We start from the raw sequence: 115343 nt of genomic DNA, 5'->3' as shown, positions 1-115343 counted from the left end.
ATAATTGAGTTGCAATAATGGACTTATCATGTCCACCATCTACATCAGGAGTAGCTAGGGAGAGAGAAAAACCATAACCCTCAGCGCTGATAGATTGAGGAAAGAGTATTTTGGACAATCCAGTGAAATGAACTCCCTCCGAATTTTGTTGGACATCGAAATTTGTGTCTAACGAAGGCAACGCTACCGTACTGAATACTGATAGACAGTAAACAGTAAAACAAAGAGTTAAAAATGTATTTTTAAGAGTCGTTTTCACAGCGCAAATGTAAATCAAAATTTAGTCTATGGATTTAATTTGTGAAAATTTATGTTTGAGGTAGAATTTTAGAAAAAAATTAGGGAATGAAAAATCATCCCACTCAATGAATATACTCAAAAGACAGGAAAAAATTCTTCTTTTTCCCTATGTACATCCCTGAATATTCACAGATCTTTGTATCACCTTTTGCAGTGAGGTCACCCTTATTTAGACTCATTCAAAATACCTAATTAATGGTATTGTATAAGCCACCTCACTGCTCTATATTTGTTACATGGAAAGTACGAGCATTACCAAATTAAGAAAAGGCGCAAGTGGAATCATCACTGAAATCAAACACAGTGCTGTATCCCAACGTTTAATTGAAATGGGGTTAACGCCAGGAACTTCCTTTGAAATCCGTTCTATTTCTCCATTTGGAGATCCAATAGCTATTCGATTAAATGATTTCGCAATTAGCTTAAGATTGTCAGATGCTATGAATATTATGGTAAACCCCAATTGATATTTATTTTTCCTATCGCACTTTAATACGCATACTCCTCTATTTTACTCCTTATTCAAAATTGTTTAACTCATCTTTATTTGTAAATTTATATTAAAATAAAGAAGTATACCCTTATGATTCAAAACCTTATTTTCTTCTCAGGATTTGCTGGAATAACGGTCTTCATCGGTGGTCTTTTAGCGAATCTATTTAATCACCACATTAAGGAAACTCCTGTAAAGTATGAAATCACTCATACGTTAAAGTCCTTTGGAGCTGGAATTATTTTGTCGGCTTTGGCATTGGTACTTATTCCAAAAGCGATGGAAGAATTAGAATTATTTCCCCTGATTTTATCATTTCTTGCAGGTACTTTAAGTTTCATGGTCTTAGACCGTTATTTGGCTAAAAAAGGAGGTCAAACCGCGACTTTGTTAGCAATGATGATGGATTTCATTCCCGAAGCAATTGCTCTAGGAGCAGTATTCGCAATTGAACCAAGCATGGCAACACTTTTGGCCGTTTTCATTGGCCTTCAAAATTTACCCGAAGCTTTCAATTCATTCAGAGACTTAGTACAAAGCGGATTTACACCCAAAAAGACACTTATCATATTCTTTTTCTTAAGTTTCTTTGGAATTGGAGGAGCCCTAATTGGACATTATTTTTTGAGCGACCATCAAGAATTAACGGCACACTTAATGAATTTTGCAAGTGGAGGAATTCTCTATTTGCTCATCCAAGATATTATTCCAGAAAGTAAATTAAGCAGAAACTATTTGACCTCAATTGGTGCTTCTGTCGGATTCTTGGTGGGAATCATTGGTGAGAAATTGATTTAGGACCATCATTCATATAATAAAACTTGATTTTTCTGGTTATAAATGAATTGTAACCTGAAAGTTCTGCACGATTATGAAATTAATTCTATTGTCCATCTCGCTAATCCTTTTCTCATGTAGCTTATTCTCCCAAGACAAACTCATTCACGTTTTTGTAGCGCTTTGTGACAACGATTCCCAGGGGATTGTACCTGTGCCCAAATCGATTGGAGATGGAACGAAACCAAATTCAAATCTTTATTGGGGAGCTGGATATGGAATGAGACATTTTTTTGACAAGAAAACTACAGATTGGGTATTAGTCGCTGAATTAGAATCAAATAATCCAATGATTTTGGATAGAATTCTTTTTAAACACAAAACCAAAGACATTTATTTACTCGCAGAAGCCTATAACGGATGGAATATTAGAGAATGTACAGAGAATTTCTTATTGAATTCGAATGGACAAAAACCTGAGAAAATCATTTATAAAGATCAAGAATTTGAATTTGGTGGAGGCGCTGATTTATTTGTTTACATTGGACACAATGGGTTAATGGATTTTGATGTGAATCCGAAATTCAAAGAAACGAAAATCCAGAAAGACGTAATGATTTTGGGTTGTTATTCCAAATCGTATTTTAAAGAACATGTTAAAAATGCAAACGCAAATCCAATTCTTTGGACAACACATTTAATGGCTCCAGAAGCTTATGTTTTACATGGTGCTTTGAATGGTTATGTTATAAATGAAACAGGAATCCAAATTGATGAAAGAGCTGCCCAGGCTTATAATACTTATCAAAAATGTGGAATTAAAGGCGCTCAAGGGTTGTTTACAAGTGGATTTTAAAGTGAAACTTCTAAAATCTTATTTTTGATTATTAATTATAATTTGCACAACTCCAACCAAAGAAGTAGTTTTATAATTCTTAATCGGATTACAAAATTCATTCATAACTTCTAAATGAGAAAATCAAATTCTACTTTCAACTTTTCATTCTTTTTGATAGGAATCCTTTTCATCTCTCAGAATTTCAACTCAACAACGGAAGAAATAACTAAATACGGAGGAAAACCTGAAAGTGCATTACTTGAGATGTATGGAAAACAAGTCTTTGAAAATGAAAAATGTTCGAGATGTCATGTTTTAAATATCGAAGATGAAAAATGGGGTAAAAAAAGCCTCGATGGATATGGTGGATCAAAAACGTCAGGTTTTATCGCAGAACTTTTATTTGAACCTGAGAATGTGAATCCTGGAACTCGAATGCCTTCATTTAAGCATTTATTAAAAACTCCACTTGAAAAAGAAATTTTAAAAGAATCCTTTAAAAATGAAGCTATTTCCGAAGTAGATTTTGAATTGGCTTGGAAAAAATTAAATCTTCAAGCAGATTCCATGACCAAAAAGATAAAAAACAATGATAATCGTGAAATTCAAAGTTCAGAAGCGGTTGCACTGATCGGATATTTACAATCAATTCCAACAAGTAAGGCTCAGAAAGAAATCAATAACATTCAAAACAGAAATATTGAAAAAGAACCGAAAAAAAAATTCATTGATAAAAGTGACAAAGTTGTACAAGAGTTTACCAAGGATAAGAAGACCATTTCTCTTGGTAAAGAAATCTATGGAAACCGCTGTGCAATGTGTCATGGCGATCACGGAGAAGGAATGATTGGACCTAATTTAACAGATAACTACTGGATTTATGGCAGTGAAGTCAAGGATATTTCTAATATAATAATCAATGGAACACAGAAAGGAATGCCTGCTTCAAAAAGTGTTTTTACTACAACTGAGATTGGACAAGTTGTAACTTATTTAATGGAAATAAAAGGAACAAATTACCCTGGAGGAAAAGCACCAGAAGGAAGAAAAGAATAATTATGAAATACTTTATCATAGCACTACTTATCGGATTATTTCAAATCCATTTATTTAGTCAAGAAATAACAAGGATCACTAATAAGGATAAGAATACCAATTCTCTAGAAATTTATCATGTTTTAAAATCTGATAAAAATATAAAACATGGCCTCTATCAAAAGGTTGTTGATAAGAGTATTTTAGTCGTTGAAGGATATTACAAGAACGGATTTAAAGACAGTTTATGGACAAACTACAAGTTCAATAGCAAATCCTTGAAATCACGTGGTACTTATTTAAAAGATGAGCAAATTGGAGATTGGGAATTTTATAATTTCAAAGGCGAACTTGAGCAGAAATATGACTTTTCAAAAAATGAAATCGTTTATTTCAAGGAGGAAAAAGAAAACCATGAAAAAACATATAAAATCATTAACGAGCGTGACACGGTGGAAAATACGCTAGATAATCCGCCTTTATTCATTGGTGGGTCTATCAAAATGAACAACGAGTTCATACGTCACATAAGATACCCTGAATTAGCAATGGAAAACGGAACACAAGGAACTGTCAATGTGGTTTTTACTGTAGACCAGAATGGAATAGCACGTGACCACAGAGTTTTGAAAGAAATTGGTTCTGGTTGCGATGAAGAAGCAATTAGAGTAATCAAATTGATTCCGAACAATTGGTATCCTGCTCAATTAAATGGAAAAAGAGTTAATGTCGAGCATTCTTTCCCAATCAATTTTATTTTACATTAGACCATTCGTATTCAAATAAAAAGCATGAAAAAATTAAATAAATATTTACTCATCCTATTGATGGTCGGCTTAAGTTCTACTACATTCACACAAGGACGTGTTCAACCATTTGACATTATAGAGTATAAACCTACCAATAACTACACCCTACTTTCTTTTGGTTTGACAAACCCAATATATCGTGATTTCGCAACTTCTCCCCTATTTTATAGTGGAATAGGAATAGAATTAAACGCTTCCTGGCTGAAAACATCAGATTTGAGAGATCGGATTTTCAATTTAGGATTTGGAATAAGTGCCCAAAATGCACGAGTACCTCAAAGTAATTTCATTCAATCTGGAAGTTTTGCTGGATATGGGAAATTTGAAATATTCTACCAAGAATTATGGAAAATTGATGCACTTTCAGACAATAAAAACAACACAAAAATTGGTGGAGCGATTTTAAGCACCCAAAATGTGAGAGCAAATCCTGCATTGCAAAATAACACGATGGGTCTAGAAAACATTTCGAATCTAGTGGCCTCCGCGCAATGGACAAGGGATATTTCTAGAACTAAAGACAAAACCCTAGACCTGTGGTTGTTTAAACCAACGCTTAAAGCTGCGAAAAGAGACTTGAGATTTCTGTTGAATGTGGGAGTTCTTAATTTCAATTATCGACCAGGTTATGCTTATGCATACGATAGTGAAATCAATGGAGTGGAAACGAATCCAGTTGAGTGGTCTTTTGCAAATTACAAATGGTCATTGAATGGCTGGCGATTGAAAACACAGCTTGAATATGTGAAATACTTGTCCAATGGAAATGCCCGAAGCTGGTCCTATGTTTGGGAAGCAACAACTGCTCCAGGGAAATTTGAAGGTTTTCAAATGGCGAGTCACCAACTGAGATACACTATTTACTTTATCACTAAAACGCGTTAAATCATGAAACATTTACTTTTAATCTTATCAGTTTTACTTTTGACGTCTTGTGAAAAGGTACTTTTCAAAAAGGATATCGGTTCTGCGAATCCACTGGAAAACTTCGATTATTTATGGAATGAAGTGGACAAGAAATACAGTTATTTCGAGTTGAAGAATATAGATTGGGATGAAATGAGAGACACATATCGACCGATGTTGAATGAAAATTCTACCGAAGTTGAGTTATTTAGTGTTTTGGCCTCTATGTTAAATGAATTAAGAGATGATCATACCAATTTAACTTCACCCTTTAACGTTTCTGTTTATAATGTAGCTTTAAATAGTCCACAGAACTATCGCGCAAGAACGATTGATGAGTTTTATTTGACTGATCCTTGGAGAACGGGAGCTTTAAAAAATGACTTTTTAAGCAATGGAGAAGTTGGATATATTCGTTATGGCAGCTTTTCTTCAGGTTTTAGCGATTCCCAAATGGATTTGATATTGGATCGTTTTAAAGACACCAAAGGAATCATTCTAGACTTGCGAGAAAATGGTGGCGGTGCTATTTTCAATATTCCGAAATTATTAGGGAGATTTGTATCATCTAAAACTTTGGTTGGCTACAGTATTACGAGAAATGGCGAAGAACATAATGAATTTGGAGAAAAAGAAGATTTCTACATCTCACCTACTGGCAATGTTCAATTTCAGAAACCCGTAGTTGTTTTAATAGACAGAGGTTCATACAGTGCAGCGACCTTTTTTGCTGTTGCCACAAAAGCTTTTTCAAACATTACGCTTATTGGTGATGCAACAGGCGGTGGTGGAGGATTACCAAATGGAGGCCAATTGCCTAACGGTTGGACTTATCGTTTTAGCGTGAGTCAATTGCTGGATTTAAATGGAGAGAATTACGCTGAAGATGGTGTTCCCGCAGATATTGATGCTGCCTTTGATTGGAATGATTTAGAAACAGACGAAATTTTGGAGCGAGGAATTTTGGAGATTACTGAATAAAAATAGATATAGATATAGTGAAATGTTCAATTTTATTGCATATTTGAAACGAACTTAAAGTTATTTACTGGTTTTCTACTCCTATAAACTACCTAAACGAAAATAAAACACTACTTTTAATTCCGATGAGCGAAAAAGAACTGAGTCAAAATGTTATGAACCTAAAATTAGGGGATCACAATGCTTTGGAAATCATTTACGATAATTATTCCCCTGCCCTATACGGATTGTGTCTAAAAATCGTGAAAGATGAAGCAATAGCACAAGATATTTTACAAGAAGCCTTTGTTAAAATATGGTCAAAAGTAGATTCTTATGATAAAAATAAGGGTTCATTTTTCACCTGGATGTTGAATATAACAAGGAATCTTGCTATTGATAACTACAGAAAAATCACAAGACATCAAACTATTCCAATCCAAAACAGTGAAAAATCCGTATATATCTTAAAGGATGATAAAATGGATATTCCAATTCATCATATTGGACTGAAGGACCTAGTTAATGGATTACCTGATGAACAAGTAGAAATGATTGAATACTTATATTTTAAGGGATACACCCAACAAGAAACTTCTGACGAGTTAAACATTCCATTAGGAACTGTAAAAACAAGATCGCGAACTGCACTTGCATCTTTAAGAGAAATTTTTAAATTATTTATACTATGGATGTAAAAGACTATATTTCATCAGGCATTTTAGAACGCTATGTTCTGGGTGATGTTTCTTCCCAAGAGAAACAGGAGGTGGCTTGTCTTTCCAAAATTTACCCAGAGATTAAAGAAGAACTGTTTGCACACCAAGTAGGTGTTGAAAAAATGGTTTCAAAATATGCTGTTGCTCCGCCGCAAGAATTAAAAGCAAAGATTCTTTTACAGGTGAAAAACACACCACAAGCCCATTCTACTTCAAGTGAGGTGGATGAAAAAATCATTCCTATTAACAGAGAAACTCAAAAAACGAACAAGAATATCTACAAATATCTAGCAGCGGCATGTTCTATTGGAATGGTACTATTATTGGCTGGTGGTTTTTACTTAAATAATCAAAACAATGATTTGAAAGTTGCCATGGCTGATAATGAAAACAAGATTAATGAGCTTAGAGACGACAAAACTCAAATAGTTTCAGAAAAGGAGGCCATTAATCAGCAATTTGCGTTAATCACGAGTCCAAATACTGCTAAAGTTGAAATGAAAGGAACGGAAGCTCAACCAACTTCATTGGCTAATGTATTTGTGAGTGAAGAAAAAGGAAATGTATTCTTACAAGTTGGAAATCTTCCAGACATTACAGAAGAAAATGATTACCAATTATGGGCAATCGTGGATGGAAAACCAGAAAGTTTGGGTGTCTTTAACACCGAAAATAAAGAAGAATTGCTTGAAATGACATACTTTCCAAATACACAAGCTTATGCTGTAACGCTTGAACCAAAAGGAGGAAGTGAATCGCCAACAATGGAACAGATGTATGTTTATGGTGGAGTTTAGCAATTTAAATTCACTTTTTGAAATCCAAAACAAGAGCCAGAGCGTATGTATTTTAGATATAAACAAAAAATACATTATTGTAAACTCAAGTAAAAATTTAATAACGTTAGGATTAATAACAAGGACATTAATTGCATCATCTTTCTCTTTTGGAAGCAACGCAGCTGAATTATATGAAGTGAATCAATTGGGTTCAGGAATGAAATCAGAACAAACCTTACATCGGAATTAGTTACTAGCACCATCAATGGAGCAGTAAATTTTGAAGCGAAATGCGGTGAAAAAGGAAAGAGTAACGAGCAAAAATGTGGTGAAAAGAAATGATATAACATTCTATATTTTCAAAAAAGAGACTGTTATGAGCAGTCTCTTTTTTTCAACACAATTTAAAGTATAAAGTTCACCAGCAATTCAAATATCCCGACACTTTGGGAATACAATTTCAAATTGAGATCACATGAAAAACGTAGGACTAGGATTTAGAAAAGATATATCACAAGAAACTTTAGATTTAAGCGGAGCCGAGAAACCTGCTTTCGTTGAAATCGCTCCAGAAAACTGGATTGGTTTAGGCGGATATTGGGGGAAAGTACTTCGAGAAGTTTCTGAAAAATATCCAATTACAACCCACGGATTATCACTTTCTATTGGAAGTCCAGATCCATTAAATTGGGATTTTATCAAGAAGATTAAAAATTTTATCAAAACCCACGACATCAAAATATACTCTGAGCATTTGAGCTATAGTCAAAGTGATAACGCACATTTATATGATCTTTTACCAATTCCATTTCGTGAAGATGCAGTAAAACATATTGTAAAACGAATAAAAGAAGTTCAAGACTTTTTAGAAATTCCTATCGCATTAGAAAATGTTTCTTATTACACTTCTGTCGCGGCAGAAATGGATGAAGCGACTTTTATCAAATCTATCGTTGAAGAATCTGGTTGTAATTTATTACTCGATATCAACAATGTTTATGTCAATGCTTTTAATCAAAATTACGACGCAAAGAAATTCATCACGGATTTGCCATTGGATTCTGTAGCCTATATTCACATGGCTGGACATGAAAAGGTGGAGGAAGATTTAATTATTGATACACATGGAAAAGCAATTATCGATGATGTTTTCGAATTGTATGAATGGACATTGCCGAAAATAAAACCTGTTCCTATTTTATTAGAACGAGATTTTAACTTTCCAGAAATGCAGGAAATCAAAGATGAAATGACGAAATTAGATGAGATTTCTATTCTTCAATGGACTAAAAACTTACAAAATGCTTAATGAAGAAACTAAAAATATTCAGGAACGTGTTGCAGCTTTTTGCTTAGGCGAAGAACTTCGTGATGTTCCAGCAGTTAAACCAAAGAGATTAGAGAATTATAAGCGATTGATTTACTCCATAATGACGGAAGCTTTGGAAAATTCTTATCCGATTACCAGAGAACAGCTGAGTGAATACGATTGGGAATTGATGTTGGTGGAATTCATTGCAGAACATAAATGTAAAAATCCACAACTTTTTCTCATGCCTGGAGAATTTATTGATTTCGCAATTCATAAAAATTATGCTGAGCAATTCAATCTCCCCTTTCTCATTGATTTATTAAAATTTGAATGGGTAGAAGTTGCAATTCACTCCGCAGAAGATGTTGATTTCTTAGATTATAAAGTTCAAGAAGATCTTTTCAATGCCCCACTTTTCTTTTTACCTTACACTGAAATTCTACATTTGAATTATCCAGTTCACGCGTTAAAGGAAGGAGATATTCTGAATAAAGTTGGAGATTACTTTTACTTAATTTATCGTCAGCCCAACGGAACGGTTCAATATATTCAACTAACCGCTTTGACATGTCAGATTGTAAATAACCTTATGGAATCGAATTTTACATTTACAGATTTAATGAATGAAATGTTAAAAGCAGAGAGTGAAGAAATTCAAAAAACTGTTTTTGATCAAGCCAAAGGTTTCATTGCAAAATTATTTGATTTGGGGATTATTTTGGGAGTTCGTGGTATTTAATAATCAACTCTATTCTTGGTGAAAAGATGAGAACTAAAGCATATCATTCTTTAAGCAACAATAAAATTTTAATTAAAGCTTCGATTATAGTTTAACTATGATCGAAGCTTTTTCTTTTTAATGCTTGTAAAACACTTTACGCCTAGTTGGATATAAGATCAGATAATCCTTTCGATAATACTAAGTACTACAACGTCTTTTGGTGAAATTCAAGATTACCATCTAAATAAGGCCAAAGGAATTCTATGTTTATTTCAAAATTTGACAACCCCATCAAACTGCTATTTATTAGGTAGTAACAATCAATAAATCCTCACAAAAAGCACAATTCTACTGAGATTCTAGATTTATTTTCAAATTCTGAAATCCAAAACATAATCTACAGCGTATGTATTTCAGATATAAACTCAAAACAAAATATTATGAACTCAAGTAAAAATTTAAAAACGTTAGGATTAGTTACAGGGACATTAATTGCAACATCTTTCTCTTTTGGAAGCAACGCAGCTGAATTATTTGAAGTGAATCAATTGGGTTCAGGAAATGAAATCAGAACAAACCTTACAACAGAATTAGTGAATAATACCATCAATGGAGCAATCAATTTTGAAGCAAAATGCGGAGAAAAAGGGAAATCCAAAGAAGCAAAATGTGGTGAGAAAGGAAAAGCCAAAGAACAGAAATGCGGTGAAAAAGGTAAGGCTTCTGAAGCGAAGTGTGGTGAAAAAGGAAAAGCCGGAGAACAGAAATGTGGAGAGAAAGGAAAAGCTGGTGAAGCTAAATGCGGTGAAAAAGGAAAAAGTAGTGAACAAAAATGTGGTGAGAAAAAATAATCTAACTTTCCAAGATTATTTTTAAAGGAGGCTGAATTAACAGTCTCCTTTTTTTTGTGAAAATTTATAGAGTTGTTCGAGTTGACTGGTTTAAGATATAGTTTGAAATAAGGATTGCAAGTCGTCCTACATGCTTACAAACCCCTTCACCACCAATTGATTGACTTGTACTTTCAGAGCGAAGAACTAGTCTCATTTTTCAGTAAGTCACTTACATTCTACTGAATAGTTAGGCTTTCAGTCTAAAAGATATCAATTCTCAAACTCATTATAGTGTTACCAGATTAGATCGTAAATTACTAGTTTCAATATTGTATTATTCCAATAATTTAAACAAAGAACAGTTTCCATTCCATTTATTTAAAGTTAAATTTCCTCAAAATAAAAAGGGGTTTCAGTTGTTAAAACCTAAGATTTTCTTAACCATCGGAACAACCATTAATTTCTTTTTTAAATTACTACGACATGGCTTCTTAACCAATTTAAATTCTATCAGAAAATACAAGCGATCTAAAAGTCCATTTTACTTTAATACACCTTCACAAAAAAATATGATCAAATCCAAATTACTTCTTTAAACTATCTTAGTTAACACATTATTGGATAAAATCTGATGTTTTATGTCGAATCACAAAATGTCTCAAACAACAAAAGAGAGCAGACTAATCTACTCTCTTTCTCGATTTAGAGGAACATGTTTTTTTATTATGTGCGGAAAGACTGTAATTGTCCTACTTAAAAAACGCTACCACTTCACCATTATCATATATTGGATTTGAACAGTAATTCGCTGTACAAACAAACAATACATTGATGTCAAAACTCCCAAATAACTCTTGTTTTTCCTTCGGCAAATTTCCTTTCGAATACGTTGCGAACAAACTAAAGAATGGAGCATACGCTTTTGCATGATTAGCCAAATTTGAACCATCCATATTTTGAAGGAAATTGAATTCAAATGGCGCTTCATTTAATTCTTTGGCCAACATCAATAAAGCAGGTTGAGAGTAATATTCTTCCGCAACTTTTGGATGAACAAGATAGTCGTAAATATTTTGAGCTAAATCAGCATACTTTTTCTCTTTCGTAAAATGAGAATACCAATTATAGATTCGAGCCAACTGAATATTCTCTTCTATTAAAGGTTGAGCTGGCAATCCATTGTCACCAACGAAACTCTTTGCGCTTCCATTTTTAGTGATATATAATTTTTCAATTGCACCCAATAACTGACCTAAATTTTGCTTCATTTCTGCATTTTCATCATTCACCTTTAAATTTTCCGTCATCAATAATGCCATTCCAATTTGATCTTTTAAACTCCAAACGGCACGTTTACTTGAGGCGTGATAATACAAATTATTCGATGCTTTTCGTTTTAATAAAGCAGTTGTAATTCCTTGAGAAACGCTAGAATACTCTGAATTCTCAGCAGTATAACTTAGTTTTAATAGTGAAAAGGCCAATTGCGCATTGTTTTCTGTGTAGGTATTGCTATCAATTTTCGGAACTCCTAACTTCATTCTTTCTTTATCCGACAATTTGAAATATTCTTCTGCATGTTCACCTTGAACTAAATCGGCATCTTGCGCATTAGAAAACAGACCATTATCTTGTTTCAGAAAACGATTTATATAACTCATTATTCCATCTATATTTTGTTGAGTTGAGGCTTGATTTTCATGATAAAGTTGATAGTAATTAAAGATTCTCAAATATCTTGTTTGAATACTCAGCAGTTTTTCAAAATGTAAATGTTTCCAATCATCATGCGTAGAATATTGGTAAACTCCGCCCCAAGCTGGATCGCATAATTGCTTTGCTCCATTGACACTTGTGGTAATCCAATCCTTAACTTTCGGATCTACTGAATTGAATAAGGCATATTCATAAGTATCGTTTTCAATGTATTTTTGATCTTGATCAAATCCACCATCTTTATAATCCAAAGCATTTTCAAAAGCATTTTGTAAATCATTTAATACAGTGCTGTCCGAAGAATTTGAAGTAATAATATTTGTCAAAACTGCTGTTTCATATTCTGGAGAAGGGTCTGCAACAATCGCTTTTAACAAACGCAAAAAAGGTTGGGGAGCAATATATCCGGCACGTTTTACAACATCTTCTCCGTCTCCATTAATAAAAATCGTGGCTGGCCATCCATATTCTTTATAACGAGCCGATAATTCTGGATTAGCATCTTGATCTGCTTTCACTGGAATAAAATGTTTCAAAATATAAGCTTGAACTTCAGAATTCGCATAAGTTGAATCGTCCATAACGTGACACCAATGGCACCAATTCGCTTTGAGATTAAGCATCACAATTTTGTTTTCAGCTTTGGCTTGCGTCAAAACATCTGCGGACAATTCTCTCCAATCAATCTTTTGAGACAGCGCTGTGAAGGAGAAAAAAAGGAATAAGAGTGTTATATATTTCATGATTTATTGTTTGAAATACATACGATATACATGAGATTATGGATTTATTAGAACATTCTTTTGTTTAATCTAAGTAAATGCTTTTTTCAGAAAAAAAAGGGGTTAATAATAAATTGTTCAATTACAATTAAGGAAAAGGACTGATTCTATAAATACAGAATCAGTCCTTTTAATTTTTAGATATAGGAACAAGATTTCTTCTTCATCTCTGTGAAAAATCTCGGAAAACTTTTAGTGAATTTTTATATGCCAAAGCCTTTCCTCCTTTTATCTAAGAACGACCTTCTTAGTCAAGATACCCAAAGCACCACTCAATTGTAAGTAATAAACTCCAATAGGTAAATCTCCCACGTGAATCATTTTTTCATTATTGAATTTCAACACAGTTTGACCTTGCGTATTCATTAAAATCCCTTCAAAGTTCACCTCATCTGTTGCAATATTTAAAACATCGGTTGTTGGATTTGGATAGATACTTATTTTACTCACGGCGTAATCATTTAAACCTACATTAGAACAAGTTACTTCCACTGTTTGTGTTTGTATTGTCTCATTTCCTGCTGCATCAGCATAAACCCAATTAATTGTGTATGTTCCAGCTGTGGAATATGTCAATGGATCAACTGTTGTTGCTGTAATTGCTCCTTCACAATTATCTGTTGCCATTGGAATACTCGAGATTGAACTATCACATGAAATATCAATTACAGCTAAATTCATAACATCAGGCGTTGGCGCTGTTACATCTTCGATCACTACATCTTGCGTTTGCGTTTCAGTTCCATTCGCATTGGTGTAAGTCCAAGTTACAGTAAACATTCCTTGAGTTGAATAGGTAATTGGATCTGTGGTCGTCGCAACAACGGTTCCTCCATCAGCAGTTGGAGCCGTTAAAGTTGCTTCACATTCTTCGTTGATCATAGGTAAAGTTGCTACATCTGGAATTGGAATCGTTCCTCCAGCAGGAAAAGTTTCCAATCTCAATCTATTCGCAATTGCAACTCCTGTCGCCGAACCTGAATCAATTAAAGCAAAAGTTGCTCCATCCACCACTTCAAAAAGAGAAGGAATCATAAATCCATCAGCTGAAGTAATTGCAAAATCTCCTGTATTTTGATCCACATCAAACGATCGTCCGTATCCAAATGACCAAGCATTTCCAGACATTGTACTTGTATAAGAAGATGTTAATGGCAGTGTTGAAGGTGTTGCAGAATTATAAATAAATAATGACTGAGAAGACAAATTCCAGAAATACAATTTAGAATCGTAAATACGCAATAAAGCAGATGAGCTCACACCTGTAAGAATTTCTGTTCCTAGGGAATTACTGTTTAAGATATCAATTGAAATCAAAGATCCTGTTCCATTCATTGCCCAAAGCATATCTGTTAGTTCATCATAAACCAACCCATTAATTGACCCAATTCCAGGATTTATCACACCTGAAACGGCTTGAGTTAAAGTATCCACCATGACGACCTTCGATCCCATTGCTGCATAAACGATTCCATTTGCATGAACCATATTCAATGAATAGGATGAAATATCGTTATTTGCATCAGTGACTGGTGTAATTGTATTATTAGCGATATCTACAAATTGAATTGTTGCAGGATTTCCAGTACTTACATATCCTTTTGTTTCGCTCACCAACGAAATAGTTTGTGGTGCATCTGAAGTTGTGAAAGTATGCACCTCCGTTAAAGATGGATAATCAACAATTACAATTCTTCCTGAAAATGCTGGCTTTTCAACAATCATGGCTACATCTCCGAAAACCTGAAAATCTTGCAGGATATCAAAACCTGTTGAATTGTTTGCTGCTTGGTAAACTCCAGATGAAATTGTAGTTGTTCCTGTTGAATTGGAAACATTAAAAACGTCCCCATTTGTTGTACCAAAATTACCTTCTGCTACGATTTCGAGGTTGTACGTTGTTTGTGCGTAACTAAAGGTCGCAAAAAGTGCGAATAATAAAAAGGTAAATTGTGTTCTCATTTTAATAATGGTTAAAAAATTAATAAAATGGAAAAACGATAGATTGCACAGACATCTGGCCAGACTGTCTCTCATTCTACTTTTTCTCCGAAAGCGAATTATTTACATTCTGGCAGGTCTCCTGACTTAGCTCATTAATCAACCTTCCCAATCGTCAAGGGACAATCAGTGGTATTTTTGATTAAATACGAACTTTTACAGTTGCGGGAACAGTTTCTGATTTTCACAGAATTCCCTTTTCATTCACAAAGTGAAACCGAAATGTGGCGCAAAAGTAATGATATATCCGGAAGTTTATACACCCAATTCTACATTTCATCGCTTCTTTATATTCCTTAATAAACAGGTTTAACAATTAAAATGAGTTTGATATAGATATTGGAAAAATTGCCGGCTATTTCCCCCTAAGATTTAACTACAAACTGTAACCTTTTCTTACTTTTGAGTTATAACTGCATATCAAACACTAAATAAATTTATGAAGTACTTATTCATTTTAATTCCTCTTGTATTATTTTCTTGTGGTTCTTATAAATCAGTTTCTCTGGATTTTGATGAAGAATTAAACCCACCTCCTGGAACAACAAAAATTTCTGAAAATTTATTTTTTGATGCGACCGAAATAAATAATTTTCATTGGTTGGAATACACGAGCTGGCTAAAGAAAGTTTATGGAGAACAATCCGAAGAATATAAAAATGCGCTTCCTAATCAAAAAGTATGGTCGACACTCAATGAAAATTACAGTGATTTTGATAATTCTTATTTTACTCACCCTTCCTACCGTGCTCATCCTATAGTTGGGATTTCTTACGAGCAAGCTATCGCTTATTCAAAGTGGAGGTCTGATCGTGTAATGGAATATATACTTATCCAAGAAGGTGTAATTGCCATTAACTCCTCAAAGAACAAGGATTCTATTTTCACAATTGAGAAGTATTTTAAAGGTCAATACTTGAATCACCAACCGAGTCAACAGGTTAAAATTTATCCAGAATATCGCCTGCCGTCCCCTGAAAACTTCAGAAAACTCAGTGTTTTTGCTGACTCGATTAATGAAATAAATGGAAAATCATGCAAAGGAGACAATTCGTCTGAATCCATTAGGTTGAATTGTATTGAAGATAAAACAAAAGCACTTCCTTTCGGGAAGCAACCCACATTGGCAACTTCAATAAAATGCAACAAGACCGTTATTCACCACCTTCAAGGAAATGTTAGAGAAATGACCGACATTCAGGGAAATTTTTATGGCTTAAGTTTTATTGATTCTTGTGAAGAAGATTCTGATAAAGTCGTGAGTGATGACAATTTAATAAACGCTTACACTGGATTTAGAAATGTTTGTGTTTATAAAAAATGGAGAGAATAACTTAAAGAAATAAAAAGCATTTCTTGTTGTCAGTAGAATAGCTATCTTTATTGGAAAATGCTTAATTGAAAACAATAGTTCTAATACTTTCATTCTTTGCACTGTCGTTTGGAGCTTTGTCACAAACGCCTAGTTTTCCCGTTCACCCAAATATCATCTATTTTGAAGCTGGAGGAACATGTGGATACGGTTCTTTAAATTTCGAAAGGTTACTTCCATTTAAAAATAATTTTCAAGTTTCTGGTAGAATTGGAATAACCACAATAAAAATCCAGGACTACAATCAAAAATTAAATCCAGATGTATTGATTCCTTTTGGGTTAAAAGCTTTTTATGGTGTAGAACACAAAATTCAACTAGGTATTGGACAAGTATTCGCAAATACTGTGAGGTCTGATTCAGACACTCAAAAAATGGTTAGACAGACGAATTTCCACACTTATTTCTCAATAGGATACCGCTATCAAAAAGAAGGGGCTCGATTTTTATTTGGTATTAATTACACCCCATTTATAGAGTTTCAAGAAACATTTCGTCATTGGGGCGGCTTAACAATTGGATATTCATTTTAAAAGAATAATGAAAAACATTCTCCTGGTTATTGGAATTATATTGCTATCAGCATCTTGCAGAAAGAATGACTTTGAAATCAAAAATTTAAATGGAGATAAAATATCTGCATTCGGACATGGAGGAATGGGAATCGGTAGTATTTATCCCATGAATTCTCGAGAATCTATTCTTAATTGTTTAAATCTTGGTGCTGATGGAACAGAAATAGATGTTCAAATGACAAAAGATGGAGTTTTGGTCGCTTTTCATGATGAATATTTAGACAGTAGAACAAATTCAACGGGCAAGCTTTATACTAAAACCTGGTCTGAAATTCAAGGAACAAAATATTCTAGCCCTAATTTTGCAGGTTATCAAGTAACAAGACTAGATGAACTATTTGAACACATTCCAAATCGAAATCAATACACCTATATTCTAGACATCAAACTTTTCAATCCTGATATGGATTCGGTTTTTAATAAAAATTTTAATGAGCAATTATTAGACATTATTGATAAATATGATTTAATTGACCATACTTTTGTTGAATCTAAAAACGAACTCTATATTCAATCTCTAAGAGAGTTAAATCCAAATGTCAAACAATTTATTTTCACAGATTTTGATTATGCTTTAAGTTTAGCAAAACAATACAACTTAATGGGAGTTACAATCTCTTATGATGAGTTGACCTCGGAACGAGTGGATTTACTGCATCAAGAAGGTCTTTTGGTTTCTACTTTCAACACACATTCAAAAAAAAGAAATATCAAAGCAATTGAATTTAATGTAGATTTTATTCAAACAGATCGAATTAAGCATTTGGTGAAGATTTTGAAGTGAATCAATACTTCTCCTTTCATTTTATTTCAATAGAGATTTTAAAAATATCTAATTTTAGATAATCCATCAACGGCTATCCAATTATTTATATTTCATTGGTAAAAATCTTTGTAGTTTTACTTTAGGGAATCCTTACATTTGTACCTTAGGAAATAAGAATGACAAAAAGTAAACGCACACAATTTGAGTTATTTGTAAAAAGCTCTCACTTCTTTCGAGGAGTCATCATTACTTTTTCATTAATCATTCCATTATTAGCCTTCAATGCACTTGGTTACATGAGTTTAGCGCCATCATTTGTTTTTGGAGCATTCTTAAATTCTCCTAGTGATGTTCCGGGAAGCTTGCGGAGAAAAGTAAATGGAACACTTGTTAGTATTGTTTTAACAGTGCTCATCACCGTGTTATTTTTATTCGTTGATCATAATTTTTTATTAACGCTTTTCCTCATTGCCATTGTCACATTTATAATTTCACTCTTCTCAGCCTATGGCTTTAGAGCTTCTTTAGCTGGTTTTTCAGGAATCTTGGCGATGGTTTTAGCTTTGGTAGTTGAAAAAAATACCGCATTTGAAATCTGGACACATGGATTCTATATATTTTTAGGTGGATTATGGTATCTTTTTGCATCCGTTACTTTCCATAAATTAAGTCCAAAAAAAGATGATGACCAACTTTTGTCGGAAACCTTAAAACTGACTGGTAACTATTTAAAGATACGCGCCAAATTATTAACCTCAGATTCAGAGCGTGAAACTTTGGTTAAACAAACGTATGCCTTACAAGCTCAAATCAATGAAAAGCACGAAACTTTAAGAGAGCTACTTTTAACGAATAGAAAACGCTCTGGACGATCTCATTTTGATGAAAAGAGATTACTGATTTTTATTTCTTTGGTCGATATTTATGAATTGGTAATTGCCAACAGTTGGGATTACGAGAAATTTGACAATTTATTCAGTGATGATAAAAAACATATAGAGAAATTTAGTCAGCTCAATTTATCTTTGAGTCAGCAATTGATTCACCTTTCGCAAATAATGATTACGAAAGATGATATTCCTGACAATAAAAAAATTGATCAATGCTTGCAGGAAGCAAATAACACAATAGCCGATTATATTTCTATACATAAACTTCCTCAAGCGAGAGAAGGTGCTCTAATGATGCGTAATCTTTATGACTTTCAGAAAAAAATATTACAAGAAGTTGAAGCCATTCGATATGCATTGGCCAATATTAATGAAAGATCAAAAGTCACCACTAAAAGGAGTGAAACAAGTCAATTCTTAACCTTACAAGAATACAAACCTAGAATTCTACTCCAACATTTCACCACTGACTCCGTGATTCTTAGACATGGTTTGCGTTTAACCATCGCCATGGCTTTTGCCTACATTATTGGTAGTATTTTTGAAATTCAAAATGCGTATTGGATAATGCTTACAGTTTTGGTGATTCTCCGACCAAACTATGGTTTAACCAAAGAACGTGCAAAAGACAGAATCATTGGTACAGTTATCGGTGGGGCAATTGCATTTGGAATAGTAATTCTTACTCAAAATGAGATTGTTTATGGAGTTCTCGCTGTAATATCTTTAATTTTGGCTTTCGCATTAATGCAACAAAATTACCGATGGGCAGCGGCGCTCATCACACTAAACGTTGTTTTCATTTATTCATTTATTACCCCAAATGCATTTTCTGTTATTCAGTATCGCATCATTGATACGATCATAGGTGGTGTAATTTCATTCCTTGCTATCTACACCCTATTTCCTAGTTGGGAAGCCTTGAATTTGAAAAATGTTTTGTTAAAAGCGGTAAACAAAAATAATTCATATTTAAAAGCCACCCAAGAACTTTACATTGACAAAGCGATCAATCAGCTTTCCTACAAATTAGCACGGAAAGAAGCCTTTCTGGCTTTAAGTGAATTGAGTGCCGCCTTACAACGAATTACACAAGACCCAAAATCGAAGCAAATTGAATTCAGGTTGATTTATAATATTGTGACATTGAATCAAACTATTTTATCAGGGATTGCATCATTAGGAGGTTTTATTCAAAGTCACAAAACGACTCCGATTTCAGAGGAAACCAATGCTTTATTCGCTAAAATCACCAATACATTATCCCGTACAGCGATTTTATTGGATGAGGAGCATGAATTCAAGGTTCAACCTCATGGAAATATTAGAGAAGCCAAGGAGAAACTTTTAGAAAGTTATCAAGTTTTATCTGAAGAGCGAGATGCAGACATTAAAGAAGGTAATTTGGAAATTAAAAAAGCGGACTTACATGAACTTCAAGAAGCGCACCTGGTAAGTAATCAACTCATTTGGTTAGTCTCCTTGTCTTCCAATTTAAGAAAATCGATCACAAAATATGAAGATCACTTTGGACAAACGAAGGAATGAAGAAACCAATCTCATACTCAAAATTAGCTAAATACACCGCATTATTCACCTTTATAATTGCAAGCGTAATCTGTTTAACCTTTGTATTAACAGGGAATTTAAAGTATGGTTTTATAGGTTATTTCTTTTTCTTGGCTGCTCTGGTGTTCAATTTTATCTTACTTGTTTTTTTGTTGTTCAAGGTAAAGAATGTGGAAAATTCAAAAGCTATCTACCGAGGAATGAAATTGATGTTATTGAATATCCCCATTGCATTTATCTATTTTGGAATCGGCCTATATTTCATTGGAATTATTCGAATCACTTTGGAAAATAACACAGGAAAAGATATAAAACAACTTGTGTTTTCAGGCTGTGAAGAAAAGAAAATTGATTTCATTAAGAACGGGAGCTCTAAAACTATTTGGATTGACATTCCCTCTGATTGTTCTATTCATTTATTCTATAAAAATGAATCTGGAGAGGAACATTCAGAATCCATTATGGGATATGTTACCTCTGGAATGGGTCAGAAAATCACCCACGAAATTGGAACAGAAAACAAATGGTAATCCATTTAACAATCGAAGTTAAAATTAAACTCAATCTCTTTTCTTGTATATTTTCCAAAATACAAAACCCAAACCGATTACAATGTGAAGCATCACAATGATAAAAATAATGTAAGGTAATTTCATTCTTAAAAGTTTAATTAGAGTACTAAAATAGTGGTTATCCTATTTTTTTTGAGCATTCTTCCGATAAGTTGAGTATTCATGTCGTTGCATAGCAGAAGCGGTATACTTTTCTATTTACTCTTATAAATTTTCCAAATCACTAATCCAATCAGACCAAAAAAATGGAGCGTTACCAATATAAAGAATATATATTCTGATTTCATTTAAAAGTAGTTATGCTTTCTACATACTAATTTATCACTTTTAAATTATAAACGGTTTAGAAATATATAATTTTTGAGCATCCGAAAGATAATTTATTGTGAAGTACATTTGCTCAGCGTTCGAAAAGTGAGACGTTTTCTTAGAAAAACAACACCAATTAATTATTAATTAAATTTGAAAGAATAAAAAAAGCCACTCATCATAATGACAAGTGGCTTTCAACTGTAACAAACATTATTATTTATTCACCGGAGTTTTTTCAAGACGTTCAGCAGGAACTTGCTTCACTTTTTTCATTTCTTTTTGTTTACCGTTTTTTCCTTTTTTATGCTTCTCATGACGATCCTTTTTCATTTCTTTCATTTTCGCCATTTGTTCATCCGTTAGAATTTCAGCCATTTTAGCTTTTTGATCTGCACGAAGTTGTTTCATAACCGCTTTCTTCGCAGCCTCATCCATATTAGCATCTTCTTTTAGCTTTTTATGCGCTGCTTTCTTTTCTTGATGTAAGGCTTCTACTTGAACTTTTTGTTGATCTGTTAAATCCAATTTTTCAGCGAAATCACCTTTACCTTTATGGGCACCTTCTTTTTTCATTTCCTTCAATTTCAACTCTTGTTCATCAGTTAAAATTTCCGCCATTTTTGCTTTTTGCTCTTTACGGAATTCTTTTATTGCGGTTTTCTTAGCAGCTTCGTCCAATGAAGCATCATCTTTCAACTTTTTATGAAGTTCCTTCTTTTCTTTATGCAAAGCAATGAACTCCATTTTTTGTTGATCCGTTAATTCCAGTTCCTCAGAGAATTTATCCATACGCTTCTCCATACGCTCTTCTTTTGTTAATCTTTCTTTGTCATCTTGTGCAAAAACTGCAGTTCCAACTAATACTCCTAATCCTACGATTGCTAATTTTAATGTGTTCATGATATTTAGTTTTAATGATTCAATTGGATTAATTCAATTAAGATGCCAGAAAAGCCAATTATTGAATTTTGAATCGCTAAAATATCACAATAAACTCCTAACTCCACTTCAAAAATTGTACTCAACTTTAATTACCAAATAATCAAAATAATAGTACTTTAGTAAATAAACACAACTATGAAAAAATTAAAAACAATAGATTTCATTGCCATACTATTTTTGACTTTCGGAATAACTTACCTAGATTTTGATAATCTTACTTTTGAAGACAACATAAAAGCCTACATCCAAATTATTATTGGAGCAATAATGATGATTTACATCTTATATAAAAGAGGGCAAGCCAGTAAAGCTGAAAATGAATAAAACAACACCTCTTTGAAAATTCTAAAAAAAATCATCTTTCCTATATTGTCCTTATTTCTAATATTTAGAACGAAGGAGTTGATTGAACTTTTAATTTCAACTCAGCCTAAAGAACACCTGTTTGGATTTCAATTATTTTATTCGTTTTTAATCACACTTTTCATCACTGGAATATTCGCTTTCATTGGTTTTGCTTATCCCACAAATAAACTTCTACCCTATAGATATTACAATATTAAAAATCCCGTGACCTTAAAGAAAGTAAGTAGAACTCTTGGAGTCAAATACTTTCAAATCCTTCTTATGCTCGCTTTTTGGGGAAGCAAGAAAAACAGAAAAAAGTACTTCGATGGAACAAAATCAGGCTTAAAAAACTTCATTTACCAAACAAAACAATCAGAATTTGGACATTTTGGAGCTTTTATTGGAATTATCACAATTTCAATAATTCTAATTTTTCATGGTTATTATAACATAGTTATTGCCATGACAATAATAAATATCATTGGAAATTTGTATCCGATTTTATTGCAGAGGTTGCATAGAGAAAGGATTTCGAAGGTGATAAAGGACTCAATTTAGAAATAAGAATGTCAAAAATTAAAGTAAATACATTTTATGAAAGGTTTGGTAAATTGACTGCCATATCAACATTTTCCATTGCAACAATAATTTGCCTCAGCTTTATTTATAAAGGAGATTTAACCTTTGGTTTTTATGGCTTCATGTTTCTCTTAATTGCTTTCCTAATAAATATTCTGATTCTAGTTTCACTATTAATTATAGCATCGAATGCAGAAAATTCCAAGCAGATATATTGGAGTGTTAAACTAATGCTCGCCAACATTCCAATTGCAATTCTTTATTTCGGAATTGGTTTTTATTTCGTTGGAATAGTACGCATAAAAATTGAAAATAATACAGGAAGTGATATTTCAAACATCAGTATTTCTGGATGTGAACAGAAATTTTTTAAACTATTAGAAAATGGTGACAGTGAAATTACTTGGATTAATATTCCAAATGATTGCTCAATCCATTTATCATATACCAACGCATATGGAGAATTGGTTAACGAAACCATAATGGGGTACGTAAGCTCTGGAATGGGACAAAAATTTACTTATCGCATTGGAGAAGGAGAAAAGACAAGGTAAATTGAATTATCTTAATTTTAAAAAATTTAAAATCAAAAAAATGGGATTCGGTGCTAATCTATTCTTAATATTTATATTCCTTCCCTTATCAGGTCTTCTCCTACTTATCTGGCTTTTTTCTAAAAATATTGTCTTTGGTAAAATTCTTGGATTAATGTGGCTTGGAGCAATTTGCCTTTTTATAATTGCCGTGATCAATCACAAATTGACATCAACTATGATATTAGAAAAAGAAGATTACTACGGCGAGTATATCGTAAATCGGCTACATTACCCAGGCCATCAAGCAGACTGGCAGTATGAAACTTATAGATTCGAAATCAAGCAAAACGACTCAATTTATTTTTATGTCACAAATCAAGAGAAAATTGTAAAAACTTATCGCGGAACCATTACGACTACAAAAAACTATATTTCCGAACGTTTAATATTAAATATGGAACAACCCACCCATCATATTTTGGCAGAAAATCCAACTATTTACAGAAGTCCTTGGAGTTTTTATTTAGTTTTCTACTCCTCTCATTTCAATAACGTTTTCTTCAAAAAAGGAAGATGGAAACCACTTTAAATCTAAAACAATGAACTTTAAAAAATCTCTATTTCTCTTTTCTATACTATTTTCGTTTGCTGTTTATGCTCAAAACATGGCGGACTATACCGATAATTGGGAAGGAAGCTTAGAAAATTCTAAGACTTTCTCCCTAAAAGTAGAAATTTCAAGTATTGAATTAGATAAAGCAATTTTTAAAATTTCGAATGAAAACGATATTTTCGAAACTCAAATTAAAGCTAATAATAGTAAAGAAATACAGGTTCCCATCGGGGAAAACTCATCTTTTACAGGAATACTTTCCGACGATGGAAAAGAAATCAATGGGTTTATTAAATCTGGTTTGCTCTTGTATCATTTGAAATTGTCGAAATCGGATCCTCTTACTTATTCCGGAAATTGGAACATTTTGATGGTCGATGAATTAAAATCACAACACTTTTACCTAAGTTTAGAAAACGGAGATAGCGAAGAATATCAGGCCTACCCTATTCTAGCAGATAATCGATTCACTGGAACATGGTGTGCCAATTTTCAAAAAGAAAACGACGAAATTCATTTCTCAGATTTTAAAACTGGATTACAATTCAAAGGAAAATTACTTTCAAATGAAATCAATCTAGAAATACTTTTAGAAGGATATTTACTCACCGAAATTCAACTCAAAAAATCTACTTCACCTTGGAGAATTGGTCAAATGAATGTAAAACCAGTGGATTATGATGACAGCTTTTCAAATTTAGAAAAGCATATCCACAGCGATTCACTACCCAACACACATTCTGTTTTGATTTCAAAAAATGGAAAAATAATCTACGAGAATTATTTTCACGGTTACAATGAAAATCTGCCACATGATATGAAATCAGCTTCCAAAAGTATTTCCTCGGCCTTTGTTGGATTGGCAAAAGACCATGAATTATTTGACAATGTAAATCAATCAATTTTTGAATTTCTTCCAGAAGAATACCAAAAACACAACGAAGGTTTGAAGTCGAAAATTGATATAAAGAGTCTATTAACGATGAGTTCGGGACTAGATGCTATTGATTATGGAATCAATTCGAATTCTAAATCTTCAGCTACAGAAGACAATTATCAGATGTCGCAAGATTGGACAGCATCCGTATTGGAAGCCCCAATGATTCACCCTCCAAACAAAAAAGCCAATTATGGTTCTGCAAATCCGTATTTACTAGGTTTGGCCATGGATTCCTTGGTCGATATTCCACTTGAATTATTTGTTGACCAAAATTTATTTCAACCACTTGGAATTTCAAATTACATCATTCAAACCGATTTAAAAGGCAAGCCATATTTCGGTGGTGGAATGTATCTCACACCAAAAGACATGCTGAAATTTGGAGAAATGTATCTAAACTCGGGGAAAGTGAATGAAAAACAAGTGCTGCCAAAAGAATGGATAGAAGAATCATTCAAAAATTACCGACCCTTAGAAAACACCGAAGATAAAAATGGATATGGGTATTTTTGGTGGCACCACATTTATGAAGTCAACGGCAAAACCATCAAATCTATCGAAGCCAGAGGTGCCGGTGGTCAATATATTTTTATTGTTCCTGAACTGAATATAGTCTCAGTTATCACATCGGGAAACTTCCGAAATGGAAAAACGCAGCAACCTGAATCGATTTTCGAAAAATATATTTTACCTGTAATTGTTGATTAATTAGACTTCGACGCCTTCGATGCTTTTCTGTGTGCCTTCGACGGGCTCAGTCAACGGAAAAGTGAAACCTTACTAACTAGAGTAATCCGTTGACTGAGCCTGTCGAGGGTAACACATCATTAAAGCAAACATTCACCCCATTTTTTAACCCCAATCTCATTTTAAAAGCTTAAATTTGCACCCATAAAAATAACATTCAAACCATATATATGATTCACTTCTTTGGAAACGTAAACGGTAAAGTATTTGCTGTTCAAACAACAAAAGAATTATCAACGGAAACCACTGCTAAATTAGTGTGGTTATTTGGCGACCAGTCAAAAATAGAACAAGCATCTTTAGGTGCTTTTTTTGTTGGTCCTCGTGCAGCGATGATAACCCCTTGGAGTACAAATGCAGTTGAAATCACCCAAAACATGGGTATTTCTGACATCATTCGAATTGAGGAATTTCAAGCAGTTGAAAAAGACACAACGGATTTTGATCCGATGATTTCTGAAAAATACGATGGACTTCACCAAGATTCATTTAATGTTGAGATTCAACCAGAAGCAATTCTTGATATTGAAGACATCGCTACTTATAACCTAAAAGAAGGTTTAGCTTTGAATGATGAGGAAGTGGAATATTTGGAAAATATGGCCAAGAAAATCGGACGTCCTTTAACGGATTCTGAAGTTTTTGGTTTTTCTCAAGTGAACTCAGAACATTGTCGTCACAAGATTTTCAATGGAACGTTTGTTATTGATGGAGAAGAAAAAGAAAAGTCTTTATTTAGCATGATTAGAGACACTTCGAAAGAAAATCCAAATGGAATCGTTTCTGCTTATAAGGACAACGTTGCTTTCGTAAAAGGACCAAAGGTTGAACAATTTGCTCCAAAACGTGCTGATATTCCAGAATATTACGACTTAAAAAATTACGATTCAGTTATTTCATTGAAAGCTGAAACACATAACTTCCCAACAACTGTTGAGCCTTTTAACGGAGCTGCAACTGGTGCAGGTGGAGAAATTAGAGATAGATTAGCTGGTGGAAAAGGTTCATTACCTCTTGCAGGAACAGCGGTTTACATGACTTCATATTCTCGTTTAGAGGAAGAACGTCCTTGGGAACAAGCTTTCGAAGAAAGAAAATGGTTGTACCAAACACCAATGGATATTTTAATCAAAGCGTCGAATGGTGCTTCTGATTTCGGAAATAAATTCGGTCAGCCTTTAATTACAGGTTCAATTTTAACTTTCGAACACCACGACAAAGACAATAAACACGCCGATGCCGATTTGAGAAAATTAGGTTTCGACAAAGTGATTATGCAAGCTGGTGGAATTGGTTATGGAAAAGCGGATCAAGCATTAAAAGACACACCACAAGGTGGTGACAAAATCGTTATTCTAGGTGGTGAAAATTACCGTATTGGAATGGGTGGAGCTGCTGTTTCAAGTGCAGACACTGGAGCTTTCTCTTCTGGAATCGAATTAAATGCTGTGCAACGTTCTAATCCTGAAATGCAAAAACGTGCCGCAAACGCTGTCCGTGGGATGGTTGAAGGTGACGAAAATTTCATCGTTTCTATTCACGATCATGGTGCTGGTGGTCACTTAAATTGCCTTAGTGAATTGGTTGAAGATACTGGAGGATTAATCGATTTAGATAAACTTCCTGTTGGAGACCCTACCCTATCGGCAAAAGAAATTATCGGAAATGAATCTCAAGAACGTATGGGACTTGTGATTGCCGAAAAACATGTTGAAACGCTTCAGAAAATTGCAGATCGTGAGCGTTCTCCAATGTACACTGTCGGTGATGTAACTAACAACAATCGTTTCACTTTCGAGTCGAAAACCAACGGTGAAAAACCAATGGATTTAGCCTTGACAGATATGTTCGGTAGTTCACCAAAAACTATCATGACTGACAGCACTGTTTCACGTGTTTATTCTGATTTAAACTATAAAAAAGAAGATTTTTACAAATATTTAAACCAATTATTACAATTAGAAGCTGTTGCATCTAAAGATTGGTTAACGAATAAAGTTGACCGTTGTGTTGGTGGAAAAGTAGCCAAACAACAATGCGCTGGACCTCTTCAATTGCCTTTAAACAATGTTGGGGTAATGGCTTTGGATTACAAAGGAAAAGAGGGTGTTGCAACATCAATTGGACACGCTCCGATCGCAGCATTGATCAATCCAGCAGCAGGAAGTAGAAATGCAATAACTGAATCTTTAACCAACCTTATGTGGGCGCCGTTAGAAGAAGGTTTGAAAAGCGTTTCTTTATCTGCAAACTGGATGTGGCCTTGTAAAAACCCAGGAGAAGATGCTCGTTTATACAAAGCTGTACAAGCGGTTTCAGAATTCTCTATCGGTTTAGGAATCAATGTTCCAACAGGAAAAGATTCTTTATCGATGAAACAAAAATATCCAAATGAAGAGGTAATTTCTCCGGGAACGGTGATTATTTCCGCGGCTGGACATTGTAACTCAATTAGCAAAGTAATTGAGCCAGTTTTCAAAAAAGAAGCTGGACCAGTTTATTATATCAACATTTCTCAGGATGATTTCAAATTGGGTGGAAGTTCTTTCTCTCAAGTTATGGGTCAATTGGGGAACGAAGCTCCAGATGTTAAAGACGCTGGCTATGTTAAAACGGTTTTCAATACGATTCAAGATTTAATTCAAGACGAACAAATCGTTGCAGGTCACGATGTGGCTTCAGGTGGATTAATCACTACTTTATTAGAAATGTGTTTTGCTGACAACAACGTTGGAGCAGAATTCGACTTGACATCTTTGAATGAGGCAGATTCATTTAAAATATTATTCGCTGAGAATTCAGGAATTGTATTTCAAGCGAAAGATGCAAGCGCAGCAACTGTTTTAGAAGCGAACAATATCACATTCCATGAAATTGGAAAAGTGGTAGAAAACGACTTCGTAAGCATTATCAACGGAACGGATGCCTTCACAATGACAGTTTCTGAATTGCGTGATACTTGGTTTAAGACATCTTATTTATTAGACCAAAAACAAACAGCAAACGGATTGGCGAAAGCACGTTACGAAAACTATAAAAATCAAGCATTAGAATACACTTTCCCTCAAGGATTCACAGGTAAACTTCCAATTATGGAAAATGTGAAATTACGTCCAAAAGCGGCAATCATCCGTGAAAAAGGAAGTAACAGTGAGCGTGAAATGGCAAATGCAATGTATTTAGCTGGATTTGATGTGAAAGACATTCACATGACCGACTTAATTGAAGGACGTGAAACTTTAGAAGACATTCAGTTTATTGGTGCAGTTGGTGGATTCTCAAACTCAGATGTTTTAGGTTCTGCGAAAGGATGGGCTGGAGCATTTATGTACAACGAAAAAGCAAATACAGCATTGAAAAACTTCTTCAACAGAGAAGACACACTTTCAGTTGGAATTTGTAACGGTTGTCAGTTATGGATGGAACTAGATTTAGTAAATCCAGACCACGAAGTTCACGGAAAAATGATTCACAACGATTCTCAGAAACACGAAAGTGGATTTACATCTGTGAAAGTTCAAAAGAACAATTCAGTGATGTTATCTTCATTAGAAGGAACAACATTAGGAGTTTGGATTTCGCATGGTGAAGGTAAATTTAGCTTACCATACGCAGAAGACAAATACAACATCGTAGCAAAATATGCTTACGAACAATATCCAGCAAATCCGAACGGTTCTGATTTCAACACGGCAATGATGTGTGACGCTTCAGGAAGACACTTGGTAACAATGCCTCACATCGAGCGTTCGACTTTCCAATGGAACTGGGCGAATTATCCTGATGGTCGCAAAGACGAAGTTACTCCTTGGTTGGAAGCTTTTGTTAATGCCAGAGAGTGGATTGAAACGAAGTAAAAGGATAATTTATTAACCCCAAGAAAACTAATCAATTTGAAGTATTCTTATCAAATACTTCAAAGACAAGGCTTGGGATTCCGATAGCTACCGGAATTTTAATTGTCAGGAGTTTATTTTTATAAATGACTACAATTTAAAACAAGCATAAGCAGTATTTGAGTTTTCTTGCAAAGACTATTTTGAAGAGGAGTTTCAGAGATGAAGCTCCTTTTTTTTTGTGATGGTTTTTAGGGATTGGTTTCTATTTTTTCGTTATCTTTATTAGTAACCTAAATTTTAAAACAAAAAATACAATGTTTAAAATCATTGTATTCAATATTAACCTGACTAATAATTATTACTTTAAAGTAGGATTGATTAGTTCAACCACCACCTTAATAATGAAATATAAATTAGTTAAAATCGACAACCTAAGCGGAGCTAAAGCTTCAATATATAGTGTAATTCAAGAAAATGAATCTGGAAACTTTGAAGAATCTTTCTTCGATTCTTTTATAGAAGAAAATAAAATTTTACTTTTAAGTGAAATAAAACCATATTATTGCGTTTAAAAATCATTGGAAATGAAACTGGAGCAAGAGAAAGTTTCTTTAAAACCAAAGAAGGTGTTCCCGGTGATGGTGTTTGCGCATTGTACGATACACCAGATAAGAAACTAAGACTTTATTGTATTAGATACGGAAAGGAACTAATAATTATTGGCAGTGGAGGTCAAAAAAATGTTAGAGCATTGCAAGGTGACGAAAAACTAGAAAAGGAAAACTACATTTTGAGGTGGCTTTCAGCCAAAATAACAGAATGCATGCAAAATGGTGAATTATCATTTTCCTCAGATTATATGAATTTTGAAGGAAACCTAATAATAGAAGATTATGAAGACTAAACAAGAAAAATACAACAGTTCACAAATTGATGAAATATTAGAATCAATCTCTCCACTCGAGGAAAAAAAACTTAGATCAAAAATGCTATTAGCAGCAAAAATTGAAGATACAATGAAAGCTAAAGGTTGGAACCAGAAGAAATTACTTGAAGCTACTGGTCAAAAAAATGCTTCTGTAGCCACAAAATGGTTTTCTGGGACTCACAACTTTACTCATGATACATTATTTGATATACAAGAAGCATTGGGAATTGAACTAATTAATATAGAAGAGAAAGAATTTTCCAAATCTTTAGGAGCTTTTGGGTCGGAGAAGTCAGCGGAGGAAATTTCTAGAGAAATAAAGAAAAGTCGAAAGTTTAGAAAGAAAGATTTAAAATTGTGATTGAGATTTATGAATTAACTATTTTGCTCCAATAATCAAAACACAAGCCTTCACATCATCAAAATATTAAAAACAGGAGAGTTAAGAAAATATTCAGTTATTAAGTAATTCTTAAGAACTGCCCAAATTCGAAAAAAACCACCTTATTCGTAAAACAATAGCTTTACAAAACTAAGAACTTGTACAATAATTACTTTACAAACATCCTAAATTGTCAATCATTTACTTTACATTTGTATGAAATTGTAAATACAATACTTTACAAAATCGAGATTCGTACGCTCAAACACTTTATAAAATGAGAAATAATAAGAAACTTTTAGTCGAGCAAATAGATAGAAAAATAGCACCTTTCCAAGAGGTGAACAATGTTATAATTCCTAATGTAGGTTGGATTTCTGCTATTAGAAACGCAATAAACATGACTATGGCGCAACTCGGAGACAAGCTCAACATGACTAGACAGGGAGTAAAATACCATGAAGAAAGTGAAATTAAAGGTTCTATTACTCTAAATACATTAAGAGAGTTTGGCGAAGCTATGGATCTAAAGTTAGTTTACGGTTTCGTTCCCAAAGATGGAACAATAGAAAACTTGATTGATAGAAAAGCCAAAGAATTAGCCACTAAAATAGTTATGAGAACAAATCAAAACATGGTGCTAGAAGATCAAGGAATTTACGGTGATAAAATTGATAATAACATTGAAGAATTAACCGAGGTTTTAAAGCGCGAAATGAGGAAGTCATTATGGGATTAAAACTAATTTTCCATGATGGTCAGACACCTTTGGATGAGGGTGAGAAAGAAGGATTGAAGATAAAATCAACATCGTAGGGAAATATGCTTACGATCAATATCCGGAAAATCCAAACGGTTATGGATTCAACTCCGCAATCATGTGTGACGCTTTAGAAATATTCCTTAAATTTGAGACGAATCTCTTTCAAATAATCCCCCATGCCCTACAAAAATTCTCAAACAGGGACTTTTCTCATCAGCGTAATGCTCATTTTCTGGTTATTCTTTGGATTAGCCTATCTAAATCAATGGGGAAACACTCCCCTTACTTTAAGCTCATTTCTGATTGTCACTTCTATTTTAGTTATAATAACCGTGTTATTTTACAAGCTAAAGGTTGAAATCGAAGGTCAAGTTTAAAAATTAACTTATGGAATCGGTCTCATAAAATTCAAATTCCAAATTGATAAACTAGAAGAGATCCAAACAATAAAAATTCCTTTGCACTATGGTTTAGGAATTAGATTTACAGCACAAGGAATGCTTTACAATATTCAAGGATTAAAAGCTGTGAAAATAAAATACATCAGCAATGGCAAAAGTAAATCTGTGATGATCGGAACGGCAGAACCAGAAATTTTGAAGGAAGCATTAGAAAAGCATTTTTTGTAACCTTCGTATGAAAATTATTATTTCAAACCATACAGCACTTATTTTAATTAAATTAAGGCGAAATTCAGTTATTAAGGATTACTGAACAACTGAAAACAAATAGAATAATAATACCACAACCCAAATGAAAGATTTTTTTTCCTGGCAACACTCACCTCTATAAGTCTTTTTGCATTTGTAACAATATTGATTCTTGGACTCATAAAAAGCAATAAGAAACTCTTAATTTCCGCAACTGTTCTGTTCTTTGTTTCAATAGGCATGGGAACTTACACTATTTACACTGTATTCAACAAATCGTTTGAACAACTTTCTGAGCTTACAACCTTCCGAACAGGCGATGAAATTTACGATGCTTTGTTCGACAAAAGTGAAAGCGAATGTGTAAATGTGATTCAACACCGAGATCAGGTTATTCCAAAAATAGATGGTGCAATTTGGATGCATTTTGAGACTTGTCCAAGCGAAATGAAACGGATCTTATCTCAACAAGAGTACTCTTCAGAGAAAATTTCAACGAGCGATCAAAGTTTAAGTTTTACGAATTCAGAATATATGAAGTGGTTTAATCCAAAATTCTTGGGAGATTCAGTAATCATTTATGAATATTCAAGTTATGTATCTCGGAATATTCAAACAATTTGGAGTAATTTAGACAGTACAGAAGTTTTCGTCCGTGATATTTATGATTGAAAAAATCGATTGAGATCAACTTTATTCCGTAATTGATAAAAATAAAATCATGGAAATAGCAAAAGACGTTAGTGAATACATTGCAAATTCACCCAAAAAATCCCAACCAATTATGGAAGATCTGCGAGAGATTATTAAATCGACAGTTCCCGAAGCAGAAGAAAGAATCGCTTGGAAAGTTCCTAACTACAAACTCAATGGAGTCTTAGCAGGTTTCGCGGTTTACACCAAGCATATTAGCCTAGGATTTAGCGAAGGAGGATTAAACGATGAAGAACGTGAATTTTTTGAAAAAGCCGGCTTCAAGACAGTAAAAGGAACAGTTCAGATAAAATTTACTCAAGAAATTCCAAAAGATACAATTGTAAAAACTTTGAAAAGACATGCGAAACTAAACAAAGCTAAATCGAGTTAAAGACCAGGATTCCGAAGCTTAAAACTAAAGATTTCCGCTATTTCATGACAATTAAACATAAAATAACAAGCGAAAACTTTTGACATAAGATTATCCTCTTATTTTAGCATCCCATACTAGGTTTTGAAATTCTACGTATGGAATAAAAATTTCAGTATGAAAAAAGAATTCAAATTTTCATATCATCATTTGGCATCTGTAAAAGAACTAAATGAAGATCAAAAAAAGACCCTAGAGGCAGCAGAACAAGCAACACTAAATGCTTATGCTCCTTATTCAAAATTCAAGGTTGGAGCTGCTCTATTATTGAACGATGACACAATTGTGATTGGAAGTAATCAAGAGAACAAGGCTTACCCAACAGGACTTTGCGCAGAAAGAGTTGCATTATTTTCCTACGGGGCTCAGCAAAACAAGCAAGGTATTAAAATGATCGCCATCACTTGTGAAGGTGATTTATTAAAAGAAGGTGATGTTTTCTCTCCTTGTGGTGGTTGTCGTCAGGCAATGGCAGAATTTACAGAAATGCAAGAACAAGCATTTGAGATCATTTTAAAAAATGGTGATGGGAGTATACTCGTATTTGAAGGTGTTCATCAGCTACTACCTTTTATTTTTGGAAGCAAATAATAATTGATAGAAAACTCCAAAAACTGTGTTATGCTCGTTTTAAATAGTAGTCATCTATAAAAATAGACACCTGCAATTAATAACGACACAAGCCTTATTTTTGAAGCTTTCTTTTCAAATATTAATTAATACTTAGTATTCTTCCATACCCTATTTGGGAATTTAATCAATTCTATTAATGGATTACTACTTTAAAAAAATATAAATTCTATATTTGTCTAATCGAATTAAACTGTATTAAATTATGGCAGCAAAAGCATCAGAAAAGCCAAAAAAAACTACGAAGAAAGAAAGCTCTTCAAAAAAACAAAAGTTTTCAAAAGAAACTTATATCAAATGGTATAAGGATATGCTTTTGATGCGAAAGTTTGAGGAAAAAGCCGGTCAACTATATATCCAACAAAAGTTTGGAGGATTTTGTCACTTATACATCGGGCAAGAAGCTATCGTAGCGGGAACTGTTAGTGCTACAAAACCTACCGATTTTCATATGACAGCATATCGTGATCACGCACATCCTATTGGATTAGGAACAGATGTTCGTAATCTTATGGCAGAGCTATATGGTCGTGAAACTGGTGTTTCTAAAGGAAAAGGTGGATCAATGCACTTCTTCGACAAAGAGAAAAACTTCATGGGTGGACACGGAATCGTTGGAGCACAAATTCCAATGGGTGCAGGTGTTGCATTCGCTGAAAAATACAATGGAACAGACAATGTAACAATGGTTTCTTTTGGTGATGGAGCAGCACGTCAAGGTGCACTTCATGAAACATTCAACATGGCTATGTTATGGAAACTTCCGGTTATTTTTATTGTTGAAAACAATAATTATGCAATGGGAACTTCTGTTGAACGTACGACAAACGTAATGGATTTATCAAAGTTAGGTTCTTCATATGAAATGCCTTCTTTTGAGGTTAATGGAATGTCTCCAGAAGATGTACATGAAGCTGTTGCAATGGCCGCTGACCGTGCAAGAAAAGGTGAAGGTCCAACTTTATTGGACATTAAAACATACCGTTACAAAGGACACTCAATGTCTGACCCTCAGAAATACAGAACAAAAGACGAGGTAAAAGAATATCAATCAAAAGATCCAATTGAACATTGCTTAAAAGTGATTAAGGATAATTCTTATTTATCTGAAGATGAGATAAAAGAAATCCAAGATTGGGTTGCAAATGAAATAAAAGAAGCAATTGAATTTGCTGAAAATTCGGCTTACCCACCTGCAGAGGAATTATACAAAGATGTATATAAATCTGAGGATTACCCATTTATTAAAGAATACTAAAAACTAAGAAAAATGGCTGAAGTTATTTTAATGCCAAAATTATCGGATACGATGACGGAAGGTGTCGTTGCAGAATGGCACAAGAAAGTTGGAGACGATGTTGAATCTGGTGAATTACTTGCTGAAATCGAAACTGATAAAGCAACAATGGAGTTTGAATCATTCTATGATGGTAAACTCCTATATATAGGAATTGACAAAGGCGAAACAGCTCCTGTAAACGATATTTTAGCGATTATCGGTGAAGAAGGTGAAGATATCGACAAAATTATTGCTGACGCGAAAAGTGGTGGTGATGAAAAAGAATCTTCTGAGCCGAAAGAGGAATCTTCTGATGAAGAAAAAGAAGAGGAAAAACAAGAAGAAAAGCAAACAGAAAAAAAATCTGCAGCTGATAAATCTTCTGACGATGAACCAAAAGAAGCTAAAGAATCGAAAGCGTCTAATGATAAATCCGAATCTTCTTCAAAATCAAATGATGGAGATAGAATTTTCGCTTCACCATTAGCAAAGAAATTAGCTAAAGACAAAAATATTGACTTGAACGATGTTCAAGGTTCAGGAGAAAATGGACGAATTGTTAAACGCGATATCGAAAATTATAAGCCTGAGGATAAACCTAAAAATAGTGCAAAAGCTCCAGCAGCTTCTAACTCAAAAACAGGTTCAACTCAAACAGAATCTTACACGGATACAAACATTTCACAAATGCGTAAAACCATTGCGAAACGTTTAGCTGAAAGTAAATTCACTGCTCCTCACTTCTATTTAACGATGGATATCGACATGGATAATGCGATGGCCCAACGTAAAGTAGTTAATGCAAACGATGATATTAGAATTTCATTCAACGACATGGTAATTAAGGCATGTGCAGTTGCATTGAGAAAACACCCTGCAATTAACAGCGCATGGTTGGGAGACAAAATCCGTACTTATGACCACATCAACATCGGTGTTGCTGTAGCAGTTGAAGACGGATTATTGGTTCCTGTTGTTCGTTTTGCTGATTCAAAAGGATTGATGGAAATCGGTGCTGAAGTTAGAGAATTTGCGAAAAAAGCGAAAGACAAGAAATTACAACCACAGGACTGGGAAGGAAATACATTTACGATTTCTAACCTTGGAATGTACAATATCGAGGAATTTACTGCAATTGTAAATCCACCAGATAGCTGTATTCTTGCAATTGGAGCGATTAAACAAGTTCCTGTTGTGAAAGATGGTCAGGTAGTTCCAGGAAATGTAATGCGAGTAACACTTTCATGTGACCACCGTGTTGTTGATGGTGTGAAAGGTTCGGAATTCTTGAATACTTTTAAGTCATACATGGAAAACCCAATGATGATGCTGGTTTAATTTTGATTAAAAACCCCATTTTCAGCGTTGCATATATTTGATTAAAAAATCATTGACATTAGTCAACTCATTTTTAGTAAAATTTAAGCGCCTTGTAAATGAAATTTTTAATTCAAAATTTTGGATTTCTGATTCCATAAAATATATTACAAAAGTCCAAACAATAATGTTTGGACTTTTTTTATTTTGATTATTTCACTAAAATCTGCTACCGCGAGAAATACGCTTAACCAGTACGGTATTAATATAATACGATAAAAAACAACTCTTCTCTTCTCCTCGGTGCTCTCTGTGAAAAACCTCTGTGAATCTCTGAGAAAACACCAAGTGCCGCAGGCGCTTTCCGCCACCCTTTAACTCCTCCGCGACCTCTGCGAAACCTCCGCGTTCTTTGCGGTTAAAATTCACAGTAAAACAAAAAAAAGCCATACCTCTCGGTACAGCTCTCTCAATAATATATCTTAAACGTAACTTACGCTACAACCTCTTCAGCTGCAAAGTGAAATTCACCTTCGATTTTTGCATTTTCGTCAGAATCTGAACCGTGAACTGCATTTTCTCCCATTGAAGTAGCATATGCTTTACGGATAGTTCCTTCAGCTGCTTCTGCTGGATTAGTAGCACCAATTAAAGTACGGAAATCAGCAACTGCATTTTCTTTTTCTAAAATAGCAGCAACGATAGGTCCTGATGTCATGAATTCAACTAATTCACCGTAAAAAGGACGCTCACTGTGAACAGCATAAAATTCTTTTGCTTGCTCTTCAGTCAATTGCGTATATTTCATCGCTTTAATTTCAAATCCTCCGTCAGTAATCATTTGAAGAATGTTTCCGATGTTACCAGCTTTAACTGCATCTGGTTTAATCATTGTAAAAGTTCTATTCGTTGCCATTTTAATAATTTTTCTAAATGTGGTGCAAAAATAATGAAACGCCATTGAATAAGTTGATTTTCAATCAAAATATTTTTATTAAGATTAAATGGGATACTTTTCACAAAGAGAAAACTAAATAGCTCTCTGTTAGACTAGCCCATAATCTTTATTTCCAAAACCTATTTTCTTTTTTAGCCTATATCTCTTCCTCATATTTTTTAGTAACTTTCTATCTTTAAACAAAACTTACAAAACAGTGAAAGAATCGCCATCATTAGAGAATTTAAATCAAGAATTCTGGAATTCAAAATACGAGAATAATTCAACAGGTTGGGATTTGGGAGAGGTCTCCCCTCCTATCAAAGAATACATTGATCAAATAGAGCGTAAGGATTTAAAGATTTTAATTCCAGGCGCAGGAAATGCATACGAAGCAAAGTACTTAATTGAAAATGGGTTTACAGATGTCACAATTATTGACATCGCTCCTCGACTAATTCAAAATCTAAAAGAAGAATTTAAAGGGAATTCAGCAATTCAATTAATTCATGGTGACTTTTTTGAACATGAAGGAAAATATGACTTAATTCTCGAGCAGACTTTCTTTTGTGCAATCCACCCTTCATTACGTCCAAAATACGTTAAAAAAATGATATCACTTTTAGCGAATAAAGGAAAACTCTGCGGGTTATTATTTAATAGAAAATTTGATGGAGGACCACCATTTGAGGGAGATAAGGAAGAATATTTGGGCTTGTTTCACGAAGAATTAAACATCAAAACAATGGAGATGTGTTACAATTCTCATCCAGCAAGAAAAGGCTCAGAATTATGGATTAATCTTCAAAAACATTAACTTTAATTTTTATGAATGACTGACTATTAAAACAAGGATAAGTCTGGAATTGATCAACTCGTGCAAAGACTGTAACAATTGTAACTAAAAAATCACAAATGAATCACGACCTTTGTATTGTCGAAAGAAAAAAATAAAGATATGAACATAGAACAAATTTATACAGGATGTTTAGCGCAAGGAGCTTATTACATCACAAGTAATGGGGAAGCAGTAATCATCGACCCACTTCGTGAAATTCAACCTTATTTAGATAGATTGGAAAATGACGGGGTGAAATTGAAATATATTCTTGAAACACATTTTCACGCAGATTTTGTTTCTGGGCACTTAGATTTAGCAAAGGCTACTGGAGCAGATATAGTATACGGACCAAATGCAGATCCAGAGTTTGATTGTATTGTTGCTGAGGACGAACAAATATTCGAAATTGGAAATATTAAAATCAAAGCAATGCACACTCCAGGTCACACAATGGAAAGTACGACTTATCTATTGATTGATGCTGATGGAAAAGATCACGCTATTTTCTCAGGAGACACATTATTCTTAGGAGATGTTGGTCGTCCAGATTTAGCTCAAAAAGCTGCAAGCATGACACAAGACGAATTAGCAGGTCATCTATACGACTCTCTAATGACCAAAATAATGCCTTTAGCTGATGACGTTATCGTTTATCCCGCGCACGGTGCAGGATCAGCATGTGGTAAAAACATGATGAAAGAAACGGTGGATACTTTAGGGAATCAAAAGAAAATGAATTACGCTTTAAACCAACCCAATAAAGAAGCTTTTGTGGAAGCAGTAACAGATGGATTGCTCCCACCTCCAGCATATTTCGGAGCAAACGTTGCAATGAATAAGAAAGGATATAAAAATGTTGAAGAGGTAATTAAAACTGGTCTTACAGAATTATCTCCTAAAGAATTTGAAGCAGCTGCAGAAGGAACTGGAGCATTAATCTTAGACACTAGATCAAACGGAGATTTCGCTAAAGGATTTATTCCAAATTCTATTAGCATTGGAATCGGTGGAGATTTTGCACCATGGGTTGGAGCAATGATTGGCGATGTGGAACAACCATTACTATTGGTTAGTGAACCAGGAAAGGAAGAAGAAGTTGTAATTCGTTTAAGTCGTGTTGGATTTGACAATGTTATCGGATTCTTGAAAGGTGGATTTGAATCTTGGACCAAAGAAAACCGTGATATCGATAAAGTAGACAGAATTACACCAGAAGAATTTGAAAGCAGATTAAAAGTTGGTGAAGATAAGGTTGTTGACGTTCGTAAAGATACAGAATACGCTGCAGAACATGTAGACGAAGCTTTCTCTCGTCCTTTGGCAAGTTTAAATGAATGGATTGTAGACATTAATCCTGAGGAACATTTTTTCTTACATTGTGCTGGTGGGTACAGAAGTATGATTGCAGCAAGTATTTTGCAATCTAGAGGCTACAGAAATTTCACAGAAATTGAAGGAGGAATGGGAAAAATTTCAAAAACAGGAATTCCAAAAACTGACTTTGTTTGTCAATCTAAGACAATGTCATAAGGATTGAAATCATACCAAACAACAATGGTTCGAATTGTTTGAACCATTGTTGTTTTTAAAAACGGAGAGTTTTACAAGAATTAAAAATATGATTTGTTCTCAATTTTAACCAAAGCAAATGAGTTACATAAAAAACATAGGATTAAGTGCAATAATGTTTGGAGCTGTGATTATCACAAGTTGTTCAAATTCACAAACCAGTGATACTACCACGACCCAACAAACGCCTCAAAAAAAGCAAAAAGTTGAAACGATTGATTTCGAGAGTGCTTTTATTGTGGATGTGCGAACACCACAAGAATTTGCAATTGGACATTATGAAGGTGCGGTAAATATTCCTTTAAATACGGTTGAGTCAAACCTTGAACAATTCAAAGGTCACAATCAGATAGTAGTTTACTGTAGAACTGGCGGAAGATCTGGAAACGCAAAAAGCATCTTGGAAAAGAATGGTTATCATAACGTGATCAATGCTATTAATGAAGTCCATTTACTTAAACTAAAGGCTAATCAAAAATAAATACTATGGAAAAAGTGAATAATATCAAGGTTTTAATTCCCACGAATTTTTCAGTGGAAGCGGAATATGCTTATTTAATGGTAAATAACCTATCAAATAAAGCTAATATGGAAATCACTTTTCTACATATTTTGAATGTCCCTGATACTGTCACCCTTGATGTAAACGGTATGATCAACACTTGCGGGGAAATAGATATGGGATTTGTTAGTATTCAACGTGATTTGGCTTTACAGAAATTAGCTGAATTAGAAGCCAAAAATCCTGAAGTTAAAACTGATCTTATTTTTGGCCATACTACAACTGGTATCACTCAATACGCCGAAGATCACAATTTTGATCTCATCGCAATGGGAACCAAAGGTACATCTGGGTTTACCGAAAGATTTATTGGAAGTAATGCTCAACTTATCGCAAGAAATTCCAACGTTCCCGTTTTGTCATTAATGTGTGACCGTTCAGAATTGGAATTAAAAGACATTCTCTTGGTGCATAACTTTCAAGAGAACGAGCCACAAAAATTAGATTTAGTTAAAAGCTTCATTCAAATTTTTGATACAAAACTTCACTTTTTACAAATTGCTAAGAAGAATGAGGATGAAGAAAACATTAAGGAAAGCATGCAACTTTTTGCCAAAAAAAATCAGCTTCATAATTATGAAATGCACATTATGTATGATCACAATATAGAAGTTGGAATCAATAAATTCGTGGAAACGCACAACATGGATATTGTTTGTATTGGTACGCATGGTAAGGGTGGTATATTCCATAAAAGTCCAACTGAGACATTAATTAACCACCTGTATAAACCCGTTATTTCTTACAAAATTAAATAGAAAATATGATAGATTTTTTAATGCAACCTTGGCCCTGGTGGTTCTCAGGGTTAGTTCTCGCGTTCATAATGTTTTCCTTACTTTTATTCGGAAACTCATTTGGATTCTCTGCCAACCTACGTACAATTTGTTCTATTGGAGGAGCTGGGAAGACAGTTAAGTTTTTTGATTTCGACTGGAAAAAACAAACTTGGAACCTCGTATTTCTTGTGGGTTCAATATTAGGCGGATTCATAACAAGTGAATTTCTTAGTCTTGAAAGCTATACTCCTGCCCTATCCGAAAACACAATTTCTGACTTACAAGAGCTCGGTTTTTCAGCTCCAAATTCTATTCAACCATCCGAGTTATTTGCTTTCGAAGCGATTTTCACCCTAAAAGGATTTTTCATTCTTGCAATAGGTGGTTTATTGGTCGGTTTTGGTGCAAGATATGCAGGTGGTTGTACATCCGGACACGCTATCAGCGGACTTTCCAACCTTCAACTTCCATCTTTGATAGCTGTTGTTGGATTCTTTATTGGAGGTTTAATAATGACCTTCGGAATATTCCCCCTTATTTTCTAAAAAATACAAAACATGAAGTTTATAAAATATTTAATAGTGGGAACACTATTCGGAATTGTTATGTCTAAATCCGAGGCGATTTCTTGGTACAGAATTCAAGAAATGTTTAGGTTTCAATCTTTTCACATGTACGGTATTATTGGTGTTGCAGTATTTTCGTCTGCAATCATTGTCGCTTTAATCAAGAAATTTAATGTGCATGATATGGCAGGAAACCCAATTCTTTTTTTCCCTAAAAACAAATCCACAGTCCGCTACTTATTAGGTGGAATTCTTTTCGGATTAGGCTGGGCGCTTAGCGGAACATGTCCTGGTCCAATGGTTGTAAATATCGGTTATGGATTCATGTCTTTTGGTGTTATTTTTATTTTCGCCCTATTTGGAACATTCCTTTATGGCGTGGTAAAAGATAAGCTACCCCACTAAATATCTGCACTTTCACAATTGAATTTAATAAGGTTTTTCAGGATAGCACATAATCAAAGATAAAAGAACGATTTCCTCATTTTAACTTCTGGAACTGATTTTAATTCTAGAAGCCAAATATTTCTGTAATTCATCTCAAGGTTAGCGAATATCCATGTTTTAGATGATTAGAATACAATTTAAAATCAAACAAGGGAGATAATTCATTTAACGTTCGATTTTCATTTGTAACTACCTTTTCAGTTTATTCTCAAAAGTCAACCTAAACACTACTCCGCTAAGGTCAGTTAATTGAACGATCTCACCATCAATTTGCTCAACTAAACTATTGATAAGGAGTACTCCTAAACTTTCGCATGAGTTTGTTAAAATATTTCTTGGACTATTCACACCTTCATCACCCATAGTAAATTGAAACTTGCCATCTGATAAATCTTCAATTTCTATCAAAATCTTAACAAGTCCATTCGAATCACCACCATGCTTAATGGAGTTTGTTATCACTTCATTCATTAATAATCCTAAAGGAATTGCCGTATCCAAACTCACTTGGATAGGCGTAAGCTGCATTGAAAAATCTATTCTAATACTATTTGAAGAAAAAGTACTTGTTAAGTCACCTACCAACTTATCCAAATATTTCCCGAACTCAATTTTATCAAGTTCATCAGAATGATAAAACATTTCATGAATTGAGGCCATAGATTGAATTCTATTCTTACTTTCTTGATATAACTTTGCAAGCTTTGTTTCTCCTTTATTTGCACCTGATTGCAAAGACAATAAACTAGAAATTATTTGAAGATTATTTTTAACGCGATGATGAATTTCTTTTAGGAGTAAATCTTTTTCACTTAAGTCATTCAGTAATTCATGTTGAGCTAATTTAGACTTTGTAACATCTCGAGCTGTGCAGTATGCCAATTGAGTTTCTTTGTCTAAATGTGTATTCCAAGATAAATGGACCACTTTACCAGATTTGGTTATGTAGCGATTTTCAAAGGTAGCAGTGGATCCTGTTGTTTCAATTTCCTTCATGACCTCAACTGTATGATCCATATCATCAGGATGAACAAATTCCAAAAAAGATTGCGCAAATAACTCTTTTTCCGAATACCCTAGAATTTTTGTCCAAGATGGACTTACTTTGACAAAATATGCATCCCAGTGTACAATGCAATGTAAATCGAAGGATAGGTTAAAAAAATTATTTAATCCATTTGAACCGGTAATATCCCCTGAAATATCTTTAACTAATCCTTCAGCAGCAATTACTTCTCCTTCTTCATTCAGAATTGGTCGGGATGTATACGACAATAGTTTCTTCTCTCCAATTGGAGTAATTATCGCATGGTTCATATTTGCAATAGATTTAATAGATTTTTTTATTTCTTGCAGACGATTAACTGTTAACTCATCTAAACAACTCTTATAAAAATCTAATAAACTGCCTTTAAAATTTTCTGGATAATTAAACATTTTATAAACCTCGTCAGACCAAGTTAATTTATTCTCTAAAAAATTATAATTCCAACTTCCTACTTCAGAGAACTCTTGTGTTTGTTGAATGAGGTTATCCTTTTCAATTAAAATTTGATTATAGCAATTCTCTTCACTAATACCGGTCCCAAAATCATTTTGTTCACTAACATTTGAAGAATTTAACGCTAAGTATTGTTTTTTCAACTCTTTTAATTTAGCCTCAGACCTCGCTATCTCAAGATTCAATTTTTCTAGTTTCTCTTTCATCAATAATCCATTTTTAAAAATTCTAGAAGTTAGAATCTTACGCTAATAAGTGTAATTTATTATATTATTTAACACTGTAAACCAAACTAGAAACCTGTTCTGGACGCATAAACTCTTTGGCCATTTCTTGAATTTCAGTTGGAGTTATACTTTCAATGGCTTCATAAATTTCGGCAAGTGTATCGATTTGATTAAAAACCAATAAACTTTTACCAAAATTGAGCATCACACTTCCATTACTGTCCATTCCTAAAGCAAAATGTCCCTTCATTTGTTGCTTCGCTTTCTTTAATTGATTCTCAGTTAAGGGTTCATCAATAAAACGTTGAATTTCCTTTAGGATTAATTTTATTGTTTTCTTTTGATATTTAGGATCTGTTCCTGCATAAACATTCCAATATCCAACCTCCTCAAAAGGTGTGTAACTAGCGTCAATGTTATAAGTATATCCATATTTCTCACGAATTGAAAGTCCTAAACGAGAATTTAAAGCTGGTCCACCCAAAATGTTAATTAGCAATGTGAAAACACGGCGATTAGGATGATTGTATCCAGGTGCTCTACCTCCAATCATGATATGCGCTTGGTAATTGGCATCTGCTTTTTCAATATTAAACGGAACTAGCGGCTTGGGTTCAATTGGATGACTCAATTCTTCACGGTGCGAAAAATGACCAAAATCCTTGTTCAATTGTTTGAGTAAATCTTCTGCTTTTACATTCCCTATAAATGAAATCACCATGTTTTCTGGATAGAAAAACTTCTTAACATAACGCTCCAAATCAGATTTCTGAAAAGATTGAACCGAATCAACTGTTCCAAGAATATTCTTCCCTAATGCATTTTCTGGAAACAGATAAGATTCAAAATCATCAAAAATTCTGTCTGAAGGACTGTCCAAGTAGGAATTGATTTCATCTAAAATAACTTCCTTTTCTTTTTCAATTTCCTTTTCAGGAAAGGTGGAATTGAAAATAATATCGGCCAATAAATCCGAAGCTCTTTTCAAATGCTCTTTCGTAAAAGAACCGTAAACACAGACTTCTTCTTTAGTTGTATATGCATTCAATTCACCTCCAACTGAATCGAGTCGGGATAAAACGTGGAAAGCCCTCCTGTTTTTTGTACCTTTAAAAATACAATGTTCTAAAAAATGAGCTAAACCTTCTTCGTTTTCGCTTTCATAGCGTGATCCTGCTCGAACAGTTACTCCAAGATGAGCGACAATGGATGGATCGTGTAGATAAACAACACGCATACCATTATCTAATTGATAAACTGATGGTTCTATATTCATAAAATTTCCTTAGGGATTGCGGCGTTTTACCGTCCATTCTTTGCTATCAACATCGTTTTTCTCAAAACAAATTCTATCATGTAAACGACTTGGTCGACCTTGCCAAAATTCAATAGAAATTGGCCTAATCAAGTATCCTCCCCAAAATGGAGGGCGTGGTACTTCTTGATTTTCAAAACGCTGTTCTATCTTTTTATACTCCTGGTCAAGGATTTCTCTTCTTGAAATTTCTTCACTTTGTTTTGAAGCCCATGCACCCAACTGACTTGGACGAGGACGAGATTTAAAATAATCATCAGACATAAATTCTGGTGCCTTTTCAACGCTACCTTGAACACGAATTTGGCGTGATAATTCATCCCAATAAAACAAGGCAGAAATCTGAGGATTTTCCGCAAGATCCTGCCCTTTTTTACTTTCGTAATTGGTATAAAAAATCAACCCTTCCTCCATTAATTCCTTCATATAAACAACACGAGAGGAAGGCATCAAATCTTTCCCAACCGTACTTATGGTCATAGAATTTGGAGAAATACATTGTTTTTCAAAAGCTTCTTGATACCATTTTGTAAATAGCTTCATTGGATCAATACTTTTCAGTCTGTCATCCAACTTACCCTGATCAAAATCTGAATGATCATTACGTAAAATATCAAGAAACTCTTTCATAATTTATTTTGTTTCGTCTTCAAAAGAAACGTCGTTCTCCTCTTCTTCTTCGTATTCTTCCTCCTCGTTTGAAGATTCATATTCATCATCTTCTTCCTCAGAATTAGGTAAAGGTCTTGGTGTAGTATCAACTACTTCTCCTTCTTCAAGCGGACGTCTATCGATTTCAACATCCATATCAGGGTTGTAAGGCAAAACTTCAACAATTGGAGTAAGCATGATTGATGGCACTTCAAAAGTTACCGTCATGTCGCTCAAACTTTCTTTTATTCTTTCGTAAGCTTCTTTTACATTACTCGCTGTAACTAGAAAGTTACTTGTAATTTTCTTTTCTTTCCCTTCGTCTCCGTCAATGGAAACGTAAGTTAGTTTACATTTATACCAATCATCAGAATCATCGTAATAAAAGATATCAGCATATTCTGTCTTTGTAATTCCGGTAATCAAAAACTCACCAGTTACACTTTGACCAATTTCTTCATACATGCGTGCTTCTGCATCAGTAAATGAAACAGAATCTACCAAATATGGCTCTGTTACACGTTTTAAACGTCCGTCTTCAAGCTGTTTTGTATATTTTACTTTTACCGTAAACCAATTATTCATAGCTCTATATTATTTTTTTATAAAATCCTATTTTTAAGACCAACAAAGTTAGCAGAAATTAAGCCTTAAATCGAATAAATCATCTGGTTATTTCAAGAATCGAAGAGCCAAAGAATGTTATTTAAGTTTTTAGACAAAAGGTAGGTGGGAAACTCAAATTATTTCTTAAAAAAAGGCATCCTCTTTTAATCCACCTTTAAAAGTGTAACTCATCTAAAAAGGATAACCAATAGCAATGTGAAACTGTGGCTGGAATGGATTAGGTAAAACGCCATCGTTTTTATAATAATAATCTCCTGTGCTAGGATCAATTCCCCATTGATTTTCTGCTTCTTCGATAAAAGGATCTCTGCTTTGGAATATCCATTTTCCGTTTTTAGGCAAAGCGGGATTCCTTAGTGGAAAACCTAAATCTAGACGAACAATCAAAAATGAAAAATCTAAACGTAATCCAACACCAGCAGAAACACTTAACTGCTTATAAAAATCGTTTGTAATTTGTCCACCAGGCCTGTTTTCATCCTCGTTGTAGGTCCAAACATTTCCTACATCACTAAATACAGCTGCTTCAAATAAATTTGTAATCTTAAATCGGTATTCCAATGATGCTCCTAAACGCATATCCCCCATTTCTGTTACGGTTCTGCTCGTATCTAAATAGTATTTATAAACTCCGGGACCTAAAGATCTGGCCCTAAAACCCCTGTTATCATTTGAACCACCTCCAAAAAAGCTATAATCAAAGGGTAAACTCGGGCCGTTATTTTCTAATGGAACTCCAGCTCCAATTTGTAATCTATAATGTAAAGATTTTTCATTGAAATATTGATGCAACCTAAATTCATTATCTAATCGAATAAATTGGGAATAGCGCTGACCTAAAAATTCTTTGTAACCGTCCTCGTTTAATGCATTGTCTTTTGTCAACAAACTAATGGCCATTCCAGCCATATCAAAACTAAAACCGTAATTAAAAGTAATTTTACCATCTTTTAAGGTTGGATTCGCATAACTATAAGTCACAGCGGCATCCTTATAAATGGCTTGATTGCTGTAGGCATTAATCAAAAACAAATCATTTTGTTGTTCTAACCTATCTTTAAAATCTTCAGTTTTATCAATCCTTACAAATTGAATACCACCAATTAAAGGGATTCCTACAGTAAAAACTTGACTTCTATCAATGTCAAAAAACTTCCATAAATAATTCAATTGAATGGTTTGACGTTTAAATTCCGGTCGCAATTGATAGTTATAAGCCGCAGAAAAAGTAGTAGTTGGATTTTGATTTTTAGACAGCCTAGACATTTTAAGAGGAAACAATCTTGGGATATCTAACTCTATCGATGGACCAAATTCTATAGTATTCAAACTACGTGTTCCATCTTTAAGAACAGTTGTTTCTTCATTAGAAAATATATCAGGTTGAGATTCAAAACCACCACTAAAACTAATTTTCAGTTTATTTCCAGTACGGTATAGGTTCCGATTAATGTAATTTAATGAGGTAGAAACCCCTAAAAAACTATTGGAATGTGTGGTCTTAGGCTCAAAACTAAAAGTTCTTTGTTCTAAAGTTGTTAAATAATAATGTACATCAATTGAGTTATCTTCGTTTTCAATAATCTCGGGTTTCACAGTCTTGAAAATATTCAAATTCATGAGCCTGGAATAAGATTGTCCAACAAAGTCACCTTTGTAATAATTTGTTTCTTCTAAATAATTCTGAAACTCTATTAATTCAGCTTTCGTAGTTAACTTTCCATTATATAAGAAGGTTGCAGTTCTGTTTCGCTCATTTTTACCATCATACCAATCATACCTAAGGGTGTCATATGTTGGAATATTATCATAAGGTCCTAAATCAATACCACGCGGATCGAGTTGTTCTTTTGTGAAATTCCCAGGATAATTTAACGTATCCATCAGGTGAAAATAAACCTTACTGATTCGTGTATATGCAAAAGGCTTCTCCCTTTCCGTTTGGTCTTTTCCAATCAATCTTTTAGAAACATCTATAGCGATTTGAATTGAATCCCCTTGCTTTAAAGTATCTACTTCAAACGTAATATAACTTTCTTTAAAACCATATAAAGCGCTATTTTTCATATAATCCGACATAGATTTACGCATAACACTTAATGCTTCAGAATCAAAACGAAACGGGGCTATCAAAGCATTTTCTCCATTCTCTATGTATTTTTTATATACTTGCTGAACTGCCTTATTCTCAGTTCGTAAAAAAATGGAATCTACATAACTTAGATAACCAGGCGTCAAAAAGTAATCTACATACGCGTATTTTTTCTTCGCTTTTAATTCTACTTCTGCCCTTACTTCCGCTCCGAAATAACCTTTTTTCTGAAGCAGCAATTGAATTTGATCTTTTGAAGTAATCATCATAGAGGAATCATAAATCACAGGTGCTTCACCATAATCATATTTTACCCTTTCACGTAATGTATGTTTTACTTCAACTGTATCCTTAAGGTCAATCTTCTTTGGTTTGTAAAAATCCTCTCCTCGTTTAAATGCTTTTGCGATTCGGCGATCGTTTATTTTTTTTTGACGGGCTATTCTTTCTTTGTTCTTCTGACGGTATTTTAAATAGCGCTTCTTTTTTCCTATTTCAGTTTTAGTGGAATCAATACTATTGAAAGCCCGTAGTTTAAATCGAAACCCTAATGTTCTGTGCGCCGGTCGTTGACGAATAACACTCTCCACCTCGCTTTTACTAAGCTTTGTGCTATTAGGCATTTCGACGTCATTAGACACCAACATAAAATATCCATCCGGAACATTCCGAGTAATATTACACGCTGCTAAAAAACAGCTTAGAACCAAAAAGAAAATATAGCGATAGAATAGCTTCACAGTAAGCAAAAATACAAATCAGTTGGGTATTAATTGTTAATTATTATTTCTTAATTCTCAATTGTCATTTGATGCCTTAATTTTCAATAAACTTTCCTTCACTAAAATATAAATCACCTCATGTCTCATACCAGATTCATCCTGTGAAAAAGATGTGCTAGAATCTACAATTTCAAACCCTTCTGTCAACCATTTATCAAGTTCTATTTTAAGTTTTACTGCATAGGAATGAGCACTATAGCTATGTCTATTGTAAGTCTCAACATTATCTGGATTCACAACGCTGATCACAAACTCGCGATTGCCCTTCTGACCAGTAACTAATACTGATTCGGTTTGAGCAATACTCTGAAAACTAAGGATCAACAACAGAAAAGTAAGCGGAGCAATTAAAAAGAATTTTTTCATAGCAAATTAAGTTTAAAACTATAAAAAACTCCAATTTTAGTGCCACTAATCTTTAGAGTTCAGGAGCTATTTGATAAATATCATTTAACAATTGTCAATTCAGACAAACATTTTCTATTTTTACCATTCAAGACAGTTTCATTTATGATTTCAAAAGAACAAATCAAGTTTATCCGCTCATTGCACCGAAAAAAATTTCGTGATATTGGACAACAGTTTATTATTGAAGGTCCAAAAATGATTGCCGAAGCAATAAAATACGCTCCAGATAGCTTGATTCAAGTTTTCGGAACAGAACCTACGCAAGAAAAACTGCCAGAACATGTTGTTTTTGAAGAAATTGACAACAAAACTCTTGGACAAATTTCTACTTTGAAGCATCCCCAAAAACAAGTCGCTATATGTAATTATTTACAAAAAAACACTGCACGACCAAATTTCTATATTGCTTTAGACACAATCCAAGACCCAGGAAATCTAGGTACAATACTTCGGCTAGCATCATGGTTTGGAGTTCAACACATTATTGCATCGAAAGAAACAGTAGATTGTTACAATCCAAAAGTTGTTCAAGCTTCTATGGGTGCAATTTTCAATGTTAATATGGAATATGTGGACTTAAAAGAAGCTTTAGAAAACACTGAATTACCAATTTATGGCTCCTTACTTGAAGGCGAGAATATTTACGAAACGGAAATTTCTAAGAAAGGAATCATGATCATGGGAAATGAAGGAAATGGAATTAGCGAAGAAATCATGAAATTCATCACAGATCCAATTACAATTCCTCAATTCGGAAAAGGAGAATCTTTAAATGTAGCAATGGCAACAGCTGTGTTGTTGTCTGAGTTTTCTCGACCGAGGTAATTTTTTGTTGTGAATTTGTTGATTTGTAAAGTTGTGAATTCGTGAGGTGTGGAATAATAACGAACAAAGGTCCCATCAAATCATTGAATACTTGAATAATTAATCATTGAACCAAACCAAACATCGTCAATGTAAATGGACGACTTGCCAATCGTACTTACATTGTATCGATGATTTGGGCGATTTTCATTCTTAATTTTTCGTTTTTCATTTCCCTTCAATCACTTTCGCAATTGCTTGAATACAATTCAATCCATCGACTGCAGCAGAAGCAATTCCTCCAGCATAACCAGCACCTTCGCCACATGGATACAATCCCGAAACTTCAACATGTTGTAATGTTTCTGAGTCACGTGGAATGGAAATTGGAGATGACGTTCTGGACTCTGGAGCCATCAAAACAGCTTCATTGGTCAAGTACCCATCCATTTTTCTACCAAAATCTTTAAAAGCTTTTCTTAAATTGTTTGCGATAAATGGAGGTAGAACTTTATTCAAATCAACGCTAACCATTCCTGGTTGATAACTGCTTTTTGGTAAATCTCTAGATACTATCCCATTTACAAAGTCAACCATTCTTTGTGCTGGAACTGCTTGAGTTTTCCCTGCTGCTTCCCAACATGCTTTTTCCACAGAGGCTTGAAACTCCAATCCAATAAAAGGATTATTTGGATCATAATTGGGAAGACGAGTTGGATCAAGTTCTACCACAACTCCCGAGTTAGAATAAGGATTATTTCTTTTTGAAGGAGACCAACCATTCGTCACAACTTCTCCAGGTGATGTTGCACAAGGCGCTACAATTCCTCCCGGACACATGCAAAATGAATAAACTCCAGTTTTATTTACTTGTGTAACCAAACTATAAGTTGATGGTGGTAAAAACTCATCATTCAACCTTCCATGGTATTGAATTTTATCGATTAACTCTTGCGGATGTTCAATACGAACACCTAGAGCAAATCCTTTCGCTTCAATTTTTACATTTTTTTGATGTAGAAGTTCAAAAATATCTCTTGCCGAATGTCCAGTAGCTAAAATAACATGTTCAGCATCAATTTGCTCAGTGTTATTTAATTCTAGCCCTTTTAATTTATTGTTCTCAATAATAAAATCGGTAACCTTGGAATTAAAACAAACCTCTCCTCCTGATGCGATAATTTGATCACGCATTGCTGTGATTATCGCTGGTAATTTATTAGTTCCAATGTGCGGATGTGCATCTACTAAAATATCATAAGGAGAACCAAATTGAACAAAAAGTTCTAAAACCTTAAGTACATTTCCTCTTTTTTTAGATCGGGTATATAATTTACCATCTGAGTATGTACCTGCTCCTCCTTCACCATAACAATAGTTTGATTCAGGATTTACGATATGTTCTTTATTAATTTTTGCTAAATCTCTTCGGCGTTCTCGAACATCTTTTCCTCGTTCGTAAACAATAGGTTTCAAACCTAATTCAACAGCTTCAAGTGCAGCAAATAAACCTGCAGGTCCCGCACCAATGATATGAACCGGCGTTCCATTTTCAACATTACCATATTGAACTTCAGGAACTGTCAATTCTTGTTTTACCTCGGATAAAACAACTTGTAAATTATATTTTACAGGATTTCTTCTAGCGTCAATAGAACGTTTACGAATATAAAAGTAAGGGTAATCAAATTTACTCCCTCTGTTTTTATTGTTTGCCGTTTTAAGAATAAATGCTTCATCATGCAATTGTTCTGGCAGAACTTGAATTTGAATTAAATTTTCCATTATCCTTCAAAAGTTAAAGAGAACCACCATACCCTATTACGCAGACTTTCAATTGGTTGTGATAATCGAGAATTATCTTGAATTAATGCGTTATTAAATCCGTGAGACAATTTAAGTTCGATTCCAAACTTAAAGAAAGGCAAGAAAAAATCCATTCCTGCACCAACTTGACCTTGAAAGTCATCTCTGTAAAGCTTTATAAAGGGATCCCCAAATTTTTGAGAATTGGTTTCTTTCGACTGTAAATCCAGCGAATACTGAGCGCCAGCAATAATGTAGGCTGCAAAATTATTATATCTTTTTGTTCTAAATTTCAATAAAAGAGGAAAGTCCAAGTTTGTGGATCCAACCCTTTCTTCCTGAAATTCAAAATCTTCGTTTGGTTGAATTGGAACAAAATTATATTCTAAAATTCTTTCTTGAAAAGACAATGAAGGAATAAAACGCAATCGAATCAAAGGAGTTCCTATTTTCATAGAACTAATTAATCCCAATTGAAAACCAGGTTGACTTCTATTCGTAACAGAATAAGTTCCAAACTCGTTAACCATATTTGGTTTATACTGTGTTGAAAAATCAGATGTATTTACTCCCAACATAAAACCGAAATGAAAAAGATTACGGTCAAATTTTCGATAGTTTCTTGCCTGTGGAATTCGTTGTGCTAATCCAAATTCAATTCCAAGAAAGGTAAATATCAATATGAAGATTAACTTTTTCATCATGGCTTTTACAAACGCTAAACGACTTAATTTATTTTACTCCAGTATAAATAGTTGCAATCCCGCCTGAAACCATTTTCGCTTTCACATTCTTGTATCCCACTTTCGTCAATATATCAAGAAAAGCTTGTCCTTCTGGAAAGGCTGCTACTGATTCCGGTAAATATTCGTAAGCCGAATTATCTTTAGAAATAGTTTTCCCTAGCATTGGGATGATGTATTTTGAGTAAAACCCGAAGAATTGTTTCACCGGGAATTTCTTTGGTTTTGAGAATTCCAGAATAACTGCTGTACCCCCGTGATTAATTACACGTAACATTTCGCCCAATCCTTTTTCAAGATTTTCGTAATTCCTTACACCAAATCCAACTGTTAGGGCATCAAATTCATTGTCTTTGAAAGGCAAGTCTTCAGAATCTCCGTACATCATTGAAATGATATCTTCTTTCCCTCTTTTCTTCATTTTCTCGCGGCCTTTTTCCAACATCCCATTAGAAATGTCTACTCCAACCACTTTTTCTGGGTTTAATTTCAATGCCGCTAAAGCGAAATCCCCTGTTCCTGTTGCAAGATCAATTATCTTTTTTGGCTTGCTTGCTTGCAACATATTAATCGCTCTTTTACGCCATAGATGGTCAATGCCCATAGACATAAAATGATTTAAGAAATCATATTTTGCTGATATATTATCAAACATTTCAGCAACCTCCTCTTTTTTGGACTTATCGTCCTTGTAATACGGTTTAACAACTTTATTTTCTGCCATAACTAACCAATCATTGTATGCCCACTTGGGTATTTATATCTTCTACTCATTACTTGTTTACCAAACAAATATGCTATTGTTAATGTTCCAACACGACCAATAAACATCGCGAAAATTAACACAATTTTACCTGGTTCCGTTAAATCTGCTGTTATTCCAGTTGATAATCCAACCGTACTGGCAGCAGAAACATGCTCAAAAATTATATCAATCAATTCAAATTTCCCCGCTTCTATTGCTTGGTACTCTGTGATTAAAAGTGCAAAAATACCAATTAAGTTTCCTACCACGAAAAATACGAAGATAGAATATGCTTTTAATACCAAATCATTGTCGATTGTTCGTTTAAACAACTCTACATGTGGCTTTCTCTTTATGGTTGAAACAACCGAACTCACCATAATTGCGAATGTTGAAACTCGAATACCTCCTCCAGAAGACCCAGAACTCGCTCCTACAAACATTAAAAACAAGAAAAACACAAGAACAGGAAGACTTAGGGTTGAAATATTCACCGTGCTGAATCCTGCATTTCTTGTAGTCATGGAACTAAACAAAGTTGTAACCATTGCTCCAAATCCAGATTGGCCCGCTAAACTTTTATTGTATTCAAATACATAAAACACTACTGCCCCTAAAACCAACAAAGTTAATGTGGTGTATAAAGTTATTCTTGTATCGAATCTCAAGGTTTTCCACGGATACTTCATTCGCTTCCTCAAACTTCTGATCCCAAAAATATCGAACAAATATATCATTCCAAAACCTCCTAAAAAGAAAAGTCCCATTGTAATTATATGCAGTAAATAATTATCTATAACCAGCGAATTCATTAATCCATTTGGAATAGTTGTTAAACCTGCATTACAAAAACTAGAAATCGAATGAAATAAAGCATGGAACATTCTATCGGAATTGTCTGCAAACATTCCTGAAGGTTCCAGTAAAATAAATATACATATAAAACCCAGAAGTTCGATGGCTAATGTCCATTTTACAATTTTGAAAAACATTGTTTCCGTATCTAAAAATGACGTATTATTTACAAAGTCTTCGATTACATCATGTTGTTTAATTCCAACACCAAATTTAGCTACCAATAAGTAAAGTGCTGCAAATGCAATTGTGTTTAAGGCACCAACCTGAATTAAAAACAACACAACCACCTGACCTTTCACAGTAAGAATACTGGCTACATCAACTGTGGCTAACCCTGTTACACTTGTTGACGAAGTAGAGAGAAATAAACTATCAATAAAAGAAATATCATATCCCGTTTGAGTCATTTCGGGAAGCATCAAAAGTCCTGACCCTATGAGTATTATACTTAAAATTGACAAAGTAAATAAGAGCCCTGGATGGATTTTAAAGTACTGTCTAAAATCTCGCTTCTTAAATATTTCCATGAAAACATACGCCACAAAAAAGAACTGAACAGTTAAATTAGAAAAATCTTTAAAACCCTCTAAACCAATAGATTCAAAGAATTTAGAAAATAAAATAACTCCAAACAGATTATACATTACACCCTCTATAACCAATAGAAAGACGATGGCGCTTTCTACCCAATTTTTCTTGATGTAATGAAGGGGATCGTAATCATAAATCAGTTTTATGAAAAATCGAATGATATAGAATAGAAAACTAAACTGAATAATTCTGGTTAAAAACTTTTGAGACTCATCAGTTTGCGGAAATCCATAGTAATAAATCAGCACACTTATCATTCCTAATGCAATGATGATATGCAACCATCGAAATAATGAAAGCACTGTGTTTTTAGAATTGTACAGGCTTAAATTAACCTTCTCTCTAAAACCGCTTAACATTTAATGTCTAGTTTATTTGCTTCATCAAATAGTTCTTCAGCATTTATTGCGACTACACCACGGTATTCACAAACAATTCCGCCCGCTAAATTAGCCATAGATGCCAAAGTTTCAATTTTTAAACCAGCGCATAAACACAATGTTGCAACACTAATTACCGTATCCCCTGCTCCTGAAACATCTGAAATAGTTCGTTCATGTGCAGGAATGTGGTGTTTATTGGCTTCGTTTTCAATAAAAACCCCATTTTCACTTAGCGTAACAAACACAATTTCAGGGTGAACGATAGATTTAAACTTTTCAATAGCTTTATTAAACTGAGTTGAGTCGTTGGCAAAATCAATTTTCATTTGCATTCCCTCACTCAATTCTTTCAAATTTGGCTTAAACAATGTTACACCTTTATAAGCCAAAAAATTCTTTAATTTTGGATCTACGGTTGTTAAAACATTATACTTCTTGGTTAAAGCAATCACTTTTTCTATCAAGGAAGCTGTCAACACTCCCTTATTATAATCTTGGAAAATTAATGCGTCATAACCTGATTTCAATAAAACTTCAAGATCTTTCAACAGCCTTTCTTCTTCCGAACTGGAAATATCATCTGTTTGCTCCTGATCCACACGCAACAATTGTTGATGATTGCCTATAACTCTCGTTTTAATTGTTGTTTGACGGGATTTAGAACGAATAATTCCAGAAGTAGAAATTGATCGTTTTTCTAAAAGTTCAAGCAGCGTTTCAGCCTCTTTATCTTGACCAATTACCGTGCTCATTGTAACCTGTGCCCCTAGACTTATCAAGTTTAGCGCTACATTGGCAGCTCCACCTAAACGCTCTTCACGTTTCAAAAAATTCACAATAGGAACAGGAGCTTCTGGGCTCACACGTTCTACTTTTCCAGTGAGATATGCGTCAATCATGACGTCTCCCAGAACGATAATTTTTTTCGTTTTAAACTCTTCGAAGAGCGCTTCCAATGTCATTATTTCAATTTTTGTAAAGCTAATTTAATTCGGTCCATTGCTTTAGTTAAGGTTGCTTCATCCGTAGCATAAGAAATACGCATACAGTTAGGGTCTCCAAATGCTCCTCCCGTTACAATAGCAACTAGGGCTTCCTCCAATAAATATAGTGCTAAATCATCAGCGTCTTTAATGGTTTTCCCTTCAAATGACTTTCCAAAAAAGCTAGAAACATCAGGGAAGAAATAAAACGCTCCTTCAGGTTCATTCACTTCTACTCCATCCATTGACCTTAATGCATCCAAGACTAAAGTTCTTCTCTTTTTAAATGCAGCCAACATATCTTTTAAATAAGCAGGATCTTTTTTCAATGCTGCAATCGAAGCGCGTTGAGCAATAGAATTTGCACCACTTGTTGATTGACCTTGCATTTTACCACATGCCGCAGCAATTGCTTTTGGCGCACCTATATATCCAATTCTCCATCCTGTCATTGCCCAAGCTTTGGACATTCCATTGATGGTTACAGTTTGATCATAAACCTCTTCAAATTGAGCTATACTTTCGTGTTTTCCATCAAAATTAATATGTTCATAAATCTCATCAGAAATAATTACGATGTCTTTATGATTTACAAATGCACTCGCAAAATCTTTTAATTCTTCTTTTGAATAAACCGATCCCGTTGGGTTACAAGGTGAAGAAAAGATAATCGCTTTTGTTTTATCTGTAATCTTTGCTTTTATCGCAGCACTATTAACTTTAAAGTCAGATTCTATTGTAGAATCAATAATTACAGGAACTCCTCCAGCCACTTTAACAATTTCAATATATGAAACCCAATAAGGTGCAGGAATTAAAACCTCATCTCCAGGATTAATTAAACTCATCATTAAGTTCGCAATGGATTGCTTTGCTCCTGTTGAAACAACGATTTGGTCCAAATCATAATGCAAACCATTATCACGCTTGAATTTGTCAGCAATCGCTTGACGTAAATCATCGAAACCTGGAACAGGTGTATAAGTAGTATAATTTTGTTCCATCGCTTCAACAGCAGCCTCTTTAATAAAATCTGGAGTTGGAAAATCTGGTTCTCCTAAACTCAAAGATATGATATCTAGTCCTTGACTTTTTAATTCACGACTTTTTCGAGACATTGCTAATGTTGCCGATTCCTCCATGGCTAACAAACGATCAGATAATTGTACCATTCAACTTATAGTTTAATTTAATAGGCAAATTTAAAATTATTTTAGGCTTTTCCTTTGGTTTATGTAAAGAATGATGGAATTCAGAGCGAGAAAGAGAAAGAGAGCAGTGACTTCTCCTCTCCCTAAATCTCATGTAACTTTTATCACTCTTAACATTTGTAAAGAATTTTGAATGGGTTTCTTGACCACCTTTACTTATCTTTGTAACTATGGAAACAAAGAAAACTTTGGTTATAGGAGCAAGTGAAAAGACGAATCGTTATGCGAACAAAGCAGTTAGAATGTTGCAAAATCATAGCGTTCCGGTAATTGCTTTTGGAAACCGAGCAGGGAAAATCAATGAAACTTTAATTTCAACTGAGTTTCCGACTAACAAAGATATTCATACAGTGACTTTGTATCTTTCCGCTCGAAATCAAACAGAATATTATGATAAGATCATTGATTTAAAGCCCAAACGAGTGATTTTTAATCCTGGTACAGAAAATTTCGCTTTCGAAAAACAGTTAAAAGAAAATGGAATTGAATCTGAAATTGCTTGTACACTTGTGCTATTGAGCACAAATAGCTACTAGAAATGAACGATAAAACTAAAACTTGGTTAAAGAAAAGAAAGTGGGATATTCTTTTTATCGCATTTATTGGGCTGATGTTTATCCCAAGCATTAGAATGCTTGTTATGTCAACAATCCAAAGAATATTCGCTGGTTCGCCTTCCGAAATTTCGATTGAAAATCAAAAAACTGTCAGCTCTTTTGACTGGATTTTATTGGATCTGAAAGGACAAGAGCATAATTTCTCTGCTGCTCATGGAAAAATAACTGTTGTAAATATGTGGGCTACTTGGTGTCCTCCTTGTGTTGCAGAAATGCCCTCTTTGCAGAAACTCTATGACAAATATGATGATCAATTGGCGTTTTATTTTGTAAGCAATGAAAAGCCAAGCACTCTAAATAAGTTCCTGAAGGCGAAAGAATATACTTTCCCAGTTTATATTCCTGGAAGCAATTATCCAAAAGAATTTGAATCCAATAGCTTACCCACAACTTATGTTTTAGACCAAGAAGGAAAGATAATTATGGAAGAAGTTGGTGCACATGATTGGTATAGCGACAGCTTTTTAGCGAAGATTGACGGAATGCTTGAAAACTAAGCACAAAAAAAGGCCGTTGAAACAACGACCTTTAAAATATATTTTATCAAGAATTAATTACTCCCGTCGCTTTTATAATTGATTTGATCTCCACCCGAGTTTCTAACCCAAAACTCATTGTTTTTCAACTTTACAATTTCTAATTCTTCAACATAAGGGTTTCCACTCTTTTTATAAGTAAGTATTATACTTTCTTTTTCAGAAGTAAATGTCCAAGTCCCTTCTTCTAATTCATCAGTTACTAGATTTTGTCTTAAAAAAGAATCGTCTTTATTAATTTTCAAAGTGTGCTTTTCATCATAAAAAGTAACATCACCTGATGGAGTAGTTAAAGATTCAGCAACCCACAACCCAGTTATTCTGGCTTTTTTCGTTAACAAAGAGAAAGCAGGACCTTGTTCGTACTTACCACACCCTCCAAGAACAAATGCTAGAGTTAGAACAGAAAGGATAATTTTAAAGCTATTTTTCATTATAAGTATTATAAAATGTTTCCCAAAAATATTGTTTAGAACCCAAACATCAAAATTAAAAGTCTCTTATTTATTTTCTAGAACGAATTAAAATTCTCGAAAGTGAGAAGTTACTCCAATATACTGACATCCCTACCCTAAAAATCTCAAATTAAACACTCATCTGCCTAACCCTTTCGTATTTCACTTTTTATCTTTCGTTCATCATTAGTTCAAAAGCTTTCCCTTCAAAAATTGACCTGTAAAACTTTCCTTAATTTTCACCAAATCCTCAGGTGTGCCTTGTGCAACAAGATTCCCTCCATTCACTCCTCCTTCCGGACCTAAATCAATTACCCAATCTGCATTTTTTACCACATCCATATCGTGTTCAATAATCACAACGGAATGACCAATATCAATCAAGCGATTTAAGGAAATCAATAATTTATTAACATCATCAAAATGCAATCCTGTGGTTGGCTCATCAAATATGAACATCGTTTTCGTTGGATTCTTCGCTTTTACAAGGAAAGATGCTAATTTTATACGTTGGGCTTCACCTCCAGATAAAGTTGAAGAAGATTGTCCCATGGTTAAATAACCCAATCCAACATCCACTAAAGGCTGAATTTTATCAACTATTTTCTTCTCTAAATTTCCTTCTTGTGCTTTAAAAAATTCTAATGCTTCCTCAATATCCATTGCTAAAAGATCAGCTATCGATTTATCTTGGTATTTTACTTCAAGGGCGTCATCTTTATATCTTGAACCATTACAAGTTTCACACGTCAACTGAATGTCCGCCATGAATTGCATTGAAACGGTAATTAAACCTTCTCCTTCACAAACTTCGCATCTTCCTCCAGGAACATTAAAACTAAAGAAACCAGGCTTGAGATTTCTCATTTTTGAAATTTTCAAGCGTGAATATAAAGTTCTGATTTCATCAAAAGCCTTCACGTAAGTAACAGGATTACTTCTTGAAGAACGTCCAATTGGATTTTGATCAACGAACTCAATTGCCTCAACTTGAGAGAAATCTCCAGTTATTTCACCATGTTTTCCAATCGGGTTTCCATGAATTCCTAATTCTTTCGATAATGCCGGATACAAAATATCTTTAATCAATGTTGACTTACCGGAACCACTTACCCCTGTAACGCAAACCATTCCATGCAAAGGGATTTTTACACTGATTTTCTTTAAATTATTTTCTGATGCATCAATTATGTGAATCGCATCTTTTAAGTTTCTTCTTTTCTTTGGTACTGAAATATTAGCTTTTCCAGTTAAGTAATCTGCCGTTAAACTGTTTTTGGCATTCACCAACTCCTTGTGTGTCCCTTGGAAAACCAATTCCCCTCCATTTACTCCTGCCAAAGGACCAATATCGATGATTTCATCTGCCGCTTGCATGATAGCTTCCTCATGCTCCACAATTATCACGGTGTTTCCCAAATCTTTTAATTCATTCAAAACACCCACCAATTTTTCAATATCTTTTGGGTGCAATCCTATGCTTGGTTCATCTAAAATATACATTGAACCCACTAAACTACTCCCTAAAGAAGTAGCTAAATTAATACGTTGAGATTCACCACCTGATAAGGTATTCGCTTGACGATTCAAAGTTAAATAACCCAAACCAACTTCGTTCAACCAATTTAATCGGCTTTGAATTTCAACTAAAATTCGTTTTCCAATTTCTAATTGCTGGTCATCTAATTCTATATTTCTAAAAAATGTCAAGTTATCTTCGATCGAAGTTAAAATCATCTCTGAAATATTCTTCCCTCCTAGTTTTACATAATTCGCATCTTTTCTTAATCTAGTACCTTTACAATCTGGGCATTTTGTCTTCCCACGGTAGCGTGCCAACATTACACGAACATGAATCTTATATTTCTTAGTATTTAAATATTCGAAAAAGTCATTAATTCCTTCTATTTTCCCTTTTCCATTCCAAAGAATATCATATTCTTTCTCCGATAAGTCTTTTATTGGACGATGAATTGGAAAATCGATTGACGCCGATTGGCTAATAAAAGTGTCTAAATAACGTCCCATTTTTTCTCCCTTCCATGGTTGAACAGCTTGATCATAAAGTGAACGTGAACGATCTGGAATCACCAAGTCTTCATCAACACCAATCACAGATCCGAATCCTTCGCAAGTATCACAAGCTCCATAAGGATTGTTAAACGTAAAGAAATGCAAGTTTGGTTCAGCGAATTGAATTCCATCCAATTCAAACTTATTGGAAAACGGAAAAATCTCATCAGTTTTAGGAAAGTAAATCCAACATTCTCCATCTCCTTCTGCAAAGCTCAATTGTACAGAATCTGCTATTCTTGATTGATGATCTTCATCATCTAAACGCACACCAAGACGGTCAATAACTAATTCTAAACTTTTAATTTTCTTTAAAGACTTTTCAATTGCTTGGTCAACTTTTAGAATTTCACCATCAATTCGAACCCTCGCAAAACCTTGTTCTTTAAAGATGGTCAATTGACGTTCTATTCCGTAGCGTTCGTAATTCTTAACTGGTGACAAAACCATAAACTTCTCACCAACTTCACGTTTATTGATTAAATCCACAACATCTGTAACATCATGTTTTCTCACTTCATTTCCACTAATTGGGGAATAAGTTTTACCAACTCGGGCAAATAAAACCTTTAAATAATCATATATCTCTGTGACTGTTCCAACTGTTGACCTTGGATTGGTAGAGGTAACTTTTTGTTGAATTGCAATAGCAGGAGCAACTCCTTTAATAAAATCAACGCTTGGTTTATCTAGTTTTCCAAGAAATTGTCTTGCATATGCAGATAAACTTTCAATATAACGGCGCTGACCTTCAGCATACAAAGTATCAAAAGCCAAAGAGGATTTCCCAGAACCCGACAATCCAGTGATTACTGTCATTTTTCCATGTGGAATTTTGACTTCAATGTTTTTAAGATTGTGTTCTTTTGCTCCTTTTATATGTATGTATTCATTTCTCATCATTAAAAAAAATTACGAATGATAAATTACGAATTATCATTTGTCAATTATCAATCCTCCTGTTCTTCCAGCAATTGTTTATTGTAGATTTCGGAATAAACACCATCCAAAGCTAAAAGTTCATCATGCGTTCCTTCTTCAATTTTCCCACCATCATCCAACACTAAAATCCTGTCTGCATTTCTGATTGAAGATACACGATGACTTACGATTAAAGAAGTTGTTTCGGCAAGAGTATCTTTTAAATTATTCAGAATAATTTCTTCTGTTTCTGTGTCCACAGCAGATAAGCAATCATCAAAAATGATCAATTTAGGATTTCTAATTAAAGCTCTTGCAATACTTATTCTTTGTTTTTGACCACCACTCAAATTCACTCCTCGCTCACCTAAAACAGTATCCAGACCTTGTTTAAAGTCTTTTATATTGTTCCAAACATGAGTGGTTTCCAACACTTTAATTACTTCTTTTTCAGTAGCATCCTGATTTTCTGCTAAACCAAATCGAACATTATTTCGAATAGAATCTGAAAATAAGAAAACCCCTTGTGGCACTACACCCGCATGACTTCTATATTCATTTAGATTAATATTTTTCAAATCTTTGCCGTCAACTTCAATCGCTCCTGATGTTGGATCAAACTGTCTCATTAAAAGATTAATAACACTCGTCTTTCCACAACCTGTTCTACCAATTATCGCTAAGGTTTCACCTTTTTTAATTGAAAAACTCAAGTTTTTTACTGCCTGAATCCCAGAAGACGGAAAAGTATAACTCACGTTTTTAAATTCTATCGCTCCATTAAAATCGAAAGGTTGAAGGTTTGTGTTTTTCACTTCTGGCTCTTCATTCAGAAATTCATTGATTCGTTCTTGACTTGCCGCTGCTCTTTGGATCATAGATGTTACCCAACCTACACTTGCCAGAGGCCAAGTCAACATGTTAACATAAAAAATAAATTCAACAATATTCCCTGAAGACAATCCATTTTGAGTTTCAAAAGATAAAATCCCCCCAAAATAAATCACCATAATCGTACTTAGACCAATTAGGAAAGTTATTGTTGGCATAAAGAAAGCATTGGTTTTCACTAAGCTCATTTGTTTTTGTAAATAACCTTTCACATCAACATTAAAATCTTTTTGAAATTTTTCTTCCGCTCCATAAGCTTTTAACACAGTAATACCAGAAAAAGATTCTTGAACTATCGTAGAAATCTTAGACTGTTGCTTTTGAACCTCCACACTTTGCCTATTTACAATGCTTGAAACCTTATAAATAATAAAAGTTAGTAAAGGAAGAGGAATTAAGGTGTAAATTGTTAACTCTACACTAATGTTCGCCATATATGTAACAGTAAAAGCAAAAAGAATAGTTGTACTGATGGTGTACATTATTCCAGGTCCTAAATATTGCCTAACATAAGAAACATCTTCAGAGATTCTGTTCATTAAATCGCCGGTATTGCTTTTTTTATAGAAATTATAAGATAAGCGTTGGTACTGCTCATAAATCTCATTTTTCAAATCGAATTCGATGAACCGCGATACAATTATGATTGTTTGTCTTTGCATGAATAAAAACAAGCCTTTTCCTAGCGAGAGTAAAACATACATTCCACCCAATTTCAAAGCAAAACTCAGCCAATTATCTGCATCAAATCCAGACTTAAATTGATCTACCGCATCACCCACAATCAAAGGCATGTTAACATAAAAAAAGTTAGAACCAATAATAAAGGCAACACCGAGTAAAAGGCGCCATTTGTACTTAAATAAATATTTGTTGAGATAGCTTAGAGACTTCATCTATTAATTTCCTATTTTTGCACTTGAATATGTGCATTTTTTGTTCTACAAAAATAGCCATTTGATTTTAGAAGAAGTATAAAAAGCTTAATACAATGATAGAAACTAGAAAAATAACTGCTGAGGATTTGGTAGACAATCCAGTCATTGCAGCAATGAGTCAGTACAATCACGAACAACTATTATTTTGTAATGATAATGATTCGGGATTAAAAGCGATTATCGCTGTACACAATACTACATTAGGACCTGCATTAGGGGGGACCAGAATGTGGATGTACAACAATGAAATCGAAGCTTTAAACGATGTTTTACGTTTATCACGTGGAATGACTTACAAAAATTCTATCTCAGGATTGAACCTTGGAGGTGGAAAAGCTGTAATCATTGGGAATTCTAAAACAATGAAATCGGAAGCTTTATTCCGCCGTTTTGGAAAATTTGTAAACAGTCTTGCAGGAAAGTATATTACTGCTGAAGATGTTGGAATTAACCCATTGGATATGACTTGGGTAAACATGGAAACAGACCATGTTGTTGGTTTACCAGGTAAAAGTGGAGATCCTTCTCCAATTACAGCTTTGGGAACTTATGTTGGAATGAAAGCTTGTGCCAAAAAACAATTCGGTAGCGATAGTTTAGCAGGTAAGAAAATCGCTGTTCAAGGAGTTGGACACGTTGGTGAATACCTTGTAAAACATTTGCGTGAAGAGAATGCAGAAGTATTCATTTCAGATATTGATCAAGATAGCTTGAAGCATGTTTCTAATACATACGGTGCAAAAGTTGTTGGTTTAGATGAAATTTACGACATTGACATGGACATTTATGCTCCTTGTGCACTAGGTGCTACAGTAAATGATGACACCTTGAACAGATTAAAATGTTCAATCATTGCAGGTTCTGCAAACAACCAATTGGCAAATGAAGTTATTCATGGACAAGCTGTGCTTGACAGAGGTATCGTTTATGCTCCAGATTATGCAATTAATGCAGGTGGTGTAATAAACGTATATGCTGAATTAACGAACAATACTCCTGAATGGGCTTTACATAAAGCAGAAGGAATTTACAATACTATCTACGAAATCATAAAACGTTCATCAGACGAAAATATTCCTGCTTATGCTATTGCAAATAAAGTAGCTGAGGAAAGAATTGAGGCTGTTGGTAAAGTTAAATTACCTTATTAAAATCGATGTTAAACAGAAGACATTTACGTATAAAAGTACTACAAACCTTATATGCTTTTTCACAGCATGAGGACAAAGAATTTTTGTGGGCAAAAAAAGAGTTATTCAAAGCTGTTGACCAAATGTATGAATTGTACATTTCGTTACTAATGATTTTCCCTGAGTTAAAATTGAAGGGAGAACACAGAGTTGATGAGAATAAGAAGAAGATGTTACCGAAGGAAGAGGATATCAATCCCAACATGAAGTTTATCGACAATAAAATTATTCAAATTCTTGAAGAAAATGCAGAATTACGCCATCAAGCCGAAGATCATAAAGCCAATTGGATTGGTGATGACAGACAAGAGTTGATGCGTAAAATGTATAATCACATTCGCCAATCAGAACTTTACTTTGAGTTCATGAATAATGAAAAAGAAGGTTTCGAGGAGGATAAAGAGTTTATTGTTCAATTGTTTAAAACAGAAATAGCGAATTTTCCACTGCTATACGACTTTTTAGAAGAAAGAAGCGTTTACTGGATGGATGATATAGATTTAGCTTGTTCTATGGTTATTAAAACAATCAAATCTTTTAAAGAAGATAGCGAAGACCATAAAATATTGCCTTTATTTAAGCCGAATGATGATGAGGAAGATTTTATTGCTGACCTTTTGAGACAAGCGATAAAAAACCGTCCTGAAAACCTGAAGGTAATCGATGATTTAACCCAAAATTGGGAACTTGATCGTATTGCAAAAATGGATGTTCTTTTGATGGAATTGGCGATTACTGAATTAACAACTTTCAGCAACATTCCAACAAAAGTTACATTGAATGAGTACATTGAAATTTCTAAATTTTACAGTACTCCAAAAAGTAATCTATTTATCAACGGAATATTAGACAAAGCGATCACTAAACTTGAAAGTCAAGGTGAAATTCAAAAAGTTGGTCGAGGTTTAATGAAGTAAAAAGTTTAAACGATGAAGAAAGTTTTTTTATTGGCTGCCATTTCTTTGGGTCTATTTTCTTGTGGAGATGGAGCAAAATCAGAAGGTCAAATAGGACAATATACAACAGTAGAAGTACAAGATTTTCATAATGCAGGATCTGTAGCTAAAGGAGAAAAAGTAGAGTTTGACATCAAGATGAAAAACACTGGTGATTATCCACTTATGATTGCAGACATATCAGCAGCATGTGCGTGTACTGTTTCTAATTTCGAAAAAGACCCTATTCAGCCTGGAGAAACAACAATCATAAATGCAACGATAGATACAGACGAAACAGGGAAAGGTGTAATTAAAAAACCGATTACAGTATCGGCAAACACAAGACCTTCGTCAACGGTTATCATGCTTCAAGCAACGGTAATTGATTAGAATAAATATTAATAATAAATTTAAAAAGTAAGTTATGGGTGAAGGAGGAATGCAATTGGTTATGTTATTGCTGATTTTGGGAGTATTTTATTTCTTTATGATACGACCACAAATGAAGAAACAAAAGGAATTAAAGAAATTTCGTGAAACTTTAACTGTTGGTGACAAGGTTGTTACTATCGGTGGAATCCACGGAAAAGTTTTAGAAATTGCTGATACAACTATCTTGTTAAGTTGTGAAGGAAGCGCAAAAATTCGTGTTGAAAAATCTGCTGTTTCTACAGGAGCTGATGAGCAACAATTGGCACAAGCCGGTAAATAGATTTTCTAATTAGAAACTATCTAATTTCTCGTAGAAAAATTAAAAGGCCAGTCTTAACATTAATTGTTAGACTGGTTTTTTTGGCTTTCAATTGTTTTTACTTTCCAATTGTTTTTGCCTAGCAATTTCCTCTAATTGTTTAATTTTCTTCTTGTTCTGCTTCTTACTTTCTTTATACTCTTTCTTTTCTTTTTTGTATTCTGCCTTACTCAAAATTTCAAATGTTGGATCGAAATCAACCTTCCCGCTTTTAATATCGTTAATCACACATTCAAGAACAAAGTCTTCAGTGTTTGGGTAGTATTTGGCATCTAGATCTTGTTCAAAAAATCCTGCCATTCCAGAATAAAGTGAAGCTTCAAATCCGTTTTTGTATTTGGAAATAATCTCAGTAGCTGTCATTCCTGTTTCACGATAAATCAATTTGGTTAATACTTTTCCCTCAGAAATATACAAATCTTTTAGAAGGTATTTGAAATCGCTTACCAGCTCTTTCTTTGTATTTCGCATTAATTTTCGTTGCTTTCGACTTTTATCTATCGTTGCTAATTCATTCTCCAAAGAATCAATTACGCGCGCCGCTTCCAATGCCAAAGGGTAAACTTTCCTTACTCTTCTTAAAGCATTTCTATATTGTGATTTAAAATCACTTGGTAAATCAAAACTCTCGTAAACTTGAAGTCGACTGATTATAGAATCATTGTAACTGTTGTTTGCTGGAGTTTCTTGACCGATAGAAAAACCAGAAATCAATATTCCACACAACAAAGTTGTTAAAGATTTTAAAGTTTTATTTAGAGATATATTCATCATTAATTATATTAACGAAAGAATGAATGCAAATATTTTGCCATGATAGGATTCTATAAAATGAATTTTATTGAACCCAACTAATAAGTTTATGGAATCAAAACATTATAACCCAATGCTTGTAATTCAAATATTCTAACATAAGCATCATCAACAACTTCAAAACCTTTTGGTAAATCCTCCTTTTCAATTCCCAACCTATTCATTGCCACAGAACAAACTGTTACCTTGAGTCCATCGGTACTATATTTGCTTAAAAAATCGAACAACTCCTTGTCTTCTTTGATGTCTCTTACAACCATTCCCCAAATAACAATCTCATAATTATTAATTTCCACACCGCTCTTCTTCATTTTATCATACATCATAAATGCAGAACGCATTGCACGCTCAGCGGAAACTCCAAAACCATAATTGGGTGTTTTATTCAGTGATTCCACAACTGATTTACCTATAAATTTTGGGGCATCTTGTGCTAACGCAACTGTTGAAAATATCATTGCTACTACTAAACTTAAAAATTGAATCGTTTTCTTCATCGCTATAATACGGTTTAATATTAATTGTTGAATATAACTAAGCTTAAAAATATAGGGTGTAACAATTGTTACTTGTTGGAAAGTAATAACTTAAATTGGACGGAGTACTCTAACATCCTCGATATTTTCCACTGATTAAGTATATCAATGTGGGCTTATTGGAATAAGTTAAGATTAAACAAGAGTTCTTCCACTAGGTTTTACCTCGTGGTTTAGTTTTTTTTTCCAATTGATTTTAATAATTCTATTTCAAAAACAACATTGTTAACAACGATACCGTATTTCATTAACACAGAATTCGGATTGTTCATACAAAAACTACTTCAATGCAAAATGTTTCTCCGCTTTCTCTGCAATTTGTCCACCAATAGCCAAAGAAGCTGTAGCTGCTGGAGAAGGCGCATTCAATACGTGAATGGAGTGTCCGTGGTACTCGATTCTGAAATCATCTCTTGTATCACCATCCTGACCTAAAAGCAAAGCTCTTACTCCCGAACCACCTGGGCGTAAATCATCCATTTCTAATGAAGGAATTAAACCTTGAAGTGTTTTTAAGAACAATTTCTTAGAAAATGCTCTTCTGTATTCATCCACTCCAAATTTCATATTTTTAAAGAATAATTTCCAAGTTCCGCTATACGCCAAAGCATCAAAAGTATCTTTCATGCTGAAGTCGGTTTTACCGTAACCTTCACGCTTGAAAGTAAATACCGCATTTGGTCCACATTCCGTATGTCCGTTCGTCATTCTTGTGAAATGTACACCTAAGAATGGGAAGGCTGGATTCGGAACTGGATAAATTAAGTTCTTCACTTTATGTTGCGCTTGATCTGTGAGTTCATAATAATCTCCTCTAAAACCAACCACTTGTTCTTTCAATTTCACGCCATCTTTTCTTGCCAAACGGTCAGCTTGCAATCCTGCACAGAAAATCAAATGTTTTGCTTTAAACTTTTTAGTTGCTCCAATAACTGTCGAATAATCGTCGTTTTTTTCAACACCTATAACTTCTTCACCAAGAACGGTCTTTGAGTTGCTATTCATCCCCTCGGCATTTGCAACCATTTTTTCAGTGGCGTTTCGGTAATCAATAATACCTGTACAAGGAACCCAAATACCTGCAATTCCTTCAACGAAAGGTTCATGCTCTTTTACTTGTTCACCAGTTATTTTTTCAATTCCTTCCGTGTTATTGGCTAAACCATTTTCAAAAATCTTATCCATAAACGGAAGCTCACTTTCTTTTGTGGCAACAACAACTTTTCCGCAAACATCATGAGGAACCTTGTTATCTTTTGCAAATTGAACCAATTCATGACGACCTTTTACACAATTTTCTGCTTTAAGAGAACCTGGTTGGTAATATAAACCCGAGTGAATAACACCAGAATTATTACCTGTTTGGTGATCAGCATAACGCTTTTCTTTTTCAATTAAAATGATGTTTAATTCTGGGTTACGTTTTTGTAGCTTGTAAAATGTTGCCGCTCCAACGATTCCCCCTCCAATAATTGCGATGTCGTATACTTGATTTTCCACGTAAAAAATTTTCCCTAAAAGTAACAAATTCAAAGTTCATATTTAGCAATAGTTCCTGCAAAGTTGAACTATGAATTATTAATTACAAAGCCTTAGAAATTGATTTGATTAATAAAAGAATACAGGTTGGTTGATTCAATTTTTCAATCCCGTAAAAAGCCCCTTAACAAACAATTATTAAGAGGCTTTCGATAGTATTAATTAGACTTTTACTTTTTATATTCCTTTACTGATTGATTAATTCGCCCAAAGATTGACTGGCCTTCCTTGTTCTTCATATCAATTTCAATTCTATCGCCGAAATTCATAAATGAAGTAGTCGGCTTACCATCTTTAATAATCTCCAAACATCTTACTTCTGCTAAACAACTTGATCCATCTGGACTACCTTGATTGGCAACTGTTCCCGATCCAATTACTGTTCCCGCCATCAATGAACGAGACTTTGCAGCATGCGCAATCAATTGCCCAAAATTAAAGGTCATGTCAACTCCAGCATTTGGAGAACCAATAAGAACTCCATTTAATGTAGATTCTAAAGGTAAATGAAGTTTTCCTTCTTCCCAAACGCCTTCTAATTCGTCTGGTGTCACAGCCACTGGAGCAAATGTTGTCCATGGTTTTGATTGGTAAAAACCAAATTGTTTTGATAATTCATTAGGAATTAAGTTCCTTAAAGAAACGTCATTAATTATGGTAATTAATTTAATGTGGCTCAAAGCATCTTTTGAGTCCGTTCCAGCCGGTACATCATCAGTAATAACAGCGACTTCTGATTCGAAATCAATTCCCCATTCCTCTTTTTCTATCTCAATGTCATCGTTTGCTCCAATAAAAGCATCTGAAGCGCCCATATACATTAAAGGATCTGTCCAAAATGACTCAGGTAACTCCGCATTTCTAGCTTTTCTTACCAATTCCACGTGAGTAACGTATGCACTTCCATCAGCCCAATGATAAGCGCGAGGCAAAGTTGCTAAAACACGTTTGCTTGAAAAATCAAATGAACCTTCTATTCCACTCGAATTTAACCTTTTATATACAGCTTGCAACTCAACTTCAAGCGCATTCCAATTATCAATTGCTGACTGCATAGTAATTGCTAATTCGGGTACTCTTACCGCCTTCGTTAAGTCTTTGCTTACGACAACTAATTGACCATCTCTTGTGTTATTATCTATTGAGGCTAATTTCATTTCTCTACTATAAATTTCTTTATTTAATTCCTATGTGGCTTCTCAACTTATTATTCTTCCTTCCATATCTGAGGGAAAAATTTTCTTTGTTGATGTTTAGGATGTAAATATTTCTTCCACTCACTTCCTCCAGTAGCTGCTTGATTCTCACCTTTTTTATCTAAATAATGTTGTGCAGTATCTAAATGAACCATAGGCCATTTTACATTATACATTTGATCAAACTCTTGAAGACTTTCTACTAATTCTGGAGAGGGATTCTCAATTTTATCGAATTTTTCCTGCAAGGTCCTCCCTTTTAAATCATTTGCTAAAGCAATCAAATCTTCTTGATACTTATCCTCAAACATTCTCAACATCAATTTCTTCTCTCCTGTTTCACGGTTCATTCCAGCGTCCTTCCAATAAATATGTTCGAAATATTCTTCTGTGGTTGGGTTCTCAGAAATACGTGCTTTCCCGTTTTCATTCAAAAGATTCTTTAACTCAGTACAATAAATTTCAATTTCTCTGAAAGAAACACTTTGAAAACCACTTGCAGGAGCTAACGTTTTACGAAATACATTGTAATCATCATAACTCATTCCTTGACTCATAACGCTAAATGAAGTGATCAACATTGAAGTATATCTGTTCAATCTATTTATTTTATCAATCCAAACACCATCAGCTAGCTCCTCATTTACCAATTGCTTTAATTCATGCATCATCATTCCTAGAACTAATTCTGTTACTTGATGGTACATGATAAAGATTTTTTCATCCTTATAATCCGTTCTTGGTTTTTGGAGTGAGAACAAAGTATCAACCTCTATATAGTCCCAATATGAAATTGGTGAAGCTTGCAATAAACCTTCTAAGTATAAATTTGGATTTTCTCCTAAATCTTCATACTTCTTAACCAGTTTATTCAATAGATCCTTTGTTTTGTTTTCTTCGCTCATAGTCTAAATAAAATTTTAATAGCTTGATTTTATCACACGCTAAAAATAACAACTTTTATTAATTCAATATAATGTAATATTCCGAATTGATCGTTTTGAGTGATTATGCATCGAATAAATCCTTAAAAATGCTTAAATAGTGAATACTAATAATTTTAGCCTAAACTATTCAAATGATGCCAGAAGTTTTTCAAAATAAATAACCATCAAAGCAAAAAAAGACCTTTTCATCTTTTAATTCAAATCTAGTTAAATTATTTTGTAATTGTAAAAACGTGGAAATTTATCTTTTCAGAAATGTTAAACCAAAATCTAATCCAGTAGCTAGCTCCAGTAAAGTGGTATTTGTTAACATTTTAGCCAATTCATCTCTAACAACTTTGAATTGATCATGCACTGGACAAGGCTTAGCCTCATTGCACTGACTTAAGCCTAAGCCACAACCAACATAAATTTTATCCCCATCAATAGCCTTAACGATTGCGCTTAATTTAATTTTTTCTAAATCCTTTTTATTTATATAAAATCCTCCAGATGGCCCTTTTACAGATTTAACAATATTATTTTTAGATAGAATTTGCATTATTTTGGCTGTAAATGCTTCAGGTGAGTCAATGTGCTTTGATATATCTTTAACCCCTGTTTTCTCATTGCTATTCAAAGCTTGTTCTGCTATATGCAAGGTTGCTTTAATACCATATTCGCACGCTTTAGAAAACATCCTTATATTTTTTATTTGAAATTCAAGAATTCAAATTTAGTTTAAATTTATCAAAAACAATAACTTTACTAAAGCTTAGAAATTGACAAGTCGATTGTAAAGTTTGAAATCCAATAAACATACTTACTTAATTCTTATTCTTTATTATTAGTGCATAGCCCTGCAATTTAATTCATGAATATTTCAAAGCTTCTGTGTATTCAAACGGTATTTCATTTCGTAATAAAACGAAGCGAATTCTTAAAAACCTTGAAAAGTTATAAAGGCTGATTTTGGCAACTCCAATTTTGTTTAATAGAAAAATTGACTAGTTATTTATCATCTATAATTATTTCTTAACTCATTTCTTATCCTTAATTGCAGTCACCTAGACCATATAATACATGAGATATCTATTTTCTAATTATGGTAAAGAATCAGCTTGATAAAAGATATAATAGTCTTTTATGACTTATATCATAAAAGCCATAGTTTTTCATTATTTTGCCATTGCATAGATTTCATACGTCTATTTTTGAATCATAAATTAACTAAAAGAACAAATTATGAAAAATTACTTTAAAATTGGATTGCTCCTTTTAGCCGTTTCACTTTACAGCTGTGGAGGCGAAGAAGCAGAAAGCGCAAAAGAAGAAAAAGTACTTGTTAATCCTAACAACCCTAACAATTCAGCCTCTAAATCTGGCGCAGAAGAACATGAAGATGAAAAAGTTAGTGCATCTCAACGCGTGGATTTAGAAAACAAAGGAGTTGGGCCTATAAAGAGCGTCACCATTCCTGAAACCATTGATGAAGCTTTAGCGGAAAAAGGAAAAGAAATCTACGAAAAAAATTGTACAGCATGTCATAAAGTTGATAAGAAATTCATTGGCCCCGCACCAAAGGATATTCTTAAAAGAAGAAGTCCTGAATGGGTTATGAACATGATTATCAATCCTGACAAAATGGTTCAAGAAGATCCTTTAGCTAAAGATTTACTGATTGAATTTCATGGTTCTCCGATGACCAATCAGGGTATCACAGAGGATGAAGCAAGAGCGATATTAGAATACATCAGAACTTTGTAAGAAACACAATTCAAAAATAGATGTATGATTTTTTTTATATTAAGTAGGTAAATTGAGCAGTAAATCTTGTCAGCAATGTTGTTTTGATTCGATATAATTAAAATAAATCAAAACTTTTAATTAAGCATTTTTTACAAAACTGATTATCAGTGATTAGATTTAAGTAACACACTATTATTGCGTTACTTTTCTTTTTAGCTGCGGCGTTATTAGGATTGTATTGCTCCACTTTGCAGTTTCGTCAATTGATTTTGAATACTGATATGTCGTTCATGCACACTCTCATGAAGCCCTTTTGGGTTGGGTATATTTTGCTTTAATTACACTCATTGCTTACTACTTCCTAAAAGATTCAATTCCATCGAAAGTCTACAATAGAATTTTCAATTTTACTTTAGTTACGCTAATCGGAATGATGGTCACTTTTCCTTTTACGGGCTAAGCATTGTTTTCTATTATCTTCTCCAACCTATCTCTATTTGCTAGCTATTTCTATGCATGGCCGTTTTTTAAGTACGTAACTCTAGAAGAAAGAAGTTCACCTGCTTTCAAAACAATAAAATACGCGATAATCTATTTACTGATTTCAAGTATCGGACCATGGGCAATTGGTGGAGTGATGGCAACTTTAGGTCCTGAATAGCTTTGGTACCGTACCTCAATTTATTTTATATCTTCATTTTCAGTATAACGCTTGGATGATTTTAGGTGTGATAAGTGTTTTCCTTAAAGTTCTGAAAAATCATGATATCATTATTGATAAAACGCTAATTAAACGATTCTCGATCACTTTCAATATCGGAATAATACTCACTTTATTTCTATTCTATTTAGTGAACCTCATATTATTGCAAACGTAATTTCGGTTTTAGGTTCATTAATTCAATTAACAGGGTTGCTCTTCCTTTTTAATTTTGTTAGAAATTATTATATTGATATTGGACTTGTTTTCGGAAAAATCGCATGGCAACTTCTGCGTTGGTCCTTCTTGTTACTTCTGATTAAAAGGATAATGCAACTCTTAGCTTCATTTCAATACACAGCCGAGATAATCAGTAACAACACCTACCTAACTTAATAGCGTTTTATCAGTTGTTTTCTTTCAGTAGCTAAAGATAATCGTAAAAAATTAATTGCCAACCCAACAGTCGATTAATTGACGAGTAGAAAACAACTGATAAAACGGAGTTGGACTATGCCGCACTTTGGGTAAACTATAGGGCCGATTTGATTGGGATGGATATTTCCTTCATTTTTGGAGTGGTAAAATGAAGGACTAAAATGATTTCGATATGTAATAAAACCCTCTTCATATAAATTCATTTGTAAAAAGACATATTTATCCCATTACACTTTTTTAGCGTTTGGCGATCATTACAATAAGTAAAAGAACGTTCAATAAAATCAAGTGCCTCATGTAGGTGAAGCTATGATTTTGTGTTTTGCTCTCATTCTTCCTTTTTTGCATTTTTTGCAAGAAGTAATGTCCTTATTGATGACAAAACTCACTACTTCTAATGCGTTTAAACCTTCCAAGATTGGTAGAAACACCGCTTTGTTTAATATTTCAACACATTTACTAATTTATCTTTTAAGAACCGCAAGGACATAAACCCGAAGTAGCGTATTCTTCTAAAACCTGAAGGAAGAATATGCTGTAGAAAACGCCTAATAAACTCTTCTTCTGAAAGCGACATTGTTTTTCTTAAACCAGCATTTTTATAATCCTTATAACCAAAGATAACTTTGCCATCAGTGTGCTTTAATATACGTTGATTGGAGATCTCCACCCTGTGTGTGTAATTGCCTAAATAATTGATCAAATTGTTAGGTTTTGCAAAAGGTTTTTTGGTATAAACTACCCATTTTTTCTTGTACCATATTCCTTTTAATGTTTCTACATCTTTAATGTCATTGGTTAATTTAATCTCACCTTTTTGAATGACTTTCTCGAAGTGTTTAAAAAGAATACCTCTAAAAATGGCACTCAAAACTTTAAAAGGGATAAAAAACTTATTGTGAGCAGGTATCCATTCTCTACCATCTTCAGAAAGTCCACCCGCTGGAACGATCATGTGAATATGTGGATGGTAAACTAATGTTTGACCCACACCCCGTTAGAAATTCATATATTAGTACAATGGAAAGATTTTATGTTTATGTTCTCTCATCAAAAAAAGATAATTCTTGGTACATTGGGTATACATCAGACCTAGAAAGTCGCATAATTCAACATAATTCAGGGAAAACGATTACAACAAGTCGAAAAATGCCCTGGAAAGTTATTTACTACGAAGTTTCCTTCAGTAAAGCAGATGTAATAGCACGAGAAAAGTATCTAAAATCAGGTATGGGTAGAAGGTATTTAAAGAATAGATTAAAACATCAGCTCCATTTCTAACGGGGCAGGTGTATGGAGTATTGCAACACCTCCTGCTTTTGCTCCAAGATACTTGATGTTTTCGGCAGTTTGCATTATTGTTTCATTGGCAGCCTTGAAAAGTAAATTATAGGCCTGTGCTTGATTAAGATAAAACAAAGCATTTAGGCTATCTGGAACAGTGAATACAAGATGAAAGTACTTTACTGGAGGAAGATTTGAAGCTAGTTTATCTACCCATTTAGCTTTTTTTGTAAACTGACATTTTGGACAGTGCCTATTTCTACAAGAGTTGTAGGCTTGCTCTTTTGTTTCACAGTTATTACATTCTCTCACATGTCCACCTAGTTTTTCAGTTCTGCAACTTAGAATATCTCTAAAAGCCTTTTTTTGAGTACTTACCAATTTCGATGATGAAAGAAAGGTCTCTTTATTCTCCTCAAAAATGTCAGAAAGTTCGATTGTTTGTCTTTTATTTTCCATAGCTAAGATTTTAAACATTCATACTTTCTAATGGTGACTTCACTTTTGTAAGGTCGATATTTGTTAGATGCAAATAAACCGAGGTTGTCTTTAGTGTGGTGTGCCCTAAAAACCGTTGGATGAGTTTAATATTCACACCTTGTTCTAACATGTGAGTAGCAAAAGAATGCCTTAAAGTATGGGGAGATACTTCCTTTTTAATATTGGCTTTTTGAGCATTTTTCTTTAGAATATTTGCTAAAGAAGTAGGAGCTATTGTACTTCCTTCGTTTCCTTGAGGTTCAAAAAGATAGGTTTTAGGCCGGTTTAGTTTGTAATGCAACCTCAATAACTCAAGACATTTCGAAGATAAAATAGTAAATCGATCTTTCTTTCCTTTTCCCTGTCTAACATGTATTTTCATATTTTCTGAATCAATATCAGATGGTTTTATTTGAAGAAGTTCAGATCTTCTCAAACCAGCCGAGTATAGTAACATTACCATGGCTCTATGCTTAATGTTAATGATTACAGAAATAAGACGTTCGACTTCGTCCATTGATAAAACCACAGGAAGTTTTTGAACTTTTTTAGGTCGTTTAATTTTAATTCTTTCCCAATCATTTTTTAAAATATCTGAATAGAAAATTTTAAAAGCACTGATGTGTTGATTGATAAACGAGGTTGACCGTTTTTGATTAAAAATTAAGTCATGGAGGTAGACTTTAAACTCTTCTGTGGTAATCGAAGAAAGCGCTTTATTTAAACGCTTTTCCATTGCTGACATTGTCGTACAATAGCTTTTAACACTACTTGGACTGAAGTTTCTGTACTCCAATTCGAGTTGGAGTTTGTCGATACATTTTGAAAATTGATTTTTCATTTCAATAAATTTTATGGATTAATACTTCCATAAATTTATGTCAATGAGATGAGTAGGGGGAATTACCGATTTTCAAATCGGTTTAGTTCAACTATTGGATTTCTACATTGGTTTTTTCTTGGAGTGGTTATAATGGGTTTATTGGCATTACTTGACAAAACGGAACTTATTCGATTGAATAAAATAGATTTAAGATACTATGATTTAGGGTTCGCAATAACTGAATTCGTGATATTCTATAAGCCTGCAGAATTAATTTTAGGTTCCCCTATAATTCCAAAGTACGATTAGTTTCTCTTGTTTGCCAGCTTTTTTATTGTAATTGGGATTGCTTATATTATATTAAAAAAATGGTAAAAACTAAAACGATAAATTCACTAGAGATGGCAGAAAATCCCTATAATTCTGGATCTCATTCAAAATAATCGATCATGTGAGATACAGAATAGATCTGAAATTATATTATATATTTTAATATTCTTCCCCCTAAGAATACCAGTGCATAAATAAATTATGTGCTTGACATCTACCTTTGAAGAAAAAAAGAAGATGAATTTACTAAGATTTATGGAAGAATTCCCGAATAATGAAACTTGCAAGGCTCATTTTAGAATTAAAAGAGAAAAGGAAGTTGTAAAATGTAAATAGTGGACAACATGGATCATTATTGCCTTCTAAGTAAAATTCAATTAGAATACAAGAACTGTTCTTTTAGGACTACTCTTAAAAGTGGTAGTAAGCATGGTTCTAAAGTCAATTTTTATTATTGGTACCAAGCTATGGCTTATATGACTAACAATAATAAAAAAATTTCAGCGAATGGACTTCAACGACAGTTGGATCACCCAAAGTACTATTCAATCTGGCCATTTAGGTATAAAATTTAGAGGAGTAATAGGGAAACGTGATAACTTACACCCATTGGAGGGCTCTATTGAATTTTATGAAGGATATTTTGCTAAGGCAACCCCAAAAAAGATTAAATTGAAACGAGGTAGGGTGCCCATAAGTGTCAAAATGTAGCAGTTATGGCTGAGTCACCTACTCTCAAATATATAGAAACAGGGCATAAAAGTAACCAATGCCGATTTTTTAAAATGCAAGTATTTACTTATCACAATGCTTATACAAATTCAGAATTGGTTGAGGAAAATTTTGACGAATCCGCAATTGTTCTTTCCAATAAAAACAGTAGTTACTTAGATATTGCCAATTATTTAGAAACACATATAACAGAGAAAGTCTAATAATCAATTTACTAAAACTATTTTAAAGTGGGTTTATATTGCAATTAGCAATGCTAAAAGAACTTTGCTGAGTGAGTTTCACAAAATAAAAGGAAAATATTTACAATCATATCTGAATGAGTTTTGTCCCAAACTTAAGCGCAGAAACTTCTGCAACAGGGTTTTATAAAGATTAACTTAGCAGTTTCTAAGATTTACAGGTAAAATATGAGGAAGTAGTAATTTTTATTATCTTTGTATCAGAGCCTTATTTATAAAGCTTGACTAATTTCTAATTAAAAAAAACTATTATGAAAAAACTACTATTAATTACAGCCATTTTATTTTTTGGAATTGTATCATGTCAAAAACAAGAATTAATTCCAAAAAATTCAAATGAAACTAAAGGTATTTCTAACTATGAAGAATCCAAGACTCGAAACTTCAAACATGAACTAGTTATTTACGACGATGACAACAAAAGCTATATTATGATTGCATTGCACGCAGATGATTTGGATGTTATTAATGAATTTAACAAGAACAATAGAATAATAATTAACCCTTCCAATACTAATATAGAAAAAGGTGTAAACTCTATAATTGATAATAAACAAGAATTATTGAACAACCATGAAGTAAAAGATGATTTTCAAGGAACTGAAAATCAAGAATCAAGTTTAGTAATAGAAGTTATAAAACATAATTTTAATACAACTAAAAAACATTTTACATTAGGAATTGAAAGTACAAATAATACAAAATCTTTTGTACCTGGAATTAGTATTACTTGGACAGCTAATACGAATACTCAAACTCATATCGGTGCTATTCACAACGGAACTGGATACAATAACTTGGTAAGATTTCGTTATAAAAGCGGTTTAAATCTTAGCTGGAAACACTTAAGTTCAGGTGGTTTCAATGCATGGTATATTACACCTGGCTCTAGTTCTTACTTCCGATATTGGTGGTACGAATATTCGAACCCTCGTAAGGTAGAGATGATAGTGCAAAGCGACAATCGACAAACCGGAATTAACTACTATGTAATATATAGCCTCGATGCGAATAATGCCTATTCAAAAGAATGTCCAATTGGAAATTATAATAACAATAATTACGCTGAATGTTATTATGGTACTGTACCAGTAGGAACGAATGCTTTTGATTTTAATTATGGAGGTTCAGGTGGGACATGGTTCCTATATACTCCTATAAATGGAAATGTTTGTCCTTGGCTACCTGAAGTTGGAAGTGGATTTGATGGAGCACATTGTAAAGTTGTCAAAATACCAAATGATGCAGTTGGTAAGCAATATGTTTGGCAAAGAGATTTGCTGATAAAGTCTTATAAATTAAGTGAACTGTAATTTCCTATTATAAACTTAAAAGGAGAGATAATTATCTCTCCTTTTAAAAAATACTTTTATGAGAAAAGTTATAATTATATTTTTGATATTGAATTTATTTAATTGCTGTACACCTAAAGAAATAAATTCAATTAAAAATAAAGATTTAATTGTTGCTGAATTTGAAGATGATAAGCTTCTTGAGTATCAACTAGATTCTATGATTTCTGATATGGTTTATCAAGTTAAGTTAAATGCCATAAACGAGTACTTTTCAAACTTACTTTTGGATAAAGAATCTAAAAATAATAACCTAAGCAGATTCGACTACGTAAACGCAACTAAACTAGAAGATAATGATCCGTATTTAAAAATAGAATTAGCAAATAATAGTTACACCAATATTGTAAAAACTGATTCTATAAAGGCTAATATAATTTACAAAAAAGCTGTTTATCAAGCTAAAATCAAGGGACTACGGAATAATATTTTAGAAAATAATAGAATTTCAATTTCTTTAGAAAAAGATTTTCATAGAGATTTCAATAAAAAATTAGAAGGTCCATTCTTATACAAATCCAATACTGGTTGCTGTGTTGAGATTATTATTGTATCTAATTATGAGTGTTCGTATTGTTATAAAATGCATAATGAACTAAAAGAATTAGTAAATGAATACAAAGATATTGCTCAATTCAAGTTTGTTTATTTAAGCAATAATTTATTGAAATTTTCTAAAGCTCCAATTGCCGCTAACTTGCAAAACTCCTTTGACGAAATGAATGAATTCGTGTTTGAAAAAGTAAAAGAAGGAACCATAAACGACTCACTCATAATAGATTATGCTAAAAAATTAAATCTTAATATAAATAAATTTGTTGAGGACTACAACTCTGTGAAAATTCATAATCAAATGCTCGACAACAACGATATATTAAAAGATCATTTTATTTATCAAACTCCAACTTTAATAATAAACAATAAAATTTACGATGAACCAAATGTAATTAATATTTTGAAAAATATTTTGAAAAATAAAAAAATATTGTAGAATTCATCATCAAAATCGGCCTTTCCACTTTGGTTTATAAAACACTGCCAATAAAGCTACTAAAATGAACAAAATAGGATAAACAATCTGAAAAAGAGGTAGAATTAATACATTTTTAGAATACTTTAATTTTTGAGAATAATTCAAATAGACCAAAACGTCAATTAAAAATCTTAATACAAATACACAAATTAAAATTAGCCACAGACCATTAATTAAAGCCGAAAATAAAGCAATAATTCCTCCAACGAAATAAAGCAAAACAAACAAACCAATCAATGAATCAACCCAATCTACTTGATATTTACTCTTGCTTAACCACCGTACCCTTTGATCAAAATAGGCTTTTAATGAATTCGGAGCAGCCGTTTCAACACTCAATGAATGATCGTTTCGAATATGAATTGGTAGATTATTGTTTCTAAAATTCTTTAATAGAAAATAATCGTCCCCTGAAGCTAAATGTTGATGAGATTCTAATTGTTGGTCATAATTCATCAATTTTGAATCAAATAATAGATTAGCACCACTAACAGAAATTGGCCAAATTGATGATATTAAAAAATTAAATGCATTGAAAAATGAATATTCAGTACTAAACAATTTCCCAAGAAAACCTTTACCTTTCATTTTAACCGGTAAAGAAGATAAACCAGTAGAATTCAATAAATGATAAGAATTAAAATATTCAATATTTAAAACGACATCTGCATCTAAAGTCAAAATATATCTTGATTCAGCTTTTTGGACTCCATAAGCAAGAGCCGACTTTTTACCCGTTTTTTCTACAGGCAAAGAAAATAGATTTCCTAATTTCTGTTTATCGATGAATGTTTGAATTATAGTTATTGATTCATCATCCGAATGATCATTTACAAATAGAATTTCGTTTGGAAATTGATCCTGCAATAAGATGGATGATAACAATTCAGGTAAATTTTTCTCTTCATTTCTAAAAGGAATAACAACTGATATTTGATTCAAGGTTATTTTCCCAGGTTTAGAATCCTTTTTCCACATTGGAAAGATTCTCAGTCCTGTAAATAACAGAAAACTGAAAAGCAAGAAAACCAAATATATTTCAGGCATTGACATAAGTTTTCTTTTTAAGAATAAAGAACAAGCCCAATAGAGACGGTACACCAAGATTAACTAGCCATAAAAGTAATGATGAAGCCACAATTATAGAATCATTTTCTAATACAAAGCCCAAAATTAATAATCCAACTGTTTCGCGGATAATCAATTTACCAAAGAGTAAACTAGGTGTTAAAGTGCTCACTAAATACACTGTTAAAATTCCAGAGTAAAGCATGAAAGATGGCTCAACCCCAAAAGTCATTAACATTAGAAGAAATTGTATAGAAAATACAAAATAACGTAATGAACTTAAGCCTATTAAAGGTAGAAATATTTTTGTAGCTTGTTTTTGAAATAGAACGAGAATATTCTGTTTCCTATTAAGCCTTCTAATTTTTGATAAAGGAATAAAAGGAACTAAAAAATAAAACAGAATAGAAAGGAATAAGATTGAAATTAAAAGAAGCTTACCAGAATCTTTAAATGATGAAAATTCAAAATCAAAAAAATAAAGAAATGCTACCGCACCAAATAATAAAGTCACTAAGAATTGAGCGAAATTACTATAAAGGGTTCCTAGAATTAATTGACCTCTGACTTTACCCTTAAAAAATATCATTCTTCCTATGAAGTTTCCAATCCGATTAGGTGTTATAATCCCAGTACTCACACCTGAAAAAAGTGAATAGATTAATTCTTTAACGCTGAATCTAATAGAATTAACTTTTAAAATACTTTGCCATTTTAGTAATTCTAATCCCCAATTAACAGGCAACAGTAATACAACCACTACAAAACATATAGGATTTCGTACTTCAAGAGATTTAAACTGATTAAACTCAATTTGAGAAATTTGACGAATAAAAAAATACAATACGAAGATAAACAGGACCATTTTTAATGTCCACACCAAAGACTTTTGTACCTTTATATTTTTAGTCACGTTCACTTTTTACAATGGTTGAAGATAAAATAATTCTCGGAATAGATCCCGGAACTACAATAATGGGATATGGAATTATTCATATAAAAAACAAGAAAATGTCTCTTGTCACTTATGGAGTTATTCATTTGGCTAAGTTAGCAACTCATCCTGACAAATTGAAAAGAATTTTCGAACGTGTTGACGGATTGATCAAAGAATATAAACCAGACGAAATGGCAATTGAAGCTCCGTTCTTTGGTAAGAATGTTCAATCTATGCTAAAACTGGGACGTGCGCAAGGGGTTTGTATTGCAGCCTCACTAAATCTAAATGTACCTTTTGAGGAATATGCGCCAAGAAGAATAAAACAAGCCATTACTGGAAAAGGATCAGCCAGTAAGGAACAAGTTGCTTTAATGATACAAAGTTTGCTAGGGTTAAAAGAAATACCTAAACAACTTGATGCAACAGACGGTCTAGCTGCAGCAATTTGTCATTACTATTCCAAAGGAGTGGGTGAACACAATAAAACAAAAGCCTCCAATTGGAAGGCCTTTGTTAGTCAGAACCCGGACCGAAATAAGAGTCCAGAGATAAATAAGAAATAATTAAGCTTCCTGTATCATATTTGCAATTCCTTCCATTTCATCATTAGATAAGCTTAATTTTGATTTACTAAAATCCATATCAGCAATACCGTTAATCGGCATTAAATGAATGTGAGCATGCGCAACTTCTAATCCAATGACAGTCATTCCAATTTTTTTACAATCGAAAACTTTATCCATTTTCTTTGCAACAGATTTTGTAAAAACCATAAAATCACTCAAAAGTTGATCGTCAACATCAAAAATATTATCGATTTCCTTTTTAGGAATTACTAAAACGTGTCCTTTCGTAATTGGTTGAATATCCAGAAAAGCAAGAAATGAATCATTCTCTGCTACCTTATAACTTGGGATATCTCCGTTAATAATTTTCGTGAAAATTGTGCTCATTATCTTGTGATTTCCATAATTTCAAATTGAATAATCCCTCTAGGCGTTTCTACATCAGCAATGTCTCCAAGTGATTTACCTAACAAACCTTTTCCAATTGGAGAATCTACAGAAATTTTCTTTTCTTTTAAATCAGATTCGTTTTCTGCTACAAGTGTATAAGTCACTTCTGCGTTGTTAGAAAGATTTTTAATTCTAACGGTAGACAAAATAAGTGCACGTGTGGCATCAATATCCTTATCATCAATAACACGTGCATTCATTATCACAGTTTGTAGTTTAGCAATTTTCATTTCTAAAATACCTTGTGCTTCTTTTGCCGCGTCATATTCTGCGTTTTCAGATAAATCTCCTTTATCAATAGCTTCACCAATTTGAGCAGATATAATTGGACGTTGTACACGTTCCATGTCTTGCAACTGATCTCTCAGTTTTTTAAGACCTTCTTCTGTATAATAACTAATTTTCGACATAATAAAAATATTAATAAACAAAAACAAGAGAGCCATAAGACTCTCTCGTTCCAACAAATATAATTAAATTTTATCTTACTTCAAACTAAGTGTAACACCAAAAGTATTAATTACACCGAATGGATTAGAAGTACGAATAGCATATTCAAATCCAAAAGGAATTGCTTTATCTCCTAATAATGCGTCAATTGACACACCAGCAGTCAATCCAGTTAAAGAAGTTGTAGATTCCTCACGATCAAAGATTGCTTTTTCACCTACAAAACCAGCTCTTACATTAAAAGCTGCCTTTTTAAAAGCCATTCCATAATCAAGTCCAATATTGAATTGATCATTCGTGAATGAATTAGCATGAAATGCAGCAGCTACAATTAACTTCTTTGATTCATCAAAAATGAAATCATAAGAGAATCCCATTGCTAATAAAGAAGGCATTTCAAAAGTTGCAGAACGCTGAACTAATGTAGCATTTCCACCAGTTCCTTGATACAAAATCTCTTGCGAAGTTCCGTCTCCTTCAAAAGTCATTGGAGTACCAACGTTTTTCAAAGTAATACCAAATTTCATTTGATCTTGCTCTCCAGTTACATATCTAATTCCGGCATCAAAAGCCACACCAGTCGCTTTTAAATTAGAAATATTCTCATTCATCACTTTTACGTTTAAACCAGCGTAAATTGAGTTTGAAAATTCTCTAGCAAAACCAATATTAATAATGTTTTTTCTCGGGCTAAATTCACCAATACCTCCTTCTGGTAGATCAACAGTTGTAATGTCAATATCTCCATATCCAAAAGCTTGAAGAGACAATGCGATTACAGTTTGATCACCAACACGTTGTGCTATACCAGCAGAGTTTAATGATATATCAGCATCACCAAGCCAATTGGTATAGTTAAACTTTATCTGAGTCTTTTCTGTAAAAGCCAGTCCAGCAATGTTTGTAAATTGAGCCTCCAAACCATTCGTGGAAGCAACACCTGCTGTTCCAAATGCTGTAGAACGAGCCCAAGGATTAACTAACATTTCACTAGCTCCTGCTGAACCGATTCTATCTTCGTTACCGGCCAAAGTTGTGAAGCTCATAGCTAGAGCTCCCACAATCATTGATCCTTTTATTATTGTTTTTAACATATCCATCGTTTACAAAGTTAAGTGTCTGTTGCTTATAAGTTCTCTAAATCTGCTTGACGTAACCCTCCGAAGAACTTAATAACGCGTTCTCCAATTTCTGGTACATCAACATGAATTAGGTAAACTCCACCCGCAACTGAAATGTTATCACTGTTTTTCAAGTCCCAGTCAATTGAAGTAATCGGACTATCTTTATCGTAAGCTCTAATCAATTTACCTGAAGTATTGTAGATTCTTACTTTACAGCGTTCTGGCAAGTTTGTAATTTTAACACGAGTGTCTAATTTACTTCTTTCGTATTCAGAGAATGCATAATAAGGATTAGGTACTACATTAATCATGTCAAGTGCTTCAGCCAATGTTTCTTCATCACTTTTAATAGTTCTGAAATCATCCATAGACCATTCGTAAGTTGGTTTTCCACCAAAAGCAGCTGTTTGATTATAGTTATCATATTGCTTGTTGATTCTGATTCTCATACGAACATCAGTTGCAAGAAGCGTACTATTTTGAGCTAACAATGGATTAACAACCCATGATAAACCACCATATACAGATCTATAACCACTTACGTTTTCTAAAGCCAATTGTTCGTAGATATAAGCTCCTTGGTCATAAGCAGGTATCTCTTCATCTTCATTACCGAATACATAAATAACATGTTGTCCACCAAATAAAGGACTACCTGTAGAATTAGACATTGCTGAAGTAGGATTCCAAACCATGTCTGCACCGTTTTCACCAACTAAGAAAGAATTCTCACCATAAGCAACATTCAATCTACGACCAGTTTCTACATCGATAGCATATCCTGGGAACCAACCCATCCCAACTGGTGTAGTTCCATTTGGATCTGCTTCAGCAGCATTATAACCAGCATCACCTACTTGATTACCGTTTTTATCGATTGATGGACTTTGACGTAAGAAACCAGGAATACCACCATTAATATTTAGGTTTTCATCTGTTCCTAATTCAATCACTGGACTACGTGTCCATTTTGATTTGTCATTTGTTAATACAACATCTACACTCGTTTGGAATACAGAAGGCATTTTCAACTTCTCAATACTACCAAAAGCACTTGAAATTGTAATATTACTTGGTACACCAATTGTCATAAATCCACAATCATTTCTTCTTGCTACTTGTCCTAAAGTTACAGTACCATCAAATAAATTGGCAAACACTTGTGAAGGGTCAACTCCAATAATGTCATTATAACAACATGGATTATTCAAACCAAATGCATCATCACATTCATTTTCACCAGCAGAATAATCACCAGCGGCAATCCAGTTTTGCGGATTAAATGAATTTACATCACTTATTCCAGATAACCATCTTTGAGAACTATCTGCAAATTGAAGAGTTGTTTCAATAGGTAATGCTATCCTTTCTCTGAACACACAAGTTGCAGCCTCACTAGCACAAGGGTACATATCTTGGAAGATAGATACTGAAAGTCCCCATTCCGGAATCAACTGTTCGTTTCTTTCACCAATTGTTCTGTCTGATGTAATAGACTCAATCAAAGTACCTCCTTTCGATGTATAACGATTAATTGTCCAACTAGCAGTATCAATCAATGAATAATCATCAAACGCTAATGTGAAATAACCATCAACAAGGTTTAAAGGATCAATTACTTTAACATCGATTGGACCTTTACCTCTTTGGTAAGTAGGAGTATCGATAGAACCATTTGCTACAATAAAGTCTTCTGAAGCAGTTGTTAAATCAATTACTCTATTTCCATTTCCTCTACCATCTAATGTTGTAATTTCTGGAGAAGAACCATAAGGTAATTTAACTATTGTTCCATCAAAACGTGGTTTAGGAGAATGTGGAATTGCAGCAGTTGCTTTAATTGCAGTTCCATCAGCAGATAAACGAGAACTAATATATGGAATTTTCTGTCCATCTAATAACGCTGCATCTGTTGGATCATACTCTTTAAACTCATTGTGTGCATAAGCAATTGCTATATAATAATAAGTCTTATGATTTACCAATGCATTTCCTGTAAACAAATCTTCTGTTATTTGGAAAGAATGACGAATCCCAGTATTGTCCCCATCAACTTTTTCAGTTGGAATGGCAAATCCAAGTTCCTCGTTAAATTCAAAGTTAATGATTCTTGAAATATCGTTTTTGATATCACATTGTGCAACTAATCTAGCTCTATCGTTATCTCCTATATCAGAAACTCCAGACTCTTCATCTTTAATTTGATAAATTTGATAACCTTCAAAAGAATAAACTTTATCAATAACACTTCCATCAATTGGATCTACAATATTAATATTGTCTTCTTCAGCGTATGATTCATCAACGTTATTTCCGAAAGGATTTTCAATCATTAGAACCAATTCATTTTCTAATTCAACAACGCTCAATATTGGAGCTGATGGAGGATCAAGAATTTCAAAACAGTTATCGAATAATGCTTGTGCTTTTGTATCATTTTTACGTAAAATTTCAACTGATGCGAAACCATTTCCTTCATAAGCACGTCCATAAACTACACCTACTGTTAAATTATTTACAGCTCCTGGTGTTAATGTAAATGGTCCAGCCGATTGTAAGAAACGTCTATCTCCAATTGGATTAGATGCTCCATTACCATCAACGTTAAACTCAGACCAGTTCCATCCCATATCTTGTCCGTTAGTACCAAAGTGTAAAGGGTCAGTATTGTCAGGATAAGTGTATGCAGCAGGCACGTTTGTTACTCCAGGAGAACCTGTGTAACCAGTCCCACCGTAATAGAAAGGAGATTGATCTTTCCAGAATCCAGTCATATATAAGTAGAAATCACTTGGTGTAGAAGGGTCATCCGTTGCTGGAGTTCCTAAGTCACCTCTATTGAAGTAATTAAATCTTCGCATTCCGAATCTTTCGTTATCGATAATACCATCTGAATACCCAATACCAATACCTTCGTATACAATACCGTTTCCTGTTCTTGCTTCGTTTACAGTTGGAACAACATATACCATATCGCCATTTTGTTCTTCAAAACGTGGACCAACGTTATCAATGTTATCAGCATCTTGGTAAGGTCCCTCAAAGAAATCGATACCTACCGCTGGTGGATTTTTACCATAACCTGGAGCACCACTTTGACCTTCATCGTCATTGTCACCATTATAAGCATAACCTAAACCTCTAGAAACATCACAACCAACATAATCATCTTCAGAGAATCCCACATCAGCATCTGCATATTGTGTAAAGTATGTATTCTCTAAAGTAGTTGTACTACGGTTAATCATTTCATAATTATAAAATGTCATTCTATTTACTTCATCATTTGTAGCGAAAGAGAAAGCTTGGGCACGAATTTCCATTCCAATTGGATCACCACCAGTTTCAGTGTGAATATTTCCTTTATCGTTAAATACCCACCAGTTGGTTTTGTCACCAAACAATGTTACACGTCTATCAAATCCACATTTAACATCATCTCTTCCAAGAATGTCATCAAACCATGGAACATCACCTTGAGTTGGGTCATAGTTACCATCTCCAGCACCACCTACAGATGGATAATCATAAAATGGAGCTAAATAATAATCTTGCTGCTTAGTAATATCACCATGTGCAGGCCAGTTGTTAATACGTTGAATTGCATCATTTGTCAATGGAAATTCATCAGTACAAGTTGGGTCTAAACTACATTCAAATCTCAAAGTATAATTGATTACTTCAGCTTTTGCTATTGGGAAAAACTTGTCATATTCAATACAAACTGCAGGATCAATTTCAGCAGGACCAAAAGGCCTGATAGCGTTATCACTAACAGATTGACTTGGGTCATAATTACCACTTCCAGGACTTACAGTTAAAGGTCCACCCCAAAAATCATTACCTTGAGTTCTAAAAAGAACAGCAGCAATTTTTAATTGACCATTAACATCTACTCCACCCATCCAAATGGAACCAGAGAAAAGAACGTGATTTCCACCTCCCAATGGCACTTCATATGAAGCAGAAGTAGTAGCTCTGTTTTGCCAAAGAGATCCACCAACTTCAACCAATGCTCGCACATCATTGAAATCCATAAATAATCTAGCATCTGATGGAGGACAGTTGGCCTTGTTGTAATCCTGGTTTCCACCTAAAGGCTTGTTCCCTGCACTCGCAGTTGGATCTATCGCGGCACTCGTTCCAAATGTGAAACTTAACCCGATTAATACTAATAAAAATAATTTCATAATCTTACTGTTTTTTCTCTATTAAAAATCAAACTTAACACCTAGTCTTATTGTTCTTGGTTGACTTATGTTGTATGGGTTATTCATGTACATACTATATAAGTCTCTGTATGATTGTTCGTCCAATTGATTTTGGATTGTCGATTGCCATTGTGCCGCAGCTAAATAACCATCATCATCAACATTACCAGTTGCTCTATATACATTAATTACGTTGAATTGGTTAAGAAGGTTGGTAACCCTTACATAAACATTCAAATTAGCACGTTTTTTCTTTTCATTTTCATCACCGAATTCTAAATTAAATGATTTATCCAATTGAATATCTAGACGGTAAGTCCATGGTTTACGTGATCCATTCAATCCACCTGTTAATTGTGGTGTTCCACCGATAAGACTAGTAATATTCTTTTGATCAGAATAAGGAGTTCCTGAATTTACTAATGTAATAATGTTTAAACCTGTATTTTCTAAAATATTGATATCCTTAATTACTGGACCATTGTAGTCTTTTCCTGAACCATATCGGTAATCAACAGAGAAAGAGAATGCATGTCTTTGGTCATAGCTAAATGGATAAACAACTCGTAAATCTGGTTGGTTTGAGTTTACAAAAGATAATGCAGAGTTTGCATCAGATCCTGTTCCTTCTGCGAATTGTAAAGTATAATTAGCAGTCATTCTTAAATTACCAGTTCTTCTTAAGTCATATTCTAAAGTTAAACCTTTTACAGTACCAAAATCACGGTTACCATAAGTTCTGTAAGTTACAGGATAAGCTTCGAAAATATTACGAATTTGAACTTGATCTCTTAACTCACGGTAGAAAACACTCATCTTTAAAGATGAAGTACGTGTTAATACTTGTTGGAAACCGAACGAGTAATCAATTGTTTTTTCTGGACGTAAATTTGCATTATTGATAATTGAACTTCTTGCAGTTGCAAATTGATAGTCAATTGGGTCAAAACGAACTCCTGATGGTGGACGTCTTGTTAAGATATCATAGTTAGCAAAGAAATTAGCTTCATCAGATATCGGGAAAGAGAATGCGATACGTGGCATTAAATTGATTGCCGCTTTATAGTCCTCAAAAGCATCTGCAGTTGGAGTCGTTTGATTAGGAGCCAACAACCATGGTGCAATTCCAGCAGGCCCTCTTAAAGTTGTTGGGTCTTGCACTATTGTTCCATTTGCGTCAAACCACTCTTCTCCAGATCTAAACCCATTAATTTGAGTTGGGTTTGAAATATCGTTAACGTAAACAACATAATCATCACCAATACTTTCTGGAATATTTACCCAGTCATATGTACCTGGATCAGCACTTTTAAGTGCTCTTGCCTCTGTTACAGAATTTGCATTATAGAATAAGTAAGGATCTTTCAACACAGGTTGATTTGCATCAAAGATATCTACACGAAGACCAACGTTGAATACGATGTCATCAAAAGAGAATTTATCCATAATGTAACCCGATACATAAGTAGGTTGGAATGCACCGATAAATCTTGTGTAGTTTCCGTTTTCATCTGTTTCATTAAAGTACTTGTTGATATCAGTAGCACCAGAAACTCTTTCTCCTGTATGGTCATATCCATAATAAGTAATAATGTTATTTCCTTGGTTAAACAACTCATCTGGAGTAAACATGTCCAAAGTAAATAAACTTGGATCATAACTATCGATATCTACTAAATCTGTTCCCGCTGGATCAAGACCAAGTGCCTTTCTGAAGTTATAATCAAAGAAATATTGATTGTCTCCTTCCACAGCTCCACCATATTCACCATTACCTCCGTTTGCAGCAAAACCAGTATTTAAACGTTCATAAGTAACACGTGGGTAAGTTCCATAAAAGTCATAGTTTGGTTGATTAAAATCTAAACCAGTAATGTGACTGTTCATATATTGACGAGAAATTGTCCAAATACTCATTGGTCCACTTGCACCTGAACCCCAGCTACGATCCCAACGTTGCTCATACTCAACTCCTAAAGAAATGTTATGACCACCAATTACGATTGAAGCAGATCCTGTAATACGCAATTGCTCTGCATCTGATTTTGCAAAACCATTATAAGGCGTACCAAAGTTGCTCCAGATTCCATAAACACTTTCTGGGGCATCACCATTTCTAAGTCCACCACCAAGATTAATTTGTTCAATATTTTGGTAACTTCCTGCTGGATTAGGATTCAATTCATAGTATTGATTGGTAATTGCAGCTAATGTAGGATTAATATCAGATGGAGTAAAATCTACAATTACAGATTCAAATCCATTGTGAATTAAACTATCCTGACCTTCATTGAAATTATAAGTTGGTCTAAACGTTGAGTTAAAATAACCAACATGTCCATAATTAAATACATCAAATTCATGATCTTCATCAAATGATTTACTTGAAGATTTAGAGTAGTCAACCATTAAGTTATAGTAAAAGCTCTTCACTTTTGAACTTGTACCTTCAGTATCATTTCTAAAACGTTGAGTTAAACGACCATATACCCTCCAGTCAAATTGACTTGTATTACCAAAATTTTCAAAATTATATAATGAGTTAGCATAACTATATGCTTTACCTCCATTGTAGTTCATCGAACCACCAAAAGTTAAATTCACAGTTGGTCCTGTATTCACATCAATTTTCCCTGCAGCAGTAAAAACTGTTCGACGAGCATTCATTCTATAATTTGTTTTCTCAAAGTTATCCTTTCTCAGGAAGTCAGAGTTATTGAAATAACCTTGACCATCTGAAGAAGGTCTTAATGGATTATCAATAAGTGTTTGTCTTGCTTCTTCTGTAATTCTCCATGAACCATCAGCCACTGGACGAGGATCAATTAAATCATTAAAGGTTGCAGAAACTAAGAATCCTAAAATCGGCTCCGTTTTCTTTCCTGTTGAATCTTTTCTCATTAATAAAGGTCCTGAGAACATTCCCTCAACTAGATTATAACCGAATTGATCTAAACCAATTACTTTACCATCATATCCTAGTTCGTTTTCTCCTTGAAAATAGAATCCAGAAGTAACTGCTTCTAAACTACCAAAAAATTGTCTAGAAGGACCTCTTGTAGTTACAGAGATAATCCCTCCTGTTGCATCACCGTAGTTTGCTGGAACACCACCAGTAATTACTTGAACTTCTTCAAGCGCTGATTTAGGAAGGTTTGAAGAACCACGTACTTTAATACCATCTATATAATAGTAAGAAGCACCCTCACGAGAACCCCTAACGCTAATTTCACCAGAACCTTCTGACTCATTAACACCACCAACAGTAGAAGCTACACCACTTGCAGAACGAACTGGAAGCTTAGAAATATCTTCACGTGTTACAGTAGAACCTTGTGCTCCACCATCTTTGTTAATCAACGGAACTTTATAGGCAATAATCTGCACTTCATCCATTTGTTGAACATCTTCTGGCTTAGACAATTCAGTTTTATCCATAAATGTAATACGTTCAGCCGAAACCGCAACGTTCTCAATTTTCATCGCTTGGTATTCTTGCGAACGAAATTCCACATCATATGTACCAGATGAAATTGAAGGAAATTGGAATTTACCATCAAAATCTGATTCTGTACCACCTTTAATTATACCTCCTTGATATAGGACGACTTTCACAAAAGGGATTGGTTCACTTGATTCACTGTCAATTACGGAACCTTTAATGGATCCGTTACCGGCTTGCCCAAAAACAGTACCGACTGACAATGTGATGCTTAAAAACAAAAGGTAGAGTCTACGTGTCATAAGTTTATATTATTTATTCTTACTTATTTTAATCAAAAAGTGTAAATATAGAAAAATTTCATTTAGGTTATTTAACATCTCCCGAAAAATATGATCTAATTTCACTTTTGTCTTAAACAAAGATATAAGGATTATTTAAAATACAATATTTGTTAATACGTAAAGTATTTCGTAAGTATACAAGTCTATATTTACTTATCAGAAAACCAACTTGCATACATTCCATAATTATTTGCGATTCTTTTTACTTCCCCCTTAAAAGTTTCGGGTGATAAGGTTTTCACCTTTTTCGCAGGTACTCCAGCATAAATAGAATTCGGTTCCAAAACAGTGTTTGCAAGCACAACCGAACCAGCAGCAATCAAAACATTATCTTTAACTTCAGCATTATCCATCACGATTGCACCCATTCCTATTAAAACATTATTTCCCACAATACAACCATGAACAATCGCATTATGACCAATAGAAACATTATCGCCAATAATAGTTTTTGACTTTTCATAAGTACAATGAATTACTGCTCCATCTTGAACATTGCAATTCTCTCCAAATTCAATTGTATTTACATCACCTCGGATTACTGCCGAAAACCAAACGGAACACCCCTCCCCCATTTTAACATCTCCAACTATTGTTGCGTTTTCAGCTATCCAACAACTTTCTGCGATTTGAGGTGTAAATCCTCTGCATTCTAATATAAGTGCCATTATTTAAATTTTATTTGCTCAACATTAACATCAATCCCTAGAATAGTTGAAGCTAAATCTTCAAATACCTCATGATTTTCAGTTGTTAAATATTGAGATGAACTATTCTTCGTAATTTTCTGATCCAACCCTTCATGTCGTTCAAGGTACAATTTCAATGAAGTTGCAACAATTTCACCTTGACTCACAATTCTTACAGTTTTTGGGACGATACTTTCGATAAAAGACTGAAGTATAGGATAATGTGTACAACCTAATAAAATAACATCTGCCCGTGGAAAAGAGGACAATACCATTTCAACATCATTTTTTATGAATGCTTTCCCTTCAAGTGAATTGTATTTTTTATTTTCTATTAAAGGTACCCATAGAGGACATGCATATTGGTTTACTTTTGTGATTGGACTCAAAACGCTAAACTCATCTACATAAGTATTTGAAGCAATTGTTCCTTCTGTACCTAGGACAACTATATTGTTTGATTTACTAAAGTCTCCAACAACTTCGGCGCTTGGACGAATAACACCCAACACTCTTTTACCAGGATATTCAGGTAAATTCTCATGCTGAATCCTCCTTAGAGCTTTAGCCGAGGCTGTGTTACAAGCCAAAACAACCAAATCACAACCATATTTAAACAATGTTTTTACAGCCTCCCATGTATACTCATAAACTACATCAGCAGTTCTGGCTCCATAGGGCGCCCTGGCATTATCTCCTAAATATAAATAGTCGTAAGTCGGCAATATTTTTTGTACTTCTTTAAGAACAGTTAATCCACCGTATCCTGAATCAAAAAAACCAATTGGATTAGATTTATTCATACTCAAAAGTACAAAAAAAGCCGTTATGAAAATCATAACGGCCCGTTTCTATATAATCGTTGACAAAAATGTTTTACTCACCTGATGTTGCTTTAGCTGCAGCAGCTTTTTCCATTTCTAATACTTCTTTTACAACTATAGTAGTAATATCTCTACCACCACTATACAACAAAGAAGATTCATCGATAACGTAGTTGATTTTCTCTGCTTTACACACTTTTGCAATTGCATCTTGAACCGTTTTTAATATAGGCGCGTTCAATTCTTGACTTAAAATCTGAATTTGCTCATCTAACTCTTGTTGACGTGTTTGAAATTCTTGAGATTTTTTCATTAAACGCTCCTCTTCAAACTTAAAAGCTGTAGGGCTCATAGTTGGTTTTTCCTGTTGAAGTTTACTGTAATCAGCTTGCAATTTTTGTTGTGTTTCTTGCAATTCCTTAACTGCTCTTCTTTCAAAGTTTTCCAACTCTTTCATAGCACTCATACGAGATGGCATTGTGTCTAATACTTTTTGAGTATTTACATGTGCAATAGAAGTTTGACTGTAAGCAGCACCAAAAGTTGTAACTGCCATTAATAATATTAACATTAATTTTTTCATGATTCTGTTCTTGTTGTTATTCTTATTTATAATTATCGTGCATTAATTCCCATTTCTCTAAGTACCATTTTACTGATATCATACTTAGAATCGGCAAAGATAAGATTTGATTGGTTTGCTTTATCAAAAACGAAGGCAAAATTTCTATCACTTGCTACTTTTCCTAAAGCTTCAAAAACTTTATCTTGAATTGGTTCAATTAATTCTTTTCGTTTTGCAAATAAATCTCCACTCACCCCGAATCTTAACTGTTGCATTTCCAAAGCTTCCGATTCCATTGTTTCAATTTCTTCTTGTCTTTTTTCTCTTTCTTCAGCTGGAAGAATTGCCTCCACTCGTAAAAATTCGTCTTTCCTTTTTTTAATTTGATTATAGCGCTCATCTATTTCACCTTGCCATCTTGTGGCTAAATTATCTAACTGATCTTTTGCGTCACTATATTCAGGCATACTTTCTAGAATGAAGTCTGAATCTATGTACGCATACTTCTGACCATGTGAAGCAAATGATGTACCAAAAACTACGGCTAATATTAAAAGTAAGTTTTTCATGTTCGTATTATTTATTAAATTTCAATGTATATAATTAAAGATCAAGTCTGTACAACAATTAATTATCGATATGATTATAAATCACCAAGATTTGCTCCAAATATAAATTGGAATTGCCCTACTGGTTTTCCTGTTCGTCTTAATAAATCGTTGTTTCCAGCATGACCTTTACTATGAGGATCAAGTGCATCGAATCCCCAACCATAATCAAATCCTAACATTCCAAACATTGGAAGATAAATTCTAACACCACCTCCTAAAGTTCTTTTTACATTAAATGGATTAAATGTATCGAAGCCTGTATAAGTATTTCCAGCTTCAGCAAATGCTAATACGAAGAAAGTTGCTGATGGATTTAATGAAATTGGATATCTTAACTCCATTGTAAATCTTGAAATTAATGGATCTCCGGCAGTAGAAGAAATCTCCTCATTATCATAACCACGGAGTGAAATAATTTCTCGACCATCCAACTGACCAATTCCAGTTAATGCATTTCCACCTAAATAGAATCTTTCAAACGGAGACAACCCTTTTGCATCATTATACGCTCCAAGGAAACCAAAACCAATTTTAGGCATTAAAATCAATTTTCTATCTGGTGTTAATGGTAAATACCATTCACCTGTGAATTTCAATTTATAGTATTCTGCAAATTTATTTTTTTCTTGAGCATTCAAACCACTATAGTCAGAAACTCCATCAAAAGAAGAATAAGGTAATGTTGCTTTTGCTGTGAAAGTTAATTTTGAACCACTTCGAGGATAGATTGGTGAATCAACAGAGTTTCTTGCTAAAATATATTTAAATGCAATATCATTAGAATACCCTTCATCAAAAACAAATTGAGGATAGTTTGTAATGTCATAGTAGCTATAAGACATTTCATAATATGCACTAAAATAATCATCAGGAATTTTCTTTCGTCTTTGTAAACCAAGTCCTAAACCAGTAATTCCCACGTTGTAATAAGCTTCAGAACTTCTATCTGCATAGCTACTAAAAGTTGAATGATTCATCCATAATGAAAGGGCGTTTGGTTTTTTACCTCCTAACCAAGGTTCAGTAAAAGCCAAGTTATAAGATTGGTATTGGCGACCGTTTGTTTGTGCACGAATTGAAAAAGTTTGACCATCTCCTGTTGGAAGTGGAGCCCAAGCATCCTTATTAAACATATTCTGAATTGAGAAATTATTGAATGTCAATCCTAAAGTCCCAATTATTCTTTCGTTACCATAACCACCAGAAAGTTCAATTTGATCAGAAGATTTTTCTGTCACCACATATTCAATATCAACAGTTCCATCGGCAGGATTTGGTAAAGGATTAATTTGGAATGCTTGTTCATCAAAATATCCTAATTGGGCCAATTCACGCTGCGTACGAATAATATCGTTTCTATTAAACAGATCCCCAGGTTTGGTTCTTATTTCTCTTCGAATAACATAATCATTCGTTTTAAGGTTTCCTTTTATTATAATATCTTTAACGCGTGCCTCTTTTCCTTCAATCAATCTAATTTCATAATCGATGTGATTGTTCTCTACATTAATTTCAACTGGATTAATTTGGAAAAACAAATGACCTTTGTCCATATATAAGGAAGTAATATCTCTACCATCCATACTTTGTTCCAGTCGCATGGTTAACAATGTCTTATTGTAGAGATCTCCATATTTAATACCTAGTACTGTATCAAGATAGCCTGACGAATATTTTGCATTCCCAACCCATGTAATATTTCCGAAATAGTATTTTTCACCTTCATCGATTGTAAAGTCGATAATTAAATTTTTCTCATCTCTACTGTAAACGGTATCACTAGTAATTTTTGCATCCCTAAGTCCGATTTCTTCAAACTCAAGCATCATTAAAGCCTTATCTCTACTGTAAGCAGATTCTGTAAATTTAGATCTTTTGAAAAATCTCCAAAACGCTTTTTGTTTAGTATCTTTCATCTTACGACGAAGTTTACCTTCTTTTAAAGACTCAACACCATAGAAATTAATTTCTGCAATTCTAACTGGTTCTCCCCTATCAATATTAATTATGAATATTTCAGAGTTATTCATTAAAGAATCGTTTACACGTTGAATATCTACCTTAACGTTATAAAAACCTTTTTCTCTATAAAAGCCAATAACTTTTGCGCGTGTATTGTAAAGCAAGTTTTCCGTAATGCTTTTTCCTGAGAATAAATTAATATCTTCTCGAATTTTATCTGCATCTTTTTTCTTAGCTCCAACAAATTTAAATCGTGATAGCTTTGGTCTTGGTTTAAGGTCAATTGATAAATAAGCTATATCTCCAACAGTTTTAACTAGTTTAATTTTGACATCAGAAAATAATTCTTCCGCCCATAGATTTCTAATTGCTTTTGTAATTTCTTCACCAGGAATAACAATTTTAGCACCTTGTTTCAATCCTGCAATTAATTTTATTGCTTGATGATCAAAATTATCTGCACCATTTACAGCAATCGGTCCGATTTCATAAGTTTCAGGAGCTTCATAATTGATGGTTTGTCCAAAAGCGATTGAAGACAATAAAATTGATAAAAATACAGCAGTTATATGTCTCATATTAATTTTTCAATTGTTCAGATACTTGACCAAAACGTCTTTCTCTATTTTGATAATCTACAACCGCTTTAAAAAGATTTTCTCTTTTAAAGTCAGGCCATAAAGTTTCAGTAAAATATAATTCTGAATAAGCGATTTGCCATAGCATAAAATTACTTATTCTACATTCGCCAGAAGTTCTAATTAATAGTTCTGGATCGGGTATATCATTAATACACATCTCATTAGAAAGCGCATTTTCATCGATATCATCTGATTTCAATGTTCCTGCTTCTACTTTTTGTGCTAATCTTTTGGCTGCATCAACTATTTCCCAGCGTGCGCTATAGTTTAATGCTAAAATAAGATCTAGTGAATCGTTTTTTTCTGTAGCATGCATGGCTCTATTCAGCTCATTTCTACAGGCATCAGGAAGTCTTGATTTATCACCAATACTTCTAAGTCTAATATTATTTTCGTCTAGTTCAGAAACTTCATTCGCAATAGTTTCTACCATTAAATTCATAAGTCCATCTACTTCTTCTTGGGGTCTATTCCAGTTTTCTGTAGAGAAAGCATACAAGGTCAAGTGTCTAACACCTAGGTCAACACAAGCTTTTAGTACTTCTCTAACTGCTTCCACACCAATAGAATGTCCAAACAATCGAACTTCACCTTGTTGTTTAGCCCAACGTCCATTCCCATCCATAATGATGGCAATATGCTTCGGACATTTTTCAAGATTTATTTTATTTAAAAGACTCATAATTTATACGTCGACTAATTTACAATAACAAAAAGGATTAATGCCTAAAAATCACATTATCCTTAACGTTGTTTAACAGATTATAATTTGATCATTTTACATCAAGCTTAATGTTTTACCAATAACTTTTAATAGCATACTTTATTTTATTAACTATTAAAAAAAATATTTAGCAATCCTCACCTAGTATAACAAGAAAAGGGAATTGCTTTATACAACTCCCTTTTACCAAATTTATTATAAGTTTAATCTGCAAGTACAATAATTTTATCATTTTGCATCTCCATTACTCCACCGCTGATTGTAATTCGAATCACACGAGAGTTTGAAGAATCATCTGGTTCAAAAGAGCCTGAAAACTCATCAAAGTCTGTTTCATGATTTGCCAAATCAACTTTTATTTTACCTTCAGTAAGTGAAGATATAATTGGAGCGTGTCCTCTAAGAACTTGGAATGAGCCATCGATTCCTGGGAAACGAACAGCATCAACCTCACCTTCAAACATTTTTTTCTCTGGAGTAATAACTTCTAACCACATACTTATATCGTTTTAAGCTTCTGCAAGCATTTTTTCACCTGCTTCGATTACATCATTAATATCTCCTTTTAAGTTAAAAGCAGCTTCTGGATACTTATCAAGGTCACCATCAAGAATCATATTGAATCCTTTAATCGTATCTTGAATATCTACCAATACTCCTTTTAATCCTGTAAACTGTTCAGCAACGTGGAATGGTTGAGATAAGAAACGCTGCGTACGACGTGCTCTGTGAACGACTAATTTGTCTTCTTCAGAAAGCTCATCCATACCTAGAATCGCGATAATATCTTGTAGTTCTTTATAACGTTGTAATGTAGATTGAACTCTACGTGCACAGTTATAGTGCTCATTTCCTAAAATAGCTGAAGAAAGAATACGAGAAGTAGAATCCAATGGATCAACCGCTGGATAAATACCTTGTTCTGCAATCTTTCTTGACAATACTGTTTTAGCATCCAAGTGAGCAAATGTATTTGCTGGAGCCGGGTCAGTTAAATCATCTGCAGGTACGTAAACCGCCTGTACAGATGTAATTGATCCATTTTTTGTAGAAGCAATACGTTCTTGCATCGCACCCATTTCAGTAGCCAACGTTGGTTGGTAACCCACTGCAGATGGCATACGTCCAAGTAATGCAGAAACTTCTGAACCAGCTTGTGTAAATCTAAATATATTATCAACGAAAAATAAGATATCTCTACCAGAACCTTCACCATCTCCATCTCTGAAGTACTCAGCCAAAGTAAGTCCTGACAAAGCAACACGTGCACGTGCACCTGGAGGCTCATTCATTTGTCCGTAAACGAAAGCAGCTTTAGACTCTTTCATTCCTTCAACATCTACTTTTGAAAGATCCCATTTTCCTTCTTCCATTGATTTCATGAACTCATCACCGTAGCAAATAATTCCTGACTCCAACATCTCACGAAGTAAATCATTCCCTTCACGTGTACGCTCTCCTACTCCAGCAAAAACTGAAAGTCCTTCGTATGCTTTCGCAATATTGTTAATCAACTCTTGAATCAATACAGTTTTACCAACACCAGCACCACCGAAAAGACCAATCTTACCTCCTTTAGAGTAAGGCTCAACTAAGTCAATAACTTTAATACCTGTAAATAAAACTTCAGAAGATGTTGACAAATCTTCAAACTTTGGTGCATCTCTGTGAATTGACATTCCAACCTCACGGTTAGTTTCTGGCAATCCATCAATAGCGTCCCCTACTACGTTAAATAAACGTCCTTTTACTTGATTTCCAATTGGCATTTGAATTGAATCTCCTGTAGAGATCACTTCCATACCACGAGTAAAACCATCAGTTGTATCCATTGATACAGTTCTAACAGCATTCTCTCCTACGTGAGATTGCACTTCTAAAACGACTTTAGTACCATCTTTTCTTGGCACATATAACGCATCGTAAATATTTGGTAAAGCTGTTCCTTTATCGAAGCTTACATCAACTACAGGACCGATCACCTGTAAAACTTGTCCTTTAATTCCCGACATCTATTCTGTCTTTTAAGTTATTCAATTTGGGCGCAAAGATAGGTTATTTATTTCGTACTCGACGGATTATAATCTATTTTTTTCCACAATTGCGATATGTTTGTTAATTACTTTATTAAATCTATGTAAAATAGTGAGCAAATGGATTCCGAAAATAACACCTATTTTCATGAATTCATTTGCTCAATTGACATTTATTCTTTTACATCCCTCCTGGTTGACAACATGCGGGTAACGCCTTCTGAGCCGAATCCAACGCCTTAACATCATCAGCATTATACCCCAACTCCGAAATTGTTTTTTTTATTTTATCTAATGAGGTTTTCTTTGAGTTGTACTTTACCTCTAAAATTTTTGATTCAACATTTAGATTTGAATAATAAATACCCTTTTCAAAATTCATTAATCCTTCAATTCTTTCTTTACATTGTCCACACTCTGCATTTGTCTCTATAAAAGCAGTTAATTTTGTAGGCTCGCTATTCTTGGTAGTAGCACAACTTGTTATTAAAGTCATAAACACTACTATTAATAAAATTCCCTTTTTCATAATTTTCTATTTTTCGTTGTTCTTATTCCTATAAAAGAATAAGACTCATATTATTTCTTTTTATATTCTAAAGCATATCTAAATCCTGCATAAACATTTACACCAAAAATAGATGCATATACACGAGTAGCATCAAATCTTTCTCCAAATGGATTCTCTGCATCAATTATCGGATTCTCCAACCTGTAATCCAATAGATTTTCTCCTCCAAGGTAAACTTCAAAATGCTTAAACTTGTGTGAGATCTGTCCACTTAACATTGGGAATGGTTTACTTACATTGTCTTCTGTGAATGTTCCATCAGGACGCATAACTTTTGCCAAACGCTGTGCTCCAAAAACAGAAAGTGTTAGATCGTAATTCCACCTTAGATTTCTTGATTCATAAGCAAAGTTGACAAATCCTCGATGAGTAGGCACCATTAATACTGATTCTAAGTTTCCTCCAGTAGTGGCACGAACATCTAAAAACTTATACGCTGCTTTAATTTCAAATCTCTTGATTGGCTGAAACTTTATATCTGTTTGAAAAACATTTGAGAATGATGAACCATCAAGGTTCCCCATTCTAATATATTCTGAAGACTCATCTCTATCCACTACCAATTGATTTTCGAAGAAAGTATGATAGAAATCTGCTGTCCAAGTTGCATCTCTTCCAAACAGTTTAAAATCCCACAACCAACTTCCTCCAAAATTCCATGAAACCTCAGGTTGAATATCATTATCAACATACCAAGGAAGATTCGTAGCCATTAGAGAAAGATTATCTGTTACATAATTTGAAACTCTAAAACCTCTCCCAGCAGTTAAACGAATATCCATGTGCTCTGTCAAATCATATTTATAATTTGCCCGTGGAGTAAATTGCCAATCATAAAGATTATGATAATCTGCCCTTGCTCCTAAAACTACAATTGAACGCGATCCAGTATAGGTATATTCTGAGAATATTCCAGGAACGACTTCTGTTCTGTTAAAATCTCTTTGAATTGTATCATTCGGTAGATTATCTTCCATTGTTTGGACTAAATCATCATACACAAAACTTAATCCTGATTTTAATTTGTGATTGGTATTCCCAAGAATTGTTTCATGCATTGCATTCACATACCCACGTTTTTCCGATGCATCTAAAGTTCGATTGCCGAAAACTGTATTCAATTTATTGTACTTCATATAATACACAACTCCAATTGAACTAAACAAATCTTCCTTAAATAAGAAACCTGTTTTACCGAAAAGTTCAACATTAGTATTTCTAATACCTACACCATACAAATTTTGAGCAGACTGATTAGAATATCGGTCATATCCAATTTGACCACCTTGTTGATCAGTGTGACTAGCCTTCACTCCTATTTGACCTCTAAAAAGTTCCGATGAATATTTCCAGCGGTTCATTAAAATTAAATTATCACCCAGAGGAATATCCCTGAAACCATCTTTATTCCTATCGTTTTCTGCCTTAACAGATGCACCATGAACAAACCAAGCTGTACTTAATTTGTCGTTTATTTGCTTTCCTCCATGAAGGTTTAATTCTGCACGACCTTGAATACTTCCATATCCATTTACAAAAAGTCGCTCCACATTATCTGGCTTCATATATTCCAAATTGATCAGCCCTGCCATAGATTCATAACCATTTGTTACGGTCCCAGCACCTTTCGTTATTTGAATTGAAGAAATCCAAGTTCCAGGAACAGATGCTAATCCAAATGCTTGATCGAGATTATGCATAAAAGGTATATTTTCGAATTGAAGCTGTGTATACCTCCCATTTAACCCCATCATTTGAATTCTTTTAGAACCAGAAACACCATCCGCTAAACTTACATCAACTGTAGCATTTGTTTCGAAAGATTCTGAAAGATTACAGCATGCTGCTTTACGTAGCTCTCCTTGCGTTAAGTTTTCCACGTTTCTTGGATCAAGACGCATGATGCTAGAATTATCTCTTTTGGCGATAATTCTTATTTCGTCTGTAACAAATTCTGGATAAAGTGTGATTTTAAAATTTACTGATTCACGGTCTGAAATTATTGCTGTATCTGAATAATAACCTGATGCGCGAATTATTAGCGTATCGGGTAAAATTGCCTCCGTTTTAAAAGAAAATTTACCTTCTTCATCTGAGATAGCACCTTCTCGGGCATTTTTCATAAAAACCTCAGCTCCAAATAAAGGTTCTGTTGTCTTGCCGTCAATATAACTATTTATTGTTCCTTGAATACTTAACTTTTGACCAAAAGAGAATCCACTGAACAGGATTACTATTAATATTAAACTATTTTTCATTCTTGATATTATTTGACTTATTACTATTGATTAAATCATCAGCGATAAAATACTGACTACATTCTGGTGGAATTCATTAAGAAAACCAACATATACAATAGTTTATTCTAAATCAAATAGGATTGAAACAAGGAAAGTCTCTCAAGCGTAGTTAGGGAAGGCGGCGCCTTATTGGATGTCGATATATTCTTATATTCAGGAAATGAAACAAAAACTGAATTAGAGAAAGGTAAAGCAAAGTTGTTGATGAAATCAATTTTAACATCGTTAGTAGCTAGGTCTGTGTCAATTTGATAAACTTGCACATCATTATCACAACAATCATCTTCAACTTGAAGGGTATTTTCATTACCCGAAGAACAACATTCATGAGCGATTTCAACCTCTTCAATCACCTCTGGTTCGCAACCATGTTCAACATCCACATAAACTCCATAAAATTCTCCCCCATGACTACAATGATGCTTGTAGATGGTTACACCAGTTGTGCTAACAAAAAACAGCGCAACTAGAAAGAGAAGAAATATGTTTGATTTCTGTTTCACGAGGTAAAAATAAGCAATTCTTAGTTTAAAAGAGAACATATAACTTGTAATTAACAATTTTATGGGTGCTTCTGAATGCCGGGATGTAGGAATCCCTTCTGCGAAGTGATTGTGTTTTTTTTAACCGCAAAGGCCGGGGAGGTTCTGGCTGAAGGCAGAATAGGACACCTGCGGTGTTGAAATTGCAGAGAATTGATAATTGTAAATTGTAGGGTGCTGGAATCTCTTCTGCAAAGTGATTGTGTTTTTTTTCACGGAGGAAAACGGAGCCTCACCTGCGGTTAATTAAGGAGAAAAAGGAAGGGTGAAGGATAAAAGAGTTGCTTATAAAATTATTCGAAACAGAGTTTATGGAGTTGTATCGAAGGATTCTTTCCATGAAATAAACTTTATTCACTTATTCCTTGCTACTTTTGCAATATTAAAACAACAATTATGTCAAAAATACCGGTTACTATATATGCTGAAATGACTCCGAATCCAAATACAATGAAATTCGTAGCCAACAATTACTTGATTGACCCTTCAGCAACAGCAGAGTTTAAATCACAACAAGAAACTAAAGGTTTTTCACCATTGGCAGATCAACTTTTTAATTTTCCATTTGTTAAAGGAATTTATATCGCAAACAACTTTGTTTCGATAACTAAAGACGACAGTTTAGCGTGGGATTATGTATTAACTGAGCTACGCGATTATATTCGCAATTTCATTGCAGAAGGAAACATTGTAATAACAGAGATTCCTGAGGAAAGACCAGCGCCAGTTGCAGAAGACAAGACAATTGATACAACTAATTATTCTCCATCGCAGTTTGATGATGCAATTAAGGATTTATTAGACCAATATGTTAGGCCAGCCGTAGAAGGAGATGGTGGTGCAATTGAATTCAGAAACTTTGAAAATGGTGTCGTTACTGTAATCTTAAAAGGAGCTTGTTCTGGTTGCCCTTCATCCACAAACACATTGAAAGGCGGAATTGAACAAATATTAAAACAACATATTCCAGAGGTTACTGAGGTAATAGCTGAGAGTTAATTACGAATTTTTAAATTACGAATTAAAACCAAGACCCGGGTACTACCGCGAGTCTGCGACTCGTGGTCTTGTTTTTAATTCATAATTGACTCTATTTCGGTGCCATTCTATAGAGAATCAGCCCTAAAACAGCGAATATTAGATTTGGAATCCATACTGCAATAATAGCGGGGAAACCAACATTCTCTGCTGCTACAGAAGTAACTTTCATAGCAAAAATGTAGATAAATGCCAGCAGTAATCCCACAGCAATGTTCACACCAATTCCTCCACGTGATTTTCTAGAGGATACCGACATACCAATTAAAGTAAGAACATAGGTTGCAAAAGGAAATGAAGTTCTTTGATAGAATTCAATTTCGTAGAAAGCAATATCCGCAGAACCTTTATCTTTTTCCAAGGCTATAAATTCTTTCAATTCAGCATATCCCATGGTTTGAACAACTGAATTTCGTTGTGCCATTTCACTTAACTTAAAAGGTAAAATGGTATCTAATTGAACACCACTATTTGCAGGATGAACCAGCGAATCATTTGGACTTCCAATATATCTGATATGATAATCACTTAATCGCCAAACATCTGTACTATCTGGATTAAACACCTGATTAGCTTTCATTATGGAAACCAGTTGATCTTTTTCATTCCTATTTTCCATTACAAAACCAAGGGCACGACTTTTATCAGAACGGTAAGAGTCAAAATACACTACTTTTTTCCCTGGAAACTCAGCAAAATAATCAGAAATTGTTCTAACGTTTCTATAATAATCATCTTCAAATTGTAGCCTAACCTTGTTCGATTCTGGCAAAACAATATGATTCAAAGCTAGGGATATCAACATTAAAATTGTTGCACCTATCATATACGGTCTAAGAATTCTCCTGAATGGTCTTCCACTATTTAACATGGGAATAATCTCTGTGTTTTGAGCCATTTTTGCGGTAAACCAAATTACAGCAACAAAAACGATCAATGGAGAGAAAAGATTTCCAAAATAGACAATAAAATTGAGGTAATAGTCAAAAAATATAGCACTGATTGGAGCTTCTTTCTCAATAAAATCTCCTAATCGATCAGCAAGGTCAAAAACCATGGCCAAAATCATTATTACTCCCAACATAAAGAAGAAGGTAATCAAGTATTTCTTAATGATATATCGATCTAATATTTTAAGCATAAGTCACTTACAATCTTATTTAGAATATTTATCTACAATCTATTTGCCATTTTCACAACCATCATATTTTTCCACTCGGTGAAAGTTCCATCGATGATTCTTACTCTCGCTTCTTTCATTAACGCTAAATAAAAAGCTAAATTATGAATTGACGCAATTTGTAGACCTAAACTCTCCTTCGTTTTTATTAAATGCCTTAAATAAGCTTTGGTATAAAAAGTATCCACTGATGAAGTTCCGTTAGGATCAATAGGTGAAAAATCTTTCTCCCATTTTTTATTTTTAATGTTAATGATTCCTTCGCTCGTAAACAACATTCCATGACGAGCATTTCTTGTTGGCATCACGCAGTCGAACATATCAATTCCTAGGGCGATACATTCCAACAAATTGATTGGCGTTCCTACTCCCATTAAATAACGTGGTTTTTCTTTTGGAAGAATTGCCGTAACCACTTCAGTCATAGCATACAATTCTTCTGCTGGCTCACCTACTGAAAGTCCACCAATTGCATTCCCCAAAGAATCTGTATCTGCGATATATTTAGCTGATTCTTGTCTTAAATCTGTATAAACACTTCCTTGCACAATTGGAAATAACGCTTGTTCATAACCATACTTTGGCTCTGTGTTATTCATTTGTGCAAAACACCTATCCAACCAACGGTGAGTCATTTTCATGGAACGTTTCGCATACTGATAATCGCAAGGATAAGGAGTACATTCGTCGAAGGCCATGATAATATCCGCTCCAATTGAACGCTGAATATCTATTGCTCTTTCAGGCGTAAAAAAGTGATAAGAACCATCCACATGCGATTGAAATCTTACACCTTCTTCTGTAATTTTACGAGAACCCGACATAGAATACACTTGATAACCTCCACTATCTGTAAGAATTGGACGATTATAATTCATGAATTTATGTAAACCTCCAGCCGCTTCCAAAACTTCAGTTCCTGGACGCAAAAACAAATGATAAGTATTTCCCAAAATAATTTGGGCATTAATTTCATTTTCGATTTCATGTTGGTGAATTCCTTTAACAGAACCCACAGTTCCTACTGGCATAAAGATTGGAGTTTCAATCTCACCGTGGTCTGTAACTAGCTTTCCTGCTCGTGCTTGAGAGCTTTTATCTTGATGTAATAATTCGAAGTGCATAAATATGTTGAAAAATAAAAACACAAAGATAACTGTATTTAAACAAGTGTGCCATATTTGTAGAAAACTATACAAATGGATTTCATTCCTAATTTTTCTGATCCCTATGAAACCTTTGTCTCTATTTTGTTATGGAGCATGGCGTTAACGCAGCTTTTTTGGATCTTTTTCTTCTACAGTAGAATTGCATTTCATCGCGAAAAAAATTCTCAAAATGAAAATTTACCGCCAGTAAGTATCATAATTTCGGCAAGGAACGAAGAAGATAACCTTTTTGAACTGCTTCCATTCATTCTGGAACAAGAATATCCTAAATTTGAAGTGATTGTAGTCAACCACCAATCGACTGATAACACCGCAGATATTTTAGTGGCTTTTCAAGCAAAATATACTCACCTAAGAATCATTAATTTAGAACGAAGCAATCACTTAGCTCAAGGAAAAAAACTGACCTTAACTTTAGGGATAAAAGGTGCTAAATATGAGCATTTATTAATGACTGACGCAGATTGCAAACCAACTTCAAACCAATGGCTACGTTCAATGGCGAATGAATTCGTGGACAAAAAAGAAATTATTTTAGGTTATGGACCACATTACACAGTTCCTGGATTTTTAAATAAAATAATTCGGTTAGACACTTCGATGATCGCTTTGAATTATTTATCATTTGCCAAAGCTGGTGTTCCATATATGGGAGTGGGAAGAAATTTAGCTTATACAAAAAAACTATTCATGAACAATAGTGGATTTAAAACACACTACTCTATTTCTTCAGGAGATGATGATTTATTTGTTCAAGAAGTAGTACAAAAAAGAAACTATTCTATCGTATTATCGCCAGAAACTTTTTGTTATTCTGAAGCCAAAAATTCATGGTCGGATTGGTTGGTTCAAAAATCCAGACACTACTCTACTTCAGGGCGCTATCCACTTTTCAAGAAGCTATTGTTAGGAATATATCCTTTATCACTGCTTATGATGATCATTTCTTTAGTTACTTTGTTAATTATTGGAGGAATAACATGGATTACACTCGGTGTTATAGCATTAGTTATCATTTCTAAATGGATTGTTTTTGGAAAGGCTTTTAATAAACTTAAGCAAACCTCGTTTGTTTGGGGGATAATATTTTGGGACATTTTGTATGCAATTTTTACACCCATCATATATTTCACCTCTGCAAAAATAACAGGGTCAAAATGGAAGTAGGAAGTAATTTATCTGAAAAAGGAAAAAGAGATTTAATTATCGTGGATCGTGCGAGAGAAGGAGATCAAGCAGCATTTGCTGAATTGATGAGTCGCTATCGTGAACCTGTATATTTTATGCTTTTGAAAATGATAAAAAACACAGATGACGCTGATGATTTAACCATCGAAGCTTTTGGAAAAGCATTTAACCGCATCCATCAATATTCACCAAGCTACGCTTTCAGTACTTGGCTGTTTAAAATTGCTTCAAACAATTGCATTGATTTTATTCGTAAGAAAAGGGTTTCAATGACCTCAATGGACCACGCCTACACCAATGAAAATGGTGAACCAGTAGGCTTACAAGTGGATGGAGGCTTATTAGATCCAGAAGAAACCTTCATTAAGAATCAGAAGGTAAAAACGATGCGAGAAGTTGTAGATAAATTAAAACCACGTTACAAAGAATTAATTGTCAAAAGGTATTTTGAAGAACTTACCTATGACGAAATAGCTGAGGAGTTGGATTTACCTTTGGGAACGGTTAAAGCGCAGTTATTTAGGGCGAGGGAGTTTTTGGCTAATGTTATGAAAAAGACTCGCGACACAATCTAGTTTCTGATTATATTGTACATTGCCCACGTTGCATCTAATTTTTTAAGCAGTTACATCTATAAACTCAAGACAATGCATTGGCAAGCGTTTACACCTTGGAACCGATCAGCATTGCTTTAAAAACTAAACACACCCACTTACTTGGCTCGAAAACTCAACCTATTCTCAAACAAGCAGCTTTTTGAATAGAACTTGGCTTGTTATCTGTAATCGCTACATAAGCAATACATTTTCTTGATAAATCTTTTACTACAAGTGGTGGATTATGCTATTTTTGCGGTATGGAATTGATTAAAAAATACTTCCCCAATTTAACTCAGGATCAAATTTCAAAATTTGAGCGTTTGAAACCACTATACGAGGAGTGGAATCAACAGATCAATGTGATCAGTAGAAAAGACATGGATCAATTCTATGAGCGACATGTACTGCATTCATTGGCGATTGCTAAGGTGATTCGATTTAAGCCTGGAACAACAATTATGGACGTTGGAACTGGAGGTGGATTTCCCGGAATTCCTTTGGCGATTATGTTTCCAAAATCAAGATTTCACTTGGTTGACTCTATTGGTAAAAAGATAAAAGTTGTAGAAGCAGTTGTGGAGGCCTTGGACTTAAAAAACGTGCAATTCAATCACAAAAGAGCTGAAGAAATCAATTTCAAGTTCGATTTTATTGTGAGTAGAGCTGTTACAAAAATGCCTGTTTTTATTCCATGGGTAAGAAATAAAATCAATAAAGTCCATAAGAATGGGCTTCCGAATGGGATTTTATATTTAAAAGGTGGAGATTTAACAGAAGAAATGAGTACAGTTCAAACATTTCATGAAACTTTCAATATTCCCGAGTTTTTTGCAGAAGAATTTTTCGAAACAAAGAAGGTGGTATATGTGCAATTGCACTAAAGATCGACTTGCTAATCGCATGCAATCAATTGCTTAAAACATTCGTCATTTAAAGTCAAGCTTTTTACTCAATAAAAAAGACCGCCATTTCTGACAGTCTTACAATGCTTTTATTCGCTAAAACTAATGATACTTATAAATCGTCTGGGATAGACATTTTTTGAAGTTTCTTTCTTTTTGGCTTAAGTTTGTCGATGAAAACAACCCTCAATCTTTCTCGATCTGCGTTTACAATCATTTCTGATATTCCATTCACAATTGATGGTGGCTCACTAGATAAACTTTGGAAATTTTTGTCATAAAGTTCTTCAGTATTGTCATCATAGTAATAAAAAATAGCGCTTACATATCCATTTTCCACACGCACTTTTCCACGAACGCAAAAAACCTCTTCGCCTTCAAAAAATGAAATCATAACATTTCTGTAAATATTATCAGAAATTGTATATGAACCTCTTTCTTTGAATGCCTCCTCATATTTTTCAAAGCAATTCAACTCCTTCTCTTCCTCCTCTTGTGCTATGGAATTTCCAGCGTTCAAAAGAAAAAATGTCGAAATCGCAATTAGTAAAGTTTTTCTCATGGTATATAGTTTAACATAGTTTTTTCAGGTTTTCAAATATAATAAATTGCTTCAACTCCGATGATGATTATCTTTAATTTTTTATAATTTTGAAATTTAAAGCGAAAAGCATGAAACAAATAGTAGACCAATTTAATGAAGCACTAGAAACATTGAAGAAATTCAATACTGAAGAAAATTTTATGGCCATTGCCGAAGCTGGTGAAATTTTGGTTGAAAGTTTCAAAAATGGAGGAAAAGCCATCAGTTGTGGAAATGGAGGTTCTATGTGTGATGCCATGCACTTCGCAGAGGAATTAACGGGGAGATATCGCAATGACCGACCAGCAATAGGTGCTGTTTCTATTTCTGACCCATCACATATATCGTGCGTTGCCAATGATTATGGTTACGAATACATTTTCTCAAGATATGTAGAGGGCGTTGGAAGAAATGGTGATGTTTTGTTAGCTATTTCGACTAGCGGAAATTCTAAAAATGTAATTAACGCCATCGAAGTTGCTAAATCCAAAGGAATGAAAGTTATAGGATTAACGGGAAAAGATGGAGGAAAAATGGCTGAACTATGTGATGTTGAAATTCGAGCACCTCACGCGAATTATGCAGATCGAGCGCAGGAGATTCACATCAAAGTTATTCATAGTTTGATTGATTATGTGGAAAGAAACCTTTAGTTAAATATTTAATTATTAATGTTTAGTGGTTAATTTCTAATTGTTATTGGTACAAAGTTTCACTAATAAGGATTAACGATTAATAACCTAGTGTAACCACTATCTAAAAGCATTTAGTAGACCGAAATATTAGTTCAAAAAAAAGGACGGATTACAGATTTTAATTTTGCAAAACGTCCTCATAAATTCTTTTGGGAAAAACTTCTATTTTGTAGAAGCCCATTTTCTAATTTCAGTTCTGAACCATTCGTCAGCTGCATCTGTCCATTTGAAATTTTCTCTTATGTAAGCCACAGTTGATTTTTCGATATCTGTGTAAGAATCGCCGTCTTTTACGCTTTTCAAAAGTTGTGAAGCATCATCTTTTGAAATTCTTCCATCATTAGCGCCTGCTGTTAATTTATCAGCCAATTCCAATAATTCACCATCATACTTATTACCGTCAATTGTTTTATAATAACCCATTATTTAAAATTTTTAAATGATTTCCTTAAAAATAATAATAAAAGGAGTGATTTGCAAATCTTCCAAATCAATTTACCGTGCTCAATAATCCAAACAAAATCACCTTATTTAATTTTGATTTATTTTTTTGATGTAAATTATTTCACTATCTTAATTTAGAATAATTTAAAAACCTAAATCATTATGTTAGTCAAATCATTTGGCAGTGCCGTATTTGGCATAGAAGCCACCACAATCACTATCGAAGTAAATATCGATAAAGGAATCAGTTTTATTTTAGTTGGCCTGCCTGATAGCGCGGTAAAAGAAAGTCAGCAAAGGATAAAAGCTGCGCTTTCGAATAACGGATATAAATACCCAATGAAGGAAATTACTGTGAATATGGCGCCCGCTGACATTCGCAAAGAAGGTTCCACATTTGACCTCCCCATTGGTATAGGAATAATGGCTGCCAGCGAACAAGTCGATACAGCATCATTAAGCGATTATATTTTACTGGGAGAACTATCACTCGACGGAAGTTTACAACCCATGAAAGGAGTTTTACCCATTGCCCTCAAAGCGAAGGAAGAAGGTTTCAAAGGTATTATCCTACCACTAGAAAATGTAAGAGAAGCCGCCATTGTTGACGGGTTAGATGTGTATGGAGCTTCCACCATTAACGAAGTTATTACATTCTTAAACGATGGAACAGGATTAGAACCAACCAGAATTGACATCCGTCAAGAGTTCTACAATAAACTAGATGAATTTACAGTCGATTTCCGCGATGTAAAAGGACAACAGAATATCAAAAGAGCATTTGAAATAGCGGCATCTGGTGGTCACAACGTTGTTTTAATTGGTCCTCCAGGTGCTGGAAAATCAATGTTGGCTAAACGTTTACCCACAATCCTACCGCCGATGAGCATCAATGAATCTTTGGAAACCACAAAAATTCATTCTGTAGCTGGAAAAGTAAAAGCTGGAGCAGGATTAATCACAGAAAGACCGTTTAGAAAACCTCATCATACGATTTCAGATGTGGCTTTGGTAGGTGGTGGAAGTTACCCTCAACCAGGAGAAATTTCCTTGGCTCATAACGGTGTTTTATTTTTAGATGAATTACCTGAATATAAGAGGTCTGTTTTGGAAGTCATGCGACAACCCATTGAAGACAGATATGTAACAATTTCAAGAGCTAAATTCACGGTAGAATACCCTGCGGGATTTATGTTAATCGCTGCAATGAATCCTTGTCCATGTGGTTACTACAATCATCCGGACAAAGACTGTGTTTGCGCACCAGGGATTGTACAAAACTACTTGAATAAAATAAGTGGTCCTCTACTCGACCGAATTGATTTACATGTGGAAGTTACACCCGTAAGTTTCGATGAATTGGCTTTTCATCAACCTGATGAAGGGAGCAAAGATATTCGTGAAAGAGTAATCAAGGCACGATTAATTCAAGAAAAAAGATTTGAAGAATCTGAGGAAACGCATTGTAATGCCCAAATGTCGAGCAAAGAACTAAGAAAATATTGCAATATAGACGACGCATGTAATGCGATTCTGAAACAAGCGATGGATAAATTGGGGCTCTCAGCAAGGGCGTATGATAGAATTTTGAAGGTTGCAAGAACTGTTGCTGATCTGGAGGAAACGGAAGTGATTACAACGGCGCATATTTCAGAGGCGATACAGTTTAGGAGTTTGGATAGAGAGGATTGGGCGAAATAAATGAAAAATTAATAATGAAAAATTCGGGGGGTATTTTAATTCCAAATGCGTTTGTTAGGAGAATTACGAATTAGTGAGATATTAAATTCCAAATGCGTTGTAATTGAGGTTTTTAACCGCGGAGGTCGCAAAGGTATCGCGAAGGTCGCAGAGTTTTTTTCACCTGCGGTGATTGAGAAAAAAAAGGAGAAGAAAAAAAGTTGTTTTGGAATTTAAAGAC

The 115343-nt window shown here is 33.9% G+C and carries 110 protein-coding genes and 1 riboswitch (1 of these 111 running past the window's edge); of the genes, 59 read left to right on the top strand and 51 right to left on the bottom strand.

Going from position 1 to position 115343, the window contains the following annotated elements; all coding sequences use genetic code 11:
* Positions 1-259, bottom strand: the 5' portion of a protein-coding gene (locus tag C6368_RS07730) for a hypothetical protein (protein WP_107038617.1). It extends 110 nt beyond the left edge of the window; 259 of the gene's 369 nt are visible here — the first part of the coding sequence; the start codon lies at positions 257-259; the stop codon falls past the left edge of the window.
* 277 nt (positions 260-536) lie between these two features.
* Here C6368_RS07730 and C6368_RS07725 point away from each other — a divergent pair, with 277 nt between their 5' ends.
* The 12 genes from C6368_RS07725 (at position 537) to C6368_RS07665 (ending at position 10500) form a co-directional block, all read left to right on the top strand.
* Positions 537-767 carry a FeoA family protein gene (locus tag C6368_RS07725; protein ID WP_107038616.1) on the top strand — a complete coding sequence of 77 codons (231 nt, stop codon included), beginning with the start codon at positions 537-539 and terminating at the stop codon, positions 765-767.
* 116 nt (positions 768-883) lie between these two features.
* On the top strand, positions 884-1591 hold the full coding sequence (locus C6368_RS07720) for a ZIP family metal transporter (protein ID WP_107038615.1): 708 nt from the start codon (positions 884-886) through the stop codon (positions 1589-1591).
* A 73-nt stretch (positions 1592-1664) separates the two neighbouring features.
* Complete coding sequence (locus C6368_RS07715; protein WP_107038614.1) at positions 1665-2426, top strand: hypothetical protein; 762 nt, start codon at positions 1665-1667, stop codon at positions 2424-2426.
* Between the two features lie 114 nt (positions 2427-2540).
* The gene (locus C6368_RS07710) at positions 2541-3464 is read left to right on the top strand and encodes a c-type cytochrome (RefSeq protein WP_107038613.1); all 924 of its coding nucleotides are present in this window, start codon (positions 2541-2543) and stop codon (positions 3462-3464) included.
* Between the two features lie 2 nt (positions 3465-3466).
* Entirely contained in the window at positions 3467-4210 is a 744-nt protein-coding gene (locus tag C6368_RS07705) for an energy transducer TonB (protein ID WP_107038612.1), read from the top strand.
* Between the two features lie 24 nt (positions 4211-4234).
* Entirely contained in the window at positions 4235-5137 is a 903-nt protein-coding gene (locus C6368_RS07700) for a hypothetical protein (RefSeq protein WP_107038611.1), read from the top strand.
* A 3-nt stretch (positions 5138-5140) separates the two neighbouring features.
* Positions 5141-6139 (top strand): S41 family peptidase, encoded by a 999-nt coding sequence (locus tag C6368_RS07695; protein ID WP_107038610.1) that lies wholly within the window; start codon positions 5141-5143, stop codon positions 6137-6139.
* A 125-nt stretch (positions 6140-6264) separates the two neighbouring features.
* Positions 6265-6816 (top strand): RNA polymerase sigma factor, encoded by a 552-nt coding sequence (locus C6368_RS07690; RefSeq protein WP_107038609.1) that lies wholly within the window; start codon positions 6265-6267, stop codon positions 6814-6816.
* On the top strand, positions 6807-7634 hold the full coding sequence (locus C6368_RS07685) for an anti-sigma factor (RefSeq protein WP_107038608.1): 828 nt from the start codon (positions 6807-6809) through the stop codon (positions 7632-7634). The genes C6368_RS07690 and C6368_RS07685 overlap by 10 nt, the downstream gene beginning before the upstream one ends.
* A gap of 457 nt (positions 7635-8091) precedes the next feature.
* The gene (locus C6368_RS07675; protein WP_107038606.1) at positions 8092-8925 is read left to right on the top strand and encodes an HvfB family MNIO-type RiPP peptide maturase; all 834 of its coding nucleotides are present in this window, start codon (positions 8092-8094) and stop codon (positions 8923-8925) included.
* Entirely contained in the window at positions 8918-9667 is a 750-nt protein-coding gene (locus C6368_RS07670; protein ID WP_159038501.1) for an HvfC/BufC N-terminal domain-containing protein, read from the top strand. The genes C6368_RS07675 and C6368_RS07670 overlap by 8 nt, the downstream gene beginning before the upstream one ends.
* A 422-nt stretch (positions 9668-10089) precedes the next feature.
* Positions 10090-10500: a hypothetical protein gene (locus tag C6368_RS07665; RefSeq protein ID WP_107038604.1), complete on the top strand. Its 411-nt coding sequence runs from the start codon at positions 10090-10092 to the stop codon at positions 10498-10500.
* A 731-nt stretch (positions 10501-11231) separates the two neighbouring features.
* On the opposite strand, the gene C6368_RS07660 is transcribed toward C6368_RS07665, so the two are convergent.
* Positions 11232-12941, bottom strand: coding sequence for a DUF255 domain-containing protein (locus C6368_RS07660; RefSeq protein ID WP_107038603.1), 1710 nt, complete (start codon positions 12939-12941; stop codon positions 11232-11234).
* A gap of 267 nt (positions 12942-13208) precedes the next feature.
* Positions 13209-14942 carry a T9SS type A sorting domain-containing protein gene (locus tag C6368_RS07655; protein ID WP_159038500.1) on the bottom strand — a complete coding sequence of 578 codons (1734 nt, stop codon included), beginning with the start codon at positions 14940-14942 and terminating at the stop codon, positions 13209-13211.
* 94 nt (positions 14943-15036) lie between these two features.
* Positions 15037-15218, bottom strand: a riboswitch (cobalamin riboswitch).
* Positions 15219-15420: 202 nt separating this feature from the next.
* On the opposite strand from C6368_RS07655, the gene C6368_RS07650 reads away from it, so the two are divergent.
* The 5 genes from C6368_RS07650 to C6368_RS07630 all read left to right on the top strand — a co-directional run bounded on the left by C6368_RS07650 (position 15421) and on the right by C6368_RS07630 (position 20683).
* Positions 15421-16314, top strand: a complete 894-nt coding sequence (locus tag C6368_RS07650) for an SUMF1/EgtB/PvdO family nonheme iron enzyme (protein WP_107038601.1) — start codon at positions 15421-15423, stop codon at positions 16312-16314.
* Between the two features lie 65 nt (positions 16315-16379).
* Entirely contained in the window at positions 16380-16886 is a 507-nt protein-coding gene (locus tag C6368_RS07645) for a hypothetical protein (RefSeq protein WP_159038499.1), read from the top strand.
* A 7-nt stretch (positions 16887-16893) separates the two neighbouring features.
* Entirely contained in the window at positions 16894-17712 is an 819-nt protein-coding gene (locus C6368_RS07640) for a glycerophosphodiester phosphodiesterase (protein ID WP_159038498.1), read from the top strand.
* Between the two features lie 158 nt (positions 17713-17870).
* The gene (locus tag C6368_RS07635; protein WP_107038598.1) at positions 17871-20132 is read left to right on the top strand and encodes an FUSC family protein; all 2262 of its coding nucleotides are present in this window, start codon (positions 17871-17873) and stop codon (positions 20130-20132) included.
* Positions 20129-20683, top strand: coding sequence for a hypothetical protein (locus C6368_RS07630; protein ID WP_107038597.1), 555 nt, complete (start codon positions 20129-20131; stop codon positions 20681-20683). Before C6368_RS07635 ends, C6368_RS07630 begins: the two co-directional genes overlap by 4 nt.
* A gap of 567 nt (positions 20684-21250) precedes the next feature.
* On the opposite strand, the gene C6368_RS07625 is transcribed toward C6368_RS07630, so the two are convergent.
* Positions 21251-21937, bottom strand: a complete 687-nt coding sequence (locus C6368_RS07625; protein ID WP_107038596.1) for a hypothetical protein — start codon at positions 21935-21937, stop codon at positions 21251-21253.
* 177 nt (positions 21938-22114) lie between these two features.
* On the opposite strand from C6368_RS07625, the gene C6368_RS07620 reads away from it, so the two are divergent.
* The 16 genes from C6368_RS07620 (at position 22115) to C6368_RS07540 (ending at position 36677) form a co-directional block, all read left to right on the top strand.
* Entirely contained in the window at positions 22115-22303 is a 189-nt protein-coding gene (locus tag C6368_RS07620) for a hypothetical protein (RefSeq protein ID WP_107038595.1), read from the top strand.
* A gap of 12 nt (positions 22304-22315) precedes the next feature.
* On the top strand, positions 22316-22885 hold the full coding sequence (locus tag C6368_RS07615) for a glycosyl-4,4'-diaponeurosporenoate acyltransferase CrtO family protein (RefSeq protein WP_234369106.1): 570 nt from the start codon (positions 22316-22318) through the stop codon (positions 22883-22885).
* An 8-nt stretch (positions 22886-22893) separates the two neighbouring features.
* Positions 22894-23460, top strand: a complete 567-nt coding sequence (locus tag C6368_RS07610; protein ID WP_107038594.1) for a hypothetical protein — start codon at positions 22894-22896, stop codon at positions 23458-23460.
* A 217-nt stretch (positions 23461-23677) separates the two neighbouring features.
* Positions 23678-24031, top strand: coding sequence for a hypothetical protein (locus C6368_RS07605; RefSeq protein ID WP_234369105.1), 354 nt, complete (start codon positions 23678-23680; stop codon positions 24029-24031).
* Between the two features lie 10 nt (positions 24032-24041).
* On the top strand, positions 24042-25703 hold the full coding sequence (locus tag C6368_RS07600; RefSeq protein ID WP_107038593.1) for a serine hydrolase domain-containing protein: 1662 nt from the start codon (positions 24042-24044) through the stop codon (positions 25701-25703).
* Positions 25704-25912: 209 nt separating this feature from the next.
* Complete coding sequence (gene purL, locus C6368_RS07595) at positions 25913-29599, top strand: phosphoribosylformylglycinamidine synthase (protein WP_107038592.1); 3687 nt, start codon at positions 25913-25915, stop codon at positions 29597-29599.
* A gap of 383 nt (positions 29600-29982) precedes the next feature.
* The gene (locus C6368_RS17385; RefSeq protein ID WP_234369104.1) at positions 29983-30153 is read left to right on the top strand and encodes a hypothetical protein; all 171 of its coding nucleotides are present in this window, start codon (positions 29983-29985) and stop codon (positions 30151-30153) included.
* Positions 30144-30485 (top strand): hypothetical protein, encoded by a 342-nt coding sequence (locus C6368_RS07585; protein ID WP_107038590.1) that lies wholly within the window; start codon positions 30144-30146, stop codon positions 30483-30485. The genes C6368_RS17385 and C6368_RS07585 overlap by 10 nt, the downstream gene beginning before the upstream one ends.
* Positions 30475-30870 (top strand): hypothetical protein, encoded by a 396-nt coding sequence (locus tag C6368_RS07580; protein ID WP_107038589.1) that lies wholly within the window; start codon positions 30475-30477, stop codon positions 30868-30870. The genes C6368_RS07585 and C6368_RS07580 overlap by 11 nt, the downstream gene beginning before the upstream one ends.
* Before the next feature lie 298 nt (positions 30871-31168).
* Positions 31169-31630, top strand: a complete 462-nt coding sequence (locus tag C6368_RS07575; RefSeq protein WP_107038588.1) for a mobile mystery protein A — start codon at positions 31169-31171, stop codon at positions 31628-31630.
* Positions 31631-32112: 482 nt separating this feature from the next.
* The gene (locus C6368_RS17275) at positions 32113-32283 is read left to right on the top strand and encodes a hypothetical protein (RefSeq protein WP_159038497.1); all 171 of its coding nucleotides are present in this window, start codon (positions 32113-32115) and stop codon (positions 32281-32283) included.
* 261 nt (positions 32284-32544) lie between these two features.
* Positions 32545-32976, top strand: a complete 432-nt coding sequence (locus C6368_RS07560; RefSeq protein WP_107038586.1) for a hypothetical protein — start codon at positions 32545-32547, stop codon at positions 32974-32976.
* 49 nt (positions 32977-33025) lie between these two features.
* A complete protein-coding gene (locus C6368_RS07555; protein ID WP_107038585.1) occupies positions 33026-33391 on the top strand; it encodes an iron chaperone in 366 nt (121 codons plus the stop codon).
* A 156-nt stretch (positions 33392-33547) separates the two neighbouring features.
* A complete protein-coding gene (cdd, locus tag C6368_RS07550) occupies positions 33548-34021 on the top strand; it encodes a cytidine deaminase (protein WP_107038584.1) in 474 nt (157 codons plus the stop codon).
* A gap of 244 nt (positions 34022-34265) precedes the next feature.
* The gene (gene pdhA / locus C6368_RS07545; protein ID WP_107038583.1) at positions 34266-35318 is read left to right on the top strand and encodes a pyruvate dehydrogenase (acetyl-transferring) E1 component subunit alpha; all 1053 of its coding nucleotides are present in this window, start codon (positions 34266-34268) and stop codon (positions 35316-35318) included.
* Between the two features lie 12 nt (positions 35319-35330).
* A complete protein-coding gene (locus C6368_RS07540; protein ID WP_107038582.1) occupies positions 35331-36677 on the top strand; it encodes a pyruvate dehydrogenase complex dihydrolipoamide acetyltransferase in 1347 nt (448 codons plus the stop codon).
* A gap of 472 nt (positions 36678-37149) precedes the next feature.
* Here the strand turns inward: C6368_RS07540 and C6368_RS07535 are convergent, their stop codons facing one another.
* A complete protein-coding gene (locus C6368_RS07535) occupies positions 37150-37572 on the bottom strand; it encodes a nucleoside-diphosphate kinase (RefSeq protein ID WP_107038581.1) in 423 nt (140 codons plus the stop codon).
* A 238-nt stretch (positions 37573-37810) separates the two neighbouring features.
* On the opposite strand from C6368_RS07535, the gene C6368_RS07530 reads away from it, so the two are divergent.
* From C6368_RS07530 to C6368_RS07505, 6 genes are all read left to right on the top strand, one after another.
* A complete protein-coding gene (locus C6368_RS07530; RefSeq protein ID WP_107038580.1) occupies positions 37811-38410 on the top strand; it encodes a methyltransferase domain-containing protein in 600 nt (199 codons plus the stop codon).
* 141 nt (positions 38411-38551) lie between these two features.
* Positions 38552-39964, top strand: a complete 1413-nt coding sequence (locus C6368_RS07525; RefSeq protein WP_107038579.1) for an MBL fold metallo-hydrolase — start codon at positions 38552-38554, stop codon at positions 39962-39964.
* A gap of 118 nt (positions 39965-40082) precedes the next feature.
* Positions 40083-40484, top strand: a complete 402-nt coding sequence (locus C6368_RS07520) for a rhodanese-like domain-containing protein (protein WP_234369103.1) — start codon at positions 40083-40085, stop codon at positions 40482-40484.
* Between the two features lie 5 nt (positions 40485-40489).
* The gene (locus tag C6368_RS07515; RefSeq protein WP_107038578.1) at positions 40490-41323 is read left to right on the top strand and encodes a universal stress protein; all 834 of its coding nucleotides are present in this window, start codon (positions 40490-40492) and stop codon (positions 41321-41323) included.
* Positions 41324-41331: 8 nt separating this feature from the next.
* The gene (locus tag C6368_RS07510) at positions 41332-41889 is read left to right on the top strand and encodes a YeeE/YedE family protein (RefSeq protein ID WP_199851606.1); all 558 of its coding nucleotides are present in this window, start codon (positions 41332-41334) and stop codon (positions 41887-41889) included.
* A gap of 12 nt (positions 41890-41901) precedes the next feature.
* Positions 41902-42315 carry a DUF6691 family protein gene (locus tag C6368_RS07505; protein WP_107038576.1) on the top strand — a complete coding sequence of 138 codons (414 nt, stop codon included), beginning with the start codon at positions 41902-41904 and terminating at the stop codon, positions 42313-42315.
* A gap of 231 nt (positions 42316-42546) precedes the next feature.
* Here C6368_RS07505 and C6368_RS07500 read toward each other — a convergent pair whose 3' ends face one another.
* The 6 genes from C6368_RS07500 to C6368_RS07475 form a co-directional block, all read right to left on the bottom strand.
* Positions 42547-44064 carry a PAS domain-containing sensor histidine kinase gene (locus tag C6368_RS07500; RefSeq protein ID WP_107038575.1) on the bottom strand — a complete coding sequence of 506 codons (1518 nt, stop codon included), beginning with the start codon at positions 44062-44064 and terminating at the stop codon, positions 42547-42549.
* Between the two features lie 64 nt (positions 44065-44128).
* Positions 44129-45361 (bottom strand): M16 family metallopeptidase, encoded by a 1233-nt coding sequence (locus tag C6368_RS07495; RefSeq protein WP_107038574.1) that lies wholly within the window; start codon positions 45359-45361, stop codon positions 44129-44131.
* A gap of 9 nt (positions 45362-45370) precedes the next feature.
* Positions 45371-46030 carry a pyridoxamine 5'-phosphate oxidase gene (pdxH, locus tag C6368_RS07490; protein WP_107038573.1) on the bottom strand — a complete coding sequence of 220 codons (660 nt, stop codon included), beginning with the start codon at positions 46028-46030 and terminating at the stop codon, positions 45371-45373.
* 3 nt (positions 46031-46033) lie between these two features.
* Positions 46034-46636, bottom strand: coding sequence for a DUF4494 domain-containing protein (locus C6368_RS07485; RefSeq protein ID WP_107038572.1), 603 nt, complete (start codon positions 46634-46636; stop codon positions 46034-46036).
* A gap of 213 nt (positions 46637-46849) precedes the next feature.
* Complete coding sequence (gene tamL / locus C6368_RS07480; RefSeq protein ID WP_449374861.1) at positions 46850-49510, bottom strand: translocation and assembly module lipoprotein TamL; 2661 nt, start codon at positions 49508-49510, stop codon at positions 46850-46852.
* Between the two features lie 57 nt (positions 49511-49567).
* A complete protein-coding gene (locus C6368_RS07475) occupies positions 49568-49918 on the bottom strand; it encodes a hypothetical protein (RefSeq protein ID WP_107038570.1) in 351 nt (116 codons plus the stop codon).
* A 144-nt stretch (positions 49919-50062) separates the two neighbouring features.
* Here C6368_RS07475 and C6368_RS07470 point away from each other — a divergent pair, with 144 nt between their 5' ends.
* Positions 50063-50785, top strand: a complete 723-nt coding sequence (locus tag C6368_RS07470; protein ID WP_107038569.1) for a TrmH family RNA methyltransferase — start codon at positions 50063-50065, stop codon at positions 50783-50785.
* A 207-nt stretch (positions 50786-50992) separates the two neighbouring features.
* On the opposite strand, the gene C6368_RS07465 is transcribed toward C6368_RS07470, so the two are convergent.
* From C6368_RS07465 to C6368_RS07440, 6 genes are read right to left on the bottom strand one after another with little or no spacing between them, the layout of a single operon-like run.
* Positions 50993-52549 carry an NAD(P)/FAD-dependent oxidoreductase gene (locus C6368_RS07465; protein ID WP_107038568.1) on the bottom strand — a complete coding sequence of 519 codons (1557 nt, stop codon included), beginning with the start codon at positions 52547-52549 and terminating at the stop codon, positions 50993-50995.
* The gene (porT, locus tag C6368_RS07460; protein WP_107038567.1) at positions 52549-53274 is read right to left on the bottom strand and encodes a type IX secretion/gliding motility protein PorT/SprT; all 726 of its coding nucleotides are present in this window, start codon (positions 53272-53274) and stop codon (positions 52549-52551) included. The genes C6368_RS07465 and porT overlap by 1 nt, the downstream gene beginning before the upstream one ends.
* Positions 53275-53302: 28 nt before the next feature.
* On the bottom strand, positions 53303-54037 hold the full coding sequence (ubiE, locus tag C6368_RS07455; RefSeq protein WP_107038566.1) for a bifunctional demethylmenaquinone methyltransferase/2-methoxy-6-polyprenyl-1,4-benzoquinol methylase UbiE: 735 nt from the start codon (positions 54035-54037) through the stop codon (positions 53303-53305).
* A 2-nt stretch (positions 54038-54039) separates the two neighbouring features.
* A complete protein-coding gene (locus C6368_RS07450) occupies positions 54040-55866 on the bottom strand; it encodes a TrkH family potassium uptake protein (RefSeq protein WP_107038565.1) in 1827 nt (608 codons plus the stop codon).
* Positions 55860-56852 (bottom strand): bifunctional heptose 7-phosphate kinase/heptose 1-phosphate adenyltransferase, encoded by a 993-nt coding sequence (locus C6368_RS07445; RefSeq protein ID WP_107038564.1) that lies wholly within the window; start codon positions 56850-56852, stop codon positions 55860-55862. Before C6368_RS07445 ends, C6368_RS07450 begins: the two co-directional genes overlap by 7 nt.
* Positions 56852-58045 (bottom strand): pyridoxal phosphate-dependent aminotransferase, encoded by a 1194-nt coding sequence (locus C6368_RS07440; protein ID WP_107038563.1) that lies wholly within the window; start codon positions 58043-58045, stop codon positions 56852-56854. The genes C6368_RS07445 and C6368_RS07440 overlap by 1 nt, the downstream gene beginning before the upstream one ends.
* 209 nt (positions 58046-58254) lie before the next feature.
* On the opposite strand from C6368_RS07440, the gene C6368_RS07435 reads away from it, so the two are divergent.
* Positions 58255-58620, top strand: a complete 366-nt coding sequence (locus C6368_RS07435; RefSeq protein ID WP_107038562.1) for a CoA-binding protein — start codon at positions 58255-58257, stop codon at positions 58618-58620.
* A 2-nt stretch (positions 58621-58622) separates the two neighbouring features.
* The gene (locus C6368_RS07430; protein ID WP_107038561.1) at positions 58623-59198 is read left to right on the top strand and encodes a TlpA family protein disulfide reductase; all 576 of its coding nucleotides are present in this window, start codon (positions 58623-58625) and stop codon (positions 59196-59198) included.
* A 53-nt stretch (positions 59199-59251) separates the two neighbouring features.
* Here the strand turns inward: C6368_RS07430 and C6368_RS07425 are convergent, their stop codons facing one another.
* From C6368_RS07425 to C6368_RS07415, 3 genes are all read right to left on the bottom strand, one after another.
* Positions 59252-59671, bottom strand: a complete 420-nt coding sequence (locus C6368_RS07425; RefSeq protein WP_107038560.1) for a hypothetical protein — start codon at positions 59669-59671, stop codon at positions 59252-59254.
* A gap of 207 nt (positions 59672-59878) precedes the next feature.
* Positions 59879-62665: an excinuclease ABC subunit UvrA gene (uvrA, locus tag C6368_RS07420; protein ID WP_107038744.1), complete on the bottom strand. Its 2787-nt coding sequence runs from the start codon at positions 62663-62665 to the stop codon at positions 59879-59881.
* Positions 62666-62715: 50 nt separating this feature from the next.
* A complete protein-coding gene (locus C6368_RS07415; protein ID WP_107038559.1) occupies positions 62716-64473 on the bottom strand; it encodes an ABC transporter ATP-binding protein in 1758 nt (585 codons plus the stop codon).
* Between the two features lie 95 nt (positions 64474-64568).
* Here C6368_RS07415 and C6368_RS07410 point away from each other — a divergent pair, with 95 nt between their 5' ends.
* The 4 genes from C6368_RS07410 to yajC are packed head-to-tail and all read left to right on the top strand — an operon-like array spanning position 64569 to position 67355.
* Positions 64569-65666, top strand: coding sequence for a Glu/Leu/Phe/Val dehydrogenase dimerization domain-containing protein (locus C6368_RS07410; protein WP_107038558.1), 1098 nt, complete (start codon positions 64569-64571; stop codon positions 65664-65666).
* Positions 65667-65671: 5 nt separating this feature from the next.
* Entirely contained in the window at positions 65672-66622 is a 951-nt protein-coding gene (locus C6368_RS07405; protein WP_107038557.1) for a transcription antitermination protein NusB, read from the top strand.
* A 12-nt stretch (positions 66623-66634) separates the two neighbouring features.
* On the top strand, positions 66635-67033 hold the full coding sequence (locus C6368_RS07400) for a DUF1573 domain-containing protein (RefSeq protein ID WP_107038556.1): 399 nt from the start codon (positions 66635-66637) through the stop codon (positions 67031-67033).
* 34 nt (positions 67034-67067) lie between these two features.
* Entirely contained in the window at positions 67068-67355 is a 288-nt protein-coding gene (gene yajC / locus C6368_RS07395) for a preprotein translocase subunit YajC (protein ID WP_234369102.1), read from the top strand.
* Positions 67356-67442: 87 nt separating this feature from the next.
* Here yajC and C6368_RS07390 read toward each other — a convergent pair whose 3' ends face one another.
* The 6 genes from C6368_RS07390 to C6368_RS07365 all read right to left on the bottom strand — a co-directional run bounded on the left by C6368_RS07390 (position 67443) and on the right by C6368_RS07365 (position 73104).
* Positions 67443-68168: a DUF4294 domain-containing protein gene (locus tag C6368_RS07390; protein WP_107038555.1), complete on the bottom strand. Its 726-nt coding sequence runs from the start codon at positions 68166-68168 to the stop codon at positions 67443-67445.
* 86 nt (positions 68169-68254) lie between these two features.
* Positions 68255-68704 carry a DsrE family protein gene (locus tag C6368_RS07385; protein WP_107038554.1) on the bottom strand — a complete coding sequence of 150 codons (450 nt, stop codon included), beginning with the start codon at positions 68702-68704 and terminating at the stop codon, positions 68255-68257.
* A gap of 318 nt (positions 68705-69022) precedes the next feature.
* Positions 69023-70243, bottom strand: coding sequence for an L-2-hydroxyglutarate oxidase (gene lhgO / locus C6368_RS07380; protein WP_107038742.1), 1221 nt, complete (start codon positions 70241-70243; stop codon positions 69023-69025).
* Between the two features lie 209 nt (positions 70244-70452).
* Positions 70453-71439 carry a fumarylacetoacetate hydrolase family protein gene (locus C6368_RS07375; protein WP_107038553.1) on the bottom strand — a complete coding sequence of 329 codons (987 nt, stop codon included), beginning with the start codon at positions 71437-71439 and terminating at the stop codon, positions 70453-70455.
* Between the two features lie 50 nt (positions 71440-71489).
* Entirely contained in the window at positions 71490-72383 is an 894-nt protein-coding gene (locus C6368_RS07370; RefSeq protein WP_107038552.1) for a tryptophan 2,3-dioxygenase family protein, read from the bottom strand.
* Between the two features lie 283 nt (positions 72384-72666).
* Positions 72667-73104 (bottom strand): RrF2 family transcriptional regulator, encoded by a 438-nt coding sequence (locus C6368_RS07365; RefSeq protein WP_107038551.1) that lies wholly within the window; start codon positions 73102-73104, stop codon positions 72667-72669.
* A gap of 545 nt (positions 73105-73649) precedes the next feature.
* On the opposite strand from C6368_RS07365, the gene C6368_RS07360 reads away from it, so the two are divergent.
* Entirely contained in the window at positions 73650-74171 is a 522-nt protein-coding gene (locus tag C6368_RS07360) for a c-type cytochrome (RefSeq protein ID WP_107038550.1), read from the top strand.
* Between the two features lie 1559 nt (positions 74172-75730).
* Here the strand turns inward: C6368_RS07360 and C6368_RS07355 are convergent.
* A complete protein-coding gene (locus C6368_RS07355) occupies positions 75731-76282 on the bottom strand; it encodes an IS91 family transposase (RefSeq protein WP_159038494.1) in 552 nt (183 codons plus the stop codon).
* Between C6368_RS07355 and C6368_RS07350 the strand changes: the two genes are divergently transcribed.
* A complete protein-coding gene (locus tag C6368_RS07350; protein WP_317045972.1) occupies positions 76270-76572 on the top strand; it encodes a GIY-YIG nuclease family protein in 303 nt (100 codons plus the stop codon). The genes C6368_RS07355 and C6368_RS07350 overlap by 13 nt on opposite strands.
* On the opposite strand, the gene C6368_RS07345 is transcribed toward C6368_RS07350, so the two are convergent.
* Positions 76549-77034, bottom strand: coding sequence for an IS91 family transposase (locus tag C6368_RS07345; protein ID WP_159038493.1), 486 nt, complete (start codon positions 77032-77034; stop codon positions 76549-76551). The genes C6368_RS07350 and C6368_RS07345 overlap by 24 nt on opposite strands.
* A gap of 10 nt (positions 77035-77044) precedes the next feature.
* Positions 77045-77896: a tyrosine-type recombinase/integrase gene (locus C6368_RS07340; RefSeq protein WP_107038546.1), complete on the bottom strand. Its 852-nt coding sequence runs from the start codon at positions 77894-77896 to the stop codon at positions 77045-77047.
* An 819-nt stretch (positions 77897-78715) separates the two neighbouring features.
* Between C6368_RS07340 and C6368_RS17460 the strand changes: the two genes are divergently transcribed.
* The 4 genes from C6368_RS17460 (at position 78716) to C6368_RS07325 (ending at position 81525) form a co-directional block, all read left to right on the top strand.
* The gene (locus C6368_RS17460; RefSeq protein ID WP_234369101.1) at positions 78716-78919 is read left to right on the top strand and encodes a hypothetical protein; all 204 of its coding nucleotides are present in this window, start codon (positions 78716-78718) and stop codon (positions 78917-78919) included.
* A gap of 5 nt (positions 78920-78924) precedes the next feature.
* On the top strand, positions 78925-79143 hold the full coding sequence (locus tag C6368_RS17455) for a hypothetical protein (protein ID WP_234369100.1): 219 nt from the start codon (positions 78925-78927) through the stop codon (positions 79141-79143).
* Between the two features lie 290 nt (positions 79144-79433).
* Complete coding sequence (locus C6368_RS07330) at positions 79434-80495, top strand: hypothetical protein (RefSeq protein WP_107038545.1); 1062 nt, start codon at positions 79434-79436, stop codon at positions 80493-80495.
* A gap of 58 nt (positions 80496-80553) precedes the next feature.
* Positions 80554-81525, top strand: coding sequence for a DsbA family protein (locus C6368_RS07325; RefSeq protein ID WP_107038544.1), 972 nt, complete (start codon positions 80554-80556; stop codon positions 81523-81525).
* Positions 81526-81534: 9 nt separating this feature from the next.
* Here the strand turns inward: C6368_RS07325 and C6368_RS07320 are convergent, their stop codons facing one another.
* Positions 81535-82614, bottom strand: a complete 1080-nt coding sequence (locus C6368_RS07320; protein WP_159038492.1) for a glycosyltransferase — start codon at positions 82612-82614, stop codon at positions 81535-81537.
* Complete coding sequence (locus C6368_RS07315) at positions 82607-83548, bottom strand: lysylphosphatidylglycerol synthase domain-containing protein (protein WP_159038491.1); 942 nt, start codon at positions 83546-83548, stop codon at positions 82607-82609. The genes C6368_RS07320 and C6368_RS07315 overlap by 8 nt, the downstream gene beginning before the upstream one ends.
* Before the next feature lie 14 nt (positions 83549-83562).
* Between C6368_RS07315 and ruvC the strand changes: the two genes are divergently transcribed.
* On the top strand, positions 83563-84138 hold the full coding sequence (gene ruvC / locus C6368_RS07310; protein ID WP_107038541.1) for a crossover junction endodeoxyribonuclease RuvC: 576 nt from the start codon (positions 83563-83565) through the stop codon (positions 84136-84138).
* Here ruvC and C6368_RS07305 read toward each other — a convergent pair whose 3' ends face one another.
* The 16 genes from C6368_RS07305 to C6368_RS07230 form a co-directional block, all read right to left on the bottom strand.
* The gene (locus tag C6368_RS07305) at positions 84139-84528 is read right to left on the bottom strand and encodes an HIT family protein (protein ID WP_107038540.1); all 390 of its coding nucleotides are present in this window, start codon (positions 84526-84528) and stop codon (positions 84139-84141) included. It lies immediately after the preceding gene.
* A complete protein-coding gene (greA, locus tag C6368_RS07300; protein ID WP_107038539.1) occupies positions 84528-85001 on the bottom strand; it encodes a transcription elongation factor GreA in 474 nt (157 codons plus the stop codon). The genes C6368_RS07305 and greA overlap by 1 nt, the downstream gene beginning before the upstream one ends.
* 75 nt (positions 85002-85076) lie before the next feature.
* Positions 85077-86135: a PorV/PorQ family protein gene (locus tag C6368_RS07295; protein WP_159038490.1), complete on the bottom strand. Its 1059-nt coding sequence runs from the start codon at positions 86133-86135 to the stop codon at positions 85077-85079.
* Between the two features lie 32 nt (positions 86136-86167).
* Entirely contained in the window at positions 86168-90355 is a 4188-nt protein-coding gene (locus C6368_RS07290; protein WP_107038537.1) for a T9SS C-terminal target domain-containing protein, read from the bottom strand.
* A 21-nt stretch (positions 90356-90376) separates the two neighbouring features.
* Positions 90377-94120: a carboxypeptidase regulatory-like domain-containing protein gene (locus tag C6368_RS07285; RefSeq protein ID WP_107038536.1), complete on the bottom strand. Its 3744-nt coding sequence runs from the start codon at positions 94118-94120 to the stop codon at positions 90377-90379.
* Positions 94121-94311: 191 nt separating this feature from the next.
* Positions 94312-94830, bottom strand: a complete 519-nt coding sequence (locus tag C6368_RS07280; RefSeq protein WP_107038535.1) for a gamma carbonic anhydrase family protein — start codon at positions 94828-94830, stop codon at positions 94312-94314.
* Positions 94830-95690 (bottom strand): glutamate racemase, encoded by an 861-nt coding sequence (gene murI, locus C6368_RS07275; RefSeq protein ID WP_234369099.1) that lies wholly within the window; start codon positions 95688-95690, stop codon positions 94830-94832. Before murI ends, C6368_RS07280 begins: the two co-directional genes overlap by 1 nt.
* A 37-nt stretch (positions 95691-95727) precedes the next feature.
* Positions 95728-96258, bottom strand: a complete 531-nt coding sequence (locus tag C6368_RS07270) for an OmpH family outer membrane protein (RefSeq protein WP_107038534.1) — start codon at positions 96256-96258, stop codon at positions 95728-95730.
* Positions 96259-96290: 32 nt separating this feature from the next.
* Positions 96291-96809: an OmpH family outer membrane protein gene (locus C6368_RS07265; RefSeq protein ID WP_107038533.1), complete on the bottom strand. Its 519-nt coding sequence runs from the start codon at positions 96807-96809 to the stop codon at positions 96291-96293.
* A 74-nt stretch (positions 96810-96883) separates the two neighbouring features.
* Positions 96884-99391, bottom strand: coding sequence for an outer membrane protein assembly factor BamA (gene bamA, locus C6368_RS07260; RefSeq protein WP_107038532.1), 2508 nt, complete (start codon positions 99389-99391; stop codon positions 96884-96886).
* 1 nt (position 99392) lies between these two features.
* On the bottom strand, positions 99393-100136 hold the full coding sequence (locus C6368_RS07255) for an isoprenyl transferase (RefSeq protein ID WP_107038531.1): 744 nt from the start codon (positions 100134-100136) through the stop codon (positions 99393-99395).
* Between the two features lie 245 nt (positions 100137-100381).
* A complete protein-coding gene (locus C6368_RS07250; protein WP_107038530.1) occupies positions 100382-100675 on the bottom strand; it encodes a F0F1 ATP synthase subunit epsilon in 294 nt (97 codons plus the stop codon).
* A gap of 12 nt (positions 100676-100687) precedes the next feature.
* Positions 100688-102190, bottom strand: coding sequence for a F0F1 ATP synthase subunit beta (gene atpD, locus C6368_RS07245; protein WP_107038529.1), 1503 nt, complete (start codon positions 102188-102190; stop codon positions 100688-100690).
* A 202-nt stretch (positions 102191-102392) separates the two neighbouring features.
* The gene (locus C6368_RS07240) at positions 102393-102740 is read right to left on the bottom strand and encodes a heavy-metal-associated domain-containing protein (RefSeq protein ID WP_107038528.1); all 348 of its coding nucleotides are present in this window, start codon (positions 102738-102740) and stop codon (positions 102393-102395) included.
* A gap of 50 nt (positions 102741-102790) precedes the next feature.
* Entirely contained in the window at positions 102791-105040 is a 2250-nt protein-coding gene (locus C6368_RS07235; RefSeq protein ID WP_107038527.1) for a TonB-dependent receptor, read from the bottom strand.
* 107 nt (positions 105041-105147) lie between these two features.
* Positions 105148-105585, bottom strand: a complete 438-nt coding sequence (locus tag C6368_RS07230; RefSeq protein WP_159038489.1) for an HYC_CC_PP family protein — start codon at positions 105583-105585, stop codon at positions 105148-105150.
* A gap of 435 nt (positions 105586-106020) precedes the next feature.
* On the opposite strand from C6368_RS07230, the gene C6368_RS07225 reads away from it, so the two are divergent.
* On the top strand, positions 106021-106623 hold the full coding sequence (locus C6368_RS07225; RefSeq protein WP_107038525.1) for a NifU family protein: 603 nt from the start codon (positions 106021-106023) through the stop codon (positions 106621-106623).
* Between the two features lie 91 nt (positions 106624-106714).
* Here the strand turns inward: C6368_RS07225 and C6368_RS07220 are convergent, their stop codons facing one another.
* Positions 106715-107803: an LptF/LptG family permease gene (locus tag C6368_RS07220; RefSeq protein ID WP_107038524.1), complete on the bottom strand. Its 1089-nt coding sequence runs from the start codon at positions 107801-107803 to the stop codon at positions 106715-106717.
* Positions 107804-107835: 32 nt separating this feature from the next.
* Positions 107836-108966, bottom strand: a complete 1131-nt coding sequence (gene tgt, locus C6368_RS07215; RefSeq protein ID WP_107038523.1) for a tRNA guanosine(34) transglycosylase Tgt — start codon at positions 108964-108966, stop codon at positions 107836-107838.
* A gap of 75 nt (positions 108967-109041) precedes the next feature.
* Here tgt and C6368_RS07210 point away from each other — a divergent pair, with 75 nt between their 5' ends.
* The 3 genes from C6368_RS07210 to rsmG all read left to right on the top strand — a co-directional run bounded on the left by C6368_RS07210 (position 109042) and on the right by rsmG (position 111679).
* Positions 109042-110178, top strand: coding sequence for a glycosyltransferase (locus C6368_RS07210; protein ID WP_107038522.1), 1137 nt, complete (start codon positions 109042-109044; stop codon positions 110176-110178).
* A complete protein-coding gene (locus C6368_RS07205; protein WP_107038521.1) occupies positions 110169-110774 on the top strand; it encodes an RNA polymerase sigma factor in 606 nt (201 codons plus the stop codon). The genes C6368_RS07210 and C6368_RS07205 overlap by 10 nt, the downstream gene beginning before the upstream one ends.
* 281 nt (positions 110775-111055) lie before the next feature.
* Positions 111056-111679, top strand: a complete 624-nt coding sequence (rsmG, locus tag C6368_RS07200; RefSeq protein ID WP_107038520.1) for a 16S rRNA (guanine(527)-N(7))-methyltransferase RsmG — start codon at positions 111056-111058, stop codon at positions 111677-111679.
* A 133-nt stretch (positions 111680-111812) separates the two neighbouring features.
* On the opposite strand, the gene C6368_RS07195 is transcribed toward rsmG, so the two are convergent.
* Positions 111813-112262 (bottom strand): hypothetical protein, encoded by a 450-nt coding sequence (locus C6368_RS07195; RefSeq protein ID WP_107038519.1) that lies wholly within the window; start codon positions 112260-112262, stop codon positions 111813-111815.
* A gap of 110 nt (positions 112263-112372) precedes the next feature.
* On the opposite strand from C6368_RS07195, the gene lpcA reads away from it, so the two are divergent.
* Positions 112373-112936, top strand: coding sequence for a D-sedoheptulose 7-phosphate isomerase (lpcA, locus tag C6368_RS07190; RefSeq protein ID WP_107038518.1), 564 nt, complete (start codon positions 112373-112375; stop codon positions 112934-112936).
* A 204-nt stretch (positions 112937-113140) separates the two neighbouring features.
* Here the strand turns inward: lpcA and C6368_RS07185 are convergent, their stop codons facing one another.
* On the bottom strand, positions 113141-113401 hold the full coding sequence (locus tag C6368_RS07185; RefSeq protein ID WP_107038517.1) for a hypothetical protein: 261 nt from the start codon (positions 113399-113401) through the stop codon (positions 113141-113143).
* A gap of 183 nt (positions 113402-113584) precedes the next feature.
* Between C6368_RS07185 and C6368_RS07180 the strand changes: the two genes are divergently transcribed.
* Entirely contained in the window at positions 113585-115123 is a 1539-nt protein-coding gene (locus C6368_RS07180) for a YifB family Mg chelatase-like AAA ATPase (protein WP_107038516.1), read from the top strand.
* Positions 115124-115343: the final 220 nt, after the last annotated feature.

Source organism: Brumimicrobium mesophilum (assembly GCF_003025005.1).
GTDB lineage: Bacteria > Bacteroidota > Bacteroidia > Flavobacteriales_D > Crocinitomicaceae > Brumimicrobium > Brumimicrobium mesophilum.
Note: the sequence above shows the minus strand (reverse complement) of the source record. Positions and strands in the feature narration are given on the sequence as shown.

Excerpts from the sequence above, each read along its gene's own strand:
- C6368_RS07575 (WP_107038588.1), top strand. The coding sequence starts at position 31,169 with ATGAGAAATAATAAGAAACTTTTAGTCGAGCAAATAGATAGAAAAATA.
- tgt (WP_107038523.1), bottom strand. The coding sequence starts at position 108,966 with ATGCACTTCGAATTATTACATCAAGATAAAAGCTCTCAAGCACGAGCA.
- C6368_RS07365 (WP_107038551.1), bottom strand. The coding sequence starts at position 73,104 with ATGTTTTCTAAAGCGTGCGAATATGGTATTAAAGCAACCTTGCATATA.
- C6368_RS07560 (WP_107038586.1), top strand. The coding sequence starts at position 32,545 with ATGGGAACTTACACTATTTACACTGTATTCAACAAATCGTTTGAACAA.
- C6368_RS07370 (WP_107038552.1), bottom strand. The coding sequence starts at position 72,383 with ATGAGCGAAGAAAACAAAACAAAGGATCTATTGAATAAACTGGTTAAG.
- C6368_RS07445 (WP_107038564.1), bottom strand. The coding sequence starts at position 56,852 with ATGACATTGGAAGCGCTCTTCGAAGAGTTTAAAACGAAAAAAATTATC.
- C6368_RS07555 (WP_107038585.1), top strand. The coding sequence starts at position 33,026 with ATGGAAATAGCAAAAGACGTTAGTGAATACATTGCAAATTCACCCAAA.
- C6368_RS07410 (WP_107038558.1), top strand. The coding sequence starts at position 64,569 with ATGATAGAAACTAGAAAAATAACTGCTGAGGATTTGGTAGACAATCCA.
- C6368_RS07640 (WP_159038498.1), top strand. The coding sequence starts at position 16,894 with ATGAAAAACATTCTCCTGGTTATTGGAATTATATTGCTATCAGCATCT.
- C6368_RS07465 (WP_107038568.1), bottom strand. The coding sequence starts at position 52,549 with ATGGAAAATTTAATTCAAATTCAAGTTCTGCCAGAACAATTGCATGAT.
- greA (WP_107038539.1), bottom strand. The coding sequence starts at position 85,001 with ATGTCGAAAATTAGTTATTATACAGAAGAAGGTCTTAAAAAACTGAGA.
- C6368_RS07610 (WP_107038594.1), top strand. The coding sequence starts at position 22,894 with ATGTCAAAAATTAAAGTAAATACATTTTATGAAAGGTTTGGTAAATTG.
- C6368_RS07540 (WP_107038582.1), top strand. The coding sequence starts at position 35,331 with ATGGCTGAAGTTATTTTAATGCCAAAATTATCGGATACGATGACGGAA.
- uvrA (WP_107038744.1), bottom strand. The coding sequence starts at position 62,665 with ATGAGAAATGAATACATACATATAAAAGGAGCAAAAGAACACAATCTT.
- C6368_RS07620 (WP_107038595.1), top strand. The coding sequence starts at position 22,115 with ATGAAAAAATTAAAAACAATAGATTTCATTGCCATACTATTTTTGACT.
- cdd (WP_107038584.1), top strand. The coding sequence starts at position 33,548 with ATGAAAAAAGAATTCAAATTTTCATATCATCATTTGGCATCTGTAAAA.
- C6368_RS07495 (WP_107038574.1), bottom strand. The coding sequence starts at position 45,361 with ATGAATATAGAACCATCAGTTTATCAATTAGATAATGGTATGCGTGTT.
- C6368_RS07700 (WP_107038611.1), top strand. The coding sequence starts at position 4,235 with ATGAAAAAATTAAATAAATATTTACTCATCCTATTGATGGTCGGCTTA.
- C6368_RS07265 (WP_107038533.1), bottom strand. The coding sequence starts at position 96,809 with ATGAAAAACTTACTTTTAATATTAGCCGTAGTTTTTGGTACATCATTT.
- C6368_RS07440 (WP_107038563.1), bottom strand. The coding sequence starts at position 58,045 with ATGGTACAATTATCTGATCGTTTGTTAGCCATGGAGGAATCGGCAACA.
- C6368_RS17460 (WP_234369101.1), top strand. The coding sequence starts at position 78,716 with ATGGACTTCAACGACAGTTGGATCACCCAAAGTACTATTCAATCTGGC.
- C6368_RS07670 (WP_159038501.1), top strand. The coding sequence starts at position 8,918 with ATGCTTAATGAAGAAACTAAAAATATTCAGGAACGTGTTGCAGCTTTT.
- bamA (WP_107038532.1), bottom strand. The coding sequence starts at position 99,391 with ATGAGACATATAACTGCTGTATTTTTATCAATTTTATTGTCTTCAATC.
- C6368_RS07305 (WP_107038540.1), bottom strand. The coding sequence starts at position 84,528 with ATGAGCACAATTTTCACGAAAATTATTAACGGAGATATCCCAAGTTAT.
- ubiE (WP_107038566.1), bottom strand. The coding sequence starts at position 54,037 with ATGGCAGAAAATAAAGTTGTTAAACCGTATTACAAGGACGATAAGTCC.
- C6368_RS07725 (WP_107038616.1), top strand. The coding sequence starts at position 537 with ATGGAAAGTACGAGCATTACCAAATTAAGAAAAGGCGCAAGTGGAATC.
- C6368_RS07345 (WP_159038493.1), bottom strand. The coding sequence starts at position 77,034 with ATGGAAAATAAAAGACAAACAATCGAACTTTCTGACATTTTTGAGGAG.
- C6368_RS07180 (WP_107038516.1), top strand. The coding sequence starts at position 113,585 with ATGTTAGTCAAATCATTTGGCAGTGCCGTATTTGGCATAGAAGCCACC.
- C6368_RS07435 (WP_107038562.1), top strand. The coding sequence starts at position 58,255 with ATGGAAACAAAGAAAACTTTGGTTATAGGAGCAAGTGAAAAGACGAAT.
- C6368_RS07350 (WP_317045972.1), top strand. The coding sequence starts at position 76,270 with ATGTTTGACCCACACCCCGTTAGAAATTCATATATTAGTACAATGGAA.
- C6368_RS07600 (WP_107038593.1), top strand. The coding sequence starts at position 24,042 with ATGAACTTTAAAAAATCTCTATTTCTCTTTTCTATACTATTTTCGTTT.
- C6368_RS07340 (WP_107038546.1), bottom strand. The coding sequence starts at position 77,896 with ATGAAAAATCAATTTTCAAAATGTATCGACAAACTCCAACTCGAATTG.
- C6368_RS07195 (WP_107038519.1), bottom strand. The coding sequence starts at position 112,262 with ATGAGAAAAACTTTACTAATTGCGATTTCGACATTTTTTCTTTTGAAC.
- purL (WP_107038592.1), top strand. The coding sequence starts at position 25,913 with ATGATTCACTTCTTTGGAAACGTAAACGGTAAAGTATTTGCTGTTCAA.
- C6368_RS07525 (WP_107038579.1), top strand. The coding sequence starts at position 38,552 with ATGAACATAGAACAAATTTATACAGGATGTTTAGCGCAAGGAGCTTAT.
- C6368_RS07250 (WP_107038530.1), bottom strand. The coding sequence starts at position 100,675 with ATGTGGTTAGAAGTTATTACTCCAGAGAAAAAAATGTTTGAAGGTGAG.
- C6368_RS07630 (WP_107038597.1), top strand. The coding sequence starts at position 20,129 with ATGAAGAAACCAATCTCATACTCAAAATTAGCTAAATACACCGCATTA.
- C6368_RS07470 (WP_107038569.1), top strand. The coding sequence starts at position 50,063 with ATGATTTCAAAAGAACAAATCAAGTTTATCCGCTCATTGCACCGAAAA.
- C6368_RS07400 (WP_107038556.1), top strand. The coding sequence starts at position 66,635 with ATGAAGAAAGTTTTTTTATTGGCTGCCATTTCTTTGGGTCTATTTTCT.
- C6368_RS07320 (WP_159038492.1), bottom strand. The coding sequence starts at position 82,614 with ATGCCTGAAATATATTTGGTTTTCTTGCTTTTCAGTTTTCTGTTATTT.
- pdhA (WP_107038583.1), top strand. The coding sequence starts at position 34,266 with ATGGCAGCAAAAGCATCAGAAAAGCCAAAAAAAACTACGAAGAAAGAA.
- C6368_RS07390 (WP_107038555.1), bottom strand. The coding sequence starts at position 68,168 with ATGATGAATATATCTCTAAATAAAACTTTAAAATCTTTAACAACTTTG.
- murI (WP_234369099.1), bottom strand. The coding sequence starts at position 95,690 with ATGATTTTCATAACGGCTTTTTTTGTACTTTTGAGTATGAATAAATCT.
- C6368_RS07485 (WP_107038572.1), bottom strand. The coding sequence starts at position 46,636 with ATGAATAATTGGTTTACGGTAAAAGTAAAATATACAAAACAGCTTGAA.
- C6368_RS07290 (WP_107038537.1), bottom strand. The coding sequence starts at position 90,355 with ATGAAATTATTTTTATTAGTATTAATCGGGTTAAGTTTCACATTTGGA.
- lpcA (WP_107038518.1), top strand. The coding sequence starts at position 112,373 with ATGAAACAAATAGTAGACCAATTTAATGAAGCACTAGAAACATTGAAG.
- C6368_RS07240 (WP_107038528.1), bottom strand. The coding sequence starts at position 102,740 with ATGAAAAAGGGAATTTTATTAATAGTAGTGTTTATGACTTTAATAACA.
- C6368_RS07375 (WP_107038553.1), bottom strand. The coding sequence starts at position 71,439 with ATGAAATTAGCCTCAATAGATAATAACACAAGAGATGGTCAATTAGTT.
- C6368_RS07295 (WP_159038490.1), bottom strand. The coding sequence starts at position 86,135 with ATGTTAAAAACAATAATAAAAGGATCAATGATTGTGGGAGCTCTAGCT.
- C6368_RS07535 (WP_107038581.1), bottom strand. The coding sequence starts at position 37,572 with ATGGCAACGAATAGAACTTTTACAATGATTAAACCAGATGCAGTTAAA.
- C6368_RS07635 (WP_107038598.1), top strand. The coding sequence starts at position 17,871 with ATGACAAAAAGTAAACGCACACAATTTGAGTTATTTGTAAAAAGCTCT.
- C6368_RS07475 (WP_107038570.1), bottom strand. The coding sequence starts at position 49,918 with ATGAAAAAATTCTTTTTAATTGCTCCGCTTACTTTTCTGTTGTTGATC.
- rsmG (WP_107038520.1), top strand. The coding sequence starts at position 111,056 with ATGGAATTGATTAAAAAATACTTCCCCAATTTAACTCAGGATCAAATT.
- C6368_RS07255 (WP_107038531.1), bottom strand. The coding sequence starts at position 100,136 with ATGAGTCTTTTAAATAAAATAAATCTTGAAAAATGTCCGAAGCATATT.
- pdxH (WP_107038573.1), bottom strand. The coding sequence starts at position 46,030 with ATGAAAGAGTTTCTTGATATTTTACGTAATGATCATTCAGATTTTGAT.
- C6368_RS07625 (WP_107038596.1), bottom strand. The coding sequence starts at position 21,937 with ATGAACACATTAAAATTAGCAATCGTAGGATTAGGAGTATTAGTTGGA.
- C6368_RS07705 (WP_107038612.1), top strand. The coding sequence starts at position 3,467 with ATGAAATACTTTATCATAGCACTACTTATCGGATTATTTCAAATCCAT.
- C6368_RS07405 (WP_107038557.1), top strand. The coding sequence starts at position 65,672 with ATGTTAAACAGAAGACATTTACGTATAAAAGTACTACAAACCTTATAT.
- C6368_RS07415 (WP_107038559.1), bottom strand. The coding sequence starts at position 64,473 with ATGAAGTCTCTAAGCTATCTCAACAAATATTTATTTAAGTACAAATGG.
- C6368_RS07270 (WP_107038534.1), bottom strand. The coding sequence starts at position 96,258 with ATGAAAAAATTAATGTTAATATTATTAATGGCAGTTACAACTTTTGGT.
- C6368_RS07385 (WP_107038554.1), bottom strand. The coding sequence starts at position 68,704 with ATGAAGAAAACGATTCAATTTTTAAGTTTAGTAGTAGCAATGATATTT.
- C6368_RS07605 (WP_234369105.1), top strand. The coding sequence starts at position 23,678 with ATGATATTAGAAAAAGAAGATTACTACGGCGAGTATATCGTAAATCGG.
- C6368_RS07285 (WP_107038536.1), bottom strand. The coding sequence starts at position 94,120 with ATGACACGTAGACTCTACCTTTTGTTTTTAAGCATCACATTGTCAGTC.
- C6368_RS07690 (WP_107038609.1), top strand. The coding sequence starts at position 6,265 with ATGAGCGAAAAAGAACTGAGTCAAAATGTTATGAACCTAAAATTAGGG.
- C6368_RS07515 (WP_107038578.1), top strand. The coding sequence starts at position 40,490 with ATGGAAAAAGTGAATAATATCAAGGTTTTAATTCCCACGAATTTTTCA.
- C6368_RS07280 (WP_107038535.1), bottom strand. The coding sequence starts at position 94,830 with ATGGCACTTATATTAGAATGCAGAGGATTTACACCTCAAATCGCAGAA.
- C6368_RS17385 (WP_234369104.1), top strand. The coding sequence starts at position 29,983 with ATGAAATATAAATTAGTTAAAATCGACAACCTAAGCGGAGCTAAAGCT.
- ruvC (WP_107038541.1), top strand. The coding sequence starts at position 83,563 with ATGGTTGAAGATAAAATAATTCTCGGAATAGATCCCGGAACTACAATA.
- C6368_RS07500 (WP_107038575.1), bottom strand. The coding sequence starts at position 44,064 with ATGAAAGAGAAACTAGAAAAATTGAATCTTGAGATAGCGAGGTCTGAG.
- C6368_RS07185 (WP_107038517.1), bottom strand. The coding sequence starts at position 113,401 with ATGGGTTATTATAAAACAATTGACGGTAATAAGTATGATGGTGAATTA.
- porT (WP_107038567.1), bottom strand. The coding sequence starts at position 53,274 with ATGATGAAAAAGTTAATCTTCATATTGATATTTACCTTTCTTGGAATT.
- atpD (WP_107038529.1), bottom strand. The coding sequence starts at position 102,190 with ATGTCGGGAATTAAAGGACAAGTTTTACAGGTGATCGGTCCTGTAGTT.
- C6368_RS07520 (WP_234369103.1), top strand. The coding sequence starts at position 40,083 with ATGAGTTACATAAAAAACATAGGATTAAGTGCAATAATGTTTGGAGCT.
- C6368_RS07720 (WP_107038615.1), top strand. The coding sequence starts at position 884 with ATGATTCAAAACCTTATTTTCTTCTCAGGATTTGCTGGAATAACGGTC.
- C6368_RS07695 (WP_107038610.1), top strand. The coding sequence starts at position 5,141 with ATGAAACATTTACTTTTAATCTTATCAGTTTTACTTTTGACGTCTTGT.
- C6368_RS07330 (WP_107038545.1), top strand. The coding sequence starts at position 79,434 with ATGAAAAAACTACTATTAATTACAGCCATTTTATTTTTTGGAATTGTA.
- C6368_RS07360 (WP_107038550.1), top strand. The coding sequence starts at position 73,650 with ATGAAAAATTACTTTAAAATTGGATTGCTCCTTTTAGCCGTTTCACTT.
- C6368_RS07675 (WP_107038606.1), top strand. The coding sequence starts at position 8,092 with ATGAAAAACGTAGGACTAGGATTTAGAAAAGATATATCACAAGAAACT.
- C6368_RS07710 (WP_107038613.1), top strand. The coding sequence starts at position 2,541 with ATGAGAAAATCAAATTCTACTTTCAACTTTTCATTCTTTTTGATAGGA.
- C6368_RS17455 (WP_234369100.1), top strand. The coding sequence starts at position 78,925 with ATGGCTGAGTCACCTACTCTCAAATATATAGAAACAGGGCATAAAAGT.
- C6368_RS07685 (WP_107038608.1), top strand. The coding sequence starts at position 6,807 with ATGGATGTAAAAGACTATATTTCATCAGGCATTTTAGAACGCTATGTT.
- C6368_RS07660 (WP_107038603.1), bottom strand. The coding sequence starts at position 12,941 with ATGAAATATATAACACTCTTATTCCTTTTTTTCTCCTTCACAGCGCTG.
- C6368_RS07325 (WP_107038544.1), top strand. The coding sequence starts at position 80,554 with ATGAGAAAAGTTATAATTATATTTTTGATATTGAATTTATTTAATTGC.
- C6368_RS07235 (WP_107038527.1), bottom strand. The coding sequence starts at position 105,040 with ATGAAAAATAGTTTAATATTAATAGTAATCCTGTTCAGTGGATTCTCT.
- C6368_RS07425 (WP_107038560.1), bottom strand. The coding sequence starts at position 59,671 with ATGAAAAATAGCTTTAAAATTATCCTTTCTGTTCTAACTCTAGCATTT.
- C6368_RS07450 (WP_107038565.1), bottom strand. The coding sequence starts at position 55,866 with ATGTTAAGCGGTTTTAGAGAGAAGGTTAATTTAAGCCTGTACAATTCT.
- C6368_RS07715 (WP_107038614.1), top strand. The coding sequence starts at position 1,665 with ATGAAATTAATTCTATTGTCCATCTCGCTAATCCTTTTCTCATGTAGC.
- C6368_RS07205 (WP_107038521.1), top strand. The coding sequence starts at position 110,169 with ATGGAAGTAGGAAGTAATTTATCTGAAAAAGGAAAAAGAGATTTAATT.
- C6368_RS07210 (WP_107038522.1), top strand. The coding sequence starts at position 109,042 with ATGGATTTCATTCCTAATTTTTCTGATCCCTATGAAACCTTTGTCTCT.
- C6368_RS07220 (WP_107038524.1), bottom strand. The coding sequence starts at position 107,803 with ATGCTTAAAATATTAGATCGATATATCATTAAGAAATACTTGATTACC.
- C6368_RS07650 (WP_107038601.1), top strand. The coding sequence starts at position 15,421 with ATGAAGTACTTATTCATTTTAATTCCTCTTGTATTATTTTCTTGTGGT.
- C6368_RS07665 (WP_107038604.1), top strand. The coding sequence starts at position 10,090 with ATGAACTCAAGTAAAAATTTAAAAACGTTAGGATTAGTTACAGGGACA.
- yajC (WP_234369102.1), top strand. The coding sequence starts at position 67,068 with ATGGGTGAAGGAGGAATGCAATTGGTTATGTTATTGCTGATTTTGGGA.
- C6368_RS07580 (WP_107038589.1), top strand. The coding sequence starts at position 30,475 with ATGAAGACTAAACAAGAAAAATACAACAGTTCACAAATTGATGAAATA.
- C6368_RS07430 (WP_107038561.1), top strand. The coding sequence starts at position 58,623 with ATGAACGATAAAACTAAAACTTGGTTAAAGAAAAGAAAGTGGGATATT.
- C6368_RS07225 (WP_107038525.1), top strand. The coding sequence starts at position 106,021 with ATGTCAAAAATACCGGTTACTATATATGCTGAAATGACTCCGAATCCA.
- C6368_RS07505 (WP_107038576.1), top strand. The coding sequence starts at position 41,902 with ATGAAGTTTATAAAATATTTAATAGTGGGAACACTATTCGGAATTGTT.
- C6368_RS07655 (WP_159038500.1), bottom strand. The coding sequence starts at position 14,942 with ATGAGAACACAATTTACCTTTTTATTATTCGCACTTTTTGCGACCTTT.